The sequence below is a fragment of the Actinoallomurus liliacearum genome (assembly GCF_039542035.1).
Lineage (GTDB): Bacteria > Actinomycetota > Actinomycetes > Streptosporangiales > Streptosporangiaceae > Actinoallomurus > Actinoallomurus liliacearum.
In genome coordinates this window covers 113,803-213,268 of the sequence record NZ_BAABHJ010000032.1, presented here as the reverse complement: position 1 = coordinate 213,268, position 99,466 = coordinate 113,803, and the positions used below count along the sequence as shown (strand labels likewise).

Here is a 99,466-nt window from a genome sequence, read left to right as displayed (position 1 = left end):
CGTCGCCGACCGGCGGGCGCAACGCGCCGCCGCCGAGGCAGAGGCGGCGGCGCTGGCCGCGCGGGTCGGTGAGCGGGCCGCGCTGGCCGAAGCGCTGCGCGACGCCGAGCGGGCCGGCCGCGTGCTCCCGCTGTTGCACGTCGCCGAGGGCCGCGCCGCCCGCCGCGACCAGGCCAGGGCCGTGGTGGCCCGGCAGCGGGACGCCGTGACCAGGCTCGTCCCCGACACCGCCGACGCCGACGTCATGCGCAAGGAGGAGCGCGCCCGCCGCGAGGAGGCCGCCGTCCTCGAACAGCGCCGCGACGACGAACGACGGCTCGCCGCCCTCGGCCGGGAGCTGAAGGAGGCGGAGGACAGGGGCCTGGATCTCGAAGCGGACGAGGCCGAGCTCGCCCTCTTCCTCACCGACTCTCCGCGCCACCGCAAGGACCTGGCCGAGCGACTGGAGGGGACGCGCGCCCGGCTCGCCGCCCGGCCCGTGGCCGAGACCGCCGTGGACACGGCCCGGCGGCGGCTGGACGCCGCGACGCGGCGCGACACGCTGGCGGTGGACCTCACGGAGACCGAGGAGGAGCACCGCGCCGCGACCGACGCCGCCCAGGCGGCCCGGGACGCCTTCCAGGAGATCCGCCAGGCGATGCTGGAGGGCATGGCCGCCCGGCTCGCCCGGGAGCTGGCGCCCGGCGCCCCTTGCGCAGTCTGCGGATCCACCGAGCACCCGGCGCCCGCGACCCCGGACCGGGACCTCCCGGACGAGGCCGCCGAGGCCGCCGCCCAGGCCGCCTACGAGCAGGCGGGAGAGGAGCGGGAGCGGATCGCCACCCGCCTCGCCGAGCTGCGCACCGAGCACACGGCGGCGGCCCAGGACGCCGGTGACGATCCCGCCGACGACCTGCGTGCCGCCCTCCTCACCGCGCAGGATGAGCTGGCCGGCCTGACGGCCGCCGCGGCCGACGTCGAACGACTCGAGGACGACCTCCGGCAGGTCGACGCCGAGTACGAGGAGGCCCGCGACCGGCAGGGCGAGATCAACACCGCGCTCACCGAGAACCGCACGCTGCGCGTCTCCCTGACCGCCGAGTCGCTTCGCCTGCGCACCGGCCTGGACGAGGCGCGCGGCGGCGACCCGACCCTGGAGGCCCGGATCCGGCGTCTCGGCGCCGAGGCCGACCTGCTCCGCGACACCGCCACCGCGATCGAGCAGCTCCGCGCGGCCACCGACGACGCCGACACCACGCGGCGTGAGGCCGCCGACGCCGCCGAGGCCGAGGGCTTCCCATCGGTCGAGGCCGTACGCTCCGCCGCCCTCGACGACGCGGCCCGCGCGGAGCTGACCCGGCGCGCCAGGGCCTATGACGACGAGCAGGTCAGGGTCACGACACGCCTGAACGACCCCGAGCTCGCCGCGGCCGCCGCCGAGCCGCCGCCCGACCTCGACACCCTCGAGGCCGCGCTCGCCGACGCCGACCAGGCCCACCAGGCCGTCTCCTCGGCACGCGACCGCGCCCGCCACCGCCGTGACCGGCTCGCCGCACTCGCGGCCGAGCTGCGGGGGCACGCCGCCGCCTGGCGTCCCGTGGCCGGGCACCACGAGCTCGTGTCCCGGCTCGCCGCCCTCGCGTCCGGCGACCCCGCGGTGAACACCGCGCGGATGCGGTTGTCGGCGTACGTCCTGGCCGCCCGGCTGGAGCAGGTCGTGGCCGCCGCCAACCACCGGCTGACCCACATGTCCGCCGGCCGGTACGTCCTCGAGCACACCGTCGAACGCGCGGCGGGGGAGCGGGGCCGCAACGGCACCGGCGGGCTCGGGCTGCGCGTCATCGACGGCTGGACCGGGCAGCACCGCGACCCGGCCACCCTGTCGGGCGGGGAGACGTTCATCACCTCGCTCGCGCTGGCCCTCGGCCTCGCCGACGTGGTGACCGCCGAGGCGGACGGCGCGGAGATCGGCACGCTGTTCGTCGACGAGGGGTTCGGCACACTCGACGAGGAGACCCTCGACGAGGTGATGGACGTCCTCGACGGCCTGCGCGACGGCGGACGCGCGGTCGGCATCGTCAGCCACGTCGCCGAGCTGCGCACCCGCATCCCCACGCAGCTCCGGGTCCGCAAGACCCGCACCGGCTCGGCTCTCTCCGTCACCGGAGCCGGCCACGACGCCCCGGCCGCGCGGACGGCCGCGCCGATCTCCTGAGCCCACGGCCCGGCGCGACGTCCGTCGGGCCGACCCGCGAAGAGGGCGCAGCCGGCCTGCGGTGGAGGTCCGTACCCGGTCCGCGCGGCGGCCCGTCCAGTCGAGTCCGATGCCGCCGGCGGTGGCTCTCCGGGACAATGTCGGCATGGCTAGGTCGTTCGAAGATCTCGTGGCGGAGGCCGAGGCGGTCTCGGTAGAGGGTTGGGACTTCTCCTGGCTCGACGGGCGGGCCACGGAGGAGCGGCCCTCGTGGGGTTACCAGCGGCTCATGAGTGAGCGGCTGGCGTCGGCGAGTGCGGGGTTGGACATCCAGACCGGTGGCGGCGAGGTGCTTGCCGAGGCGCCCGTCTTCCCCGCGACGATGGTCGCCACCGAGTCATGGCCGCCGAACGTGGCGAAGGCGACCCGGCTGCTGCACCCACGCGGCGTTGTCGTCGTCGCAGCCCCGGACGAGCCTCCGCTGCCCTTCGCCGACGCCGCCTTCGACCTGGTCACCTCCCGGCATCCCGCCACCGTGTGGTGGGGAGAGATCGCCCGAGTGCTGCGCAGTGGGGGAACCTACCTCGCCCAGCATGTCGGCCCCGAGACCTCGTGGGAGCTCGTCGAGTACTTCCTGGGCCCGCAGCCGGAATCCCGTCACCGGCGCCACCCGGATCTGGAGACGGCCGAGGCCCGCGCCGCCGGGCTGGAGGTCGTCGACGTGCGAATGGAACGCCTGCGAATGGAGTTCTTCGACGTCGGCGCGATCATCTACTTCCTTCGCAAGGTCCTCTGGACGGTCCCCGGCTTCACCGTCGAGGAGTACCGCGACCGGCTGCTCGAACTCCACCGACACATTGATGAGCGGGGCGCGTTCATAGCGCATTCCACTCGCACGCTCATCGAGGCCCGCAAGCCCTGATCGCCCGGCGCACCTTTACTGTGGCGCGGTGACGACTCAGGTGATCGTTTTGAACGGCGGGTCCAGTTCGGGGAAGTCCGGGATCGCCCGGTGCCTGCAGGCGGTCCTGCCGGATCCGTGGCTCGCCCTCGGAGTGGACACACTCATCCAGGCGATGCCCGCGGCCTCGCGGACTTCGGATGCGGGGATCGACGTCGCCGTGGACGGCGAGGTCGTCATCGGGCCGGAGTTCCGCGTGCTGGAGGGGGCATGGATCGAGGGCGTGGCGGCGATGGCCCGTGCCGGCGCTCGGATCATCGTCGATGAGGTCTTCCTCGGCGGCGCCGAGTCCCAGCGCCGCTGGCAGAAGGCGCTCGACACGCTCGAGGTCCTGTGGGTCGGCGTCCAGTGCGAGAGCGCGGTCGCCGCGGGCCGCGAGATCGCCCGCGGCGATCGGGTCATCGGAATGGCGGCGTCCCAGGCGGAGGTCGTTCACCAGGGCGTCGTCTACGACCTGCAGGTGGACACGACCCGCACCGAGTCCCTGGAATGCGCCCGGACCATCGCCGCCCACGTGCGATGAGCGGCGGCCTGAGGTGAGGCCGCCTTCGCTGATCTCGCTGTAGCGACCTTCTCCCCGGCTCGGATTACTGTTCGGAGGGGCCATCACGGCGAACGGTGAGAAAACGGGGCAACGGCTCGACGGGCGCATGGATCGCGGCATCCCAGCGGCAGGCCGACGCATTGCTCGCCACCAAGCTCGCGGCGTTCGGCACCTACCACCAAGTGCCACGGATCGCGGGGGGCTATCTCGTACCCGACGACACCATCGCCTCCGAGATCGACAGAGCGATGATCATCGGCGGCCGCGCCATCGTCTGGCTCACCGTGCCCGGCCATCCCGAGGACGCCCGAAGGCTCGCCCCGATCGTCGCGGCACGCCTGAACGCCGCGTACGGCTGACGGCGGAACCCGGTCGTGACGGCCGATTCTCCGGACTCACCGATCGCGGCTTTCCCCGTTCGTGTCGTCGACCATTCGACGTGCCTCGCCGGGGTACTTCTCGATCAGGACTTTGAGCCACGCCAGATCGGCGAGACAGGACACGCCGCCGTACGGTGACGAGCGCAATGCGGCGTAGAACCGGTCCACCGAACGCCTGAGTCGCGCGATGGCGTCCGGCGGGGGACGGTCGACCATCATTCCGGCCTGACGACGTGGACGATCATCTCGACCACCTTGTCGATCTCCTCGGCCGGGCAGATGGGGGCACCCCAGGACCACCACCAGTACAGCCGCTCGGACGCGTCCGGCATGCACCGGATGATCTCGGCGAGCATCCCCGCCCCCGGAAAGCCGACGCGGATCCGCGTCGGGGCGATCTCCTCCGCCGTGAGACCGGCCTTGCCGCACGCCGTGGCGAGGCGCCGGCACAAGTCATGGACTTCTTCCTGTCCATTCGTGATCGTCATGATCGCCCTTTCGAGTTGCCGTGATCGACCCCCCTAGATTGGCGTCATCGGTTTACTCTGAGGAAGCGTTCCAGTCGCCATTCCATGAGCTGGAGCTAACGCGATTATCTCTGGCGTCACGATGGAGTGACCCTGAATTCCGACAAAGGAGAAAAGTCGAATGAACCAGTACTACAGCCCACAAGCCATATGGGGCCGCGAACTACGCCACTACCGCAAGGCGGCCTCCTCCACTCAGGCGCAGCTCGCGGCGAGGATCTTCTGCTCGGAGTCACTGATCAGCTCCATCGAGACCGGCCAGGCCCCCGCCACTCCCGAGTTCGCCAAGGCCGCCGATGAGGCCCTCGACACCGGCGGCGCGCTACTCCGCACCCTCGACTGGCGTAAGGGCGCCCCGGCCTACCCCGCCTGGTTCGTCGACTGGCTTCCGGCTGAGGACCAGGCCGTCCAACTCCGAGCCGTCGAGATCGACCTGATTTACGGCCTACTCCAGACGCCCGAATATGCCCGGGCGCTTCTGGGTGGCGACGACGCTGCAGTGGAGGCGCGCATGCTGCGCCAACAGATTCTCACCCGCGACGATCCGCCGCCGCCCACTCTCTACTGTGTCCTCGACGAGGGGGCGCTTCGCCGTGACGTGGGAGGGGCGAAAGTGATGTACGACCAGCTCCAGCATCTCCTCGAACTCAGCGAGCGCGAGAACATCAGCGTTCAGGTCGTACCCAGTCGTCTTCACCGCGGTGTTCGTGGTCCGTTCGTTGTCGCCACGCTCGCGGACGGTGGTGAGGTAGCAGTTGCCGACTGCGCTTTTGGCGGAGCGGTCTCCACACGGCCGGAAGATCTCGCTACGGTGGTGTCATCGTGGGAGTCAATCCGGACTGAAGCCCTACCCGCCGACATGTCGAGAGAACTGATCGCGAGAACAGCCGAGGAGCTCTGGAAGACATGAGCAATCTGGAATGGCGCAAGTCCAGCCGTAGCAACGACACCGGAAGCAACTGCGTCGAGGTGGCCGTTTCGCAGAAGCGGCAAGCCTGACGATCGTCGACAGGCACAACCGAGGGGCTCTGGAGAACGTGAGCGCCCTGGAGCGGCGCAAGCCTAGCCGCAGCAACGACACCGGAGGGATGTGCGTCGAAGTGGCCGAGTGGCGCAAGTCTCGCCGCAGCGATGACACGGGTGGCAACTGCGTTGAGGTCGCCGTGACGGAGAAGCCGTAAGCCTGATTCCACTCGAAGCCGAGGCCCTCACGCCGTGCGTGAGGGCCTTCGTGCTGCTTGGGGCGTCGGTATGGGGCGACGCGCGGGGCGGAAAGGATGTGCGGATCGGGCGGGCGGTTGACAGGGTGAGGGTATGAACCACCAGCATGACGCCGTCTCCGGCTCGCCCGAGGGGACGGACTGGATCACCACGCCCATCACCGCCGACCTCCTGCGCGGGGCGCTCGACCTGGAGCGCACCGAGCATGGTGTGCTGCCGCACCGGCTGCCCGCCTGGGCCCGCGCCCAGGCCGCCGATGGGCAGGTGGCCATGGCGGAGGCGCAGCCCTCCGGCGTACGGGTGGTGTTCCGGACTCGGGCCACGGCGATCGAGCTGGACACGCTCCGCACCAAGCCGGCCTACGAGGGCGCGCCGCCCCGCCCGGACGGCGTGTACGACCTGCTCGTCGACGGCCGGCTGGCCGGTCAGGCCAGTACGACCGGCGGGAACGTCCTGATGATGGACATGGCCACCGGGTCCGCCGAGACCAGGCCCGGCCCCGTGGGCACCGTCCGGTTCACCGGTCTGCCCGAGCGGGTGAAGGACGTCGAGATCTGGCTGCCGTACAACGAGATCACCCAGGTGGTCGCCCTGCGCACCGACGCGCCCGTCGAGGCCGTGCCGCAGGGGGATCGCCGGGTGTGGCTGCACCACGGCAGTTCGATCAGCCACGGCTCGAACGCCGCGAGCCCCACCACGACTTGGCCCGCGCTGGCCGCCGCGCTGGGCGGCGTCGAGCTGATCAACCTCGGCTTCGGCGGCAGCGCCATGCTCGATCCGTTCACCGCCCGCGTCCTGCGGGACACCCCGGCGGACCTGGTCAGCGTCAAGATCGGCATCAACCTGGTCAACGCCGACGTGATGCGGCTGCGCGCCTTCGCCCCGGCCGTGCACGGCTTCCTCGACACCATCCGCGAGGGGCATCCCACCACGCCGCTGCTGGTCGTCTCTGCGATCCTCTGTCCCATCCACGAGGACACCCCCGGCCCCAGCGCACCGGACTTCAGCGACCTCGGCTCGGGAGTGCTGCGATTCAAGGCCGCGGGCGACCCCGCGGAGATACCCTTCGGGAAGCTGACCCTGGGCGTCATCCGCGAGGAACTCTCCCGCATCGTCAAGCAGCGGGCGGCCGACGACCCGAACCTGTACTACCTCGACGGCCGCGACCTCTACGGCGAGGCGGACTTCGCCGAGCTGCCGCTGCCCGACCGGTTGCACCCGGACGCCGCCACGCACCGCCGCATCGGCGAACGCTTCGCCGAGCGGGCCTTCGGCACCGGCGGACCGTTCGCCGCCCCGCGCGCCTGACGTTCGTTCCCCGCTCCGCGGCCCCCGCCTTGGTGCGGGGGCCGCGCGCTCACAGGTCGTCGGGAGCGGGCAGCGCCCGGCTCCAGGCGTCCTCGAAGCGGGAGACGTCGATCTCCATGGCGACGTACCGCGGGTCGTACAGGTCGATGGGCGGGTTGATCGGCCAGTTCTCGGAGTCGGTCCTGGTCCCGGGGCCGTCGCCGGTGAGCGTGACCTGGCGGAGCCATCGCCCGTCGGGGCCGAACTCCACCAGGTACCGGGTGTCGTCCTCGTCCTCGCTCGGCATGTCGAGGTGGACGCGGTCCCGGCCGACCAACGCTCCGTAGCCGGGCTCGTGCCGGTACCCGTCCCGCTTGTCCCGCAGAGACGCCAGGGCGGGGTCGGCCGAGAGCGCGTCGATGTCGACCTCGTCGAGTGACCAGGTCTCGGCCCGCGCGACGGCCTCCGGGTCGGTGATCACCTCGACCTCGGCGCAGGTGTCGATGATCTGCCGCGCCGACGAGGCGCGGATCCACCACCAGAGGCCGCCCATTCCGTAGTCGTGGAGGACCAGGTACCGGGACTTCGCCGCCGTGGGGGAGTGGGTCACGGCGCCAACACTACCGATCTTGAGCCGAGCGGTCGGCCAGGTGGAACCCCCGTACCGACGTGGTCGGCCGGACCAGGCGGGGAACCTCGGACAGTGCGATCACGGTCCCGGCGTCAGGGGGTGGGATGAGGCGTCGTCTGGAAGCGGCTGCGGAACTCGGTCAGCAGGGCGTCGGTGACCTCCGCGCCGGCCTGGACCTCGGCGTGCACCTGCCGGAAGTAGTCCTCGTAACCGGCCGGGGTGTACAGGCACAGACCTCGTGCGGGGACCTCTCCGGCGTTGCGGAAGCCGTGCGGGGTGCCGCGTACGGCCGCCAGCACGTGGCCGGGCCCGGCCGTGATCTCGCCCTCGCCGTCATGCAGGGTCAGTTCGCCGTCGAGGACGTAGAAGTACTCGTCGTGGCCATGATGGACGTGAGGGCGTGCGCCGATCACCCCCGGTCCCAGGGTGAACTCTTCGAAGGCGAACCGCCCGCCGGTGTGCGCCGCGGTGAGCCGGAACAGATGCTCGACGCCGGCCACCGGGATCATCTCTCCGTCGTCCGGCCGGCGCAGCAGCGGGCGGGTGGGCGGCTTCACGAAGTCGGTCATGATCTCATCATTGACGACCGCGAGCGCCGAAGTCCCCCCGGGGGCGGGGCCCGCCACGCGCGCCCGGCCATCGCCGCCGCCCGCCACGCCTACGACGACAGCACGAAAGGAGGACGAACGCCCGCCGTCACGACGTCCGTCAGTGCCGGATGAATCCCTTGAAGACGTCGCCCTCCGTGGACAGGTAGTTGTCGCGGTAGTCGAAGCGCGGGCAGTCGGCGAACATGAGGTACCAGTACTTCATCTGCTCCGACCACCAGTAGCCGGAGGTCAGGTCGCCGAGCTTCGGGGGCGTCGTGGTGACGTCGGCGACGACGGTCCAGCCGTTCGCCACGCGGGAGAAGCGCTTCTGGGTGAGGTAGTAGTCGTACGCGCGCTCCCGGTAGACCTCCCTGCCGGTGATCAGCCAGAGGTTGAACGCCGAGTCGACGTACTCCGGGCGCAGTTGGTTGCCCTTGTCGGTCGCCGTGCCCGTGCCGTAGTCGTAGCCCTCCGGCAGCAGCGGATAGGTCCGCAGCACCGACGTCCACGCGTCGAAGTACGCCTCGCCCTCGCGCAGGTGGCCGCTCTGGCCGAGCAGCCCTGCGTAGAAGGCGGTCAGCTCGGAGGTCTCGCGGCCGAGGGCCGCGCCGGTCATCATGTCGGCCTTGTGGAACCACAGGTGACCGCCGTACCGCTCCTTCTCCCGGCGCAGGATCGCGGTGGTCAGGTTGTCGTACCAGCGCTTCAGATCATGGTCGTGGAACAGGTCCCAGCCGTCCCAGAGGTACTCGAAGAAGGAGTCGACCGGCGGATCGATCCGCGCGGACGTGTCGGTCCAGACGCCGGTCTCGACGTTGATGCCGCTGCCGACCAGGTCCAGCGGGGAACGCCGGTCGTACACCGCTTTCAGGGCCTTCTTCGCGGCGTTGTAGTACCGGTCGTCGTGGACGAGGCGGGAGAGGGTGCCGAACTCGGCGATGATCGTCCCGATCTCGGCGAGCACGTTGACGTTGCCGCTGATCTCGCCTGTGCGCGGGTTGACCAGGCGGTACGGCATGCCGGTGGGCGAGGTCGTGAAGCAGGGCAGCAGGATGTCGGCGATCATCCTGGCGTGGTCGAGGAGCGTCCTCTCGCCGGTGGCGAGATGACCCGACAGCAGCCCGCCGACCATGCGGATGTTGGTCTCGAACACCTGGACGTCCGCGTCGACGCCGGCGAAGTCGAGGTTGTCACGGATCCACCCGATGCCGTCGGCGAGCTCCTCGTCGAGGCCCATCAGGTACAGCGTGTCGAGGGCCTCCACGATCGTCAGCCCGACGGGGTGCTTCTTGTCGAAGAACTCGCTGTATCCGCCGCTGACGGGGAGCAGTTGGTCGTGGCCCCAGGCGAAGCGCCGGTAGGACCGCCAGGTGTGCCGGAGCTCGTCGCGTACGTCGTCGGCGACCCGATGCCACCGCCGGGCGGATGAGGCGGGCGTCGCCGCGTTCGCGACGCCGCCGGGGAGGCCTGCCGTGGCCACGCCGCTCAGTGCCAGAGTGCCGAGGAACGTTCTGCGGGAGAGGGGGCTGGGGGCTCTCAACGTTCACCGCCTTGGGGGAGGATGACAACGTTGTCGTATCACCTCGGGAGGTTCCTGACCACGCCCGTGACCGATGTCGGCCTTCGCGGTTCGCGAGGCGGCGGGGACGCCGGATCACTGGCGTTGACTGCCTCAAGAGCGCAGTGAACGCCAGTGATCCGCGCCTTTGGTCCGTGCGGGATCCACGCCGAACCGGAGGGGAAGGTGGCGCCGTCCGGCTATCGGGGCAGCTCCGCGGCGATCTGTGGGTTGAGCAGGTCCCGCACCTCGGAGTACGGCAAGGTGATCGCGTAGTAGGGGCATTCGCTGCCCGCGTGCGACCAGCTGACGACCATTCCACCGGCCGTGAAGAACGGCGAGATGCGCGGCGGCGCGGGCCGCGTCCCGGGCAGGAGAGCCGTGGTCTGGAAGAAGTCCCCGTGACGCAGCGGCGGGCGGACGCACACGGTATGCAGGTCGGGGTCGGTCACATGCGCGGACACCCGGTTCAGCAGCGTCGCGAGCCCGTCTTGGCGGAGCGTCTCGGGCCGGAACACCTCGTCGGCGGTCAGCACGTTCCCGGTGCGCAGGTCGACGTTGACGGTGATCCGGGGGAGTTGGTAGTCGAGGGGGGAACAGTACGTCGCCGGCAGCGCGTACTGGACCGATGCCAGATGCGGCCCATTGATCCCGATCTTTGGTTGTGAGCGGAGGATCGTCGGTTTCGTGCAGGGCGGGTTCGCCTCCGCGTCCTGCTTCTGCATGAGGACGATGCCCCAGTCGAGTGGGGCGAACAGCGCCTGATCGATCTTGCGCTGCACGGTGGCGTCCCGAACGCCGCTCACGTGGGCGTAGCGTGCCTCTCGCAGGTCGAGGCCGGCGACGGACCGGCTGTAGGAGGCCAGCTCGATCCGTGCCGCGACGGGTTTCGGTTTCTTCGGCTGGTGCCGGCTCATGACGATGGCGGCGGTCGTCGCCGAGCCCGCCACGACGACACCGGCGACGATGGCGCCCAGTTTCACGCCGGCGTTGGAACCGAGGATCTTGGTGAGCGCGCCGGCCTTGCCCGCTGTGGCCCCGCCGGCCTTGCCCGCTGCGGCGCCGCCGGCCTTACCTGCTGCGGCGCCGGCGGCCTTGCCTGCTGCGGCTCCGCCCACGTGGCCGGCCGCACCGGGGGCCGTACCCGCCACCAGAGCCGCGAACGGGAACAGCGCGGCGAGACCGGCCGCGGCCTCGGCCAGCCGCCTCCAGCCGTTGGACTCCCATTGGGGTCCGTACTCGGCCGTCGCCGCCGTCTCCAGCTCTTCGGCGAACTCCAGCGCTCCCGGCGGCCGGTCCGCCGGGTGTTTGGCCAGGCCACGGTGGATCAGCGCCTGGACCGGTGGCGGTGCCTGATCGGCGGGAATCTCGCCGCTCGTGTGCTGGGCGCGGTAGGCCACGGCCGTATCGCCCTGGTACGGCGTGCGGCCCACCACGCATTCGAAGAACACGCACGTGGCGGCGTACACGTCGGTGGAGGGCGAGGCGGGTGCTCCGGCCCACTGCTCCGGGGCCATGTACGCCGGGGTGCCGGCGCTCTGGCCCGCCGCGCCGGAGCGCACCGCGATGCCGAAGTCGATCAGCTTGCTCCGGCCGTCGGCCTCGACCATGACGTTGGCGGGCTTGTAGTCGCGGTGGACGACACCCGCGTGGTGCGCGGCCCCAAGGCCGAGCAGAGATCCCTTCAGCACCGCCAGCGCGGCCTCCGGCTCCAGCGGGCCGTGCTCGTCGAGCAGCGCTCGGAGCGGCACTCCGTCGATCGCCTCCATGACGATGGCCGCGCCCTGCGGCTGCTCGACGTACTCGAAAAGGCGCACCACGTACGGGTCGTCGAGGCCGCGCAGCATCCGCGCCTCTTCCCGGAACTCCGTGCGGAAGCGCTCATCCGGAACGGTGAGGTACTTGACGGCGACATGCGTGCCCGAAGCCTGGTGCCGGGCGAGTACGACACGGCCGAAGCCGCCGCGTCCCAGCTCACGGAGAGTGACATACCCGGGAAGTGACCATTCGTCCACGGAGTGATGCTGTTCTACTCACTGACGGTCCCGAGCGAGGATCGGGATAATCGGAATGCCGCCGTTACCTTCGGGGCGCCACCGTGGGTAGCCGACCGGCCCTAAGAGTCGCCGACGCCATCATCACCCTGCGTAGCTTGATCCGCCGCGTTGAGACCAAGGTCGTCACGCGCGACGAACTGGAAAGGGGGCTACGCGCGGCCGTGGCGTTCAGTCTTCGTGACCTTGCGCCGCCGCTTCGAGCGGGCAGTTCAGCAGATATTCGTAAAGATCGTGGGGTGTCGCCTTCCAATCGCGGTCTTCGACGACCTTGTTCCAGGCCCGCATGACCTGTCGATGTTCGGCCCGGGCTGATCGGTCGCGGGTGAGGTCGCGCCGGTAGGCGGGAAGGTCCATCGTGGCGAGGTTCCAGGAGTCGGGACCGCAAACCGTGTTCTCGCGGGTCGTCACCACGCCACGTTGAAGCCTCAGGGGAAAGGTGCTGCACACCATCGGGCGGTGGGCGTAGACACCGCACCGGGCACGGCCGGAGGCGATCTCCATGAGGAACACGCAGGCGCCGGTCTCCGGTCTGCGTTGCAGACAGATCTCCTTCGCGGGCCCGCCCGGCTGAAGGCGGAAGCCCTCCTCGTCAATGTCCCGAAGCCTGATGAAGTCGCTGGGATGCATGGCGATTCCTTCGGCGAGCGCCCGCACGTCCCTGACGGTGACTCCGACGACGTACGAGCGGCAGCATTTGCCGGCGCAACCGGCACAGCCGGCGACATTGGCACCGCTGCCGTTCATGCCGTCACCTCCTCGGGCCACCCGGCGCCGGCCTCACGGGCGTACTGCGCCTCGAGCAGGTAGCGCTGGAAATCCTCGATGCCCAGTTCCTCATCGGACTCGGTGGCCAGCGCGTTCCACCGCGCCACGACCTCGAACCAATGGTCGCGATCGGCCGACCAGGTGCGCAGGGCTTCGGTCAGCGCCTCCTGGTCCAGATCCTCCAGCTTCCACTCCCGGCAGTCACATCCGGGCTCGGGATGTACCTCCGGAGCGCCGTCCTTCGTGGCGGCCGGGAAGATCCGGCATGAGGCCGGAGCGACATCTCCCAGACCACAGCAGGTCGCGCCGCTGGGAGTACGGACCGAGAAGACGCACCCGTGCATGGCGTTGGCGAGCTTGAGGAAGACCCGGCGCCGACCTTTGTCAAGGACGATCCCGGTGGGGTCGCCGGCCACGGCGGGCGCGGTCTGCGTGAAATGCCACGGTTCCACGGCAAGCGTGCGGGAGATCCGGACGATGTCCGCCCCGGTGACCTGCCGGGCACCACGCGCACAGCGGGTCTTCGCCCGGCAAGACTGCCATTGGGCCCGCGTGCCCGGCGATTCATCCGACAGCACTGCTTCATCCCCTTCGCTACGGCGACACAGAACAACCCTTCTCCGGCATACGGAGCGGAACGCTTGACGGTTCAATCCAGCACGCTCGCCCGGGCGGACTTCGCTGCCGTCCTGGATCGGCGATGGCATGCCTTTGCGCGCGATCTCTAAAAACTCACCACGTCCGGCACTTCCCTGTTCTCGGTCTGCCTCCTGGCGCCGATGGGGCCGGCGAGGAGGATGACCAGGAGGGCCAGGACGCCGCCCGCGCCCGCCACCGCGAACGCCGCGTGGACGCCGCCCGCGTCGCTCGCCAGGCCGGCGAGGGCGGCGCCCACCGAACTGCCGACCCCGAACGCCGTAACCAGCCAGGCGAACGCCTCCGTCACCGTGCCGCGCGGCGCCAGGTCGTCGACCAGCGTGAAGGTGCACGCCAGCACCGGTGCGAGGAACACGCCACTGGCCAGCGCCAGCACCGGCATCACGAGGAGCCCCGGTGCCCACGTCAGCGGGAGGTAACCGGCGGCGAGACCCGCCATCAGCAGCACCAGCCGCCGGTGCGCTGGTCCGGTGCGGGGCCGCAGCCCGTACGTGATCCCGCCGGTCAGCGCGCCGGCGGACATGAGCGCCAGCAGCAGCCCGGACGCGTACGAGGCGTGGCGCGCGTCGGCGTACGCGACCACCGCCACGCTGAACACTCCGAGCGACACGCCGACGCAGGTCAGAGAGATGATCAGAATGCGGATCCCGGGGGAGCGCAGCGGACCGGCCCAGTGCCCGCCGCCCTGCTCGCCGCGCCACACGCGTGAGGGCCGTGACGTCGTGACCACCAGCGTGCCCGCGACGCCCAGAGCGCCGGTGAGGAGCAGCGCCGCCTCCGTCGAGACGACGGTGGCGGCGATCACGAGCATGGGGCCGAACGTGAACAGCAGCTCCTGGGCGGCGGCGTCCAGGGCGTACGCGGCCTGGACCTCGGCGGGGCCGTTCAGGACGGAGGGCCAGAGCGCCCGCAGGCCCGCTTCGAGCGGCGGCGTGGCGAACCCGGCCAGGACGACCGCGGCCGTCGCGATCGCCGGCGATCGCACGCCGAACACCGCCAGCAGCGCGAACCCCGCCGCGGCGGCCATCGCCGCGGAGGCCAGGATCCGGGGCTGGCCATACCGGTCCATCGCGCGTCCGAGCACCGGCTGGCCCGCCGCCATGGCGAGGCCGTACACCGCCGACAGCACTCCGGAGAGGGTGTAGCCGCCGCCGTGCCCCCGGACGAACAGCACGATGGCCAGCGCGGCCATGCCGTTCGGCAGCCGGCCCAGGAGCGTGCCGCCGAGCAGCCGGGCGGCGTACGGCTTGCGCAGGAAGTTGAGGTAGGCGCGCATCGGATCCTTGTCATACGTATTACGGAGGCTTCCGTCATACGTATCACCGATCGGTTCGCAGGTCTAATCTTTTGCCGTGGACAAGAGACCGACCAGCCGAGACGTCGCCCGGGCCGCCGGGGTGTCCCAGTCGACCGTCTCGATCGTGCTGGCCGGGAAGGCGGAGGGCAGGGTCAAGCCCGAGACGCGCCAGGCGGTGCGCGAGGCCGCGCGGCGTCTCGGCTACCGGCCCAACCTGGCCGCCCGCAACCTCCGGCTCGGCCGCACCCGTACGGTCCTGCTGGTCGTCCCGACCCTCACCGGCCCGGTCTTCGGCCCCATCTACGCGGGCGCCGCCGAGGTCGCCGCCGCCCGCGGCTTCGGTGTGGTGGTCCACCCCTGGCCGGACGACGCCGGTCCGGCGCGCAGCCACGTCGACACCCAGGCCATCGAGGGCGTTCTCGCCTCGTCCATCGTCGGCGGCGTCACCGACTTCGGCGACCTGCCCGTCGTCATGATGGACAGCGATCCGGCCGCTCCGGCGCCGACCATCAACTTCGACGTCGCGGGGGGCATGCGGGACATCGCCGGGCACCTGGCCGGGCTCGGCCACCGCCGGATCGGCCACCTGGCCGCCGCCGTCGACGCCTGGACGTTCCGCGTACGCGGCGAGGCGCTCGCCGACGCATTCCCCGGCTCGCTCATCCGCGAGGCGACCCCGATCGACGTCGCGGCGGCCCGGCGGGCCGCGCTGGCGCTGCTGGACCGGCCCGACCGCCCGTCGGCCCTCGTCTGCGACGACGACCTCATCGCCGCGGGCGCGTACAAGGCGGCCCGGGCGCTGGGCCTGGACATCCCCGGCGACCTGTCCGTCACCGGCTTCGACGACGTCCTGCTGGCCACCGCCCTCGAACCCGAGCTGACGACCGTCCGGCTGCCCGCCGAACAGCTCGGCGCGGCGGCCATGACCGCCCTTCTGGAGCTCCTCGACGACCGTCGTCCGCCCGGCCTCTCCCTGCCCGGCGAGCTCATCGCCCGCCAGTCCACCGCCCCACCGGCGGCCTGAATGGCACCCGGGCCCGCGCCCCGACGGGGACACGGGCCCGCGTGCGGGTCGGCCGTCAGAGGCGGGTCAGCCGCCAGAGGCCGCGGCCGTGGGTGGCGACCAGGAGGGCCGAGCCGGACGGGTAGAGCGCCAAATCGGCGGCGACGGCGTGCGGCAGGCCGCGGCCGAGCCGCGACCAGCGGGCCGGCGTCCGCGTGTCGGCGACGTAGACCAGATGGTCGGTGGCGAGGACGAGGTGACCGTGCCACACGACCAGGTCGTCACCGGGCACGTCGGGCAGGTCGCCGCTGATGTCGGTCCAGGTGGCGCCGCCGTTCCTCGACTCGTAGACGTGGCCGACGCCCGCCTCCGGGATCCAGTGGCGGGAGTAGCCGCTGAAGACCACGTAGACGTGGGCCGGGTCCGCCGGGTCCGTGGTGATGGCCGCGACGTACCGGTTCGGCAGGTTCGGCGCGTTGATCGTGTGCCAGGTGCCGCCGTAGTTCGTGGCCAGGCCGCGGACGAACCCGGTGCCCTCGTCGTCGAGCGGGTTGCAGGGCCCGCACCAGCCCGCGTAGCTCACCCCGTGGTTCGTCTCCACGGCCGTGATCGAGCTGCCGTCGCCGGCGTCGAACACCGGCTTCCAGTCGCAGCTCGCTCCGGCGCAGACCGTGTCGAAGCCCTTCGTCGACTCCCACACGTAGCGGCCGCCCGTGATCCAGTGGTTCAGGTCGGTCGCGTCGTGCTCGAAGGGCGCGATGAACCGCGGGCTCGGGTCGCAGCCGGGAAGCGTGGAGTTCCACTCGCAGGCGGGCGAGATCAGCCGGAACGACGGCGTGGTGCCGTCCGACCACCCGCCGTTCGCGGTGACCGCGATCGAGGCGTCGGTGTACTCCACCGCGGCGCGGTCGGAGCTGTTCGGGTCGACCAGGACGTCGCCGCCGTCACCACCGAACGGGGAGACCATCGTCGGGGAACGGCCCGGCAGCAGGCTGGTGCCGTTGTCCTGCAGCCCGCCCCAGATGCCGGTGCCGCCCTGCGGGTCGTGGCCGGTCTCGGCGTAGTAGTACTGCAGGGTGTGCAGGTCGCGGTTCAGGTCGGCCCACCCGGCCACGGTGCCCAGGGACGTCGGGCGCGACCACACGCCGCCGTCGTTGCCGACGTACAGGGTGCCGTCGCCGCCGATGGCGATGCCGTGCTGGTCGGGGTGGGTGGTGAACGGGCACTTGTCCGGCCCGCCCGGCGTGTAGCACTGCGGTAGGAGGTTCCAGTACGGGCCGATGGCGTGCCAGGTCCGCCCGCCGTCGCGGGTCTCGAAGATCTCCTCCAGGCCGAGGTAGACGTGCTGGGGGTCGGCCGGGTCGACCCGGATGTACTCGTCGTACCAGGCCTGGATGCCCGGCTCGTACGTCGAGGGGAAGGCCAGCGCGGAGCCCGACCGCGCGAGTTCCGCGGCGTCGGCGACCTGCGTCCAGGGGCCGTTCGGGTCGCCGTTCGCCGACTTGTACACGCCCTTGAGCGCGGTGCTCTGCGCGGGGGCGGGCGGTCCGTCGTTGGTGTAGTCCGGCGACTGGATCACCGCGTACAGCGCGTCGCCCTTGGGCGTGTAGGACAGGCTCGTCCGGCCGACGTCGGAGTCGTCGAGACCGGCCGGGGCGATCCGCGTGAAGCTGCCCGCCGCCCCGCCCTTGTCCGACAGGTAGAAGCCGTTGTACTGCGAGCCGCCGCGCCAGCCGAGGACGGCGAGGACGCTCTGCCCGCCACTGCCGGGCCGGATCGCCACATCGGTGATGAACGACGTCTGGTACGGCGAGTCGGTCGGGTTCGGGTCGGGCTTGAGGACGAGCCGCCAGGGCGTGCCGGCCGGGTCCTGCCGGCCGCGGCGCCACAGGCCCCGGCTCGTGGCCGCGAAGACGTAGCGGTCGCTCGCGGTGATGGTGAAGGTCAGGCCGTTGCGAAGCTCGGCCCCGCCGACCTGCCGGAAGGTGCGGCCGTGGTCGGTGGAGCGCCAGACGCCCTGACCCGCGTACGAGTCGGAACTGGTGTTGGCCTCACCGGTGCCGACCCACAGCGAGTGGTCCGCCGGGTCGACCCACAGCGCGCCGATCGAGGACGTCACCTCGTGCTGGAACGCCGGGCTCCAGTGCCGGCCGCCGTCGCGGGAGGTCCACACGCCGCCGTCGGCGAACCCCGCGTACAGCCATCCGCCGTCGGTCGCCAGCGCGGTGTTCCGGCCGGACACGAGGCCCCAGCCCGCGCCGTAGTTCGACCAGACCGGATCGGCGTAACCGGCGGCGTCGTTGTCGTACGGGCCCGTCGTCACCTGCGCCCAGGTGCCACCCCGGACGGGCAGCCTGCCGGCCTGCGCGGCCGCCTCGCCGAGCGCGGCGCCGGGGACCTGGAGTCCCGGAGAGATCCGGGCCTCCGACCACTGCGCGCTGCCTTCGAGCACTTCGCTGCCGGACTCGGCCTCCCGGTCCGTGGCGGCGGTGCGCTCGCGCGTCTTCTGCAGCCGGTGGTTGGCGTCGAACTGGCGGCGAGCCGAGGCGGGCGGGGTGGGTTTCGGCGAGGGTGCGGCGAGCGCGGGCACCGCGCCGCCGACGAGCGTCGCGGCTGCGGCGAGGGAGATGAGCAGACGTCTTTGTCGCATCATGGACCTTCCACGTGAAGATCAGAGCCACGCGGAGCGTAGAACCGCGCTTTTCTGTGTGGAAGGCGCTAAAGCAGACCACGATCGGCCAATTCCGGCACCGCCGCCTCGGCGGCCCGGTGCTGCTGGAACCGGGTGGTCGCGGAGGGCCGGTCCCGTTGACCACGCCTCGGCGGCCGCCCGACCGCGGACCTATCGCGGCAGATCGTCGAGGTCGATGTCGATCGGGAAGGGCACGGGCACGCTCAGCTTGCCGTGGTGGATGCCGGTCAGGGCGTACGTCGCGGTCGCCGGGTCCAGTTCGTGCACGTAGACGACGGGTCTGCCGTCGTTCTCCTCCACCCGCCAGAAGTGCGCGATCCCCGCCTCCGCATAGCGCGCCGGCTTCAGCTTCCGGTCCCGCTCCTCCGACTCGGGCGACACCACCTCGACGACCAGACGCACCTCGGCAGGCGTGTACGGCGTGCATGCCAGATCCACCTTCGTCGCGGTGTGTGCTCATTTGAATCTTCTCGGTAATCGACGTCCCGTGTTCTCGGGTAGGACGATCCGCCAGGGATAGGCGGGCGGCGGGGCTCGGTGTCCGGCGGGCCGGACCGGCGAGGCAGACTGGCGGCCATGAGTTACGAGGCCGTTGAGAACAGGTACGACCAGATTCCCTACCGCCGTACGGGACGCAGCGGGTTGAAGCTGCCCGCCGTGTCCCTGGGGCTGTGGCACAACTTCGGAGACGACAAGCCCCTGGAGACCCAGCGGGCGATCCTGCGCCGCGCGTTCGACCTGGGCGTGACCCACTTCGACCTGGCGAACAACTACGGCCCGCCGTACGGCTCCGCCGAGGCCAACTTCGGGCGGATCTTCCGGGAGGACTTCCGGCCGTACCGTGATGAGTTGGTCTTGTCGACCAAGGCGGGTTACGACATGTGGCCCGGGCCGTACGGCGAGTGGGGTTCGCGGAAGTACCTCCTGGCCAGTCTCGACCAGTCGCTCGCCCGGATGGGCGTGGACTACGTCGACATCTTCTACAGCCACCGGTTCGACCCGGAGACGCCGCTCGAGGAGACGATGGGCGCGCTCGACCACGCCGTACGGTCGGGCAAGGCGCTGTACGCCGGCATCTCCTCCTACTCACCGGAGCGCACCGCCGAGGCCGCCGCGATCCTGCGCGAGATGGGCACGCCGCTGCTGATCCACCAGCCGTCGTACTCCATGCTGAACCGCTGGATCGAGGGCGGCCTGCTGGACACGCTGGAACAGGAGGGCGTCGGCTGCATCGCGTTCTCGCCGCTGGCGCAGGGCATGCTGACAGACAAGTACCTGCACGGCGTCCCCGAGGGGTCGCGGGCCAGCCAGGGCAAGTCGCTGTCGCCGGACCTGCTCACCGATGAGACCCTCCGGCACGTCCGCACGCTCGACGGGATGGCCAGGGACCGCGGCCAGACGCTGGCCCAGATGGCCATCGCCTGGACGCTGCGCGACCAGCGGGTCACGTCCGCGCTGATCGGGGCCAGCAGTGTGGCGCAGCTGGAGGACAGCCTCGGTGCGCTCGCCCGGCTGGACTTCACCGACGAGGAGCTCGCCGCGATCGACAGCGACGCGGTCGAGGCCGGCATCAACCTCTGGGCCGCCTCCAGCGCCCACTAGTCCTCACACGGCGATCAGGAGGGTGGCCGCGCCCGCGCCGATGAGCGCGGCCGCCCACAGCCGGTCCAGGTTGAACCAGGCGCGGCGCAGGATGGCCAGGCCGACGACCTCGTACACGATGACGGCGATCGTGCCGGCGACGACGAACATGGCGAGCGTGTGCACGCCCGTCACGAACACCGCGGCCATCACCGCGCTGCCCGCCCCCGACGCCATGCCGTGGGAGTGGCCGGGCACGGTGACCGCGCCGTGGGTCAGCACGGGCAGCAGCATGAGCCCGGCCCCGTGCGCCGACGACATCAGGAACGACCAGCAGGCCAGCTGCCACAGCGACAGCCGCATGCCCACCCAGCGGAAGTGCCGGCTGGACAGCAGCCGCCACAGGCCGAACCCGACCAGCACGACACCGCCGCCGATCGACACGATCCGGGAGGTCAGCACCGACCCGGTGAGCGTGACCACGGCCGCGATCACGAACACCGACGCGGCGTGCCCGGCGGCGATCGCGGGCAGCGACTGCAGCACCAGGGCCCGGGACCGCTCCTGCAGGCCACGGGCCACGGCGAACAGCCAGCCCATGCCCGGGTTCAGCCCGTGGAAGGCGCCGAGGGCGACCAGGGCCACCAGCGAACCGTCGTTCATGGTCACGGGTAGCAGTACGAGTCGGAGGAGGCGTCCCCGCCCTGGAGGCGGGTCTGGTGCGGGCGCAGCCCGCGGAAGTCGTCGCCGTGCGGGAAGAACCTCTCGTCGAGGGTGAACCCGTCGCCCGAGTCGATCTTGGCCGCCCACGCGCCGACGCCGTCCGGGTAGAACTGGTCGTCCCAGGAGCCGTACAGCGAGTTCGTGACGTAGACCCGCCGGCCGTCCCGGCTCACCTCGACCATCTGCGGGCCGCCGGCGAGCGGGAGGCCGGGCGCCGCCGGGTGCGGGGTACGACGCACGATCCCGCCGATCCGCACCGATCCGGCCTCCACCGGGTTGAACGGGTCGGACACGTCGTAGCGCTTGAGCTCGCCGGTGCCCCAGCAGGAGACGTACAGGTAGCGGTCGTCCACCGACAGGTCGATGTCGGTGACGAGCGGCGGCACCGCGCCGAACGGTGCGATCACCGGCGGCAGGTCCGCCGGATCCGCCGGTTCGGCGGGGATCGTGATGACCTTGCGGGCCTTGAACTCGCCGTCCTCGCGGTACCAGACCCAGACCGAGGCGGACAGGTCCTCGACGCTGACGACGACGCCGGCGAAACCGTACGTTTTGGTCGGATCATGCGCGGGCCGCAGCTCGAGGACCATCTGGTGCTCGTCGCCGAGGTCCACCGTCTGGACGTGGCGGCGCTTGCGCAGGTCCCAGAAGTGCAGAGCGTGGCCGTACTTGCGGCCGAGCAGCAGCTCGGCGTTCACGCCGTCCTCGATCATCGACGGCGTGCCCCACTCGGACGTGACCATGACGTCCTGCGTCAGGTGCCACCAGAAGTCGTACGCGAGGTGCTGCGGGCCCCGGTCGGCCTCCCAGGCCCCCACCACCTCGAACGAGTCGTGGTCGAGCACCGCGATGCCGCCGGGCCCGTCCCGGCCGTCCGCGCCGCCGAGCGCGGAGACATAGAGGCCGTCGGGGCCGCAGTGCACCGTGTGCGGCCGGGAGTAGCCGGCGCGCCCGGCCAGCTCTTCCGGTTCGATGACCTTGACGACCGACGGCTTTCCCGGGTCGTCCTTGACGTCGAGGATGTAGATCCGGGAGGAGCGCAGGCCCGGCACGACGAGGTATCGCCGCTCGACGTGGGGGTGCGGGGCGTTCGGGCACAGGGCGCTGCTGCAGGCGTTCCACCCGAAGTGGTGCAGCTCATCTCCGGTGTAGGGCAGGTCCGTCCAGCCCACCACCGAGCCGTACGAGGTGGAGTCCGGGTCGACGTCGACGACCGCGATCGCGTCGGGGCGCTGGGCCGACCGGTCGAACGCGGCGATGTACGCGAGTGTCTCGGGCGGGGCGTTAACTGCTTCCCGGGGCGACGGATAGAAGGTCGGATCCGGTCTCCACAGAGCCATGTCACGCTCCTTCGGACGGCGATGTCGTCACTCACCGTGCAGGCGCTCTTACGGATTCATCCTCCCTGAAGTTCCCTAGCGGATCAATGGAGAATTCGGCGGCGTCCGGCGCCGTGGCCTCGGTGCCGGCCCTGAGTGACGCTGCTGAAGCAGTGAGCCGAACGAGGTTCTGGAGACGCTAAGCCACCCGGGTGACGAGACACCGCGCCCGATGCTGGCAAAATCAGCTCGTGTGACCGACCTCGTGCAGCTGCTCACCCCCGAGGGGGAGCGGATCGACCATCCCGGGTATCCCTTCGAGATCAGTGCGGAGGAGGCCCGGGCCCTGTTCCGCGACATGACGCTTGTACGGCGGCTCGACCTCGAGGCCATGGCGCTGCAGCGGCAGGGCGAGCTAGGCCTGTGGGCGCCGCTCCTCGGGCAGGAGGCGGCGCAGATCGGCACCGCCCGCGCCCTGCGGCCGGAGGACTTCGTCTTCCCCAGCTACCGCGAGCACGGCATCGCGTACAGCCGTGGGGTTCCGCCGTCGAACCTCCTGGAGCTGTGGCGGTGCACCTCCTACAGCGGCTGGGACACCGAGAAGTTCCGGATGATGGGGTACACCCTGGTCATCGGCGCCCAGGCGCTGCACGCCGTCGGGTACGCCATGGGCGCGCAGCGCGACGGGGCGGCCGAGGCGGTGCTGGCCTGCTTCGGCGACGGCGCGACCAGCCAGGGCGACGTCAACGAGGCGTTCGTGTGGGCGGCCACGCAGAACGCGCCCGTCGTGTTCCTCTGCCAGAACAACCACTGGGCGATCTCCGCGCCGTTGGAGACGCAGGCCCGGGTGCCGATCTACCGCCGCGCGGCGGGCTTCGGCTTCCCCGGCGTGCGGGTCGACGGCAACGACGTGTTCGCCTGCCTGGCCGTGGCCCGTACGGCGCTGGAGCGCGCGCGGGCCGGGGAGGGGCCGACGCTCATCGAGGCCGACACCTACCGGATGAGCGCGCACACGAGCTCGGACGACCCGAAGCGCTACCGCGCCGACGCCGAGGTCGAGGAATGGCGGCTGAAGGACCCGCTCGAGCGGGTCCGCGCCTACCTGACCAAGAACGAGCTGGCCGGTGCCGACTTCTTCGAGGCGCTGGACGCCGAGGCGGACGAGCTCGGCGCCCGCGTCCGCGCCGAATGCCGGGCGCTGCCGGACCCGGACCCGCGGGAGATGTTCGACCACGTGTACGCCGACGTGCACGCGCAACTGGCCGAAGAACGCGCGGCTTTCCTCGCCTATCTCGACACGTTCGCCGACTGACGGGGAATGATGGAGCCGAACGCCGCACGTGGCGGGCGCGCCGCCGGCCGATCATCCGGTCGGGGGAGGGGGGACGCCGCCCCGCGCAGGCCGTTCGTCTACGATTTTTTGCGTCTCGGCATCCGCGGTGGTGACCGTGCCGTAGACGGCCCGCACCGCCGCCACTCCAAGGAGAAGCGTTGAGCAGCCCGAGTACCAAAGACAACCTGGATCTCGCCGAGCACGCGCGGGATCTGGCCGATCGCGCGCCGGCCGGATCGCTGGAGAAGGCCGCAGCCGGGTCCGTCGCCGTCACCTGTGCGACCACCCGTGACGTCGAGCAGGCGCGGACCGTCCTGGGCGGCGTCGTCCCGGCCGACGTACGCCAGGCGGCGATCGCCCTGCTCGAACGGCTCGCCGCCGACCAGGCCTGATCGCTCGGCGGAGGCCGGCGGCGCGATCCCGCCGGCCTGCCCGATCGCCCGGCGGAGGCCGGCGGCGTCATCCGCCGGTTCTGGTCGGTCGTTCAACGGAAGTCGGCGGCGTGATCCGCCGTCCACTGGGCGAACGTGCGGGCCGGCCTGCCCATGATCCGCGCCACGTCCGGTGACGCCTCCGCCGGACGGCCGACCGCGTCGGCGAACATCCGCAGCAGGGCGTCCGCGACCGCCGGCGGCACGTGCCCGCCGATCATCTCCGCGCGCGCCTCGTCCGGCGTGAGCTCCTCGAAGCGCACCGGCCGGCCGATCGCCTCACCGATGACGCGGGCCTGATCGATCTGGGACAGCGACTCCGGGCCCGTCAGCACCGGCGCGCTCCCGGCGAGGTCGTCGCCGAGCAACGCTCGGGCCGCGACCTCCGCGATGTCCCTCTCGTGGACCGGGTTCACCTGCGCGGCGCCGTACGGCGCCCGGACGACGCCCTGCGAGCGGATCGTGCGGGCCCACGTCAGTGTGTTCGACGCGAACGCGCCCGGCCGCAGGAACACCCACTCCAGGCCGGACGCCTCGACGGCCCGCTCGAAGTCCCGGTGCGTCACCGCGATCCAGTTGTCCGCGTCGTCGTCGAGGGCGGCCTGCGACGACAGCACCACGGCCCGGCGCACGCCGTGGTCCACGGCCTTCTTCAGCAGCGGACCGGCCCCGCCCCGGGCGACGGCGGGGTGGAGGAACACCGCCGTGACGCCGTCCATCGGCAGGTCCTCGGTCGCGGCGACCTCGACCCCTTCCGGGAACCCGGCGTCGGCGGGCCGGCGGGTCAGCGCCCGGACGGGGGCTCCCGCGGCGAGCAGGGCGCTCACCAGGGGACGGCCGACGTTGCCGGTGGCACCGGTGATCAGGAACATGACTTCCTACCTCCTCGCGGATTCGGCTGACGCGGCCCGGAGCGGATGACTCCGCCGACCGGGGACGTCGGCTCCGGCCGGTCCGGAACACAGGTTGTCATCTCGGTAGAATCCCGACTGTGGCCGAGCCCAAGTTCGAGATACAAATGCTGCACGACCGCGTCATGGTGCGCCCCGAGAAGGAGTCGGGGGAGCGCCGCAGCAGCGGAGGCATCGTGATCCCGGCGACCGCCGAGCAGTCCAGCCGCCTGGTCTGGGGCGAGGTCTGCGGAGTGGGCCACAACGTGCGCGCCGTCAAGGTCGGCGACATGGTGCTGTACCACGACGAGGACCAGTTCCAGGTCGAGGTGCAGGGCGAGCAGTACCTCGTGATGCGCGAGCGCGACCTGCACGCGGTCGCCAACGAGCGCCCCGAGTACGGCACCGGCCTCTACCTCTGACCGTCGCCGCCTCCGGGGCGGGCGGGGCCTCAGTGACCCGCGTGACGGCGGCGGAGGAGGGCGAACCCGTCCGGCTGCGGATGATCCGCAGCCGGTCCGAGCGGTCGGTGATCAAGCCGTCGACGTCGTCGCCGTCGATCACCGTCCGCCCTGCCTCACAGCGGCAGGGTGAACGCCGACAGGCGGGTGTAGACGCCCGGATATCCCGGGCGCGCGCAGCCGTACGCCCAGGAGGTCAGCCCGGCGAGCCGGCCCTGCAGGATGAGCGGGCCGCCGCTGTCGAACTGGCACGTGTCGGCCTGCGGCGAACCCGCGCACACCATGCCCTTGGCGTCGAAGGCGTCGTGGCCGTACGCCGACGCGCACCGCGCGTCCGAGACGATCGGCACGGTCGCCGCGCGGAGCCGCGCGTTGAACAGGTCCTTCTCCGAGGTCGTGCCCCAGCCGAGCACCCGAGCGCCGGCTCCCGGCGGGTAGGCGCCGTACGAGCCGATCAGCGGCAGCGGCAGGCGGCTCACCGGCCGCGCCAGCGTGAGCAGCGCGACGTCATCGTGCTCGACCGTCTCGCCCTGGAACGACGTCTCGTGGAAGGCGGGGTGCACCCAGATCTTCTTGATCTGCACGGTCTCGCCGTCCTTCTTGGTCAGGTCGGCGCGGCCGAAGACGGCGCTCAGCAGGCTCGGCACCTGGCGCAGGAAGTTGACGCAGTGCGCCGCCGTCACGACCTTGTCGGACGCGACGAGCACGCCGCCGCAGAACTGCCCGGAGGGGCGGATGAGGAACGCCGGGGTGCCGATCGCCGCCAGCCACGGCGGAGGATCGGCGGGCGAGCCGCCGACGACGGCGCTCGCCGGGGGTGCGACCAGGCCGGCGCACAGCGCCAGGGCCGACAGCACGACCGCCGCGATACGGCGTGGGAACAGGGGCATGGGGGAACACCTCCGCCGGTCCGGTTGAAACCTAACCGCACCCGGGCCCGTCGCGCGAGTCGGCGGGGTGCTCCACCGGCGTCCGCCGGAATGCCGGGAAGTGCCGTGTTTCGGGCATAAGCCGCGAATCGCGGACGATCCGGGACCGCCGAGCCGCGACGACGGCCGGATCAGTCGTACCTGCGGCCGGTGCGCGAGGAGAGGCGGCCCGCGAGATTGCGCGGAATCAACTTGCCGAGTCCGACCAGCGTTTTGTACTGCGTGCCGGGCACGCTGACCGTGACGCCACGCCGGAAGTCGCGCAGCGCGTCGGCGACGACGCGGTCGGCGTCGAGCCAGAACGGCTCGGGGATGCCGGAGACGTTCATCCTCGCCCGGTCGTGGAACTCGGTGTGCACGAAGCCGGGGCACAGCGCCATGACCTGGACTCCCGGGACGTCCGCGGCGACGCCCTGGCTGAACCCCACCACCCACGCCTTGGACGCCCCGTACGTGCCCCGCGAGAAGAACGCCGCCACCGACGCGACGTTGATGACGCCGCCTCTGCCGCGCTCCCGCATCCCGGGCAGGGCCGCGTGGGTCAGCCGCAGCACCGCCTCGCAGTGCACGCGCAGCATCGTCAGCTCGTCCTCGAGGGGGACCTCCAGGAAGCGCCCCTTGTGCCCGAAGCCGGCGTTGTTGACGACGAGGTCGGCGCGGCGGGCGGCGTCCTCGCCCTTGGCGAGCCCCTCGTCGGTGGCCAGGTCGGCGACGACGACCTCGGCGTCGCCGCACTCCTCGGAGGTGCGCGCCAGCCGCTCGGCGTCGCGGGCGAGCAGGATCAGGTGGAAGCCGTCCGCGGCGAGCCGACGGGCGAACGCCGCGCCGATCCCCGCGGTGGCGCCGGTGATGAGGGCAGTGGGCATGGCCTCACACTACCGATCAGGCCAGGCAGCGCAGCGCGTCGCGGAGGCCCGGGTCGAGCGGGTGGTCGTCGGGCAGGCGTCCCACGGTCGCCTCGACGAACTCCGCCGGGGTCAGCCGGCCCAGCGCACGCGGGGTCCGGACGATCAGGTCGCCATCGTCGTCCTCGGCCACCTCGACCGGAGCGCCCTTCTCCTCCAGCGCGAACCGGCCGACCGCCACGCGCCAGGCCGTGCGCTTCCGGGCGTCCTCGACCGGCACGCCGACGTCGTCGCCGTGGGTGGCGTACTCGGAGGAGTAGTGGAACGCCTGCAGGCCGACGGGGTAGGGCCCGGCCATCGTGGGCAGCCGTGCGTCACGGCCGAGTTCGCGCATCCGCCGGCGGGTGTCGCCGTTCTGGGTGCGCCACTCGTCGAGCACCTCCGCCACGGGCATGCTCCGGCGCGTACGCACGCACCAGTCGTTGAAGTCCGCCAGGCCGGAGACGCCGTTCCGCTCCAGACGGGACCACAGTCCGTCGAGGTCGTTGTTGAGGCAGGCGTGGTTGTACGCCTCCTCGCCGGCGAGATGGGCGAGGACGTCGCGGACCGTCCATCCCGCGCAGCGGGACGGCCGGGTCCAGTCGTCGTCCTTCAGGCCGGCGAAGAAGTGGTCGAGACGCTCGGCCTCGGCGTCGAAGATGTCGAACGGATCGAGATCATTCAGTGCGGTCACGCCGTCCTCTTGCCCCGGAGGCGCGGGACCATGCCGCTGTGGACGCCGCCCGGCGCGATTCCCCGGCGCGGCCCGGTTCAGAACCGGTGGCGGGACCATGCGGCTGCGGACGCCGTTCGGCGCGGGCCGGCTCAGAACCGGTAGTGGAAGCCGACGCCGTACCGGGCGAGCTTCGCGGATCTGCTGAGCTTGACCGCGGTGAGGGTGAAGCGCCCGACCGTGACGGACTGCGGGGTCGCCGACGCGGTGATCCTGCGGCTGGCGTGGCCGGAGACGTCGGTCATGACGACCGTCACCTGCCCCGCGTGGACGGCGCCGGCCCGGACACGAAGGCCGCCCGTGCTCTTCGTCGTGCCGGCGGCCTGCCACCAGACCGCCGCCTTGGCGTGCCGCTTGGCGGCCGAGTGCGAGGCGGAGGCCCGCGGAGACGGAGACCTCTTCCGGGCGGCGGCCTGCTCACGCCGGGCCGCGCCGGCCGGGTCGCTGCAGCCGGCCAGCAGCCCGAGCGCGACGATCAAAGCCGGAAGGCGTACGCCTCCGCGCATTCTTCCTCCTCGTTGAGCGACGGCAAAACCTTAGTCGCTGGCGGAGGCCCCGGTGACCACGCCTGCTCCGCGGGCGCCCGACCAGCGCCGTGACCTTCTGGCGGCGGCCGGGGGCACGGCCTACAGTCGGCAGTGAAGGTGATCGACGCTTTTCCGAGATCCGGAGTGGAGATGCCCTATTACCGCGCCGTCGGGGAGATCCCCCGCAAACGGCACATCCAGTTCCGCAGACCGGACGGCGGACTCTACGCCGAGGAACTGATGGGGGAGGAGGGGTTCTCATCCGACTCCTCGCTGCTCTATCACGTGCACCCGCCGACCGCCATCGTCAAGAGCGAGGGCGTGGACGTGCCGGCCCAGGCCACCCGCACGTCACCGAACCACCCGCTCCTGCCACGCCATTTCAAGGCGCACGAGCTGACGACCGGGGGAGACCCGGTGCTCGGGCGGCGGCTGCTGCTCGCCAACGACGACGTCCGCATCTCGTACGCGGCCGCCGACACGGACGGCGAGCTCTACCGCAACTCGGTCGGTGACGAGTGCGTGTACGTCGAGACCGGACGCGCGCGGCTCGAGTCGACGTACGGGACGCTCGACGTCGGCCCCGGCGACTACGTCGTCGTCCCGACCGGGACCATCCACCGGTTCGTCCGCACGGAGACCGCCGAGCCGCTGCGCCTGATCGTCTTCGAGGCGTCCGGGCACATCCGGCCGCCGCGACGCTACCTGTCGCAGTACGGCCAGTTCCTGGAGCACGCGCCGTACAGCGAGCGCGACCTGCGGGGCCCGGCCGAGCCGCTCGTCCTCGAGGGGGAGGACGTGCCGGTGCTCGTCCGCACCCGCGCGGGCCTGTCCCGGCTGACCTACCGGCATCATCCGCTCGACGTCGTCGGCTGGGACGGCTGCCTCTACCCGTTCGTCTTCAACATCGCCGACTTCGAGCCGATCGTGAAGCGGACCCACGCCCCGCCGCCGGTGCACCAGACGTTCGAGGGGCCGAACTTCGTCATCTGCTCCTTCTGCCCCCGGCCGCTCGACTTCGACGAGGCGGCGATCCCGATCCCGTACAACCACCACAATGTCGACTCCGACGAGGTGATGTTCTACGTCGCCGGCGATTACACGGCGCGCCGGGGGTCGGGAATCGACATCGGGTCGATAAGCCTGCATCCCTCCGGATTCACCCACGGGCCGGCGCCCGGCGCGGTGGAGGGCGTCATCGAGGCGGTCGGGAAAGGTCATACGACCACGACGGAAACGGCCGTGATGATCGATACGTTCCGTCCGTTGAATATCGGCGGAGAGGCGTTGTCCGTCGAAGCGTCCGATTACGCCTGGACGTGGGCGCGCTGACCACCCGAACTTCGGGGTGAAACGCCGGAGATGCCGAGGCGGCCGCGGCTCTAATCGACCATTGGCGGCTTTCTCGGCATCTCCGGTCCGCGTCGCGATCATTATCTTTCCAGCATCTCCCCAGGAATGCGACGCCATTCGGGGCTACGCGCGGTATTCGAGAATTACCGAGTGTGATCAAAGGCTCTCCGGGTAGTAGTGGCGATGGATCGATAGGTCGCCGATAAAGGCGGCCGAAAAGGTCCGAGCAACGCAGTTCCTGCTACCTCAAAACGGAGATCTGCATGCGAAAGATGTACGCGCTCGGAACGGGAACGATGGCTATCGCCGCGGTCATGGCGACCGGTTTCGCCGCCCACGCCGACAAGGGCGAGGCCCCCGCGCGGCCGGCCACCCACAAGGCGGCGGCGCTCGACGGGTACCAGGTCGTCGTTCTCCCCAACGCGAACGTCCCCGCCTTCCAGCGGCGCACCGTCTACTGCCCGGCCGGCAAACACGTCGTCGGCGGCGGCGGCGAGGCCCAGGGCAACGGGGCCATCCTCGTCGGCAGCTTCCCGACTCCCGACGGCCACGGCTGGATCGCGCTCGGCCGGCAGATCGGTTACAGCACGGTCGGGATCAGCGTCTACGCGATCTGCGCGTCCTGATCGCGTAAGGATCCGGCCGCGGGCCGCCGTCCCCGGGTAGGGGCCGGAGACCCGCGTGACGTCCGGCGCCGGCCGCCCGTTCCTCCGGGCGGCCGGCGTCCGCGTTCCCGGCCCGTCAGGCCAGGACGGGCACCGCCGCGAGCAGCGAGCGGGTGTACTCGTGCGCGGGAGACGCGTACAGCTTCTCCACGTCGGCGAGTTCCACGAGCGCGCCCGCCCGCAGCACCGCCACCCGGTCGCTCACCTGGCGGATCACCGCGAGGTCGTGGGACACGAAGACGATGGTCAGGCCGTAGTCCTCCTGTACGTCGCGGAGCAGTTCGAGGATCTGTGCCTGTGTCGAGACGTCCAGGGCGGACACCGCTTCGTCGCAGACGAGCAGCTTGGGCCGCAGGGACAGCGCCCGGGCGATGCCCATCCGCTGGCACTGCCCGCCGGAGAACTCATGCGGGTAGCGGTCGTGCCGCGCCGGATCCAGGCCGACGCGCTCCATCAGCGCCCGCGCCGTCCGGCGAGCCTCGCCGTCGGGCACTCCGCGGACCCGGAGCGGGTCGGCGATGCTGTCGCCGACGGTGCGCCGGGGATTGAGCGAGGACGCCGGGTCCTGGAACACCATCTGCATGTCGCGCCGGACGGGACGCAGCCGCCTGTCCGGCAGGCCCGTGAGGGTCTCGCCGTCGAACACGATCCGGCCCGATGTGGCGGGCAGCAGCCCCACCATCATCCGTACGAGCGTGGTCTTGCCGCTGCCGCTCTCCCCGACGACGCCGAGGGTCTCTCCGCGCCGTACGTCGAGCGAGACCCCGTCCACGGCGCGCGTCGCCTCGCGCCGCAGACCGCGTCCCGGCCGCCGGAACTCCCGCGTGAGGTCCGTGACGGTCAGCAGGGGCTCGCCGGGCTCGCGCCGGGCGGTCCGGGGGGCGTCGAGGCGGGGGACCGCGTCCAGGAGGGCTCGGGTGTACGGCTGCTCCGGCGCGCGCAGCACCTCGCGCACCGGGCCGTGCTCGACGGCCCGGCCCCGGTGCATGACGAGGACCTCGTCGGCCGACCTCGACACGACGCCGAGGTCGTGCGTGACGAGCAGCAGCGCCATCCCGGTGTCGGCGCGGAGCTCGGCCAGCAGGTCCAGGATCTGGGCCTGCACGGTGACGTCGAGGGCGCTGGTCGGTTCGTCGGCGACCAGGATCTCCGGTTCGCAGGCCAGCGCCATGGCGATGAGGGCGCGTTGCCGCATGCCGCCGGAGAACTCGTGCGGGCGGGCCCGCGCCCGCCGCGCCGCGTCCGGGATGCCGACCCGATCGAGCACCTCGACCGCGCGTGCCCACGCGGCCCGGCGATCGGCGCCCGAGTGGGCGCGGTAGACCTCGGCGATCTGGTCCCCGATCCGGTAGTACGGGTCGAGCGCCGTCATCGGATCCTGGAAGACCATCGCGATGCGCCGGCCCCGCAGCCGGCGGACCTCTTCGTCGCCGAGCGCGTTGACCTCCACGCCGCCCGGGCCGCCGAGGAGGATCCGGCCGCCGACCCGGGCCTCCGAGCGCCGGTGCAGGCCCAGGAGGGCGAGCGCCGTCGTGCTCTTGCCGGAACCCGACTCGCCGACCACGCCGAGCGCGCCACCGGCGGCCAGGTCGAAGGAGACCCCGTCGACCGCGCGGATCGCGCCGTCACCCGCGGGGAACTCGACGCTCAGATCGCGCACCGACAGGACGACGTCCCGGCCGTCCCGCCGCTCCTCGCCGGTCATGGGCCCTCCTTCGTCGGAGGGACGACTCGTGGGGCTGCGCCTTTTGATTCCCTCGCTGCGCTCGGTCATGACAGGACCACTCTTCGGTCGACCGCCGCGTACAGGAGGTCGGCGACGGTGTTGGCCAGGACGACGGCCAGGCCGGCCGTGAGCGTCAGCCCGGCCACCACCGGCAGGTCGACGTTGTTCGACGACTGAACGATCAGCTGCCCGATGCCCGGCAGCCCGAACAGCGTCTCGGTGAGCATGGCGTTCACCAGGACCGTGCCGAACTCCACCGCGTTGATCGAGATCAGCGGGGTGAGGGCGCCGCGCAGCGCGTGCCGCCCGATGACGCGGCGCTCCGGCAGGCCGTAGGCGCGGAAGGTCCGTATGTGGTCCTCCGACAGGGTCTCCAGCATGCCGGTACGCGTCAGCCGCGTGAAGATCGCCGACTGCAGGATCGTCAGCGTCAGCCAGGGCAGGATGAGGTTCCGTGCCCAGGCCACCGGATCGTCGGTCAGCGGCACGTACACCGGGAAGTCCAGCCACTTCAGCCAGCCGCAGAACACCATGAGCAGCAGCAGGCCGCTCACGAACACCGGCGTGCCGAGGCCGCCGAGGACGAAGACGGTGACGAGGCGATCGGTGAGCCGTCGCTCGCGCAGGGCCGACACCAGGCCGAGGGAGACGCCGGTGACCGTCCAGAGCACCAGGGCGCCCGCGGTCAGGGACAGTGACACCGGCAGCCGCTGGGCGATCAGCGAGAGCACCGGCAGGTCCGTCTGGAACGAGTAGCCCAGGCACGGCGCCGCGCAGTGGCTGACGTCCGGCCCCGAGCTGTAGTCCCGGCCGACGACGAGGCCTTCCAGGAAGTGCCAGTACTGGGCGGTGATCGGCTGGTCGAGGCCGAGCTTGTGGTGGATGGAGGCGAGCTGGCCGCCGTCGCAGCCCTTGCCGCAGACCAGCACCGCCGGGTCGGCGGGGATGGCGTAGAAGATGCCGTAGACGATGGCCGTCATCACGACCAGCAGCACGAGCAGGCTGCCGAGACGGCGGAGCAGGTAGCGGGTCACCGGCCGCCTCGCAGGGACGCCTTGGGGTCCAGGGCGGCGCGCAGCCCGTCCGCGAACAGCGTGAACGCCAGCACGGCGGTCAGCAGCGACAGGCCCGGGACGAGCACGTACATCGGATCGGCGCGGAACCAGGTGGTGGCGGTCGACAGCATCTGTCCCCAGGAGGAGGTCGGCGGGTGCACGCCCACACCGAGGAAGGACAACCCGGCCTCGGACACCATGTTCGCCGGCAACAGGATCGCCGCGTAGGTGAGGACCTGCGGCAGCGCGCCGGGCAGGATCTCGCGCAGGGCGATCCGGGCCGGCGCCGCGCCCGACAGCCGGGCGGCGGCGACGTAGTCGCGGCTCTTGAGGGACAGCACCTGCCCGCGGGTGAGCCGGGCCGTGCCGCCCCAGTTGAACAGCCCGATGACCAGCATGAGCAGCACCGGCCGGGGGAACGACTGCGGCACGATCGCCAGCAGCGCGATCGCGAACATCAGCTGCGGGAACGAGATGGCCAGGTCGATCAGCCGGCCCAGCGTGGCGTCGACCAGCCGGCCGCCGAACCCGGCGGCCAGCCCGATCACCACGCCGAGCAGCAGCTGAACGACGAGCGTGCCGAACGCGACGGTGAAGGAGATCCGCGCGCCGTACAGCGCGCGTGCGAACAGGTCGCGCCCCGTGGTCGGCTCCACGCCCAGCCAGTGGTCGGCGCTGACGCCGCCCAGCGCGCCGCGCGGCACGCCGCCGCGCGCGGAGTCCAGGAGCTGGGTGTGGAAGGTGGTCGTGTCCTGCCCCTCGAGCGCGGCGAGCAGCGGAGCGAACACCGCGGCCAGGACGAGCACGGTCGTGACGACCACGCCGGCCATCGCGGGCCGGTCCGACCGCAGGCGGCGCAGCACCTGGCGGGCACGGGTCGGCGACCCGGGCGCCGGAGCACCCGGATCGCCGATCTCCGCAACGAGTTCGCTCACGTGGCCTCCCGGCCTCGGGCGATCCCGCTCACTTCACCGAGACCATGGCCACGTCGTACGAGCCGCGCCACTCGTCGAGGTAGGTGTTCTTGACGTTCTTGCCGTACAGCCGCAGGTAGATCGGGTGGAAGAGCGGCACCGTGAGCGCCTGCCGGCCGAGTTCGGCGTCCAGCGCGCCCCAGCGCGGCCGCGCCTGCAGCGGGTCGGAGATCTTGTTGATCGCGTCGAACTCGGCGTTCACCTTCGCGTCGTCGTACTGGGCGAAGTTGAAGTTGCCGCCGTCCTTGAGGATCTGCCGCCCGTCGAAGATCGGGGCAAGGAACGGGCCGCCGGTCGGCCAGTCCGCGCCCCAGCCGGACAGGAAGACGCCCGGCTCGGTGGCCGGCTTGGTCTGCACCGACCGGTAGCTCGCCTCGTCGTAGGCCTTCAGCTTCACGGTGATGCCCGCCTGCTTGAGGGCCTCCTGCACCGCCGTGGCGACCGCCGGGCCGTCCTGGTGCGAGTCGCCGTTGCGGTGGGCGAGCGTGATCGTGAGGTTCGGCTGCCCCGCCTGGGCCAGCAGCTCCTTGGCCTTGGCCGGGTCGCCCGCGGGACCGGCCGGGAAGGCGTCGTACGGCTGGTAGCCGAACGCCGCCTGGTCGGGCAGGAAGGTCGTGGCCGGCTTGGCGAGGGAACTGCCGCCGACGGCGTTGACCGCCGCCTGGCGGTTGACGGCGTACGCGATCGCCTCCCGCACGCGGACGTCGTCGAACGGCTTGACCTTGGTGTTGAAGGCGATGAAGTTCGTGTAGCCGAACTGGCCGCGCACGGTGCGCTTCTTCAGGTTCGGGTCACTGGAGATGCGGGCCAGCTCGGCCGGGCTGAGGTCGGTGTCGGTGGTGATCGCGCCGGCGTCCTTACCGGCACTGGTGCTGAGCCGCTGGTTGATCACGGCCGCGCTGAGGCCGTACGTCGCCTCGATCCGGTCGGGGCAGGCCAGCCGCTGGTCGTCGACCGTGCGCGACCAGTAGGGGTTGCGGACCAGCGTCAGGCTCTTGTCCTGCACGTGGGTCTGCACCTTGTACGGGCCGCTGGAGACCGGATGCCTCTCGTACGCGGTGCCGCCGTCCTTGGCCTTGGGCACGGGGGTGAACTGCGTGGCCGTCGCGACGTACGGGAAGTCGCCCTCGGGCTTGCGCAGCTTGAAGACGATCGTCTTGTCGTCGGGGGTCTGGATCGAGTCCAGCTCCCGACCCTTGTACGGGCCCTTGTAGTCGGCGCCGCCGACCAGCCAGTCGCGCAGGTAGGGGATGCCGCCCGGCAGCTCGGGCGCGAACGACCGTTCCACGCCCCACTTGACGTCCTTCGAGGTAATGGGCGTGCCGTCCTCGAACTTCAGACCGTCGCGGAGGTGGTAGGTCCAGGTCTTCGCGTCGTCGCTCGGCGTGCCCGTGTCGGTGGCCAGATCCGGTGCGACGGTCGTGCTCGCCTGGCCGGGGACCCGCTTACGCGTCGTCAGGGTCCGGAAGACGAGAGACGGGACGGCGCCGCCTCCGGAGGTGTAGATCCGCGCCGGGTCGAAGTGCTCGTCGGTCGCCGAGGTCTGGTTGAGGATGTACAGCGTCCCGCCCTGGCAGCTCTTCGGGTCGAACGCCGATCCGGCTGAGGAGGAGGCCGGGCCACTGCTCGAGCAGGCCGCCGCGGCGGCCAGGAGGGTGGCGGCGGTGAGCAGGACGGAGACTCTGGGCATCATCGGCGGTTTCTCATTCGGGAGGGAACGACGGATCGGTCCTGCGACGGCAGGCCCGGGACCGGAATATATACTTTCTAAGTAGGAAAAATAAACAACCTCTGTGTCGAGATCCACCGGGCGGCCCTCGGTGTTCCTTCGCGGTCGGATCCGTGGTCAACTGGGGGCGGCCCGCCGCGGTCGCGGCCCGGCCTTCGCACGCCGCCCCGTGATCCCGGGGGCGCCGCAGCCGAACGGAGGGCGATGAACCCGCGGTGGGAGGCATGGGACCTGCTGGGCGGCGAGTACGACGTCCGGGTGCTCGAGCCGTCCCCGCCCGCCGTGACGACACCGCCGTGGTACGCCGACGACCCTCTCGCCGGCCCGTACGGCGCCAAGCTCGTGACCCCCGTGTGCGGGCTCGGCCGCACCTGGGACGACCTCGCCCGGGAGCGGGCCGGGCTGGCGGGCTTCTGCGCGGACCGCTGGCTGGGGGCCTGGCACCGCCTTGCCCCGCTGCCCCGCGGGTTCGCCGAGACCCGCCGGTCACTGCACGCCCTCGCCGAGCACGTCGTCGCGGCCGCCCGCCACGCCGCCAACGGGAAGATCGGCCTGCGGTTCACCCGCGGCGGCTTCGGCACGCCCTACTTCGCCGACGACCGGCAGGTCCGCGTCGAGAACGGCCGGCTGGTCGTCGACGGCGTCGCCGAGACTCCGAAGTCGCTCGGCGACGCCGCCGACCTGGCCGGTGTTCCGCTCGGGATGCCGCCGGACGTCTATCTCCCGGAGACCCCGGCCGACCCCGGCCTGACCCTCGCGATCAGCCCGCCCGCCGCCGAGGCGCTCGGCGCGTGGTACGGCTTCGCCTGGTCGGTGCTCGAACAGGTGCGCTTCGACGCCCGCGCGCTCGGCCCGAGCCGGGTCCAGCTGTGGCCGGAGCACTTCGACGCCGCCCTCGACGCCGGGGACGAGGCCGCCGGCCGGCGGGCCGCGTTCGGCGCGTCGCCGGGCGACGCCGAGCATCGGGAGCCCTATCTCTACGTCGCGCCCTGGGTGAAACGGAGGGGCGCGTACTGGAACGACGACGCGTTCGGCGGCGCGTCACTCCCGTACGCCGCGCTCATGGCCGCCGACGACCAGCGCGCCACCGCGCTGGACTTCTTCCGCCGGGGCGTCGACGCGTTGTCGGGCTGATCCGGCGTCCCCCGGACGGACGGGCGCGCCACGTTCGGCCCCGGACGCCGTGGCCCGGTGGCGCGGCCCGGACGACACGGTTTGGACGATGCCGCCGCAGAGGTCTTTCTGAAACCCGTCATCTTCGTGTCCGCTTCCGGCATGCCCGGTCAAGCATCAGCCTCGCCTGTTAAAGAAGTCGACCCTTTCCACTTCATGGGCCGCCGCGATGGGTAACCGAATTGCCGGGGCACATGGGCGGCCTCGGGAGAACACGTTCCCGGCTCGCGGACGCGGGGGATGGACGGCGAATCACGGCGTGCGTCCGTACGTGCCCGCCTACGTCATCGGGGGAAAGGAACGGACAATGCGTAACGGAGTCATTGCCGCCGGAGTGCTGGCACTGGGCCTGCTCGGCTCGGCCTGCGGCGAGGGCAGCAAGACCACGCCGGAATCGCAGGGCGGCGGGGGACCGTACGCCCAGCCCTCCACACCGGCCGCGTCCCCGACGGGTGCCGCGACGGCGGCCCCGAGCGAGTCGCCGGCGCCGAGCGGGTCAGCGGCGCCGACCGCCGGCGCCGGGGTGCTGAACGCCAAGAAGACGAGTCTGGGCACCATTCTGGTCGACGGTACGGGCCGGACGCTCTACGCCTTCGAGAAGGACAAGGGGCAGGGCGGCAAGTCCGCCTGTGAGGGCGCCTGCGCCAAGGAATGGCCGCCGTTCACCGCCGGTGGCGGTGGCACGTCCACCGGTTCACCCGGTGCGTCGCCCGGCGGTTCGCCCGGTGCGTCGCCCGGCGGTTCGCCCGGTGCGTCGCCCGGCGGTTCGCCCGGCGCGTCGCCCGGCGGGACGGCACCCGGGGCGCCCGGCGCGTCGCCCAGCGCGGGACCCGGCGTGAAGTCGTCCATGCTGTCGACGACGACCCGGGCGGACGGGACCAAGCAGGTCGTCTACAACGGCTGGCCGCTGTACTACTACTCGCAGGACACGTCGCCCGGCGACACGAAGGGTCAGGGCGTCACCTCGTTCGGCGCGCCGTGGTATGTCGTCGGCGCCGACACGGGTGCTCCCATCACCAAGCACTAGTCGTTCACCGGCCCGGCAGGAGCGGCACCGCGACGTGCAGCAGCCAGTACCCGCCGGCCAGCAGCGCGACGACGGCGACCAGGGCGAAGCCGAACACCCACAGCAGGCCGGGCATGCCGGTCAGGCGGGCGAGCTGGTCGGCGTCGGAGTCGGGCGCGCGGCCCCTGGAGCGCTTGCTCTGCAGCTCCATCACGGGCCGCGCCCCCGCGAACAGCAGGAACCACGTGAACGCGTAGGCGAAGGCCGCCTGCACGGCGGCCGAGCCGTACCACGACACGACGAAGACGACCGCGCCGGTCGTGACCACCGACAGCACGCCGTACGCGTTGCGGATCATGAGGAGGATCGCGGCGAGCAGGACGATGCTCGCCCACAGCAGGGCCGTGATGTGCCCGAGGGCCAGCAGACCCGCCGCGCACAGGCCCAGCAACGGGGGTGTCACGTACCCGGCGAACGCGGTGACGATCATGCCGAACCCGTACGGCTTGCCGCGCGACACCGTGACGCCCGACGTGTCGGAGTGCAGGCGGATGCCCCGCAACTGCCGCCCGGTGACCAGGGCTGCGAAGGCGTGCCCGCCCTCGTGCGCGATGGTCACGATGTTGCGCAGCACGTGCCACACCGAGCGGACGGACACCGCCACGAGCGCCGCCGCCCCGGTCGCACAGACCAGCCACCACGACGGGTGCGGCTGCGTGCCGACGACCTCGTGCCAGACGCCGCCGATCGATGCCATGTCCAACGCTTCACCTCTCCTCATCCCTGCTCACCGCCTCGTACGAGGTACGACGTCTCCCGCCGTGGCGAAGTTTCGACGAACGGGCGAACCGATGTTCTCCTCGGAGGTGGACAGTAGGGTAGGGGACCTATGAGCGACCCGTTGATGAGCGTTTATCCACCGCTGGAGCCGGCGACGCTGGTCACCCGGCGGTCTCTGCAGTTCCCGTTCAACTCGGACGGGCTGACGCTGACCCACCTCGGGCGCGGCGCGATCTGGCTGGCGCTGAAGGCCCTCGGCCTCGGACCGGGGCACCGGCTGGCCATGCCCGCGTACCACTGCGGCTCAGAGGTCGAGGCCGCCCGGCTGGCGGGCATCGAGGTCATGTTCTACCGGGTGCTCCCCACGCTCGAGGCGGACCACGAGGACCTGTTCCGCGTGTCGCAGCAGTGCCACGCGACCTACCTCATCTCCTACTACGGCTTCCCGATGCCGCCGCTGCCGCCGGGGACGCTGGTGATCGAGGACGCCGCGCACGCCCTCTTCTCCTACGATGGCGGGGCCGCCATCGGCTCGCGCGGCGCCGCGGCGATCTTCTGCCCGCGCAAGTCGCTGGGCGTCCCGGACGGCGGCGCCGTGCTGATCCGGGGCGGTCACATCGAGGCCCAGGGCCGGCCGCCGTGGAAGCGCATGGCCCGGTCGATGGCGTCCCAGAGCATGGGATGGGCGGCCCAGTCGCGCGCCGGCGTGCTGCGGGCCCCCGCCACGAAGGTCTTCCGCAAGGTCAGCAAGGCCGAGCAGGCGGTCGAGGAGGGCACGCTCACCGAGGTCGTCATCGGCGAGTGGAACCTCGAGGTCGCCGACCTGGAGGTCGCCGCCTCCAAGTCCTCCCGGATGACCGAGTGGGCCGTGCACGGCGCCGACGGTGAGGCCATCCGCCGGCACCGCCGCCGCAACTACGCGATCCTGCTCAACTCCCTGCCCGACGTGTGCCCCCCTCGCTTCCGCGGGCTCCCGGACGGCGTGGCGCCGCTCTACTACCCCGTGCGCGTTCCGCAGCGTGACCGGACCATCGCCGAGCTGCAGAAGCGCGGCGTGCGCTCCATCGAGATCTGGCCGGTGCCGCACCCGCTCCTGGACCGCCGGCGGTTCGCCGAGCTCGAGCCGCTGCGCCACGAGATGCTCGCCCTCCCGGTGCACCAGGGGCTGTCCGACTGGCACATGGAGCAGGTCGCCAAGGCCGCCCGCGAGGCCATCACCGCCGCCCACCGCTGAACCGGCACACTCCGTACACTTGAACTGCGGCAGTCCGGTACCCCTTCCCGTGTGAGCGGCCCCACGACTCTAGGGCGCGCACGCGGGAGGGCGCCGCCCCGCGGCGGCTCGATTTCACCGGCCTTTCACAGCGGCGCCATTCCCGCGCCCTCGCCGGTCCACTTCCGCGTCGGCGCCGCCGGTGGAGTCCGGCGGCACGCCGAAAGGCGCCCACCCGGAGACCGGGTGGGCGCCTTTCCGTGCCGTTCGCGACGACCCCGGGCCGCCGCGGCCGGAAGCCGCGGCGCGGAGCCGGATCGCGGCGTCAGATCTTGCGGATGAGCACGATCGGGGTCTGCTCGTCCTCGTTGCCGGCCGGGTTGTCGGACAGGACCTTCTCCACCCACTTGCGGTCGACGCCCTTGGAGGCCCCGACCACCCACGCGCCGGTGAGGTGGTTGGCGTCGACGACGCAGACGTGGCAGCCGAGCGCCGCGGACAGGTCCTCCGACAGCTTGTCCGGCCGCCCGGGGCCGAACAGCAGGTGGTGGTCGTGTGGCGGGAGGGCCGCCGCCACGTCGTCGATCATGGCCGCGCCGGGGCCGGCGACGCGGTAGAACCAGCCGCGCTTGCCGACCAGCTTGCCGGCCGCGCCCGCGGCCGCGCCGAGCAGGACCTTCGCGCGGCCCGCCTCGAGGATCGCGCCCTGCATCCCGGCCGGGCTGTGCAGCGGACCGATCTTGCCGACGAACTTGCTGAGCTGCTTGGCCATGCCCTCCGGCGTGATGAGCTCCAGCGGGATCATCCGGCCCTGACCGGCCGACGCGGGGCTCTCCGACAGGGCGAGGATGTCGTCCGGCCGCAGCATGCCCTGCGTCGCCTCCTGGATGATCGGGAGGATGCCGGTGCGCAGCGTGATCATCTTCGTCTTGATCGGGATGCGGCGGGCGCCGACCGCGCGCTCGTCGACCGGCGGGATGTTCGGCGCCTTCTCCGGCGCGAGCTCGCCGAAGTGCTGGTGCAGCATCTCCTTGATCGGCTTGTTGCGCGGGTAGATCGCCGCGCCGCGCTGCAGGATGTCCCGGGCGCCCGCCGGGTCGCCGGCCTCCAGCCGGAGCGCCGCGAGGAGCGTGTAGTCGGAGGCGTACACCAGGTAGTCGGGGGCCAGCGCGATCAGCTCGGTCTGGTACTTCAGGGCGCGCGGCTTGTCACCGCGGTCCACCGCCCACTTCGACAGGCGCTTGAGCGCGTGCCGGCGCAGCTGGGAGTCGTTGACCACCGACTCGAGGATGGCCTCGGCGTCGTCGATCCACCCGCCGTCCTTGAGGACGTCGGCCAGCGTCAGGGCGTACCACGGGATCGTCGGGTACTTCTCGCGGGCCTGCCGGACGATCTGGGCGGCCCGGCCGTAGTCGCCACGCCATTTGAAGGCCTCGGCGAGCGCCGCCGTGGCGAACCGGGTGTCGCCACCGGCCGCGATCGCCTGGTGGGCGATCTGCTCGGCCTTCCTGTCGTCACGCTCGTTGGTGAGGACCAGCCAGGACAGCAGGGACAGACCGTCACCGTCGAGATCGGCCCGCTTGGACTCGAGGAGCTGCTGGGCCTCCTCGGGCTTGCGGAGCCAGATGTCATAGGCGCGGCCGTTCGTGCTCATGTCAGAACCTCATGCGTCGTCGGCGATCTGCGGGATCGGCCCATCATCTCAGAGATTCGAGGCGGCCGACGCGAGGCCCGTCACAGCGCGGACCGCCGTAGTGACGCGAGGTCCGTCATACCGCGGATCGCCGTAGCAGGTGCGGAGATGCGGGAAACAGGGCGTAATACGCAGGTTGCATGACCCGGGCTTGTGACCCGCTCGATACCCTTAGGTCTCGTGGACCTCCTCGAAACCTGGCGTGACCTTCCGGCCGCCCAGCAGCCCGACTGGCCCGACCCCGCCCGGGTCCAAGACGTCGCGGCGCAGCTGTCCAAGCTGCCGCCGCTGGTGTTCGCCGGCGAGTGCGACCAGCTCAAGGGGCATCTCGCCGCGGTGGCACGCGGTGAGGCCTTCGTCCTGCAGGGCGGCGACTGCGCCGAGACGTTCTCCGGCGCGACCGCCGACGACGTGCGCAACAAGCTGAAGACCCTGCTGCAGATGGCCGTCGTCCTGACCTATGCCGCGAGCGTCCCGGTCGTCAAGATCGGCCGGATGGCGGGGCAGTTCGCCAAGCCGCGGTCCAAGCCGTCCGAGGTGCGCGACGGGGTCGAGCTGCCCGCCTACCGGGGCGACATGGTCAACGGGTTCGACTTCACGCCGGAGAGCCGCGTGCCGGACCCGGAGCGGCTGCTGCGCGCATACCACGCCGCCGCGGTCACGCTGAACCTCACCCGCGCCTTCACCCAGGGCGGCTACGCCGACCTGCGGCAGGTGCACGCCTGGAACCACGACTTCGTCGCCGAGAGCCCCGCGGGCCGGCGCTACGAACGGCTGGCCGGGGAGATCGACCGGGCGCTGGCGTTCATGCACGCCGCCGGGGCGGACCCCGAGGAGTTCCACCGGGTCGAGGTCTACTCCAGCCACGAGGCGCTGCTCCTGGACTACGAACGCGCCCTGACCCGCGTCGACTCGAGGTCCGGCCTGCCGTACGACGTCTCCGCCCACTTCCTGTGGATCGGCGAGCGCACCCGGCAGCTCGACGGCGCGCACGTGGAGTTCATGCGGCACATCCGCAACCCCATCGGGGTGAAGCTCGGCCCGACCACGACCGCCGAGGACGCCCTCGCGCTCATCGAGCGGCTGGACCCCGACCGTGAGCCCGGCCGGCTCACCTTCGTCACCCGCATGGGCGCCAAGCGGATCCGCGAGCACCTTCCCGCCCTGGTGGAGAAGGTCACCGCGAGCGGCGCCCAGGTCGCCTGGATCTGCGACCCCATGCACGGCAACACCTTCGAGTCGGAGAGCGGGTACAAGACCCGCCGGTTCGACGACGTGCTCGACGAGGTCGCCGGCTTCTTCGAGGTGCACCGGGCGCTCGGGACCCACCCGGGCGGCGTGCACCTCGAGTTCACCGGCGACGACGTCACCGAGTGCGTCGGCGGCGGCCACGACATCGTCGACGACGACCTGCACCAGCGGTACGAGACGGCCTGCGACCCCCGCCTCAACCGCGGCCAGGCCCTCGACCTGGCGTTCATGGTCGCGGAGATGTACCGCGTCGGGAAGTGAGCCCCGGTCCGCGTGGTCGCCTCAGACCACGCGGACCGCGCCGGCGAAGGGCCGGGTCGACAGGTCGGCGACCCGGACGTGGTCGCCGGTGTGCGGCGCGTGGATGAACTTCCCGTCGCCGATGTACATCCCCATGTGGTGGATGTCGGAGTAGAAGAAGACCAGGTCTCCCGGCTCCAGCTGGTCCCGGGAGACGTGGACGCCGGCGTTCCACTGGTCGCCGCCGTAGTGCGGCAGGTTGACGCCGACCTGCCGGTAGGCCCACATGGTCAGGCCCGAGCAGTCGAACCCCTGGCCGGGCGTCGCGCCGCCCCAGACGTAGGGGACGCCGAGCTGGGTCAGCGCGGCGCGTACGGCGCCGACCGCCCTGCCGGGGCCGCCCGGGATGGCGGGCACCTTCTCGCCCTTGCCGGCGCGCTCGACGGCGTCCTGCAGGAGCGGCTTGCGAACCTTCTCCAGCGCGGCGCGGATGGTGGCGCGCTGCCCGGCGAGCCGGCTCCTGAGGAGGGCCGCCTGCGCGGCGCGGTCGCGGGCGTCCTGGCCGGTCCACTGGGCGTTCTGGATGGCCCGCGTGAGCTGCCGGATCTCGCCGTCGTCCTGCTGGGTGAAGTAGTGCAGGGTGGTGGCCCGGTCCAGCAGCGCGCGCGGGTTCGAGGACGCGAGGAGCGCGGGCGCGTCGTCGTGCGTGCCGTTCATGTAACGGATGGCGGCGAACCGGCCGACCTTGCGCTGCATGGCCTTCAGCGTCTCGGTGGCGCGGGCCGAGGTCTGACCGGCGATGACGGCCGCGCGCTGGGCCTGCTCCAGGCGTACCTTGAGGCCGTTGTACTGCTCGGTGAGCTGCTCGAGCCGGTCGCTCAACTGGCCGGCGCGCTGCCGGAGCGCGTCGATGCGCGGGCCTGGCCGGGCCGTGTCGGCCGGCGCGGCCGACACGGGCGGCGCGAGTCCGGCGATGACGAGGGCGAAGGTCGCGACCGCCGTACGGCGGGCCGTTCCCTTCCCGGGATGAAGAGGGTCGTGCGTGTCCGCGGTGCGGGATCGATCCATCCAGGTGCTCCTCTCCTCAGGCCGCCTACCGGGTTAGCTGACGGGTTCGGACGAGAAGGAGCCCTACCGCGAGCCGTCGGCGACGGACGCGGATTCACCCCGATGCGCAGGCGAGGAGACGCCCCCTGCCTCCGCGAATGGGTCCCCGGTTCCCCGGCGCGCCACGGCGCGACGGGCGATTCGGCGGTCCGGCCGTCTCTCGGCCGGTGACGACTCGCTGGAGATTAACGGATGGTGACGGAGCGTCCAACGAGAACATGCGGAGATGGCCCGGGGGATCCCAGGATGGTCACTCCGGGTGATGGGCGGCTGGTCCTTTGCGCCTAGACGCGGCGATCCCCGCCCGCCTCCGGAGCAGGAGCGGACGGGGATCGTACGGACGATGCCGCGCGGCGCGGCGCCGCGGCTCGGGCGGGCGAGGCTCAGGACAGGACGGACTCGGACTCCGTCTCGGACTCGATCGAGCCGTTCTGTGACACCGCGGCGTGCAGGGTGTTCCAGAACGCCAGCTCGACGTCCTCCTCCAGCTCCGCGATCTTGCCCCAGAACTCCTGGTCCTCGGCCTTCGCGGCGGCCTCGGCGGACAGGACCGGCATGAGCTGGGTGCTGGCGTCGGCCGCCTCCAGGTCGGCCACGCTGACCTCGGCGGGCAGCTCGACCGGCGTGCGGTGGTGCTTGCCGCGCTTGCGGACCCGGACGTTCGGCGCCGAGACGGGCACCTTGACCTTCGACTTGCCGACGGCCAGGGCCACGGTCCCGAACAGCACGACGGCGAGCAGCCCGGTCAGGGCGGCCTGCTGGTCCGGCAGGGGGGACGATGGGGCGGCCGGGTCGTGAGCCGCGGTGGTGTGCGCGTCGACCTGCGCCTGGACGTCCTTGCCGATCTCCTTGACGGCGGGCGGCGGCGCGGCGTGCTTCGGGGCGTAGTTCTGGTCGGTCTGGGCCGTCTGCTCGACGGCCGGCGCCGCCTTCACCTTCACCTTGGAGGGATAGCCGAACCCGACCACCTGGCTGATGTCCCGGGTGGCGCGCATCAGCGCGTTGTTGTGGTTGGCCTCGATGGTGTGCAGCGTGTGGCCGTCGACCCGCTCCACGATGCCGACGTGCTCGATGTCGCCGATGCTCTTGCCGCCCGACCACGAGAAGAACACGATCGCGCCGGGCTCGGCCTTGTGGCCCCAGGCGCCCTGCTTCTTGAACCACTTGGCGTGGTCGGGGGTATAGGCGAACTGGCCGGTCCAGTCCTCGACGCCGGCCTTGTCGGCCGCCCATGCGAGGAACATGTCGCACCAGGCCGACGTCTTGTAGACGGGGTCCTTGTCAACATGCTTGCTGTACCAGTCGCCGAATTTGGTGTAACCGCTGGCTTTCTCGTGATAGCCGAGCTGGCCCTTGGCGACCTCTAGCAGTTTCTGACCTACTGAATCCATTCGCTCCCCTTTTACCGCCTACCGGGTTAGCTGACGGGTTCGGGCCAGAGGTAGCCCTACCGTGCGTGACGGATTCACCCCGAGGGACTGATGGGTCCCCGGCTCCCGCGACGCTGGCTGCGTCGCCGGGACTCGGCGGTCGGTCTGCAACCCCCTGGTTGGAGGTTGGTCACAGCCCGATCTCGGCGCAATCTAGCCGAACTCTCGCAACAACGGCAACGCGTTCGGAAACGAAAGTCTGGCATCGCTCGCTCACCGAGCGTAGCCGGGCGTGGGTGCGTCCAGCCGGGTAACGTCCGAAAAGGCACTCTCACGTGCGGCGAAGCCGGAAAGGGGAGGCGGGCGGGAAAGGCGAGTGCCGCGCCCGCCACCAGGAAAAAGTGACGAACACGGCACTCGGGCCGGGCTCTCCTCGGCGGAGGTCCGGGCGGCGGCGCGTCGACGCCGCGACCGCCCGTCCGAAAACCGCCCTTATGCGGCTCAGTGCACCTCGGGGCGCAGGATGTCGATGCCGCGATTGTTGTCCGCGACGTACAGGTATCCCGCGTGCCAGTACGGCGCCCACGACATCGCGTCGGCCGGCCGGTAATAGGCCACCTGCTTCGGATGGGCCGGGTCGCGCACGTCGAGGAGACGGGTCCCCTGCGTGTAGAAGGACTGCGCCAGGAGGTCGTGGTGGACGTCGAAGTAGTGGGCCGAGCAGTCGTCGGTGTCCGTCCGGCTACCCTCCTGGCCCGCCACGCTCCACGTCCCGACCGTCCGCAGGCGGAACGGCTCCTCCGGCGTCGAGCGCCAGCCCTCGCCGTCGTACGAACCGCGCAGTGAGGCGATCACCAGCCGGCCGTCGTCGGCGCAGCCGGGGTTGAACGCCTCCTCGGTGATGTAGACGAGGTCGCCGTGGCCCGGCGCCTCATCGGCGGTGGAGCCGACCGGCCGGAAGGAGTTGTGCATGAACCTCGACGGCGCGGCGGTCTCGCTGACACCGCCGCCCGCGTACGGCACCGGGTCCCAGGCGCGCGCCACGCGCGTCGTGCGCCGGACGGGGTCCCAGTGGCGCCCCTGGGTCCAGTAGCCGCGCACGCCGCCGGCGCCGGACGCCCACGTCACCCCCGTCGCGTCGACCTGGATGTCGTGGACGTAGTCGGTCTTCCCGTCGTCGCGGCCGAGCTCGATCGGCTGCGGGAACGTCCGTGGACGGCGGGGGTCCTGTACGTCGGTCACCCAGACCGGGCGGCCGCCCCAGTCGGCGGGCATCCAGTCGGCCCTGGCGGGGCCGCCCGTCCACAGGTAACGGCAGCCGTCGACGCAGCTCGTCGTGTGCCCGGCGGGGACCTTCTCGTACGCCTGCTGCACCGGCTTCGCGGGGTCGGCGAGGCTCACGATGTAGATCCCGGACTCGCCGGTGTGCGTGTTGCCGCCGAAGGCGCGCGGGTCGCGGGCCATGAAGACCAGCTTTCGCCGCGGGTCGGCCTCGGTGTCCTCCGTCTCCCACATGCCCGGCATGGACAGCGCGCCGAGGGCCTTCGGCGCGGCCGGGTCGGTCACGTCGTATGTCTTCAGCCCGAAGGTCCCGGAGACGTACATCACCGTGCGGTGCCCGTACGTCAGGAAGCCGAGGGAGATCGCGCCCTTGGCGTCGGGAAGGGTGGCCGCGAGGCGCACTCCCTTGACGGCGGCGGAGGGCGGCAGCGGGACGGAGCGGATCTGGTGGGAGACGACGTCCTGCTGGACGGCGGGCTCGCTCGTCCGGGTCTCGTCGTCGCCGCCGGGTGGGCAGGCGAGGGCGGGGCCGGCCATCGTGACGACGGCGGTGGCCGCGGCCAGGACGGACAGGGACAGGGTGCGCGGGGTTGTCACATCTCTCCTCGGGGGCGGTCTGCGACGCCGCAGGCCGCGAACGGCCTGCGGCGCCGTGGCACGCCCGTCCATCCTCGCCGGACGGCGGCTCCCCGCCCTGTTCCGCCGCGTCCTCGTTCATCACGTCCTTAACCAAACCTGAAGCGGGCCTTAAGCACCTGCCGCGGCGGTTCCCCGGCCGCTTCGCTGAACGCCGGACGCGGTCTCAGGACAGGAGAGGGAACTCGTGCACAGCAGAATGATCGGCAGAAGGTCGTTCCTCGCGTCGACCGCCGCTCTCGGCGCACTCGCGTTCGGCGGCGGAACGACGGGATGCGCGCCGTCGTCGCGGGCCCGGAGCACGGCGGCGACCACAGGCGGCCTGCCGCTGACCGCGGTGAACCGGACCGGCAGGTACGCCGACGCGTCGATCCACATGTACGTCGTCGGGGTGGACCCGGCGACCGGCGCCCAGGGGCACGTGACGGCGGACGGCGCGTTCGTCCCGTGCACGGCGTCGGACAACGGGCCCGGCGGGTTCACCGACTACGCCATCCCGTTCCGGGACTCCGGCGAAGCGACCGTCGTCCTGCCGAAGATGTCGGGCCGGGTCTACTTCTCGATCGGCGACCGGCTGCGGCTGAAGGTCGTCACCGACGGGAACGGCAGGCCGGCCCTGCAGTATCCGGCGGGCTGGGTCGGCGCGGACCCGAACTACCGGATCCTCCACGACTGGATCGAGTTCACCCACAACGACGCCGGCATGTTCTGCAACACGACGATGGTCGACATGTTCAGCGTCCCGCTCGCCATCCGGCTCGCGGGCACCCGTACCCGGACCACCGGCACCCTCGTCGACGGGGGCCGGGACCGGATCTTCGCCGCGGTGGCCGCGCGCCCGGAGTTCGCCCGGCTGGTCGTCGGGGACCGGCTGCGGGTCATCGCGCCCGGGCACGGCGTCGAGGCCGGTCTCTTCCCGGCGGATTACTACGATTCCTACATCGACGCGGTCTGGAATGAGTACCGGCGCACGCCGCTGACGGTCCGCACGGACGCCGGCACGTACACCGGGACGGTCACCGGGGAGCGGCTGTCCTTCACCGGCGGGGCCCGGACCCCCGCGTCCATCGCCCGGCCGTCGACCCGCGACGTGCTGTTCTGCGACGGCGCGCTCGCGGCGCCGAACGACGGCGTCACCGGGCCGGTCGCCGCGATCCTCGGCGCCGCCTTCAACCGGTCGACCCTGCTCTCGGAGCCGCGCCAGCCGGCCGCGGACCCGGCCCGGTACTACCGGGTGCCGGTGACCAACCACTACGCCCGGGCGATGCACCAGGCGAGCGCGGACGGCGCCGCGTACGGCTTCGCCTTCGACGACGTGGCCGGCCACGCCTCCTACATCCAGGACGAAGCGCCGACGTCCGTGACGGTGACCCTCACGCCGTTCTGAGTCGGCACCTACATGGCCGGAACCGGTCACTGTGGGATTCAGGGGGCGAAACGCCGCCCGTGCCCCCACATCGGGTCCCGGCCGGTCGCGGGCGGCGGTCCGCCCGTCACCGTACGTTCCGTGTCGGCGCAGGTCGGACGCCGTGTCCCCGCGCCCGGCCGCCACCGGTCGCGGCGGGCTCCGCCGTCCGGGAGCCGCCGCGGCGGCCCGGCCCCGCGTCCGCGCCGCCCGTCCCGTCCGGCAGGACGGGACGGCGGATCCCCTGGTTCGGGGATCAGCGGCCGTTCGTCTTCCTGTTTGAATCAGGGACCGGGGAGATGGAGGGTGCCGGTGACGGAGGAGGCCGCGGTCATGAGGAAGACGACGTCCGGGCGGGTGGGCCGGTGACCGCGAGAGCCTCCGGCGCAGGAGGTACGCCCTCGGTCCCGGGACGGCCGGCGACCGGGTGCCGCGCGGGACGGTGGGGCCGATGACCGCCGGGGGAGCCCCCGGCACGGACGCCGCGCCCTCGGTCCCGGGCGAACCGGCGCCCCGGCGGTACGCCGGGCGGGTCGGCCTGGTGACCGGGGGAGCCTCGGGTATCGGCGCCGCGACCGCGGTCCGCCTCGCGGCCGAGGGCGCCGCCGTGCTGATCGTCGACGTGTCCGCCGAGGGGGAGGCCGTCGCGGCGCGCGTCCGGGAGGCCGGGGGCCGGGCCAGGTACCTGGCCGGGGACGTCAGCCGGGAGGACACCTGGGACCGCGCCGCCCGCGTGGCGGAGGAGGCGTTCGGCCCCGTCGACGTCCTCGTCAGCAACGCGTACGTCGTGGACGTCGCACCGGCCCACGAGCTGTCCCCGGAGTCCTGGCGCCGCCAGATCGACGTGTGCCTGACGGCGGCGTTCCTGGGCGCGCGGCGGCTCCTGCCCGGCATCGCCGAACGCGCCGGCGCCATGGTGATCACCTCGTCGGTGCACGCCCTCGTCGGGCTGCCCGGTCACCCCGCGTACGCCGCCGCCAAGGGCGGGCTGGTCGCGCTGACCCGGCAGCTCGCCGTCGAGTACGGCCCCGCCGCGCGGGTCAACTGCGTGATCCCCGGCCCGATCATGACCGCGGCCTGGGAGCGGGTGGACGAGACCGACCGCGCGAAGAGCGTCCAGGCCACCGTCCTGCGGCGGTTCGGCGAGCCGGAGGAGGTGGCCGCGGCGATCACCTACCTCGCGTCGCCGGACGCCTCCTTCGTGACCGGCGCCGCCCTCACCGTGGACGGCGGCTGGAGCATCGCGCGGGACTCCGCGTGAGGGGCCGCGCCGGCGAACGGGACGGTGGGTGACCCGTGGCGTTCTACGGTGGCCGCGGGCTGCACGGTCAGACCGTGGAGGCCGTCGCCAACATGATCTTCGCCGGGGAGTTCCAGGAAGGCGACGGCATCGACGTCGCCGGCCTGCAGAAGCGGCTCGGCGTGAGCTCCACGGCGCTGCGCGAGGCGCTGAAGGTGCTGACGGCCAAGGGCCTCATCCTCGCCCGGCCCAAACGCGGCACGTTCGTCCGGCCCCGGTCGGACTGGAACCTCCTGGACGGCGACGTCATCCGGTGGAAGTTCGCCGCCGGGCCGGACGACGCCTTCCTCCGCGACCTGCACGAGATCCGGTCCATCATCGAGCCGAGCGTCGCCGGGCTGGCCGCCTTCCGCCGCGACACCGTCCAGCTCATCGCCCTGGAGCGGGCGCTGCAGCGGATGGAACGGGCGCGCGGGGACACCGAGGTGACCGCCGCCGACGTCGAGTTCCACCGCGCGCTGCTCGTGGCCACCGGCAACGAACTGCTGATCCGGATGGACGTCATGATGGGCGCCGGCCTGGCCGGTCGCGACGCTCTGGTGCACGGAGTGGTCGGCGGCGCCGACGCGATCCCGAACCACCGGGCGGTCCTGGAGGCCGTGCGGGCCGGCGACGGCGACGCCGCCGAGGAGGCCATGCGGGCGCTGCTGCTGCGCGCCTGGCGGGATCTGCACCGCGTACGAGGCGAACACGGCGGGATTCGGGGCAGAGCACAGGAATGAAGATCGCCAAGATCGAGACGTTCCTCGTCCCGCCCCGATGGCTGTTCTGCCGTGTCGAGACCGACGACGGCCTCGTCGGATGGGGCGAGCCGGTCGTCGAGGGCCGCGCCGAGGTGGTGCGGACGGCCGTCGACGTGCTCGCCGAGTACCTCATCGGACGTGACCCGCTGCGGATCGAGGACCACTGGCAGGTCCTGACCAAGGGCGGGTTCTACCGGGGCGGCCCGGTGCTGTCGAGCGCGGTCGCCGGGCTGGACCAGGCGCTGTGGGACATCGCGGGCCGGTGTTACGGAGCGCCGGTGCACCGCCTGCTCGGCGGACCGGTGCGCGACCGGGTCCGCGTCTATGCCTGGGTGGGCGGCGACGAGCCCGCCCGGCTGCGGGAAGCGCTCACCGAGCAGGTGGAGGCCGGATTCACCGCCGTGAAGATGAACGCCTCCGGCCTGCTGTCCAGCATGCCCACCGCGGCGGAGATCGGCCGGATCGTCGAACGCGCCGAGGTCGCGCGGGAGGTGCTCGGCCCTGCCCGCGACTTCGCCCTCGACGCGCACGGCCGGGCGACCGTGCCCGCGGCCCGCCGGATCCTCGCCGCCGTCGCGCCGTTCCACCCGATGTTCGTCGAGGAGCCCGTCGCCCCCGAGCACCTGTCCCGGCTCGGTGACCTGGTGAGCGGCACGACGGTGCCGGTCGCGCTCGGCGAACGGCTGTACTCCCGCTCCGACTTCCTGCCCGCCCTCCAGGCGGGGCTGTCGATCGCCCAGCCCGACCTCTCACACGCCGGCGGGATCTCCGAGACACGGCGCATCGCGGCGGTCGCCGAGGCGTACGACGTGCAACTCGCGCCGCACTGCCCGCTGGGTCCGATCGCGCTCGCCGCCAGCCTGCAGGTCGCGTTCGCGACGCCGAACTTCCTGATCCAGGAGCAGAGCGCCGGCATCCACTACAACACGGACGCGGACCTGCTCGACTACGTCCTGGACCGGGCCCCGTTCACCTTCGTCGACGGGTACGCCGTACGGAACGACCTGCCCGGTCTCGGCGTCTCGGTGGACGAGGCGGCGGTACGCGAGGCCGACCGGCGGCCGCACGCCTGGCGCAACCCCGTATGGCGCCACGACGACGGTTCCCTGGCCGAGTGGTGAGCGAGGCCATGGCGCCCCGGACCGAGCGAGGCCGTGGCACCCTGGACGGCGTGACAGGGCAGGGCATGACGGCGCACGGACCCATCGACCGGACGACCGACCGAGCCGACCGGATGACGGACCGGACAGGGGACCGGTCCGGTTGGGCGCTCGGCCGGACCGACCCCCTCTCGGAGCGCAGGACATGAGCATGACGCGGCGGCGGGCCGCGGCGGGGGGCCGCCGGCCCACCGGCCGTCAGGATGACATCGCCCGCACACTCGAGGTCGTCACCATCGGCGAGGCCATGGCCGCCCTGCGCGGCGACGGCCCGCTCCGGCTGGGCGGCCCGCTCACCCTCTCGATGGCCGGCGCCGAGGCGAACGTCGCGATCGGACTCGCCCGCCTGGGCCACCGTGTCCGGTGGGCGGGTGTCGTGGGCGCCGACGAACTCGGCGAGCTGGTGCAGCGCACCCTGCGGGCCGAGGGCGTCGACGTGGGAACGGTACGGCAGGACCCGACCGCGCCGACCGGCCTGCTCCTGCAGGAGCATCGGGTGGCCCACGTCACGCGCGTGCACTACTACCGATCCGGTTCCGCCGGATCGGCCCTGCGCGCCGACGACGCCGACGCCGCGCTGCCCGCCGCCGAACCGGCCCGGTTCCTGCACGTCACCGGCATCACCCCCGCCCTCGGCCCCGATCCGCGCCTCGCGGTCGAACGCGCCGTGCGCCGCGCCCGCGAGGCCGGCACCCGGATCTGCCTGGACGTGAACTACCGATCCCGGCTGTGGTCGCCCGACCTGGCCGCCCGGGTGCTCGGCGAGCTCCTGCCCTGCGTCGACGTCCTGATCGCCTCCGAGGACGAGCTTCCGCTCGTCGCGGGCGGGGAGACCGGCGAGGAGCGTGCGGCCGGCCAGCTCCTCGATACCGGGATCGGCGAGGTCGTCGTCAAGCACGGTGGCGCGGGGGCACGGGTCTGGTCGGCCGCCGGCGCCGTACGGATGCCCGCGCGCACCGTCCCGGTGACCGGGACCGTCGGCGCCGGTGACGCCTTCACGGCCGGCTACCTGTCCGCCGTCCTCGACGACCTGCCGATCGAAGACCGGCTCGACCGTGCCGTCACCGTCGGAGCCTTCGCGGTGGCCGCCGCCGGGGACTGGGAGGGCCTGCCCACCCGCGCCGAACTGCCGCTGCTGTCCGCGCCCGACGGCGGCACCATCCGCTGACGCTCCGGGCCGGGTGTGCCGCCGGGGACCGGGAACCGCGCCTGACGCTCCGGGCCGGACCGCGTGCCGCCGGGGACCGGGAACCGCACTGCCCGGAACGGCGCGGCCGTCCGCGTCCCACGGCGGCGCCGTCCGGTGGCGCGCCGGGCCGGACGGGGCGCGCCCTCAGGCTCGGGCGGCGGCGCGGACGGCGTCCTCGATCGGCGTGTCACCGCCGACGAGTTCGAGGGTCCGACCGGCGGTGCCAGGGGTGTCGAGCAGCGCGGCGACCACCCGCGCCACGTCGGCGCGGGTCACCGTACCGCGCGGCACGGACTCCTCCAGCCGGACGCGGCCGGTCGCCGGGTCGTCGGTCAGGCCGCCCGGGCGCAGGACCGTCCAGTCCAGGTCGCGCCCGCGCAGGTCCTCCTCGGCGGCCGTCTTGGCCGCGATGTAGGCGGCCCAGACGTCGTCGCGACCGGGCTGCGGCGGCCTGCCCGCGCCCATCGAGGAGATCTGCACGAACCTGCGGACCCCGGCCCGCTCGGCCGCGTCGGCCAGCAGCACCGACGCGGCGCGGTCCACGGTGTCCTTGCGGGCGGCACCGCTGCCCGGCCCCGCGCCCGCCGCGAACACGACCGCGTCCGCCCGGTCCAGGTGGACCGCGACGTCCTCCAGGCTCGCGGACTCCAGGTCGCAGACGACCGGGGCGGCGCCGGTGGCCGCGACGTCGGCGGCGTGGTCCGGGTTGCGGAACAGGCCGACGACGCCGTCACCGCGCGCAGCCAGCAGCTCTTCGAGAAGGAGGGCGATCTTGCCGTGTCCTCCCGCGATCACGATTCTCATGCGCTTCCCAACGTGCCGATGCCCTGAAGATCTTCCCTCGGCCCGCCGGCCGGGCTCCTCACCCGATCTCCAGCACGATCTTCCCCCGGGTGTGGCCCTCGGCGCTCAGCCGCTGTGCCTCGGCCGCCTCGCCCAGCGGGAAGGTCTTCGCGACGGCGACGTTCAGCCGCCCGTCGTCGGCCAGGCCCGCGAGCGCGGCGAGGTCGGTCGGATCCGGCCGGACGAAGACGTACCGTCCCCCGCGGTCCCGGACGGACGGGTCGATGATCGACGCCCAGCGTCCCTTGTCGGTCAACAGCCCCGGCGTGACGTCGATGGCCTCGCCGCCCACGAGGTCGAGGGCGGCGTTCACGCCGCCCGGTGCCAGGCGACGCACCTCGTCCGCGAGGCCCGGCCCGTACGCGACCGGTTCGGTGCCGAGCTCGCGCAGGTAGTCGTGGTTGTGCGGGCCGGCCGTGCCGATGACGCGGGCGCCCTTGGCGCGGGCGATCTGCACGGCGAACGAGCCGACGCCGCCGGCGGCCGCGTGGACGAGCACGGTGTCGTCGGGAGTGATGGCCAGGGCCTTCGTGAGCGCCTGGTAGGCGGTCAGCCCGGCCAGCGGGAGCCCGGCGGCCTCGGCCCAGGACAGTCTCTTCGGCTTGCGGCCCAGCGTGCGCAGCGGAGCCGAGACCAGTTCGGCGTACGTGCCGCGGCCGATGTGGTCCTCCCGGACGTACCCGATGACCTCGTCACCGGGGGAGAACTCGCTGACGGCCGGGCCGACCCGCTCGACCACGCCCGCCATGTCCCAGCCGGGGATGACGGGGAAGTCCGTGGTGAACAGACCGTCGAGGTTCCCTTCCCGGATCTTCCAGTCCACCGGGTTCACCCCGGCCGCCTTCACGCGTACCAGCACGAAGTCCGGTCCGACCTTCGGATCGGGCACGTCGGTGAGTTCGAGTACGTCCGGGCCGCCGTAGCGGTGCATCGTTATCGCTTTCACACCACCAGCCTTACCAGCGTCCGCTCGCTAACACCTCGATCGGCGCCGGGCCGCGCCGGGAGCGGCCCCTTCCGGGGCCGGCCCGGCGTGGAGCGCGTCGTCCTCAGCGGAACCGGGCGTAGCCGGCCAGCCCCAGCAGGAGGAGTGCCGTGGGGCCGAGCACGACGAGCGCGGTCAGCAGGACACCGCGGCCCAGTTGGTACGTGAGGGGAACGAGCCGTTCGGACCGGCCGGGGGCGCGCCACGAGCCCCGCCCTTCCGCCGCGCCCGCCCCTGCCGCGTCCGATCCCGCCGCGTCCGACCCCGCCGCGCTGGGCGGTTCCGCCGTGCCCGGTCCCGCGGCGCCTGACCGCTCCGTGGTGGCGGGTCGGTCGTCGCGGGCCCGGCCCGGGGAGTCCGCCGGGCCGCGGTCCTGCCCGTCGATCGGCAGCCCGACCGCCCAGCCGAACAGGTCGGCGAGGGCGGCCGACGGGGTGTCGAGGCCGGAGGCGAGGTAGCGGACGTGCCCGGCGGTGCGGTCGAGCGTGCGGATCGTGTTGCCGAGACCGACGCCCTCCAGCCAGCCGCGAACGTCCTCCTCGACGTCCCGGCCGACCGACGTCCGGCGCAGGACGTCGGCCTTGGTGACGACCACGGCGATGCGACGGTGCCGGCCCTGGTCGGCGCGGGAGCGCAGGTCGGCCAGCAGCCGCTGCAGCGTGTCGGCGGGGTCCTCCTCGGACGTCGCGGTCGCCTCGACCAGCAGCCGTTCCTCACGGGACAGCGCCGGGCGCAGCTCGGGCAGGGCGAACGGGTCGATGACGAACAGCAGCGCCTCGCCGTGGTCGAGGTAGCGCAGCCGCTCGACCCGCGTCGCCCCGGTGTGCAGCTCACCGGCCGGGTCGAACAGGTAGAGGATCCGGTGGCCCGCGGGCAGCGTCACGTCCAGCATCGTCGCGGCGGGCAGCTCCGGCCCGGTCTTGGCCAGGCGTCCGCCGGCGTCGAGTTCGGCCAGGGCGTCGGCGTAGGCGCCCGCGTCGCGCGCCTCGACGAACTCCGCGCGCCCACCGGACGCGGCGGCGCCGGCGCGCAGCGCCCGTACCGCCAGGAACATCAGCGTGGTCTTGCCGGCGGCGGGCCCGCCGACGAACGGCAGCGGCTCGACCCGCGCCCGGCCGATCCGCCCGGGCAGTGGGCGTCCGCAGTGCGGGCAGTAGGCGCTGAGCCGGAACCGGCCGAGCAGGATCGTCGTGGGCAGCCGGGCGCCGCACCGGCAGACGTGCCGGAACGCGCCCAGCCGGTTCGGGACCAGCCGGAAGTGCCGCGCGTCGCAGTTCGGGCAGGCGTACGCGGGCAGCGCCAGCCGCTCGTAGCAGCCCGGATGGGGACAGGCGACCAGGATCCGGCGGTAGGCGGTCCAGAGCCGCTCGACCGTCCCGAGCACCAGGACGCAGGCCGACCAGGCGACCAGGCCGGCGCCCGCCACCGACACGGTCACCACGGCGAAGGCCACGGCGGCGACGGCCAGCGGCAGGGCCGACAGCAGGATCCCGGCGCACAACCCGAGCCAGATCGGGAACACGGCGAGCCCCTGGGGGAGAGGCAGCATCCGCGCCGTCAGTGTGGTGACGGCCCCGCGCGCCTCCGCCAGGCACCAGGGGATCGTCCGGAGCGTCAGCGTCCGGGCGTCCCGCCAGACCTGGTCGAGGAGGTACTGCGGGTACACCGGGTCCGGCGCGTCGGCCGCCGGCCGCGGCACGGCGGACGGCCCGTCCAGCCTGACGGCCGTCAGGGTCCGCCACGCGACGACGGCGAACCGGCCGATCCCCGCGCCGGTGGCCGCGACCAGGGCGACCGGTACGGCGACCGGGACGACGAACACGAACTCGACCCATACCAGGCCGACCCAGAGGCAGAACAGCAAGACGTAGACGACGGGCATCGCGTCACGCCCCCCGCCGCGCACGCCGCCATGCCGCGGCCAGTCGCGGGTCGCGGTCGGTGAGCGCCGACTCGACCTGCCGCCGGGCGAACCTCCCCAGCCCGTCCGCCCACGCCGCGATGGCCGCGACGGCCACACCGGCCTCCGTGAGGCGCGCCTCGACCTCCGCCAGGTCCGTGCGGCCGTGCCGGTCCAGGCCGGCGGCCGGCCAGGGTTCCGCCAGGTCGTCGCGTACGGTGTCGGGCGCCGCGACGAGCATCCGGGCCCGCGCCGCGGGCGAGCGGCCGGCGAAGACGCGGGAGACACCGGCCAGCGCGCGTTCGTGCAGCGGCTCGCCCCGCCGCAACGTGGTCAGGAATACGGCGACGTCCTCCTCGGAGCCGACGCGCAGCGCCCGCTCGTAGGTCAGGACCATGCGCGCCGCGCCGGCCAGGGTCGGCAGCCGGTCATGGATCAGCCGGGCGAGCCGTACGCCCTCCTCGGCCTCCAGCGGCAGGCCGTCGAACACCCGGCGGGGCAGGGCGCGCAGGACGGCGAACCGCCGCATCGCCGGGCCCAGCCGTTCCACCAGCCACCGGCACTCCGGCACCGTCGGCGGCTCCGTCCACAGCACGCCGAGCAGGTCTTCGATGTCGGGCAGGCCGTGAGGTTCGAGCTCGACCAGCGCGGCGGTGGCCGTCAGGCGGTCGGCGCGCGCGGACAGGACCAGGCCTCCGGTGCGCGGGGCACGCGTCCAGTCCCGGTCGCCGAGCGCGGCACACGCCTCGGGCGTCAGCATCGCCCGCCGGACCGCCGAGGCGCTCGCCTCCAGTCCGGTCACCACGCCGGAGGCCATCGCCTCCCGCCAGAGCGGCGGAGTCGCCTCGACCGCCGCGGCCACGTCACCCGCGCCACGCCGCGCGCAGGCGGCCGCCGCCGCGACCAGATGGTCGGCGTCCACCGCGCCGCCGACCTGGACCGCGAGGTCGACGACCCCGGCGAGCGCCCGCAGGTCCGGCGCTCCGGTCATCGCCGTCCGGAAGTCCTCCGGCAGCCCGTCGCGCAGCCGTACCCCGGTCAGCCGCGGCCGTAGCGCCGGGTCCGCCAGGGCCAGCCGGACACAGCACTCGGCCGCCTCCGGCACCGCGTCCGCGAGCGCCGCCGCCAGTTCGAAGCCGACCGCGGGCAGCGCGGGCCGCAGCGACGGCCAGGTCCAGCCGGGCACCCCGCGGGCGCGGACCAGTCCGGCGGCCACCGCCTGCTCGCCGGCGGAGACGGCCGTGTCCCCTCGGCACAACGCGAGCAGCGCCGCCGCGCCATCGAGCGCGGACACCCCGCCGCCCCGGAGGTGAGGAGAGCCGCCCGCCGCGCCGTCGGGCGAGGGGACCTCCCCGTTCCGCGCGGGACGCGCGCCGCCCGCCGCCGCGGAGCCGGCCGAGGGGACCTCCCCGTCCTGGAGGTGACGCGGCGCGCCCGCCGTACCGCCGGGCGAGGAGGTCTCCCCGTCGGTGGAGCGCCCGGAGCCCCGGGAGCCCCGCGCCGCCGCGTCCTCGAGAGCGCCGGGACCCTGCGGTCCGTCGGCGATCAGCTCCCCAACCGCGTCGATGCCGTCCAGGTCACCGGTCCGCCAGCAGTCCGTGATCACCCGCGCGAACCGGCCCGGCCGCGCGCCGTCCGGGGCGAACGGTTCGTCGAGGCGGAAACCGCCGTCCGGGCAGGCGGCCGGGACGGTGCCGACGATGACCTGCGGCGCGGCGTCCGGGGCGGCGGCGTACGTCGTGAACGAGAGCTGCGCCGCGAGGTCCGCGGGCAGCGAGTACGACGTCACCGCGATCCACCGGGCGACGACCTCGACGTCCTCGGCGACCAGGACCACCCGGCCGTGGCCCGCGTCCACCACCGTGGCGACGGCGTCGAGGAGCGCGGCGAGGCGGTCGTGCGCCCGCTCGCCGCCGAGCCGTCCGACGAGCGTCTCCGGGTCGAACGCCGTGCCGGGCGTCAGGACGGCCGCCGCCGGATCGTCCGCCGGCACGGCGGCGTCCCACAGGGGGGAGTCCCAGAACTCGATCGGCCGCAGCCCCTCCATCTCCTCCGGAGTGGCCACGATCGCCTGTCCGAGGAAGTTGCCGTACCGGCCCGAGTAGTCGCGGCCGGTGTACCGGCAGCGGGCCAGCACGGCGTACTCGTCCGCGCGGCCGTAGGTCAGCGCGGTGGGGAAGCCCGCCAGCTCCTCGGGGCCCGGCGCGGACGGCGCCCCCGGCGGGGGCCGGTACGCCATGTACGAGGTGACCGCGCCGATGACGTCGGGCGGTGTGTCCGGGCTCATCTCGACGAACTGGAAGCCCGATCGGCCCGTCGGCCCGCGCTCGACCGAGGTGTAGTCCAGCCGCCAGATCATCCGCGGGCCCCGTCGAGCATCCCGAACCGGTACAGCAGCCACAGCAGCGGATCCTCGACGCGGTACGGACGGATGCCCCCCGTACCGACCGCGCCGTCGCGTGGCAGACCGCCCAGCGCGGAGACCCCGAACAGGCCGTACTCGGCGTACTCGTGCCCCAGGTAGCGGTCGAGCTCCCCGGCCTGCCAGTCGTACAGCAGCGCGCGGACCTGCTCCTGCACGGCCTCCCGGTCGTCCAGGTCGAGCGCGTCGGTCCGCTCGCGGTGCCGCTGCAGCGCCCCGTCGAGCGGCAACGCGTCGACCTTGGTGAGCGCCACGGCGGCGGGGACCGGCAGCCGCCTGCCGTGCGGGACGTCCCGGCCGGCGCGCAACAGCTCGGTGACCCGGGCGATGACGTTGACGGGGTCGCCGTCCGGGTCGCCGTCCCCGGTCTTCAGCTCCAGGGGGTCGATGAGGAAGATGATGGCGTCGGCCGCCGCGAGGTAGCGCAGGTGCAGGTCGGTGACGTCCCGGCTGCGCAGGTCCTCACCCGCCGTGTCGAACAGCACCAGCGTCAGGGACATGTCCCGCTGCCGCAGGCGCCGGCGCCGGGTCCGGGTGAGGAGGTACACCAGCGGGTCGCGCGGCGTCGTCACGGCGCTGGCGGTCGCGGGCAGCAGCCGCCGCTCCCCGAACAGCGGCCGGTGGAAGTCGCGCTTGTAGCGCTCGATCGTGCGGTCGTCGCAGGCGACGAGCGAGGTGCCGAGCTCCGCGCCGATCCGGTGTGACAGCTCGTGCAGCAGCACCGAGATGTAGGTGCTCTTCCCGGAGTTCTTCGCGCCGACGAGGGCCACGATCTTGCCCGGTGTCTCGCAGTACGCCGCGGGCAGCGGGTTGTGGCACTCCGGGCACGCGCGGCGGGCCGTGGTCCGCCCGCACTCGGGGCAGGCGGCACGGCGGACCGGAGCCCGGCCGATCAGCAGGCGCGCCGGCGGCTCCGGCGGGCCGAAGACCGGGGGCAGCGACGCGGCCGCCGCGGACCCGGTGTAGGCGGCCAGCCGCTCGTCGAGCCGCGGCGCGCAGCCGGGGCCCCGTCCGGGACCGCCCGCGCAGCGGAACGCGATCCGTTCGCGCTCCACCCGCGCGAAGCAGTAGGGACAAGTGATCGACGGCATCAGCCCTCGCGTTCCGGTCGAGCGTCGCCCCGCCCGGAGGCCGTGCGGGAGCCGGGGCGGTCGTGTCCCGCGTCGTATCCCATCCTCAGCCCACCTTCAGGTGGCGGACCGGGGGGTCGCGCAGGTCGATTGTGTCGTCTTCGGCGAAGCAGCGCAGCCAGTACGGCCGGGCCAGGCGCGGCAGCGCGACCTCGAGGCGCGCGGGCACGTCGACGTCGTCCCAGGTCATCACCGTCCGGCCGTCGCCGGGCCGCTGCGGCATGGGACCCGACCTGGTCACCAGGACCAGCCGCCGCAGGCGTACGGGGACGGCGGCGGACAGGGTGACGGTCAGCGGGCCGCGCAGGCGGGGGCGGCGCACCTCGTAGCCGACGGCGGTGCGGCCCGGCACCACGGTGGTCACGGGCGAGCCGGTGACCCGCCGTCCCCGCGCCGTCCCCGCCGCGGCGACCTCGATGGTGACCGTCTCGTCCGCGGGCGCCGGGAGGCGCACCCCGCCGTGGGCGTCGTACCCGGCACGGCCGACGGGCAGGCGGCGCGCGTCGCCGGTGCCCGACCACCAGGCGACCTCGACCTCGGTGACGTCCGGCGGCCAGTCGAACCCCAGGATGATCATCTCGCCGCGCCGCTGGGCGATCAGTTCGCGTGGGGGCGTCAGGCTCACGTGCTCGCGGTACGCGCCGACGGTGGCGAGGTCCCCGGCGACCGACACGGACAGCAGCACGCCCGGGCCCGTCTCGACCGTGAGGCCACCCGGAGCGGGGACCGCGCGCAGCACCCGGCCCACCCGCCGAACGTCCTCCAGCGGCAGGGTCGTGCCGGGCGGCCAGGGCGGCGGCCCGTCCATCGCGACGAGCTCGACCTCGCCGTCGGCCGGCGGGTCGAAGGTGACGACGAGCCGCCCGGCGGGGTCGTGCTCGACGTCGAACCCGGTCACGGGGCCGGGCCGGGCGGCGGGCGTCGCGGCGGCGTGCACCCCGGCCGTCACGGTCTCCCCGCCGTCGGCGCCGAGGTACGCGGCGGCGATGCGGTAGTGGTAGGTCGTCCCGTTGCGCACGGTCTCGTCGCGGAAACCGGTGCGCGCCGCCGGGACGGGCGTGCCGTCCCGGGTCACGATGACGCGGATCGCCTCGGGCGGGCAGGACCACCGGGCCGCGACCACGCCGTCCGCGGCGGTCACGGTGACGTCCGCCGGCTCGGGACGCACGAGGACCGGCCCGGCGACCGCGGGCGCCGACGCCGCCGAGCCGCGTACGGCGAACACCGCGTAGTAGACGGGCGCGTTGAGGGGAGGCGCGGGGTCACGGGCGTGCGCCGCCTCCGCCGCGAGCCGCTCCCCGTCACCGGGGTGCCGGGGGACCCGCCCCAAGCAGCGCAGCACCACGTACCCGATCTCACCGACGCGGGACGGTGACGGCGACCAGGACAGCGCGACGGCGGCGCCGTCGACGGCCGCCTCGAGCCGTCCGGGCGCCCGGGGCGGCAGCCCGGCCTGCAGTTCGGCGGCGCCGGGCAGGTCGCCGACCAGCCGCAGCGCGTCGGCGAGCCGCAGCCACGCCCCGTCGGGGTCGGACAGCAGGAGGGACGCCGCCTCCTGGCGTAGCGCCGTCGCCGCGGCCACCCGCCGCCGCGCCTCGTCCGCGAGGACCCGTGCGTCGTCCACCAGGGCCCGCCCGTCGCCGGCCGGCTCGCCGGCGAGCTCGGCCAGTTCGGCGGCCGCCTGCACCTCGCCCGCGTCGATGAGGTCGCGCAGCCGCGCGGTCAGACCGCCCGCCGGGGCGGTCTCCCGCCGGATCGCGAAGACCAGGCGGCGCGCGTCGTCGCGGTCCACCCCGAGCTCGTCGGCGGCGTACCGCAGCAGCGCGCCCTCCGAGGCCCGCTGCTGGTGCCGTGCGCGCAGCCGCGCCACGACGTCGTACCGCACCAGCTCCGCCAGCCGGGCGCCGACCTGACGCACCGCGACCAGGACCGTGTCGGCGTTGGTGCGGTTCCCGTCGTGCGGCCGCCGGCTCCACTGCTCACCGACCCGCTGTGCCGCGGGCCGCAGGTCGGGGGTCCCACCGAGGACGCGGCCCGCGTGCGGCTCGCCGGTCAGGAACTCGCGCAGGTGCCGCAGGCCGAGGGCGTCCAGCGCGTCACGGGCCCGCGCGTACCCGGCGTAGGGCGGTGCGGCCGGCAGCGGGTCCGGCTCCCGGATCTCGATGCCGGCGGCGCGGGCGACGTCCGCGGCCTCGCCGCCGATCTCCCGCAGGTCGGCGGGTGACAGCATGCGCAGGTCCCCGGCGGCGTCCAGCAGCCGGTCCCGCAGCTCGGCACGGCGGCGTCCGGCCCGGTCGCCCGCGGCGGCGATCTCGGCGCGCAGCGGCGCCAGGTCGCCCGCCGCCGCCCGCTCGAACAGCGGCGCGAGCCTCAGGTGCTCGCCTTCGAGACGGTCGACCAGCCGGCGGAACCGCAGCTGGCCCCGTGCCTTGCGCCAGCAGGTGCGCACGCGTTTGACCCGGTCGGCCACCTCGCGGGCGACCAGCGGATCCGGCAGGGCGTACCGCAGGCGCAGGTCGTCGGGCGGCTGGTCCCCGGCCGCCCGGGCGGGCTCCAGCACCTCCCGGACATAGCGCCGTTCGTCAAAGACCACTAGGCGGCCCTAGTCGACGCGTATGTGGGCCAGGTCGGTGCGTGACTGGTGCACCTCTTCGTCGGACATGCCGCCGACCCGTACCTCGAGCGTGAGCTCCTCGGTGGTCTCCTTCTCCACGGCCGTGACGTGCAGCAGCCCGGAGGTGTCGAGGGCGAACGTCACCTCGATGGGCCAGCCGGCGGGTTTGCCGGGCGGGATCTTCAGCTCGCCGTCGGCGATGGGCGTGTTGTGGGCGACCTCGGTCGATTCCGTGCTGCCCGCCTGCTCGACCACGATGATCTTGACGATCGTCTGGTCCTCCTCGACGGTGCCGAACTCGCGGGTCTTGCCGCGGGGAAGTGCGTCATTGGCGTGCACGAGGTGGACGACGTGCTCCTGCTCGGTGTCCGGGTCCAGCGCGATGATGCCGAACGCGCGGGAGGCCACGGTCGTGATCTGCCGGGCCGCCATCCGCTCCTGCTCGGTCTCGGACAGGCCGGCCCGGGTCGCCAGGTCGAGCGCCTGGTCCGTCTCGCCCTTGGCCAGGAGTTGACGGTAGGTCTCCTCGAAGGCGTACAGCGCGGCGCCCTTGGCGACCGCCAGGTCGGGGTCCTGCAGGCGAGGGCTGAGGGCCAGCTCGCCGGCCAGCCGCCGCTGCACGGCGGGCATCTTCGTGGAGCCGCCGACGAGCACCAGGTCGTCGTAGTCGGACACGCCCTTGCTCGCCGCGGTGGCGAGCGTGCGGCCGGTGATCTCGATGGTGCGGTCGAGCAGGTCCTTGGTGATCTCCTCGAACTTGTCGCGGGTCAGCTCGACCGTCGCGACCCGGCCCTCGTGCATGACGCGGACGACGTGCCGGGTGCGCAGCGACAGGGCCTTCTTGGCCTCCTCCGCGTCGTGCCGCAGTTGCTGCTCGGTGTGCTTGTCGTCGAGGGGGTCGCCGACGTCGGGGTGCTCCTCGGCGAACCGTCCGGCGAGGTACTCGACGACCCGGGCGTCCCAGTCGGCGCCGCCCAGCTCGTGGTCGCCGTCGGTGCAGACCACGGAGATGTCGCCGCCGCGCAGGGTGATGACCGTGGTGTCGAAGGTGCCGCCGCCGAGGTCGTACACCAGGATCGTGCGGTCCGCGGACCCGCCGTCGGCGTCCTCGCCGTCGGCGGCCGTCGAGGGGTTGAGCACGCCGTACGTGATGGCGGCGGCGATCGGCTCGGAGATGATGTCGATGACGTTCAGGCCGGCGATGCGGCCGGCCTTGCGTGTGGCGTCCCGCTCGGCGGCGCCGAAGTAGGCCGGCACCGTGATGACGACGTCGCTGACCTCCTCGCCGGTGGTCGACGTCGCGTCGGCCACCAGCTTGCGCAGGACGAACGCGGAGATCTCCTCGGGGGAGTAGTCCCGCTCGTGCAGCTCGCGCGGCACCTCGTGGCCCATGTCCCGCTTGATCAGGCTGACCACCAGGTCGGGGAACAGCACCGCGGTGTCCTTCGCCGGCGCGCCGACGACGACGTTGTCGGCCGACTCGAAGTAGACGACCGACGGCGTCGTGTCGGTGCCCTCCATGTTGCGCAGCACGGCCGGGCGGCCGACGTCGTCGATGCGCGCGATGCACGAGTGGGTCGTGCCCAGGTCGATACCGTAGACAGCCATCTCAATCTCCTCCGACGGGTTCGGCCGCCACCCGGGCGACGATCACCTCGGCACGTCGTGCGATCCGGTCACCTCGGACGAAGCCGGCCCGCTGCACCCTGGCGACGGTGCCGTCGAGCTCCGCGTCGTCCACGTCCTGGACGCCCGCCGGACGGTGCCGCGCAGGGTCGAACGCCTCACCGGCCGCCACGGGCATCCGCTCGACGCCGGTGCGGGCGAGCACCTCGGCCAGCTCGTCGGCGATCGCCGCCAGCAGCACCGGCGTGTGGGCCGCGTCCACCGTCTCCCGCTCGGCCTCCCGCCGCACCAGGTCGTAGAGGCGGTACAGCGCCGCGCGTACCGGCTCGAACGCCGCCTGCAGCTCGCCGTGGCGCAGCCGCTGGTTGTCCTCGTACAGCCGGTCGATGACGCGCTCGCGGTGCGCCGCCCGCTCGTGCTCCCGGCCGACGGTCTCGGTCAGCCCGGCCAGCAGCGAGCGGATCTCGTCGAGCGACGCCGCGCCGGACGGCCCGGGGCCGCCGGGCGACCCGCCCCCGGCCGGCGGAGCGCCGGCCCCCTCGCCGGGGGGACCGCCGGGCACCCCGGCGGACCGGCCGGCGTCGCCGGCCGGCGGGGAGCCGGTCCCACCGATGGGGGACTGGGGGTCAAGGGGCATGGTCTCGCACCATAACTCTGAGTGAGCAGGGACGTCAGCCCATTCTCCCCATCACCGGAAGCGGGCACCACCCTTCCGGGAAGTTCGGTGTCGCCACCCGTCACTTTTCCGCGCCCACCGGCCCGGCATTACGCCTCAGACCTGGCGTTAATCACAGACAGTGATATCTCACCTGAACAAGCGATGTATCGCGACAAATCAGTGCACTGCGTTTAGGGCGGCAGACGACGCTGATGGCGGATTATGCAGGCGTTCGTGAGGTTTGACTTTCTCGCCCGCGCCGAAATATCGAGAAGGACGAAGGAGACGACCGGCCGTCGGGCGTCCGGTCCGGGGGCGCCGCGAGCGCCGGCGGCGGGGTGAGACGAAAGGTCGGCCGATGCGCCAGCTCAGTGCCCTTGACGCGCAGTTCCTCAACGTCGAGTCGCGGGGCACGGTCGCGCACATCGCCGGCCTGGCCGTCCTGGACCCCAGCGGGGCGCCGGGCGGCCGCCTGACCCTCGACGACCTGATGGAGCTGATGCGCCGGCGCCTTCCACTCGTGCGGCAGTTCCGCTGGCGGCTGGCCGAGGTGCCCCTCGGACTCGACCACCCGTACTGGATCGAGGACCCGGACTTCGACCTGGAGTACCACGTCCGCGAGATCGCCCTCCCGGAGCCGGGCGACGACCGGCAGCTCGCCGAGCAGGTGGCGCGGCTGCACCAGCGACCGCTGGACCGGGCCCGCCCGCTCTGGGAGATGTACCTGGTGCAGGGCCTGCGCGGCGGCCGGATCGCGCTGTACGCCAAGATCCATCATGCGCTCATCGACGGCGTCGCCGCCGCGCAGATCGTCGCCGCCCTGCTCGACCTGGAACCCGAACCGCGTCAGGTGGACGTCGCCGACCGCTGGCGGCCCGAGCGTCCCCCGGGCGCCTGGAGCCTGCTGGCCGGCGCGGCCGCCCGCGCCGCCGTGCATCCGCTGCGCACGACCGGGGGGCTGCTGCGCGCGGTCCCCTTCCTCGACACCTTTCCCTTGGTCGGGCGCCTGCCCGGGGTCGGCGTCCTCACCGGCGCGCTGCGCACGGCCGCGCGTACGGGCGAGGTCCCCCCTCAGGCGGACCTGACCGCGCCTCGGACGCCCTTCAACGGAACGGTGACGCGGCACCGGCGGGTCGCGGTCGGCTCGCTGCCCCTGGACGAGGTGAAGAAGGTACGGCACGCGCTGGGCGTGAGCGTCAACGACGTCGTGATGGCGCTGTGCGCGAGCGCGCTCCGGCGCTGGCTGATCGACCACGACGCCCTGCCCGGCCGGCCGCTCATCGCGGCGGTCCCCGTCTCCACCCGCTCGCTCGACGACGACGCCCACGGCAACCAGGTGTCGGCCATGTTCACCCCGCTGCCGACCCACCTCGCCGATCCCCGCGACCGGATCGCGGAGACGCACGCCACCATGACGACGGCCAAGCGGCGTCTCGTCGCGACGCCGGACCGCTGGCTGGAGGAGCTGACCGCGGTGGTCCCCCCGGCGTTCGGCGGCCTGGCGGCGCGGGCGCTGCTCCGCCTGGCGCCCTCCGCCGTTCCGCCGATCAATCTGGTGATCTCCAACGTCGCCGGACCGCAGTTCCCGCTGTACCTGTGCCGGGCCGAGGTCCTCGCCTACCACCCACTGTCGGTCGTCAGCGACCTGAGCGGCGGCCTGAACATCACCGTCTTCTCCTACAACGGCAACCTCGACATCGGCCTGACCGCCTGCCGCGAGATGGTCCCCGACGTCTGGAGGCTCATCGACCACCTCGCCGACGCGCTCGAAGAGCTGAAGCGCCTGTAGCGCGGGCCGTCCGCAGGAGCCCGTGAGCGCTCACCGGCCCGGTGAGCGAGGGCCGCTACCGGATCACCGCGCCGGCCTGGCGCTGACGCTCGGCCATGACGGCCAGGACGTGCTCCACGAGAGCGATCAGGACCTGCTTGCCGGACTCGCGCCGACGTACGTCGCAGAGGATCACCGGCACCCTGGGGTCCAGGTCCAGCGCCGCGCGGATCTCCTCGGTGTCGTAGCGGACCGCGCCGTCGAAGCAGTTGACGCCCACGATGAACGGGAGCCGCCGCCGCTCGAAGTAGTCGATCGACGGGAACGAGTCGGCGAGGCGGCGGGTGTCGGTGAGGACGACCGCCCCGAGGGCGCCGAGGGCCAGCTCGTCCCACATGAACCAGAACCGGTCCTGGCCGGGCGTGCCGAACAGGTACAGGACGAGACCGTCGCGGATGGTGATACGGCCGAAGTCCATCGCCACCGTGGTCGTGGTCTTGCGCTCCACACCGGAGGTGTCGTCGATGCCGACGCTGCGGTCCGTCAGCTGTTCCTCGGTGCGCAGCGGCTTGATCTCGCTGACGGCACCCACCAGGGTCGTCTTACCAACGCCGAATCCGCCCGCGACGAGGATCTTCACGGCGAGCGGCATGGCGGCAGCGCCCCGTGAGGGGTCAGAGCGCCTGGAGTCCATTGAGCACTTCCTTCAAAACCCGTTCATTGGGAAGACGGTTCTCTGTTTCAGGACGGCGTACGACGATCAGCCCGAGGTCGAGCAGGTCCCCCAGCAGGACCCGGACGACGCCCAGGGGGAGCTTCAGCTTCGCTGAGATCTCCGCCACCGACAGCGGGCGTACGCACAGGTCGAGGATGGCGACGTGCTCCGGGCCGGCGTTCGGGGGGGCGAACGTCGACGTCGCCGCCGTCGCGATGATCGCGATGAGGTCGAAGCCCTCACGCGAGGCTCTGGTACGGCCTCGCGTGAGCGCGTAGGGCCGGACGACCGGTCCGGCCTCGTCGTCGAGCCATTCGCTCATTCAGCCGTCCCGCCTGATGGGCGATCGCCGGGCGGTCGCCGCCGCCCGGCGCCCTCTGTGGTCTCCGCGCACCATCGCGGCCTCACGATTCCACGGCCGAGCGAGGCAGCGTCGACATGTGCTGGCCGACGCGCTTGACCAGCATCGCCATCTCGTAGGCGATCATGCCGACGTCCGCGTCGGCGCCCGCCAGCACAGCGAGACAGGCGCCGGAGCCGGCCGCCGTGACGAACAGGAACGCGTGGTCCATCTCGACGATCGTCTGACGCACGCCCCCACCGCCGAACTGGCGTCCGGCGCTGCGGGCGAGGCTCTGGAAGCTCGCGGCGACCGCCGACAGGTGCTCGGCGTCCTCCCGCGTGAGGCCGGCGGACCCGCCGACCAGCAGGCCGTCGCTGGACAGCACCACCGCCTGCCGCACCTGCGCGACACGGTTGACGAGGCTGTCCAGCAGCCAGTTGAGTTCCCCCGCAGAACCCGCTGACATCAGATGTCCTCCTCTTCGTGATGGGTGGCGGGCTGCTCGGCGTCCGAGCGGCCGCGCAGCCATCCCTTCTGAATGGAGCTCAGCATGGTGCGGAGCTCTTCCGGCGAACGCTCGTTGCTGGTCGCATTGTTCACGGGCTCGACCTCTTCGCGAAGCTGGGGGGCCAGGTTCGCCTGCCGGACCCGGCGCGGGAGGGCCGGCCTGGTTCCGGAGGTCGAGGGCTCGGCGGTCGCGCCGGGCGACGCGGCCGCCTCGGGCCGGGCGGCCGCCGCGGGCTCGTCGGTCGGTTCGAACAGCGAACGGCCCGGTGCCCCACCTTGCCGGGTCGGCAGCGGCGGCCGGTCGTCGCCGACCGACGGCCACTGATCGCTCCGCGCGCCGGGCTGCGTGCCGCCCAGACCCGTGCCGTCTTCGTACGACGTCGCGCCCGTGGAGTACCCGCCTGTGTCCGTCATTCCGGTGGAGTAACCGCTCGATTCCGTCACGCCGGGGGAGTACCCGCCTGATCCAGCGGAGTATCCCCCCGTTTCAGGCGAGTAGCCGGTCGTTCCGGCCTCGTAGCCGTCCCCGGCCTCCGGCCCCTCGCCGTACGCGGTGGGGAGGGCGTCGTGGCCGCCGAGGTCCGCGGCGTACGGGCTCGACCCGTAGGCGGAGGGGAAGGATCCCGTGTCCGGACCCGTCTCCTGGCCGGCGGTGTCCTGCGACCGCGCGTCGGAGCCGCGGGAACCGCCGCCGCCGTACGGCTTCGCGTCGTACGGACCGGTCGTGTAGGCGGCCTGCGAGCCGGTGTCGGAGCGGCGCTGGGGGAGCGGCGGCCGGTCGCCCCGGATCGCCTGGATCGGCCCGGTGATCGGACCCGTGATGGGACCGGTGTCGGTGGGGCGGGTCGGCGCGCCGATCGCGCCGATCGGGACCAGGGCCTCCTCGCCGCGTCGCGTGGTCGCGGGACCGGACTCCAGCTCGGGCCGCTCGTTGCCGCCGACGACGATCGCGTCGGGCAGCAGCACGATGGCGGTCGTCCCGCCGTACGGCGAGGTGCGGAGCGTGACCTGCACCCGGTGCCGCTGGGCCAGCCGGCCGACGACGAACAGGCCGAGCTGGGCGCTGTTGGACAGGTCGAAATCCGGCGGATTCGTCAGCCGCTCGTTGGCACGGTCGAGGCTGGCCTGGTCCATGCTCAGGCCCCGGTCCTCCACCTCGAACGCGAAGCCGTGCGCCACCGTCTGACCCGTCACCTGGACGGTGGTGTCCGGCGGGGAGAACAGCGTCGCGTTCTCGATGAGCTCGGCGAGCAGGTGGATGAGGTCCGCGACCGCGGGGCCGGCGACGGCCACGCGGGGCATGGCCGACACGTTGACCCGCGCGTAGTCCTCCACCTCGGCCGCGGCGGCACGGGCGACGTCGACGACCGGGACCGGGTTGCGCCAGCCACGGCCGGGCGCCTGCCCGGACAGGATGATGAGACCTTCCGCGTGGCGCCGCATGCGGGTCGCCAGGTGGTCGAGGCGGAACAGGTCGTCCAGCTCGTCGGGTTCGGTGACCCGGCGCTCCATGGAGTCCAGGAGGTTGAGCTGGCGGTGCAGCAGCGCCTGGTTGCGGCGCGCCAGGTTGAGGAAGACCTCGCTGATGCTGCGGCGCAGCGCGGCCTCCTCGACCGCGCCCTGGATCGCGGTGCGGCGGGCGGCGTTGAACGCCTGGCCGACCTGGTCGATCTCCCGGGTGCCGAAGGACAGCGGCGGGGCCTCGGCGCCGACGTCGACGTCCTCGCCGCGGCGCAGCCGGCGGATGACGCTGGGCAGCCGCTCATTGGCCAGGTCGAGGGCCGCGCGGCGCAGGCCGGTCAGGTCGCGGATGACCGAGCGGCCCACCCACAGCGACAGGATGAGCGAGGCGATGACCGCGAGCAGACCGAGGGCGCCGGCCAGCGCGACGTTCCGGATGATGCCGTCCGAGATGGGCTTGGCGCGCTGGGCGGCGCTCGCCGACGAGGACAGCTCGAGGCCGCGCAGTCGCGTCAGGATGGAGGTGACCTTGATCTTCCACTTGACGTCCATGCCGGCCAGCGGGTTCGGGGCCGGCTTGCCGGCCATCCCCGCCATCCCGCCCGTGCCCGAGCGGGACTCATGCGGCATGTTGTCGGTGAACTGGTCCTCCAGCGCCTGCAGGCCGGTGTACTCGGGCGTCGAGACGATCCGCTGGTAGTAGGCGCGGTCGGCGGGGCGCAGGTCGGGGACGACCTGGTCGTAGAGGCTGCGCTGGGTCCCGACGAGCTTGGTGAACTCCACGTGCTCGGGGAACGTCAGGCGACCGGTGGCCAGCGCGCCGGCCAGCAGCGCGTCCTCCTGGGACAGGATCTCCCGCGCCCGCGCCAGGGCGACCTCGGTCTTGGCGTCCTTGGTGACGTCCGGGTCGCTCAGCGTCGACAGCGACGACTGCAGGGCGATGATGTCGGAGATCGTGTCGGAGTAGTCGGACAACGCCTGCATGCGGCTCGTCCTGCCGCTGTCGATCGCCCGCCGCTTGGCCTGCAGACCGTCGAGGCGCGCGAGCACCTCGTGCGTCCACTGCCGGGCCTGGGCGTTGGCGTACTTCTGCGCGCCGGCGTCGGTGGCCAACCGGCGGAACAGGTCGGCCTGCCGGTCCGTGACGAGGCGGCCGGACTCCATCGACGCCCGGTCGCCGGCGGACTTGCTGCCCAGGAAGACCACCGACAGCCTGCGCTCCTGCTCCAGGGCGCTGCCCAGGCCTCCGGAGGGGTAGTTCAGGTGGTCCTGGATCGTGTTGACGTGCCGGAGGTTCAGGCCGTCGCCCAGGGTGATGTCGGCCGCGAACGCCCACAGAGTGGTGAGTGACACCAGCGGGACGATGAGCAGCAGAACTATCTTGAAGCGGACTGACCCGAGCACGCGGCCGACCCGGGAGCGGGACGACCGCCGACTGACATCTGATCCCACTCGTCGGTCCTTAGATTGCACCGCGACAGGCTCGACTTTCAGTGAGGCGGGAGAAACACCGTGTGAACGCGCGAGACTCTACTAGACATCACGGCGCACACTGGCCGCCTCTGTAAATATCGGGCATCAAACACCCGGCGCCTTCAGGGGGAGAAACGCGTGTTCAACGCCGAATAACTGCAGGTAGGGGCGCATTTATCGGCCCAAGGCTCTCGGGTCGGTCCGAGAACTGGATTTCGGACGATCGGTGACAAGGGCTCCGCATCCTCCTCCGGACACCCCTAGAATCCGCGATCGTGATCCATGACGACCAGCCCCCGGAGACGCTCCCCGTACGTGGACGCTCGCCGCTACCCGGCGGGCGTCACCGCCGGCCGGGCAGCGGCGATCTTCCCCCCGACGCCCCGGTCCTCGTCCTGGCGGTACCCGGGACGGTCCCGGACGTCGGCAACGAGATCGCCGGGCTCATCCGCACGTCCCGTTCCGACATCGACATCCGGGTCGCCGCCATCGGCGGCCCCGCGCTCGCGGATAACCTGCGGGGCCTGCCCGAGGGCCGCTCGGCGGTCGTGGTCCCGCTGGTCACCGGCCCGCACCCGCAGACGTACCGCGACATCAACGCGGTGGTCGCGGAGACCGGCGCGCGGGTGACCGTCACCGATCCGCTCGGCCCGCACCCCCTGCTGGCGGAGGCGCTGCACGTACGGCTCGCGGACAGCGGCCTGGCGCGCGCGGACCGGATCCGGCAGTTCAGCATCGGCGCGTCCGTCGACGGCGTCATCGTCGCCACGGTCGGCGGCGACCCGGCCGTCCGTGAGGCCGACATGACCGCCGTCCTCCTCGCCGCCCGGCTCGCCGTGCCGGTCGTCGCCGCGTCCATCGACGGCCGCCCGACGGTCGCCGACGCGGTGGGGCGGCTGCGCGAGTCCGGTGGGCAGCGCATCGCCATCGCCCCGTTCGTCGTCGGACCGGAGATCGACTTCGAGCGCCTCGCCAAGCTCGCCAGCGACGCCGGCCTCGGCTGCGCCGAGCCGCTGGGCGCCCACTCCTCGGTCGTACGCCTCGTGAACCTGCGCTATGAGGTCGCCCTGGACGAGGAGATGTCATGAAATTCGGATCACTCACCAGGCTCGCGTGCGCGGCGGCCGTCGTCCTGGCCGTGGCCGGCTGCGGCGGCGATTCGGGCGGGAACAAGGCCGCGTCGGTGCCGCACGTCGCCACGCAACAGGAGATCGGGCCTTCCGAGGGAAGGCTCAACCTGGTGATCTGGGCGGGATACGCCGAGGACGGCTCCACCGACAAGCACGTCGACTGGGTGCATCCCTTCGAGAAGAAGACCGGCTGCAAGGTCGCCGCGAAGGTCGCCGACACGTCCGACTCGATGTACGCGCTGATGAAGACCGGGCAGTACGACGGCGTCTCGGCCTCGGGTGACTCGTCGCTGCGGCTCATCTATGGCGGCCTCGTCGCGCCGGTCAACACGAACCTGCTGAAGAACTACCGCGACATCCCGTCGTACCTGAAGAACCAGCCGTACAACTCGGTCAAGGGCCAGATGTACGGCGCGCCGCACGGCTACGGCGCGAACTACCTCACGTACCGCACGGACAAGATCCCGAACACGCCGGCGTCCTGGAGCATCGTCTGGGACTCGGGCACCGCCGCCACCGACCACGTCGTCGCGTACGACTCGCCGATCTACATCGCCGACGCCGCGCTTTACCTGAAGGCGCACCGCCCGGATCTCAAGATCAACGACGTGTACGAGCTCTCGCAGAAGCAGTTCGACGCGGCCGTCGACCTGCTGAAGAAGCAGCGCCCGAACGTCAACCAGTACTGGTCGAACTACCTGGACGAGGTCGAGGCGTTCAAGGCGGGTGACAATTACGCGGGCACGGCCTGGCAGGTGACCGCCAACCTCGCCAAGGCGGAGAAGGCCCCCATCGGGACGACCATTCCGACGGAGGGCGCCACCGGGTGGTCGGACACCTGGATGGTCGCGTCGCACTCCGAGCACCCGAACTGCATGTACAAGTGGATGAACTGGATCCAGTCCCCCAAGGTGCAGGCCGCGGTGGCGCAATGGTTCGGTGAGGCCCCCGCCAACCCGAAGGCCTGCAAATACGCGGCCAAGGGCTTCTGCACGCAGTTCCGGGTGGGCGACGTCGACTTCTATAAGAGGCTTGCGTTCTGGAAGACTCCGGTCGCAGACTGTGGTGATTCTCGCGGAACGAGTTGCGTCGACTACTCGAAGTGGACGGAACTCTGGACGCAGATCAAGGGATAGATGACTCAGATGAACACCGAAGAGCCCGGCGTTTCCGCCGCGGTCGCCCTCCGCGCGGTACGCAAGACCTTCGGAGAGGTCGTCGCCGTCGCCGGTGTCGACCTGGAGATCCAGGACGGCGAGTTCTTCGCCATGCTGGGCCCCTCCGGATCGGGTAAGACGACGGTGCTGCGCATGATCGCCGGCTTCGAGACGCCGACCTCCGGGGAGATCCGCCTCGGGAACCGCGACGTGACGAAGCTGCCGCCCTTCGAGCGCGACGTCAACACCGTCTTCCAGGACTACGCGCTGTTCCCCCATATGAACGTCCTGGCCAACGTCGAATACGGCCTCAAGGTGAAGAAGGTTCCGAAGGCCGAGCGCCGCGAGCGCGCCCTGACGGCGCTGGCGTCCGTCCGCCTCGAGGGCTTCGAGGCGCGCAAGCCGGGCCAGCTGTCCGGTGGTCAGCGGCAGCGCGTGGCGCTGGCACGTGCGCTCGTCAACCGCCCCAAGGTGTTGTTGCTCGACGAGCCGCTCGGCGCCCTCGACCTCAAGCTCCGCGAGGAGATGCAGGTCGAGCTGAAGGCCATCCAGCGGGAGGTCGGCATCACCTTCCTGTTCGTGACGCACGACCAGGAGGAGGCACTGACCATGGCCGACCGGGTCGCGGTGTTCAACGCGGGCCGGATCGAGCAGGTCGGGTCGCCCGCGGAGGTGTACGAGAAGCCGGCGTCGGCGTTCGTCGCGGGGTTCGTCGGCACCTCGAACCTCATCGAGGGCGAGGCGGCCCAGTCGATACTCGGCCGGCCGGGCGTCTACAGCGTCCGGCCGGAGAAGCTCCGCGTCGATACGGATCTCGACGCGGAGCTGCCCGAAGGCGAGCACTCCGCGACCGGCACGGTCGCGGAGGTCGTCTACGCGGGGGCGGCAACCCGGTTCGTCGTCGACCTCGACGCCGGGGGCCGGTTGGTGGCACTGCAGCAGAACCTGCAGTCCTCCTCGATGGACGTGTTGAAGCTGCGCGAAGCCCGGGTCAGGCTCGCGTGGCGTCGTGAGCACGAGTTCGCCATCCCCGGTCCGACGTGATCTCGGCCGGTCACCGCCCGACCGGCCGGCTCACCGCGGCCTGAGCCGCGGTCTTCCCCGAGAAAACCCCCCATCTGATCGGAGTTTCCATGCGCGCCACGCGCCTCGCGCTCGTCGCGATGGCCGCCGTGTCCCTTCTCGCCGCGGGCTGCGGCGGCAACAGCGGCAAGTCCCACCATGGGACCGGTGCCGGAGGGTTCACGCCCCCGAACATTCCCGCGCTGCAGTCGCTCGGTACGGGCGAGGGCCAGGTGAACCTGGTCTCCTGGGCCGGCTATGTGGAGGACGGCTCGAACAACAAGGACCTGGACTGGGTCCACCCGTTCGAGCAGCAGACCGGCTGCAAGGTGAACAACAAGGTGGCCGGCACGTCGGACGAGATGGTCAGCCTGATGAAGACCGGGGAGTACGACGCGGTCTCCGCCTCGGGCGACGCCTCGCTGCGTCTCATCGCCGGGGGCACCGTCGCCCCGGTCAACACGAGCCTGGTCCCGAACTACGCCGACATCTTCCCGGACCTGAAGAACAAGCCGTGGAACTCCGTGAACGGCAAGATGTACGGTATCCCGCACGGCCGTGGCGCCAACATGCTGATGTGGCGGACCGACAAGGTGACGACGGCGCCCGACTCCTGGAGCGTGGTCTTCGACCCGAACTCCCCGTACAAGGGCCACATCACCGCCTACGACTCGCCGATCTACATCGCCGACGCCGCGCTGTACCTCATGTCGACCCAGCCCGCCCTGGGCATCAAGGACCCGTACGCGCTGGACCAGAAGCAGTTCGACGCGGCGGTGAACCTGCTCAAGGAGCAGAAGCAGCTCGTCGGCGAGTACTGGTCGGACGCCACCAAGATCCAGCAGTCGTTCAAGAGCGGTGACACCGTCCTCGGCACGACCTGGCAGGTCATCGCGAACGGGCTGACGGCCGACAAGACCCAGGTCCAGACGACGCTGCCCAAGGAGGGCGCCACCGGCTGGTCCGACACCTGGATGGTGGCGGCCAACGCCAAGCACCCGAACTGCGCCTACAAGTGGCTCGACTGGGTGGTCTCCCCGAAGGTGAACGCGCAGATCGCCGAGAGCTGGGGCGAGGCGCCGGCCAACAGCAAGGCCTGCGCGCTGACCGATGACAAGAAGTTCTGCGACACCTACCACGCCGCGGACGCGCCGTACTGGACGAAGGTCCACTACTGGAACACGCCCATCACGCAGTGCATTGACGGACGCACGAACGTGAAGTGCGTGGACTACGCCAAGTGGACGCAGGCCTGGACGCAGATCAAGGGCTGATGAGCACCACTGTCACGCCCGGCGGGCCGGTTCGCCGGCTCGCCGGGCTGTTTCACCGCAGGCCGTACCTCCGGCTGGCCGCGCTGCTGTCCGCGCCGCTGCTCTGGCTCGTCGTGGCGTACCTCGGGTCCCTGGCGGCGCTGTTCGCCGCCGCGTTCTGGACGACGGACGACTTCACCGGCGAGGTGGTCAAGCAGTTCGACCTGGGCAACTTCCAGGAGCTGTGGAACCAGAGCGTCTACCGGACGATCACGCTGCGGAGCGTCGGCGTGGCCGCGGCGGTCACCGTCGTCGACGTCGCGGTCGCCTTCCCGATGGCCTTCTACATGGCCAAGATCGCTTCGCCGCGGGCCCAGCGCTGGCTGGTCATCGCGGTGCTGACGCCGTTGTGGGCGAGCTACCTCGTCAAGGCGTACGCCTGGCGGATCATGTTCTCCGGGTCCGGGGTGCTGAGCTGGATCCTCGACCCGTTCGGGATCCACGGCCCCGGGTACGGCCTGCCGGCCACCATCGTGACCCTGGCCTACCTCTGGCTCCCGTACATGATCCTGCCGATCTACGCGGGCCTGGAGCGGCTGCCGAACTCGCTGCTGGACGCCGCGGGCGACCTCGGTGCCCGGACCTTCCGGACGTTCCGGACGGTGATCTGGCCCGTCGCCATCCCGGCGGTGATCGCTGGATCGATCTTCACGTTCTCGCTCTCGCTCGGCGACTACATCACGGTGAAGATCGTGGGCGGCAAGAGCCAGCTCATCGGCAACGTCGTCTACGACAACATCGGCGCCGCCAACAACCTGCCGTTCGCCGCGGCCGTCGCGACCATCCCGGTGGTGATCATGGTGATCTACCTGGTCGCCGTACGCCGCACCGGCGCGCTGGACAACCTCTGACCGCCCGGAGACACCTGCAATGACCTTGTCACGAGGCGCGCGGATCGCGCTCCGGGCCGGGATGATCCTCGGCCTGGCCGTCATCTACGTGCCGCTGTTCGTCGTGCTCGTCAACTCGTTCAACGCCGACAAGGCGTTCGCCTGGCCGCCCTCGCACCTGACGGGGCACTGGTGGTCGACGGCGTGGGACAACGGCGGCGTGCGCACGGCGCTGTGGACGTCGGTCAAGGCCGGGCTCGGGGCCACCGCGGTGGCCCTCGTGCTCGGCACGATGGCGGCGTTCGCCGTGCAGCGTTACCGGTTCTTCGGCCGCGACACGGTGTCGCTGCTGGTCATTCTGCCGATCGCGCTGCCCGGCATCGTCACGGGCATCGCGCTGAACAACGCGTTCCGCACGGTGCTGTCGCCGCTGGGCATCCAGCTCGGCCTGTTCACCGTCGTCGTCGGCCACGCGACCTTCTGCGTCGTCACCATCTTCAACAACGTGCTGGCCCGGCTGCGCCGGCTCGGCACGCGCGTCGAGGAGGCGTCGGCCGACCTGGGCGCTGACACCTTCCAGACCTTCAGGTACGTTACTTTTCCGCTGCTGCGTTCCGCGCTGCTGGCCGGCGGGCTGCTGTCGTTCGCGCTGTCGTTCGACGAGATCATCGTGACGACGTTCACGGCCGGGGCGGGAGTGCAGACGCTGCCGATCTGGATCTTCAACAACCTGTTCCGGCCGAACCAGGCACCCATCGTCAACGTCGTGGCCGCCGCGCTGATCGTGCTGTCCGTCGTTCCGGTGTACCTCGCCCAGCGGGTCTCCGGGGACACCCGCGGCCTGTAGCCCCGGTCGCCGAGACAACGCCATGACTCCAGGAAGGACCGCCCGCAATGAAGCGCACCGTCCGTAACTTCGTGAACGGCTCGCCGGCCGACGCGGCCGACGGCCGTACCGCGGATCTGATCAGCCCCGTCACCGGCGAGGCGTTCGGCACGGCACCGATCTCGGGGCAGGCCGAGGTCGACGCGGCGTTCGACGCCGCGTCGCGCGCGTTCGAGACCTGGCGCGACACCACGCCCGCCGAGCGGCAGCTCGCGCTGCTGCGCATCGCGGACGCCATCGAGGCCCGCGCCGACGAGCTGGTCGCGCTCGAGTCGGAGAACACCGGCAAGCCGATCGGCCTGACGGCGTCGGAGGAGATCCCGCCGATGGTCGACCAGATCCGGTTCTTCGCCGGCGCGGCGCGGATCCTGGAGGGCCGCTCCGCCGGGGAGTACATGGGCGGCCACACCTCCTGGATCCGGCGCGAGCCGATCGGCGTGTGCGCGCAGGTCACGCCGTGGAACTACCCGATGATGATGGCGGTCTGGAAGTTCGCGCCGGCCATCGCCGCGGGCAACACGGTCGTGCTCAAGCCGTCCGACACGACCCCGGTGACGACGGCCGCGCTGGCCGAGATCGCCGCGGAGTTCCTGCCGCCGGGCGTCTTCAACGTCGTCTGCGGCGACCGTGACACCGGACGCCTCCTCGTCGAGCACCCCGTCCCGCAGATGGTCTCCATCACCGGCTCGGTGCGCGCCGGCACGGAGGTCGCCCAGTCGGCCGCCGGCGACCTCAAGCGGGTGCACCTGGAGCTGGGCGGCAAGGCGCCCGTCATCGTCTTCGACGACGCGGACGTCGAGGCCGCGGCCCAGGCGATCGCCGAGGCGGGCTACTTCAACGCCGGCCAGGACTGCACGGCCGCGACCCGGGTGCTCGCCTCCCCGCGCGTCCACGACGACTTCGTCGCCGCCCTGACCGAGCAGGCCGCCCAGACCCGCACCGGCCTGCCCGACGACGAGGACGTCCTGTACGGGCCGCTGAACAACGCCGTGCAGCTCGACCGGGTCGCGGGCTTCATCGACCGGCTGCCCGACCACGCGTCCGTGACCGCCGGCGGCTCCCGCACCCGCGAGCAGGGCTTCTTCTACGAGCCGACCGTCGTCTCCGGGCTGCGCCAGGACGACGAGGCCGTGCAGCAGGAGATCTTCGGCCCGGTCATCACCGTGCAGCGCTTCTCCGACGAGGACGAGGCGGTCCGCTGGGCCAACGGCGTGAAGTACGGCCTCGCCTCCTCGGTGTGGACCCGCGACCACGGCCGGGCGATGCGCGTCTCGCGGCGGCTCGACTTCGGCTGCGTCTGGATCAACACGCACATCCCGCTCGTCGCCGAGATGCCGCACGGGGGCTTCAAGCACTCCGGGTACGGCAAGGACCTGTCGATGTACGGCTTCGAGGACTACACCCGCGTCAAGCACGTGATGTCCAACATCGAGGCCTGATCCTCGACCCGCACGGCGACGCCGCCGACCCCGTCATGGTCTCCGTGACGAGGTCGGCGGCGTCGGCGTATTAGTGATCTACAATGTAAAGGCAGTGGCCGGTCAGGCTTCGAGCTCGTGACGCAGGACGCTGTAGACGAGCACGTCGCGCCAGGCGCCGTCGCGGAACGCGTAACCGCGGAGCACGCCCTCGCGGGTGAAGCCGGCCTTCTGCAGCGCCCACTGCTCGGCCGCGTTGGTGACCTCGGTGATCGCCTCGATCCGGTTGACCTGCGTGTGCGCGAACAGGTACCGCACCAGCGACCGCTGCGCCTCGGTGCCGTACCCGAGACCGCGCACTTCGGGCCGCATGGCGACGCCGATGTTCCAGCAGTACGACGTGCGCGCCGTGGGTTGCCTGCGCCACGAGACGAACCCCAGCCGCTCGTCGCCGCGCACCGCCATGAGGACGCCGCCGTCGTCGTCCAGCATGCCGTTCTCCTCCCAGCGCCTTCGGTAGCGCCACTGCTCGGACCAGCCGAGCCAGCCGTGCTCGCCGGTCGCCTCCGGATCACCCGTGAGCCTCTCGATCACCGCCAGGTCATCCCGGTTCACAGGCCGCAACCGCAGCTCGTCATCGCCCATGGCGGCAAAGCTTAGGCTCGCCGCCGAACGGCAACAACGGCGCGATCCCGCCCGGAGCGGGGAAGACCGCGCAGGAGCCGTCTCCCCGCGCCGACCGGACCGCGCCGCCCCGTCTCGGCGGGACCTCCGAGACGGGGCGGCCTTCTCCGGCCGGCGGCCTGGACCGACCGGTTCCTCACGGCGGGCCGCCGGCGGGACAGGCCGCGCCGGCCGGTCAGGCCGCGTCGAGCTCGGCGAGTTCCTCCGGCGTGAGCTCCAGGTCGGCCGCGGCCACCGAGTCGCGGATCGTCTCCGGGCGGCTGGACCCCGGAATCGGGACCACGACCGGGGACTTCGCCAGCATCCAGGCCAGGCAGACCTGCTGCGGGCTCACCCCGTGCGCCTGCGCGACCCGCCCGAACGCCGAGTGCGCGCTCCCCAGGTCGCCCGCCTTGGGGATGCCGCCGAGCGGGCTCCAGGGCAGGAAGGCGATGCCGAGTTCGTCGCACAACCGCAGCTCGGGCTCGCTGCTCCGGAACCTCGGCGAGAACTCGTTCTGCACCGACGCCAGGCGGCCGCCGAGGATCTCCTGCGCCTGACGGATCTGGTCCGGATTCGCGTTGGAGATGCCGGCCATCCGGATCTTCCCCTCGTCGAGAAGGTCGCGGATCGCTCCGACGGACTCGGCGTACGGGACGGCGGGGTCCGGCCGGTGGAACTGGTACAGGCCGATGGCCTCCACCCCGAGCCGCTTCAGCGACGCCTCGCACGCCCGCCGCAGGTGCTCGGGCGAGCCGTCCCGCGCCCAGCCGCCGTCCGCCGTACGCGTGTGACCGCCCTTGGTCGCGACCAGCACGTCCGAGGCGTCACCGCCGTACGAGGCCAGGGCCCCGGCGATGAGGGACTCGTTGTGCCCCACGTCGTCCGCGCCCAGGCTGTACGCGTCGGCCGTGTCGATGAGGGTCACCCCCGCGTCGAGGGCCGCGTGGATGGTGGCGATGGAACGGCTCTCCTCCGGCCGCCCATCGATGGACATGGGCATCCCCCCGAGTCCGATCGCGCCGACCTGGACATCGCCGATCCGGCGAGTGCGCATGAGAAAACCTCCGAGACATCCTGCGTGAGAAACGGCCGTCGTCGCGCGCGGCCCCGCACAGGGGTGCGATGACGCGCGGCGACCCCGGCCCTCATACCCGCGAACCGGCGGGCATGCCCCGACCGGGCGACCCTTTGAACCTTGCTCGTTAAACCTTGCTCGCCCGGGGCACCGGGTGTCCAACAGAAGAAACCGATGAGATCAAGCAGCTAGAGTGCTCAATCGTGGAACTGCGGCATCTCGAGTACTTCCTGGCGGTGGCCGAGGAGGCGCACTTCACCCGCGCCGCCGAACGCCTGCACCTGGCCCAGTCCGGCCTGTCCGCGTCGATCCGCGCGCTCGAGCGGGAGCTCGGCGCGCCGCTGTTCATCCGCAGCACCCGCCGGGTCGAGCTGACCGAGGCGGGCCGCGCCCTGCTGGCCGAGGCCCGGCGTACCCTCGCCAGCGTCGCCGCGGCCCGCAACGCCGTCGCCGCCGTCCAGGGCCTCCTGCGCGGCACGCTCTGCATCGGCGCGGAGCAGTGCCTGGGGGTCGTCGACCTGCCCGCGGTGCTGTCCCGATTTCGGTCCTCGCACCCCGGCGTCGAGATCCGGCTGCGCCAGGCCGGCTCCGCCCACCTCGTCGAGGAGGTCCGGGCCGCACGCCTGGACCTGGCCTTCGTGGCGACCGCGACGGACCCGCCGCCGGGAGTCACCCTGACCTCGCTGACGACGGAGCCGATGATGGTCGTGTGCCATCCGGACCACCGGCTCACCGCCTGCGACGCGGTGGACTGGTCGCAACTGGAGGGCGAGTCCTTCGTCGACTTCCACGCGGACTGGGGATCGCGCCAGGTCACGGACCGGGCCTTCGAGGCGGCCGGCCTGCGCCGGCGCGTCGCCCTGGAGGTCAACGACGTGCACAGCCTGCTCGACTTCGTCGGGGCGGACCTAGGCGTGGCCCTGGTGCCCCGGCGGATCGCGTACAAGAAGAAAGAGAACGTCCGCGTCCTGCCGCTGCGGGACACCCCGCCGTCCTGGCGGGTGTCGGTCGCGGTGCCCACGGACGGGCCGACGAACAACCCGGCGTCCCGCGCGCTGCTCGACATCCTCGGCGAGTCCCTCTGCCTGCCCACCGCGGCGCCCCCGCTCCCGGAGCCCGCCACGACCTGACCCCGGCCGTATCTCGAGCCGCGAGAGAGACTACGGGGCAGTGCTGACCGAGGCGTGGGGGTCAGAAGGGCCCATGCCCGCGCGCCACTCGTCTTCGAGGATGCCGAACACCTCGGAGTCCCGCCAGCCATCCCGGATCAGCACGGTGTGACGATGCCGCCCTTCCCAGGTCATGCCCAGCTTGGCCAGCACCCGCGCCGACGCGACGTTCCGCGGGTCGCAGGTGGCGAAGATCCGGTGAAGTCCCAGTCGCTCGAAGCCATGGGAGAGCAGTTCCCGCCCGATCGCCGTGCCCACACCACGACCCCACGCGCGTGGGTGCACCACATAGCCGATCTCGCCTCGGCGCTGCTCGAAGCTTCGGACACGCAGTTCGCCCATGCCGACCGCGTCCCCGCCGATACGGGCCACATAGGCGAACCTCTTCTGGGGCACCTGCGACCACGCCTCGCCCGCAGCCGCCACGAACGCCCGCGTCTGCTCCTCGGTGTTCGGCCCCCAGAGCTGGAACCGGCAGACCGCTGCCTGGGAGGCCCAGGAGTGCACGGCTCCCCAATCGGCGAGCCCGATCCTGTCCAGCGACACCGAGAGCTGCTCCATGCCCCCTGATCTTGTCAGACGGCGCCGTACGGCAGAATTCCGCCATGACCGTCGACCGGATCGCCCCGCCAGTCATCGGGGGAGAGCGCGAGATGCTGCGCGCCTTCCTCGACTTCCACCGTGCGACGCTCGCGATGAAGTGCGAGGGCCTGTCCGACGACGACCTGCGCCGCGCGTCGGTGCCGTCCTCGACACTGTCCCTGCTCGGCCTCGTACGCCACATGGCCGAGGTCGAGCGGACCTGGTTCCGCATCGTGATGAACGCCGAGGACATCCCTCTCGTGTGGTCGGACGAGCGCGACTACCAGGTGGCGTACGACGCGAGCACGTCGACGCGGTCGGAGGCCTTCGCGGCCTGGCAGGCGGAGGTCGAGCACGCCCGCCGGATCGAGGAGGCCGCCGAGTCCCTGGACGTCACCGGCTACCAGCCCAGGTGGGAGGAGGACGTCTCGCTCCGCCTGGTGATGCTCCACCTGATCCACGAGTACGCCCGCCACAACGGCCACGCCGACCTCATCCGCGAGGCCATCGACGGCACCGTCGGCGTCTGATTCCCGTACTCCTGGACGCGGCGATCGACGACGCTCTTCTCAGTCTGCCCGTCGCCCCTCGCCCATCCGTTCCAGGAGACCGAGGAGGCGCCCGGACGTTGTCACCGGCGCAGCCGGGCCGGGTCGACTTCGGTCACGGCCATCCTCGCGTCCAGCTCCCAGCCCTTTCCGTACGCCGCGGCGAAGGCCTCCTCACCCAGCGCGGCCCGCCCTCGACGGGTCAGCTCGCGAACCTGCCGATCGGTGCGGTCGTGAGCGCCGCGCAGCCGGGAGGCGGCGCCGAGCAGGACGGCCGACTCGTGATGCCGCCCCTGCGCCTCGGCGAACGCGGCCGCGGTCACCGCCACCAACGCCAGGATCGGCAGGTCCCGGGTCTCCAGCGCCGCCGCGTACGCCGTCTCCAGCGCTCTCTCCGCGCCGGCCAGGTCACCCGTCTCCAGGCAGAGCGAGGCCCGTACGCTTCCGGCCAGCGTCCGCGCGTGGTCACCGGGGAACGCGGTGTCGCCGTGCAGACCCCGTTCGGCGTGGTCGAGCAGGTCCCGCGCCCGCTCCAGGTCGTCGAACCGCACCCGGAAGGCGGCCTCCCACGCGTCGACCAGAGCCGGCATCTCCGGCGAGTTGGCGCGCAGCGCCCGATCCCGGGCCGAGTCGATCTTCGCGATCGCCAGGTCGGTGTCGCCGCGCCGTAGATGCAGGTCGACCCAGCGCAGGTCGCTGAACACCTCGTCACCGAGGCTGAGCGAGCCGAACTCACCGGCCAGCGACCGGGCCTCGCGCAGGTCGGCCAGCGTGCCGTCGAGGTCGCCGTCGTACTGGCGAAGCTGGGCGCGCATCGGCAGCGCGATGGCCTGGCCCCAGCGGTCGCCGACCTGCCGGAAGCAGGCCAGGGCCGCCTCCACGTCGGTGCGCATCTCGTCGAGCTCGCCCGAGTTCTCGGCGGACTGGGCCCGGAACATGCGGGCCAGCCCGGACAGCCACACGTCGTCGCCGTCGGCCATGCGATCGATGAGCGCGAGCGTGGTCTTCTCCGCCCGGAGAAACGCAAGCGGGAGCGCGGTGAGCGCGCCATACGGGCCGGGCAGCTCCGGGTACGCGAGCAGCCGGTCGGCCAGCTCACGCATCCGGGCCTCGTCGTCCGCGGCCTCGTCGGCGGACACCCCCGGCCGGGTGACGACCCGGTTGATCAGGCGGATCGCGTGGGCGCAGTCGCGGTCGGGCGTCGGCTCGCCGCCGGGCACCGCCAGTGCCTCGCCCAGCCAGTAGGCCGCGTCGGAGTGCCGGCCGAACATCTGCCAGTACCAGGTCAGGTCCAGGGCGAGAGTGACCGCGCCGGAGGCGGCGCCGGTGTCGCACCGTCGGCGCAGGGCGGCCAGCGCGTTGTCGTACTCGGCGCTGATGACTCGGATCGCCGCCGGCTGGCCGGGCCCGCGCAGCCGCAGGTCGTACCGGGCCATCAGCTCGGCGAAGTAGTCGGCGGCCAGGTCGCGGACGGTGCCGAGGTCGCCCGTCTCGGCCAGGCGGTCGGTGCCGTACTCGCGCAGCGTCTCCAGCATGCGGTAGCGCCCCGGGTCGGGTGCGAGCTGCAGCAGTGACCGGTCGACCAGGCCCGCGAGCAGGTCGGGAATCTCGGCGGCCGGCACCGCGGTGCCGGCGCAGACCGCGGCGGCCGAGGCCGGCGTGACGCCGCCGGGCAGGATCGAGACGCGTTCGGCGACCGTACGCTCGTCCTCGCTCAGCAGCTCCCAGCTCCAGGCGATGACCGCGCGCAGCGTGCGGTGCCGGGGCAGCGCGGTGCGGCTTCCGGTGGTGAGCAGCCGGAACCGGTCGGACAGCCCGTCGGCCAGCTCGGGCAGCGACAGCGTCCGCAGCCGGGCCGCGGCCAGCTCCAGCGCCAGCGGCATCCCGTCCAGGCCGCGGACCACCCGCCGGACCTCGGGCAGCGTCGTCTCGTCCACGTCGAAGCCCGGGCGCACGGCCGCGGCCCGCTCGGTGAACAGGCGTACCGACGCCGCCTGCCTTGCCTGCTCGACGCCGTCGTCCGGCCCGGGCAGCGCGAGCGGGCCGAGCGGCACCAGCGCCTCGCCGTCGACCGCGAGGGGCTCGCGGCTGGTGGCGAGCACGCGCAGCCCGGGGCATCGGGACAGCAGTGCCGCGACCAGGTGGGCCACGGCGTCGATCAGGTGCTCGCAGTTGTCGACCAGCAGCAGGCTCTCCCAGCCGCCGAGCCGGTCGACGAGTATGTCCAGCTCGTCGCCCTCGACCCGCATCCGGGCCTCGAACATCGCGCCGCCGCGCAGCCCGATCCCGGCGAGCACGGCCGCGCCGACCTTGGCCGGCTCGGTCACCGAGGCGAGGTCGATCATCCAGGCGCCGTCGCGGTACTCGTGGTGGCGGCGGGCGGCCTCGACGGCAAGCCGGGTCTTGCCGGCGCCGCCGGGACCGAGCACGGTGACCAGGCGCCCGGCGGCGAGCAGCGTGTCGATCCGGGCGAGGTCGTCGTCGCGCCCGATGAAGCCGGTCAGCGGTGCGGGCAGGTTACCCGGTCTGGTCCGCGCGAGGTCGGCGGTCGGAGCGGGACGCTCGGCGCGCAGGAGGCGCAGGTGCCGCTCGCGCAGTGCGGCGCCCGGGTCGGTGCCCAGGACGTCGGCCAGGTTCTCGCGGACCCGCTCGTACAAAGCCAGGGCTTCGGCCTGGCGACCCTGGGCGGCGAGGGCGTCCATGAGCAGCGCGGCCGCCCGCTCGTGGACGGGGTGTTCGGCGAGCAGGGCGGTCAGGCGGGCGGCGGCCGCGTCGGCACGGCCCAGGGACAGCTCGGCGGCGGCGAGGTCGGCGACGACCTCGACCGAGGCGTGGGCCAGCCGGGTCGCGGCGGCGGACGCCACCGCGGCGACGGCCGTGGGCTCGGCGCCGGGACGGTCGCCCCACAGCGCCACGGCCTCGCCGAGCACGGCCGCCGCGGCATTCGGGTCGCCGGCGCGTAGCCGGTCACGACCGGCGGCGGCGAGTTGCTCGAATCGCAGCGCGTCCACGTCGGCCGCGTCCACGGCCAGCCGGTAGCCGCCCGCGACCTGCGCGACGTCGCCGGCCGAGCCGAGGGTCCGGCGCAGTCGCGAGACGAGGGCCTGCAGGGCGTGGGCGGGGCCGGCCGGCGGGTCCTCGGCCCAGATCGCGTCGACCAGGACGTCCGGGTCGACCGCACGTCCGCCGGCGAGCGCCAGCCGTACGAGCAGACCCCGCAACCGCGTGCCCGGAACGGGCAGGGCGGCACCACCGCGAGAGGCCTGAAAGCCACCGAGCAATGTGACACGAAGCCGCGCATCCCCGCCCATCTCCCAATCTTCGCGCGCGCCCCTGCGGGTTCCAAAATCACGTCAGGACCCACGCCTTCTCCGGCGGGACGGGAGTGTCAGTGCCGTGCGCGCCCCCATGTCAGCGCCGTGTGCGTCCCGTGTGAGCGGCTCGCCGCAGTCTTTGCGTGCCTGAGGAGAACAGGACGGCGAGCTTCAGAAGGGACGTTCTCGTGCATGATGTAGTGATCGTGGGCGCCGGCCCGGTTGGTCTGTTCCTCGCCTGCGAGCTTGGCCTCGCGGGCTGCTCCGTCCTTGTGCTGGAGCGGGATCCGGAGCCCCATTCCCCGTGGAAGGCGAACCCACTGGGAATGCGGGGCCTGTCCGCCGCGTCGGTGGAGGCGTTCCACCGCCGCGGGATGCTGCACCCGCTGCTTACGGCGTCGGGGGTCGACGTCGATCCCGGCGCGAACGCCGACGCGGACGAGCCGCCGGCCCCTCGTGGCGTGGGCCACTTCGCCGGCATGATGCTCGATCCGGCCAGGGTCGATCTCGCCGCCCTGCCGTTCCGCCTCGCCGGCCCGGCGCTGGACGGCGTGATGACGAACCTCGAAGCGGTCGAGACGGTGCTGTCCGAGCGGGCCGCCGCGCTCGGCGTGGAGGTCAGGCGCGGCGTCACGGTCTCAGCCATCGCGCAGGACGACGAGACCGTGGTCGCGCGAGTCGGCGAGCAGGAGTACGCGGCGCGCTGGCTCGTCGGCTGCGATGGCGGACGCAGCGCGGTGCGCGGGCTCGCGGGCTTCGACTTCGTCGGCACCGAGCCGCAGTTCACCGGCTACGTCATGCTCGCCGCCATCGCCGATCCCGAGAAGCTGCGCCTCGGGTTCAACCTGACGCCGACGGGCATCTACCTCCGGCCGCCCGCGAAAGAGTACGTCGGCATGCTGGATTTCGACGGCGGCGCGTTCGATCGCTCGCAGCGGCCGACCCGCGAACATCTCCAGTCGGTCCTGCGCCGGGTATCCGGCACCGACGTGACGCTGAGCGACGTCCATCTCGTCTCGACCTTCACCGACCGGGCGAAGCAGACGACGACCTACCGGCAGGGGCGCGTCCTGCTCGCGGGCGACGCCGCTCACATCCACTCTCCCCTCGGCGGGCAGGGACTCAACCTCGGCATCGGCGACGCCATGAACCTGGGTTGGAAGCTCGCGGCGACCGTGCGCGGGTACGCGCCGGACGGACTCGTCGACAGCTACCCCCGCGAGCGCCATCCGGTCGGGGCGGCGGTGCTCGACTGGGCGCGCGCCCAGGCGGCGGCCATGAGGCCGGACCCGTATGCCCACGCGATCCACGGAGTGATCCGCGACCTGATCGGGACCCGCGACGGAACCACCTACGTGTTCGAGCGAGCCTCGGGATCGTCGATCCGCTACGACCTCGGCGGCGAGCAGCCGCTGGTGGGGCGCAGCGCTCCGGACTTTCGTCTCGGGGACGGCACTCGCCTCGGCGACCTGATGCGGGACGGACGAGGTGTCGCGCTCGACTTCAGCGTCGACCGACGCCTGCACGGTCCGGCGATGGGCTGGGAGAGCCGGATCCGGTATGTGGCCGGACGGGCGAGGAACGACCTGGGATTCGGGGCCGTGCTCGTCCGGCCCGACGGCATGGTCGCCTGGGCGAGTGATCGCGACCCTGATCGTGAAGCGTTCGAGCGGGCCGCCGCCCGTTGGTTCGGCACTCCGGCGTGAAACCCCCTTCCCCCGGCGGACGGCGTGCACCCGACGCCGGCCGGTCACGCCGCACTCGCGGCCGTCTGGCTGCGCCTGGTCGCCTGACCGTGGCTCGCGAACCCGTGCCGGGGCGTCCCAGGCGGCCGCGCGGCTTGCCGGCCGCGCGGCGGTCCGGTCCGGTTTCCTAACCGGCCGATCGCCATCCGTCGGCGGTGCGGTCGGCCTCGCGGCGGCCCTGGCCGCGGCCCGCGTGGGCCGCGGCCTCCCGGACCGACGGATCGAGGGGGTTGGTGCCCATCGCGGCGAGGGACGCCTCGTCGGGGTGGATGACGGTGACGGTGGAGCCCCGGTGGCGCAGGGCCTCGACGTTCTCGCCCAGCCCGCCGCCCCAGGGCGGAACCGGGGAGCCGGCCGGCATGGGGGACACGATCAGCACGCGGTCGTATCCCAACGCGAGGTCGGCGTTCTCGTTGGAGTGGGCGCCGCCGTCGACGTACCGGCGGCCGTCGATGGAGGCCGGGGGCCAGATTCCGGGTACGGCGCAGCTGGCCGCGACCGCGTCGACCAGGTCGACGCCGGACTCGGGATCGAAGATCCGCCGCTCACCCGTCTCCGCGTCGACGGCGACGATGGCGATCGGGCGTTCCGGCCAGTCGAACGACGGCAGACGTGACGCGATGGCCTCCTGCCGTTCCTTCTCCGGGACCGTGGGAACCTCCCGCGCCCAGGCACCGACACGGCGACGCATCTCCAGGGCGTCCTCCGCTCCCGCGATGACCCCTGCGATCGTCGTGACGTAGGTGGGCAGATCAAACTCGGCGGGGATCTCCCGTGCCTGCAGCGCGGGGTCGACCTGCCGCCGGAACAGGTCCTCCAGCGGCAGGCCACTGCTCACCTGGGCGGTGACGGCCGATCCGGCCGACGTCCCGACGATCAGATCGGCGCCGAGTAGGTCGACGCCCGCGTCGGCCAGGCCCACGAGCACGCCCGTCTCCCAGGCGATCCCCGCCACTCCGCCACCGCCGAGGACCAATGCGCGTCGTACGGTCATGTCCCTATCCTGGCGATTCGGCCACACTGTGCGCACCGGTCCCCACGGTGATCGTTCTCACGGGATTCGAGGGGCGAACGGCGTGGGGTAGGTTCGAACGCGGTTCGGTTCGTTCTCTGGCCTGGAGCGTAGATGACCTTCAGCTCGCCCGTCGACGTCCGTGAGGGTCTCGCGGCCGTGGACTACCTGGCCGACGACGCGATCGCCACGACCGTCTACCTCGCCGCCGCCCTCGGCAAGCCGCTGCTGGTGGAGGGCCCCGCCGGAGTGGGCAAGACGGAGCTGGCCAAGGCCGTCGCCGCCATCACCGAGGCACGGCTCGTACGGCTCCAGTGCTATGAGGGCCTCGACGAGGCGCGCGCCCTCTACGAGTGGAACTACAAGAAGCAGCTCCTGCGCATCCAGGCTTCCGGCGACCAGTCGTGGAGCGCCACCCACGACGACATCTTCAGCGAGGAGTTCCTGCTGGAACGGCCGCTGCTGACCGCGATCCGGCGCACCGATCCGACGGTCCTGCTGATCGACGAGATCGACAAGGCGGACGTCGAGGTCGAGGGGCTGCTCCTGGAGGTGCTGTCGGACTTCCAGGTGACCATTCCCGAGCTGGGCACGATCACGGCGGCGCGCCGGCCGTTCGTCGTGCTCACCTCCAACGCGACCCGTGAGCTGTCCGAGGCGCTCAAGCGGCGCTGCCTCTACCTGCACCTGGACTACCCGTCCCCGGAACGCGAGCGCGACATCGTACGGGCGCGGGTGCCCGGCATCGACGAGGCCCTGGCCGCCAGGCTCGCCCAGGTGGTCGCGGTCCTGCGCGAACTGGAGCTGAAGAAGCCGCCGAGCATCGCCGAGAGCGTCGACTGGGCCCGTACCCTGCTGGCGCTCGGCCTCGACCGGCTCGACGGGGAGGAGATCGCCGCCACCCTGGGCGTCGTCCTGAAACACCACTCAGACCAGGAACGCGCGCGCAAGGAGGTCGTCGCCGGCGATGCCGCTCCTCGATGAGATCCGGGAGGCCTGATGGCGCTGCTGGACCGGCATCTCGGGTTCCTCGGGGCGCTGCGGGAGGCGGGTCTGCCCGTGTCGCTCGCCGAAGGGCTCGACGCCGCTCACGCCCTGGCGACGATCGACCTGGCCGAGCGCGAGTCGCTGCGCGCGGCGTACGCGGCCACGCTCGTCAAGCGGCAGGCGCACCGGGAGGCGTTCGACACGCTGTTCGAGCTGTGGTTCCCGCCGGTGACCGGCAGTCCCGAGGAGGCCCGGGAGCGTCCCGCGTACGACGATCCGGAGGTGCGGCGGCTGCGCGACGAGCTGAGCCGCCTCCTGCTGGAGGGGGACGACGGCCTCCTGCGGGACTTCGCCCGTAAGGCCGTCGGCGCGTACGGGCGCGGGTCCGGCGGCGGAGGCGGCGGAAGCCCGTGGTTCTCCTACCAGGTGCTGCGGACGCTGTCCCCGGAGACGCTGATGGCCGGGCTGCTGGCCGCCGTGCTGACCGAGCGCGGCGGCCTCGACGAGAAGGTCGCCCGCCGGACGTTCACGCGCCGCATCGAACGTTTCGAGAGGTTCGTCGCCGAGGACGTACGGCGGCGGATCGCCGAGGACGCCGGAGCCGAGAAGGTCGCGCGCGGCACCGTGCGGCAGCCGCTCGAACAGGTGGACTTCCTCCGGGCGACGCGCACGGACCTGGCCGCGATCCGGCGGGAGATCCAGCCGCTCGCCCGGCGGCTCGCCGCCCGTCTCGCCCATCGCCGGCGGCACGGCAGGAACGGGCGGCTGGACTTTCGCAGGACCGTACGCGCGTCACTGTCGACGGGCGGCGTCCCCCTGACCACGCACCACCGGCCGCCCCGTCCGCACAAGCCCGAGCTCGTCGTCCTGTGCGACGCCAGCGACTCGGTCTCCTCGTTCGCGCACTTCACGCTGCTCCTGACGTACGCGCTGCGCGAGCAGTTCGCCCGGGTGCGGGCGTTCGCGTTCATCGACGACCTGGATGAGATCACGAAGTTCTTCGCACCGGGCGCGGACGTCGTGGAGGCGATGACCCGTATGACCCGGGAGGCGCGCCTGGTCTGGATCAGCGGGCACAGCGACTACGGGCGCGCGTTCGGCGTCTTCGCGGACCGGTACGCCGACGCCATCACACCGAAGACGTCCCTGCTGATCCTGGGGGACGCCCGGAGCAACTACGGATCGCTCAACCTCGAGACGGTCGAGCGGCTGGCCGGGCGGGCCCGGCACGCGTACTGGCTCAACCCCGAGCCCGTCCGGGACTGGGACACCGGAGACTCGGCGGCCTCGGCGTACGGGGCGGTGGTGCCGATGCGCGAATGCCGCAACCTGGCCCAGCTCGCGGACTTCGTCGAGTCGCTGGCGTGACGCCCCGGCCGCCGGGGAGGTAGGCGGTTCGGGGCGGGTTCTCCGGGTAGCTCCTTCGCCTGTCGGACGAGACAACGCCGCGATCAAGAGGAGCTTTCCGTGAACTCGGTGATCGAGACCGTGAAGGAGAACGAACGCGAGTACAGCCAGGGTGAACCGCGGCCGCTGAAGTCCTACGCCGGCACGCTCGCCGTCTACGGCATGGCCGTCGGCGCCGCCACGGTGATCGCCCGGTTGACCGGGCGTCGGGCGCCCCGCTTGGGCGTGCGGGACGTCGCCCTGATGGCCGTCACGACCCACAAGGTGTCCCGCACGCTCGCGAAGGACACGGTGACGAGCCCGCTGCGGGCGCCCTTCACCCGGTACAAGGGGACGTCCGGTCCGGCCGAACTCGCCGAGGAGGTACGGGGCAAGGGCGTCAAGCACGCGATCGGCGAGCTGATCACCTGCCCGTTCTGCATGGCGCAGTGGGTGGCCACCGCGTACACGGTCGGGATGACCTTCGCGCCGGACGCGACCCGGCTGGCCGGTGCCACGATGACGGCCGTGGCGGGCGCCGACTGGCTCCAGCTCGCCTACGCGCGGCTGCAGCGGGCCGCGGAGGACTGAGGCGAACCACGCCCGGAGCCGCGCCCGCCCGGAGTCGCGCCCGCCCGGAGGCGGGCCTGCATCAAGGCGCGCCTGCACGGAGTCGCGCCCGGCGCTCGCGGGCCGCGGCGTGGCCGTGGCCGACGGCCTGATCACCGCGAATGGACGCGGTCGGTCGCCGCTCGGATACGCGCCGCCATCGCCGCATCGGAGAGCCCTCCGACTTCGGCTGGGCGAATCGTGGGTTTGGGACAGCCTCGGCGGGTAGGCGGCCAGCATGGACGTTAGCTTCCTCAAGTCGCTGTACGACAGCTCAGGACCGTTCGCCTCCGTCTACCTGGACATCAGGCGGATCACGGAAGACGCTCCGAAGGCCATTGAACTGCGCCGCAAGGCCCGGCAGCGGGAGCTGGTCGACCAGGGAGCCCCGGCCACGATGATCGAGGCGATGGTGCGGCTCGTCGATGAGGAGAACACCCGGCGTGAGTCCGGCACCCTCGCGATGTTCGCGGCGGACGGCGAGGTCGTCCACCACGAGGTGCTGCCCGGGGCGCCGCGCGTCGAACTGGCCAAGTACGCACCGCTGCCCCACGTCAAGCCGCTGCTCGCCCAGCGCGGGGAGCCGATGGCCTACCTGTCCGCCACGGTTGACCGGCTCGGCGGCGAGCTGACCTGCGTGTCCCGGGACGGCCATCGCCGCGTCATCACCGTCAAGCCGGAAGAGGACTTCCCGGTGCGCAAGGTCAAGGCCGGGGACATGTTCCGGCAGGACAAGCAGCAGCGGGCCGCCGAGGAGGTCTGGCGGACCAACGCCAAGAAGGTCGCCCACGAGATCGCCGTGGCCGTCGACGACTGCGGCGCCGAACTCGTCGTGCTGGCGGGCGACATCCGTGCCCGCAAGGCCGTGCAGGGGGAGCTGCCCGAAGCGGTGCTGGCGCGCCTGGTCGACGCCGGCGGAGTCGGCCCGTCACTGGACGAGGAGATCGCCCAGGCCGTCGAGCACAAGCGCGAGGAGCACCTCGCGGCGCTGCTCGGCCAGTTCGACGAGCAGCTCACCAAGGGGCGCCGGGCGGTCGACGGCCTGGAGGCCGTGACGGACGCCCTGCGCAAGGGCCAGGTCGCGACCCTGTTCCTGGAGGACCGGCCGGACTCACCGGCCACGCTGTGGACCGGTCCGCACCCGACCGACGTGGGGACCTCGGCCGACCTCCTTCGCGAGCTGGGCGTCGCCGACCCCGTCGAGGACCGCGCCGACGCCGCGCTGATCAGGGCGCTGGCGGGCACGGACGGGGATCTGCAGCTGCTGCCACCGGAGTCGCTGCGCGCGGACTCCGGGGTCGGGGCGCTGCTGCGGTACGTGGACTGACCGGCCGGGGAGACACGCTCGATGACCGAAGCGGTGATCTTCGACGTCGACGGAACGCTCGTCGACACCAACTACCTGCACGCCGTGACGTGGTGGGAGACGTTCCGGCAGCACGGCCACGAGGTCGACATGGCCGCCGTGCACCGGGCGATCGGGATGGGGTCCGACAAGCTCCTCGACCAGCTGCTGCCCGAGGATCGTGATCGCGACGGCGACGAGGACGTTCGCGCCGGGCACAAGACCCTCTACCGCCTGTTCTGGGAACGGTTGCGCGCCTTCGAAGGCGCGGCCGACCTGCTGCGCGCCTGCGCCGCGCGCGGCCGGAAGGTCGTTCTGGCCAGTTCCGCGGACGGGGACGAGATGAAGGCGCTGCTGGCCGCCCTCGACGCCGATGACGCGATCAGCGCCGTGACCTCCTCGGCCGACGCGGAGCAGAGCAAGCCGGCCCCGGACATCGTGCAGGTCGCTCTCGAACGCGCCGGCGTCCAGGCCGACCAGGCGATCTTCGTCGGTGACACGGTCTGGGACGTCAAGGCGTGCGCGCGCGCCGGCCTGCCGTGCGTCGCGGTGCTGTCCGGGGGCATCGGAGCGGACGAGCTCCGGGAGGCCGGCGCGGTCGCCGTCTACGACGGAACGGCGCACCTGCTACGGGAGCTCGACGACAGCCCGCTCGCCGAGTGACCCGGCCCGTCCGGGGCGGCGTCGCCCGTATCGGGGGGTTCATCCCGCCGATACGGGCGACGCCGGTCCTCAGGGCAGGAGCGTGTCCAGGAACGTGTTGCTGAACACCCGGTAAGGGTCGTAGCCGTTCAGCGTGGTCCGCGCGGCGTCGAAACCGTCGCCGGCCGCCTGGCCCGCGTTCACGGCGTTCCGGATGGTCGAGGTGAGCATCGTCGTGTCGGCCCACGCCGCGCTGTTCGTGATCGCCCACGCCTTGGACCACTCGGGCCGTACGGTCGCGTACGAGCCCGTGTAGTTGGAGAAGATCCACTGCTCCATCTCGCGATAGAAGGCGTTGCACTGTGGCGTGCCGGGGATGGTCCCCATGTCGAGCCAGACGCAGACGTCCCACTCGGGATGGTCGGGCCGGGGCCGTACGGACGACAGCTGCGGCGAGACCGCGCCGCTCACCCCCGACTCCGCCGGCTGGTCCAGGCCGGTCACCCGGATCTCGACCGGGCCGTTCATCGGGTACTGCCCCTGCGCCTTGTAGGCGTTGACCCGCGAGACGTACTGGGCGTAGAACTCGCTGACCACGCGCTGGATGTTCGCCCGCGCGGTGAGCACGGCGAACCCGGCCTCGACGATCCGCAGGGTGGTCGGCTGTACGTACAGCAGGGTGTTCTTCGACCAGCCCCAGACGTCCCAGGTGCCGGTGGTGATCAGGCCCGAGCCGACGATCGACATCTCGAGGTTCTCGAAGGTCGGCGTGACGGAGACGTTCCCGCCCACGATCTGCTCGATGTAGTCGGACTGCTGCTGATTGATGAAGTTGGCGAACGTGTAGTTGTACGGGGCGGTCACCTGCTTGGACAGGAGCGGCTTGGTGGGGCTGAGCGACCAGAGTTTGATCCAGGGCACGGTCGTGAACGGGAACCAGATCACCTCGATCCGCCCGCATCCGTTCAGGAGGCTCGCGAAGGAGTTCGAACCGGCCGTGGCCGGCGCGGCGAACACGTCCGTGGCCTGGATGTCGTACCGGCTCTGGCACCGCAGGCGCTGGTTCGCGCCCACCTCCAGGGTGACCTCGGTGACGAACGCCCGGCCGAGATGGGCCAGGAACGCCTTCATCGCGGGGTCGGTCCGGGTGAACGTCCGCAGCGTGAACGCGCTGCCGTTCCACACCACGGCGGTGAGGGACCGGATGAGGTTGCTCAGTGAGCCGTAGCTGGTCCCGGCGAGCCGGCTCTCACCCTGGGCGGGGATCGCCGAGCCGTGCGCGTTGATCGCGAGGACGCCGCCGAGCGTGATGTCCCCGGGCGCCGGGATGGCGGTGAACCCCAGGCCGGCGGACTCGAGCGTGGCGAGCAGGGCGTCCATCGTGACGCCGGTCTGCGCGGTCACCGTGGCGGAGCCGACGCTGACGGACGTCAGGTGCTGTGTCGTGTCGACGAGGATGACCTTGCCGACGTTGGCGCCGTTCGGCACGAGGATCGGCGACCAGTTGTGTCCCATGCCCTTCGGCCGGACGCGGTAGCCGTTCGCTTGGGCCCAGTTCGCGACGGCCACGACGTCGGCCGGGGTGTTCGGCGCGCACGTCAGGGCGTCCGCGATCGTGATCTCTTCGGACCAGTTCTGGTACGCCTGCCGGTACAGCGGCAGGGGGAAGCCGGGCAGCGTGTCGGCGCGGGCGGGGACTCGGAAGGCGGGGAGCCAGGTGAGGGCGGCCGCGCCCGCGGCGGCGAGCAGGCCGCGGCGGGAGAGGTGGGACGAGGATTCCATGGGGTGCTCCCGGGGGGAGCGGCGGTCCGTGGCGGCGGGCCGCCGGAAAGCAGCGAGAAGGCGGCGGGTGCCGGCCGGAGGCGTCCCGCCGGGGTGACTCCGCCGCGGACGAGGCCGGAGCCGTCAGGGCACGTGAGCGTCAACGCTTGCGCCGGTTATACGGCGGTATCGGGCATTTGGTCAAGCACTTGCTTGGTATCGATTCGCCCGTGTGTCCCGGCGGGGTCCGGGCGCGGTCCCGCCCTCCCCGCGTGACCGAGGACGCCGTGCGGCTCCGCGCCGCTCCGTGTCCGGAACCGGCCTCATGATCGGCCGTTCGCGCTCGGCCGCAGCCGTCATACTCGGCTCGGCAACGGATCATCACGCTGGGAGGCGACGGTGGGCGAGGTCAGCCGACGCGGGTTCATCGCCGGGACGGCCGGGGCGGTGGCGGCGGGCGTCGTCGCCACGGAGCCACCGACGGAGGGCCGGGCGGAGGCGGCCGTACGCCTGCCCGCGCCGCAGCGGTCGGGCATCGACCACATCATCGTCGTGATGATGGAGAACCGCTCCTTCGACCACTACCTCGGCTGGCTGCCGGGCGCGGACGGCCGGCAGGCCGGGCTGACGTACACCGACCGCGACGGCGTGCCGCACGAGACGCACCACCTGACCGTGCCGCACGGCTGCGGCTTCAACGACCCCGACCACTCCTACGACGGCGGCCGGGTCGAGTTCAATGACGGCGCCTGTGACGGCTGGCTGCGCGCCGGGACGAACGACCTGCTCTCCATCGGCTACTACGAGGCCGCCGACCTGGGGTTCTACGGCCGCGCGGCGCGGGACTGGACGGTCTGCGACCGGTATTTCGCCGCCATGATGGGCCCGACGTTCCCCAACCGGTTCTTCCTGCACGCGGCGCAGACCGACCGGCGTACGACGTCGGTGGACAAGCTCGCCACCATGCCGACGATCTGGGACCGCCTGGCCGCCGGCGGCGTCAAGGGCCGCTACTACTACAGCGACGTGCCCTACACCGCGCTCTGGGGCACGCGGTATCTCGGGATCAGCCACCCGATCGCGGAGTTCTACGCGGCGGCCGCGACCGGGACGCTTCCCGCGGTCTCGTTCGTGGAGCCCGGCTTCCTCGGCGAGGCGGTGCCCGGCCTGTCCGAGGACGAGCACCCGCTGGCCGACATCCGCCTCGGCCAGCACTTCCTGGGCAAGGTGCACGACGCGGTGGTCGCCGGCCCCGACTGGTCCAGGACGGTGCTGGTCGTCACGTACGACGAGTGGGGCGGCTTCTTCGACCACGTCGCCCCGCCCGCCGGCCCGGACCCCAACCCCGACCTCGGCGCCGGCCTGCGCGGTTTCCGGGTGCCCTGCGTGGTCATCTCGCCGTGGGCCCGGCGCGGCCACGTGGCCCATCGCCTCTACGACCACACGTCGATCCTGAAGATGATCGAGTGGCGGTTCGGCCTGGACCCGCTGACCGTACGGGACGCGGCGGCGCGCAACCTCGCCGAGGTCCTCGACTTCACGCAGCGACCGCGGCTGAAGGTCCCGCGGTACGACGTCCCGCGCCCGCTGACCTTCGGCTGCGTCATCCCCGATCACTCCCATTCCGGGGAGGACTGGGCGGACCTGGCGGCGCTCGCCCGGCACCGCCGCTTCGCCACGCCGTAACGGGCGGGCACCGTTCGGCCGGGCCCGCCCCCGCCTCGTCAGGCCCGGACGGGCTTCCCGGCTCCGGCCGGGGTCAGGTCGTAGTCCTCCCGGCGGGCACGCCGGGTGCGCGCCCAGTACTCGAAGGTGAAGCCGGGCCACAGCGTGCGGTTGACGCCGTGCTCGTCGAGGTACCAGCTCGTGCAGCCGCCCTCGTTCCAGACCGCCCGGCGCAGCCTCTTCTGCAGGCGGTCGTTGAACCGTCGCTGGGCCTCGGGCCGTGCCTCGATCGCCTCGGCGTTCTCCCGCGAGAGCAGGCACAGGCAGCTCAGCACGTGCTGCACCTGCGACTCGATCATGAACACCACCGAGTTGTGGCCGAGCCCGGTGTTGGGGCCCAGGAGCAGGAAGAGATTCGGGAACCCCGCCACCGTCACGCCGTGGTGGGCCTCGATGCCGCCGGCCCAGGCCTCCTGGATCTTCAGCCCGTCCCGCCCGACGATGTGCTGCTCGGAGATCGCCTCGGTGACCTTGAACCCGGTGCCGTAGATGATGACGTCCACGTCGTACGCGGTGCCGTCCGCGGTCACCAGCCCGGTCTCGGTGATCTCCTTGATCGGCTCCGTCACCAGGTCGACGTGCGGGCGGGTCAGCGCCGGATAGTAGTCCGAGGACAGCAGGATGCGCTTGCATCCGATCGTGTAGTCAGGGGTGACCTTCGCGCGCAGCTCGGGATCGTCGATTTGCCGCTCGATGTGGCGGCGGGCCAACTGCTCCATCGGCCCCATGAGCCGCGGGTCGAGGGTGAATCCGACCGCCCGGGTCTCCAGCACCCAGTAGATCCCGTTACGGAAGGCGCGCTGCGCCCCGGGAACGTGCCGGAAGACGCGCCGCACCCGCTTGGACAGCGTGAAGTCGGGCTTCGGCTGGATCCACGGGGGCGTGCGCTGGAACACGTGCAGCCGGCCCGCCTCCTCGGCGACCCGCGGGATGAACTGGATCGCCGACGCGCCGGTGCCGATGACGGCGACCCTCTTCCCGGACAGGTCGGCCGACGGGTCCCACTGCGCGGAGTGGAAGGCCGTGCCCCGGAACCGCTCGGCACCGGGGATCTCGGGGATGGACGGCACGTGCAGCGCGCCGATCGCGGAGACGACGGCCTTCGGCGTGAGGACCTCACCGGACGCCAGGGTGACCCGCCAGTGACGTGCCGTCTCCTCCCACTCCATCGTCTCGACGGTACAGCCGAAGCGCAGGTGCGGGCCGAGGTCGTACTTGTCGACGCAGTGCCGCAGGTAGTCCCAGATCTCCGGCTGCGGGGCGAACATCCGCGACCAGTCGGGATTGAGCTCGAAGGAGAAGGAGTACATGTGCGACGGCACGTCGCACGCGCACCCGGGGTACTGGTTGTCGCGCCAGGTGCCGCCGAGGTCGTCGGACTTCTCCAGGATCACGAAATCGTGGAAGCCGGCCCGCTTGAGCTGGATGGCCATGCCGAGGCCACCGAATCCGGAGC

86 protein-coding genes, 1 pseudogene and 2 riboswitches (1 of these 89 cut by a window edge) are annotated in these 99,466 nt (G+C 72.2%); of the genes and pseudogenes, 41 read left to right on the top strand and 46 right to left on the bottom strand.

Annotated elements, in window-relative coordinates:
* From ABD978_RS36185 to ABD978_RS36170, 4 genes are all read left to right on the top strand, one after another.
* A partial coding sequence (locus ABD978_RS36185; RefSeq protein ID WP_345364748.1) for an SbcC/MukB-like Walker B domain-containing protein occupies positions 1 to 2,194 on the top strand: 2,194 nt, incomplete at its 5' end.
* A 145-nt stretch (positions 2,195 to 2,339) separates the two neighbouring features.
* Positions 2,340 to 3,095 carry a class I SAM-dependent methyltransferase gene (locus tag ABD978_RS36180; protein WP_345364746.1) on the top strand — a complete coding sequence of 252 codons (756 nt, stop codon included), beginning with the start codon at positions 2,340 to 2,342 and terminating at the stop codon, positions 3,093 to 3,095.
* A gap of 28 nt (positions 3,096 to 3,123) precedes the next feature.
* Complete coding sequence (gene cpt / locus ABD978_RS36175) at positions 3,124 to 3,657, top strand: chloramphenicol phosphotransferase CPT (protein ID WP_345364744.1); 534 nt, start codon at positions 3,124 to 3,126, stop codon at positions 3,655 to 3,657.
* Between the two features lie 95 nt (positions 3,658 to 3,752).
* The gene (locus tag ABD978_RS36170) at positions 3,753 to 4,037 is read left to right on the top strand and encodes a hypothetical protein (protein ID WP_345364743.1); all 285 of its coding nucleotides are present in this window, start codon (positions 3,753 to 3,755) and stop codon (positions 4,035 to 4,037) included.
* A 36-nt stretch (positions 4,038 to 4,073) separates the two neighbouring features.
* Here ABD978_RS36170 and ABD978_RS36165 read toward each other — a convergent pair whose 3' ends face one another.
* Together ABD978_RS36165 and ABD978_RS36160 are read right to left on the bottom strand one after the other, a co-directional pair.
* Positions 4,074 to 4,226, bottom strand: a complete 153-nt coding sequence (locus tag ABD978_RS36165) for a hypothetical protein (protein WP_345364741.1) — start codon at positions 4,224 to 4,226, stop codon at positions 4,074 to 4,076.
* Between the two features lie 47 nt (positions 4,227 to 4,273).
* The gene (locus ABD978_RS36160; protein ID WP_345364739.1) at positions 4,274 to 4,546 is read right to left on the bottom strand and encodes a hypothetical protein; all 273 of its coding nucleotides are present in this window, start codon (positions 4,544 to 4,546) and stop codon (positions 4,274 to 4,276) included.
* A gap of 160 nt (positions 4,547 to 4,706) precedes the next feature.
* Here ABD978_RS36160 and ABD978_RS36155 point away from each other — a divergent pair, with 160 nt between their 5' ends.
* The 4 genes from ABD978_RS36155 (at position 4,707) to ABD978_RS36140 (ending at position 7,114) form a co-directional block, all read left to right on the top strand.
* Positions 4,707 to 5,495 (top strand): helix-turn-helix domain-containing protein, encoded by a 789-nt coding sequence (locus ABD978_RS36155; protein WP_345364737.1) that lies wholly within the window; start codon positions 4,707 to 4,709, stop codon positions 5,493 to 5,495.
* Positions 5,492 to 5,584 (top strand): DUF397 domain-containing protein, encoded by a 93-nt coding sequence (locus tag ABD978_RS36150; RefSeq protein WP_345364735.1) that lies wholly within the window; start codon positions 5,492 to 5,494, stop codon positions 5,582 to 5,584. The genes ABD978_RS36155 and ABD978_RS36150 overlap by 4 nt, the downstream gene beginning before the upstream one ends.
* An 89-nt stretch (positions 5,585 to 5,673) precedes the next feature.
* Positions 5,674 to 5,766 carry a DUF397 domain-containing protein gene (locus tag ABD978_RS36145; protein ID WP_345364819.1) on the top strand — a complete coding sequence of 31 codons (93 nt, stop codon included), beginning with the start codon at positions 5,674 to 5,676 and terminating at the stop codon, positions 5,764 to 5,766.
* Positions 5,767 to 5,899: 133 nt separating this feature from the next.
* Positions 5,900 to 7,114: a GDSL-type esterase/lipase family protein gene (locus ABD978_RS36140; RefSeq protein ID WP_345364733.1), complete on the top strand. Its 1,215-nt coding sequence runs from the start codon at positions 5,900 to 5,902 to the stop codon at positions 7,112 to 7,114.
* A 49-nt stretch (positions 7,115 to 7,163) separates the two neighbouring features.
* Here ABD978_RS36140 and ABD978_RS36135 read toward each other — a convergent pair whose 3' ends face one another.
* From ABD978_RS36135 to ABD978_RS36105, 7 genes are all read right to left on the bottom strand, one after another.
* Positions 7,164 to 7,703, bottom strand: a complete 540-nt coding sequence (locus tag ABD978_RS36135; protein ID WP_345364731.1) for a hypothetical protein — start codon at positions 7,701 to 7,703, stop codon at positions 7,164 to 7,166.
* A gap of 113 nt (positions 7,704 to 7,816) precedes the next feature.
* Positions 7,817 to 8,293 (bottom strand): cupin domain-containing protein, encoded by a 477-nt coding sequence (locus ABD978_RS36130; RefSeq protein WP_345364729.1) that lies wholly within the window; start codon positions 8,291 to 8,293, stop codon positions 7,817 to 7,819.
* Positions 8,294 to 8,432: 139 nt separating this feature from the next.
* A complete protein-coding gene (locus tag ABD978_RS36125; protein WP_345364727.1) occupies positions 8,433 to 9,854 on the bottom strand; it encodes a glycoside hydrolase family 47 protein in 1,422 nt (473 codons plus the stop codon).
* Positions 9,855 to 10,072: 218 nt separating this feature from the next.
* A complete protein-coding gene (locus ABD978_RS36120; protein ID WP_345364725.1) occupies positions 10,073 to 11,887 on the bottom strand; it encodes a serine/threonine-protein kinase in 1,815 nt (604 codons plus the stop codon).
* Positions 11,888 to 12,097: 210 nt separating this feature from the next.
* Positions 12,098 to 12,673: a YkgJ family cysteine cluster protein gene (locus ABD978_RS36115; RefSeq protein ID WP_345364723.1), complete on the bottom strand. Its 576-nt coding sequence runs from the start codon at positions 12,671 to 12,673 to the stop codon at positions 12,098 to 12,100.
* Entirely contained in the window at positions 12,670 to 13,146 is a 477-nt protein-coding gene (locus tag ABD978_RS36110) for a hypothetical protein (protein WP_345364721.1), read from the bottom strand. The genes ABD978_RS36115 and ABD978_RS36110 overlap by 4 nt, the downstream gene beginning before the upstream one ends.
* A gap of 272 nt (positions 13,147 to 13,418) precedes the next feature.
* Positions 13,419 to 14,627 carry an MFS transporter gene (locus tag ABD978_RS36105; protein ID WP_345364719.1) on the bottom strand — a complete coding sequence of 403 codons (1,209 nt, stop codon included), beginning with the start codon at positions 14,625 to 14,627 and terminating at the stop codon, positions 13,419 to 13,421.
* Between the two features lie 76 nt (positions 14,628 to 14,703).
* On the opposite strand from ABD978_RS36105, the gene ABD978_RS36100 reads away from it, so the two are divergent.
* The gene (locus ABD978_RS36100; RefSeq protein ID WP_345364717.1) at positions 14,704 to 15,672 is read left to right on the top strand and encodes a LacI family DNA-binding transcriptional regulator; all 969 of its coding nucleotides are present in this window, start codon (positions 14,704 to 14,706) and stop codon (positions 15,670 to 15,672) included.
* Positions 15,673 to 15,727: 55 nt separating this feature from the next.
* On the opposite strand, the gene ABD978_RS36095 is transcribed toward ABD978_RS36100, so the two are convergent.
* Together ABD978_RS36095 and ABD978_RS36090 are read right to left on the bottom strand one after the other, a co-directional pair.
* Positions 15,728 to 18,304, bottom strand: a complete 2,577-nt coding sequence (locus tag ABD978_RS36095; RefSeq protein WP_345364715.1) for a beta propeller repeat protein — start codon at positions 18,302 to 18,304, stop codon at positions 15,728 to 15,730.
* Positions 18,305 to 18,493: 189 nt separating this feature from the next.
* Positions 18,494 to 18,760: pseudogene (locus ABD978_RS36090) on the bottom strand (Uma2 family endonuclease); the annotation flags it as partial.
* A 159-nt stretch (positions 18,761 to 18,919) separates the two neighbouring features.
* Here ABD978_RS36090 and mgrA point away from each other — a divergent pair.
* Positions 18,920 to 19,945: an L-glyceraldehyde 3-phosphate reductase gene (mgrA, locus tag ABD978_RS36085; protein WP_345364713.1), complete on the top strand. Its 1,026-nt coding sequence runs from the start codon at positions 18,920 to 18,922 to the stop codon at positions 19,943 to 19,945.
* A gap of 3 nt (positions 19,946 to 19,948) precedes the next feature.
* Here mgrA and ABD978_RS36080 read toward each other — a convergent pair whose 3' ends face one another.
* Both ABD978_RS36080 and ABD978_RS36075 read right to left on the bottom strand, forming a co-directional pair.
* The gene (locus ABD978_RS36080; protein WP_345364817.1) at positions 19,949 to 20,587 is read right to left on the bottom strand and encodes a hypothetical protein; all 639 of its coding nucleotides are present in this window, start codon (positions 20,585 to 20,587) and stop codon (positions 19,949 to 19,951) included.
* A gap of 2 nt (positions 20,588 to 20,589) precedes the next feature.
* A complete protein-coding gene (locus ABD978_RS36075; RefSeq protein ID WP_345364711.1) occupies positions 20,590 to 21,987 on the bottom strand; it encodes a selenium-binding family protein in 1,398 nt (465 codons plus the stop codon).
* A gap of 232 nt (positions 21,988 to 22,219) precedes the next feature.
* Between ABD978_RS36075 and pdhA the strand changes: the two genes are divergently transcribed.
* Together pdhA and ABD978_RS36065 are read left to right on the top strand one after the other, a co-directional pair.
* Complete coding sequence (pdhA, locus tag ABD978_RS36070) at positions 22,220 to 23,278, top strand: pyruvate dehydrogenase (acetyl-transferring) E1 component subunit alpha (RefSeq protein ID WP_345364709.1); 1,059 nt, start codon at positions 22,220 to 22,222, stop codon at positions 23,276 to 23,278.
* Positions 23,279 to 23,457: 179 nt separating this feature from the next.
* A complete protein-coding gene (locus ABD978_RS36065; protein WP_345364706.1) occupies positions 23,458 to 23,691 on the top strand; it encodes a hypothetical protein in 234 nt (77 codons plus the stop codon).
* Positions 23,692 to 23,783: 92 nt separating this feature from the next.
* On the opposite strand, the gene ABD978_RS36060 is transcribed toward ABD978_RS36065, so the two are convergent.
* Positions 23,784 to 24,602, bottom strand: coding sequence for an NAD(P)H-binding protein (locus tag ABD978_RS36060; RefSeq protein WP_345364704.1), 819 nt, complete (start codon positions 24,600 to 24,602; stop codon positions 23,784 to 23,786).
* A gap of 119 nt (positions 24,603 to 24,721) precedes the next feature.
* Between ABD978_RS36060 and ABD978_RS36055 the strand changes: the two genes are divergently transcribed.
* Entirely contained in the window at positions 24,722 to 25,042 is a 321-nt protein-coding gene (locus ABD978_RS36055) for a GroES family chaperonin (protein ID WP_345364702.1), read from the top strand.
* A 155-nt stretch (positions 25,043 to 25,197) separates the two neighbouring features.
* Here the strand turns inward: ABD978_RS36055 and ABD978_RS36050 are convergent, their stop codons facing one another.
* The 4 genes from ABD978_RS36050 to ABD978_RS36035 form a co-directional block, all read right to left on the bottom strand.
* Positions 25,198 to 25,971, bottom strand: a complete 774-nt coding sequence (locus ABD978_RS36050; RefSeq protein WP_345364700.1) for a S1 family peptidase — start codon at positions 25,969 to 25,971, stop codon at positions 25,198 to 25,200.
* 170 nt (positions 25,972 to 26,141) lie between these two features.
* On the bottom strand, positions 26,142 to 26,876 hold the full coding sequence (locus ABD978_RS36045) for an SDR family NAD(P)-dependent oxidoreductase (RefSeq protein WP_345364698.1): 735 nt from the start codon (positions 26,874 to 26,876) through the stop codon (positions 26,142 to 26,144).
* A gap of 16 nt (positions 26,877 to 26,892) precedes the next feature.
* On the bottom strand, positions 26,893 to 27,588 hold the full coding sequence (locus ABD978_RS36040; RefSeq protein WP_345364696.1) for a maleylpyruvate isomerase family mycothiol-dependent enzyme: 696 nt from the start codon (positions 27,586 to 27,588) through the stop codon (positions 26,893 to 26,895).
* A gap of 131 nt (positions 27,589 to 27,719) precedes the next feature.
* The gene (locus tag ABD978_RS36035) at positions 27,720 to 28,133 is read right to left on the bottom strand and encodes a hypothetical protein (RefSeq protein ID WP_345364694.1); all 414 of its coding nucleotides are present in this window, start codon (positions 28,131 to 28,133) and stop codon (positions 27,720 to 27,722) included.
* A gap of 171 nt (positions 28,134 to 28,304) precedes the next feature.
* Between ABD978_RS36035 and ABD978_RS36030 the strand changes: the two genes are divergently transcribed.
* Both ABD978_RS36030 and ABD978_RS36025 read left to right on the top strand, forming a co-directional pair.
* Positions 28,305 to 29,486 carry a homogentisate 1,2-dioxygenase gene (locus ABD978_RS36030; protein ID WP_345364692.1) on the top strand — a complete coding sequence of 394 codons (1,182 nt, stop codon included), beginning with the start codon at positions 28,305 to 28,307 and terminating at the stop codon, positions 29,484 to 29,486.
* A gap of 284 nt (positions 29,487 to 29,770) precedes the next feature.
* Positions 29,771 to 30,133, top strand: a complete 363-nt coding sequence (locus ABD978_RS36025) for a hypothetical protein (RefSeq protein ID WP_345364690.1) — start codon at positions 29,771 to 29,773, stop codon at positions 30,131 to 30,133.
* A gap of 115 nt (positions 30,134 to 30,248) precedes the next feature.
* Here ABD978_RS36025 and ABD978_RS36020 read toward each other — a convergent pair whose 3' ends face one another.
* The 4 genes from ABD978_RS36020 to ABD978_RS36005 form a co-directional block, all read right to left on the bottom strand.
* Complete coding sequence (locus ABD978_RS36020) at positions 30,249 to 31,877, bottom strand: ABC transporter ATP-binding protein (RefSeq protein WP_345364688.1); 1,629 nt, start codon at positions 31,875 to 31,877, stop codon at positions 30,249 to 30,251.
* A 65-nt stretch (positions 31,878 to 31,942) separates the two neighbouring features.
* Positions 31,943 to 32,932 (bottom strand): ABC transporter permease, encoded by a 990-nt coding sequence (locus ABD978_RS36015; protein ID WP_345364686.1) that lies wholly within the window; start codon positions 32,930 to 32,932, stop codon positions 31,943 to 31,945.
* Positions 32,929 to 33,888, bottom strand: coding sequence for an ABC transporter permease (locus ABD978_RS36010; protein WP_345364682.1), 960 nt, complete (start codon positions 33,886 to 33,888; stop codon positions 32,929 to 32,931). Before ABD978_RS36010 ends, ABD978_RS36015 begins: the two co-directional genes overlap by 4 nt.
* A 28-nt stretch (positions 33,889 to 33,916) precedes the next feature.
* Complete coding sequence (locus ABD978_RS36005) at positions 33,917 to 35,620, bottom strand: ABC transporter substrate-binding protein (protein WP_345364680.1); 1,704 nt, start codon at positions 35,618 to 35,620, stop codon at positions 33,917 to 33,919.
* Positions 35,621 to 35,860: 240 nt separating this feature from the next.
* Here ABD978_RS36005 and ABD978_RS36000 point away from each other — a divergent pair, with 240 nt between their 5' ends.
* Both ABD978_RS36000 and ABD978_RS35995 read left to right on the top strand, forming a co-directional pair.
* Positions 35,861 to 36,790, top strand: a complete 930-nt coding sequence (locus ABD978_RS36000) for a hypothetical protein (protein ID WP_345364677.1) — start codon at positions 35,861 to 35,863, stop codon at positions 36,788 to 36,790.
* Positions 36,791 to 37,136: 346 nt separating this feature from the next.
* The gene (locus tag ABD978_RS35995; protein WP_345364675.1) at positions 37,137 to 37,856 is read left to right on the top strand and encodes a COG4315 family predicted lipoprotein; all 720 of its coding nucleotides are present in this window, start codon (positions 37,137 to 37,139) and stop codon (positions 37,854 to 37,856) included.
* A 4-nt stretch (positions 37,857 to 37,860) separates the two neighbouring features.
* Here the strand turns inward: ABD978_RS35995 and ABD978_RS35990 are convergent, their stop codons facing one another.
* The gene (locus tag ABD978_RS35990; RefSeq protein ID WP_345364673.1) at positions 37,861 to 38,592 is read right to left on the bottom strand and encodes a M50 family metallopeptidase; all 732 of its coding nucleotides are present in this window, start codon (positions 38,590 to 38,592) and stop codon (positions 37,861 to 37,863) included.
* Between the two features lie 132 nt (positions 38,593 to 38,724).
* Here ABD978_RS35990 and ABD978_RS35985 point away from each other — a divergent pair, with 132 nt between their 5' ends.
* Positions 38,725 to 39,849 carry a DegT/DnrJ/EryC1/StrS family aminotransferase gene (locus tag ABD978_RS35985; RefSeq protein WP_345364671.1) on the top strand — a complete coding sequence of 375 codons (1,125 nt, stop codon included), beginning with the start codon at positions 38,725 to 38,727 and terminating at the stop codon, positions 39,847 to 39,849.
* 304 nt (positions 39,850 to 40,153) lie between these two features.
* On the opposite strand, the gene ABD978_RS35980 is transcribed toward ABD978_RS35985, so the two are convergent.
* Positions 40,154 to 41,482, bottom strand: a complete 1,329-nt coding sequence (locus ABD978_RS35980; RefSeq protein WP_345364669.1) for a tetratricopeptide repeat protein — start codon at positions 41,480 to 41,482, stop codon at positions 40,154 to 40,156.
* 219 nt (positions 41,483 to 41,701) lie between these two features.
* On the opposite strand from ABD978_RS35980, the gene ABD978_RS35975 reads away from it, so the two are divergent.
* Positions 41,702 to 43,033, top strand: a complete 1,332-nt coding sequence (locus ABD978_RS35975) for a class II 3-deoxy-7-phosphoheptulonate synthase (RefSeq protein WP_345364667.1) — start codon at positions 41,702 to 41,704, stop codon at positions 43,031 to 43,033.
* Positions 43,034 to 43,054: 21 nt separating this feature from the next.
* Here the strand turns inward: ABD978_RS35975 and ABD978_RS35970 are convergent, their stop codons facing one another.
* The 3 genes from ABD978_RS35970 to ABD978_RS35960 all read right to left on the bottom strand — a co-directional run bounded on the left by ABD978_RS35970 (position 43,055) and on the right by ABD978_RS35960 (position 47,367).
* A complete protein-coding gene (locus tag ABD978_RS35970; RefSeq protein WP_345364665.1) occupies positions 43,055 to 44,080 on the bottom strand; it encodes a C40 family peptidase in 1,026 nt (341 codons plus the stop codon).
* Between the two features lie 5 nt (positions 44,081 to 44,085).
* Positions 44,086 to 44,268, bottom strand: a riboswitch (cyclic di-AMP (ydaO/yuaA leader).
* 234 nt (positions 44,269 to 44,502) lie between these two features.
* A complete protein-coding gene (locus ABD978_RS35965; protein WP_345364663.1) occupies positions 44,503 to 45,510 on the bottom strand; it encodes a CHAP domain-containing protein in 1,008 nt (335 codons plus the stop codon).
* Positions 45,511 to 45,658: riboswitch (cyclic di-AMP (ydaO/yuaA leader) on the bottom strand.
* Positions 45,659 to 45,990: 332 nt separating this feature from the next.
* Positions 45,991 to 47,367 (bottom strand): LVIVD repeat-containing protein, encoded by a 1,377-nt coding sequence (locus ABD978_RS35960; protein ID WP_345364661.1) that lies wholly within the window; start codon positions 47,365 to 47,367, stop codon positions 45,991 to 45,993.
* Between the two features lie 238 nt (positions 47,368 to 47,605).
* Between ABD978_RS35960 and ABD978_RS35955 the strand changes: the two genes are divergently transcribed.
* The 5 genes from ABD978_RS35955 (at position 47,606) to ABD978_RS35935 (ending at position 53,182) form a co-directional block, all read left to right on the top strand.
* On the top strand, positions 47,606 to 48,793 hold the full coding sequence (locus tag ABD978_RS35955) for a beta-1,3-glucanase family protein (protein ID WP_345364815.1): 1,188 nt from the start codon (positions 47,606 to 47,608) through the stop codon (positions 48,791 to 48,793).
* A 469-nt stretch (positions 48,794 to 49,262) separates the two neighbouring features.
* On the top strand, positions 49,263 to 50,072 hold the full coding sequence (locus ABD978_RS35950; RefSeq protein ID WP_345364659.1) for an SDR family NAD(P)-dependent oxidoreductase: 810 nt from the start codon (positions 49,263 to 49,265) through the stop codon (positions 50,070 to 50,072).
* Positions 50,073 to 50,107: 35 nt separating this feature from the next.
* A complete protein-coding gene (locus tag ABD978_RS35945) occupies positions 50,108 to 50,833 on the top strand; it encodes a FadR/GntR family transcriptional regulator (protein WP_345364657.1) in 726 nt (241 codons plus the stop codon).
* Positions 50,830 to 51,975: a galactonate dehydratase gene (dgoD, locus tag ABD978_RS35940; protein WP_345364655.1), complete on the top strand. Its 1,146-nt coding sequence runs from the start codon at positions 50,830 to 50,832 to the stop codon at positions 51,973 to 51,975. Before ABD978_RS35945 ends, dgoD begins: the two co-directional genes overlap by 4 nt.
* Positions 51,976 to 52,159: 184 nt before the next feature.
* A complete protein-coding gene (locus ABD978_RS35935) occupies positions 52,160 to 53,182 on the top strand; it encodes a sugar kinase (protein ID WP_345364653.1) in 1,023 nt (340 codons plus the stop codon).
* Between the two features lie 165 nt (positions 53,183 to 53,347).
* Here the strand turns inward: ABD978_RS35935 and ABD978_RS35930 are convergent, their stop codons facing one another.
* From ABD978_RS35930 to ABD978_RS35895, 8 genes are all read right to left on the bottom strand, one after another.
* On the bottom strand, positions 53,348 to 54,007 hold the full coding sequence (locus tag ABD978_RS35930; RefSeq protein WP_345364651.1) for an NAD(P)H-binding protein: 660 nt from the start codon (positions 54,005 to 54,007) through the stop codon (positions 53,348 to 53,350).
* Between the two features lie 58 nt (positions 54,008 to 54,065).
* Positions 54,066 to 54,992, bottom strand: a complete 927-nt coding sequence (locus tag ABD978_RS35925) for an NADP-dependent oxidoreductase (RefSeq protein ID WP_345364649.1) — start codon at positions 54,990 to 54,992, stop codon at positions 54,066 to 54,068.
* A gap of 103 nt (positions 54,993 to 55,095) precedes the next feature.
* Complete coding sequence (locus tag ABD978_RS35920; protein ID WP_345364647.1) at positions 55,096 to 56,913, bottom strand: TRAFAC clade GTPase domain-containing protein; 1,818 nt, start codon at positions 56,911 to 56,913, stop codon at positions 55,096 to 55,098.
* Positions 56,914 to 56,917: 4 nt separating this feature from the next.
* Positions 56,918 to 59,290, bottom strand: a complete 2,373-nt coding sequence (locus ABD978_RS35915; protein WP_345364645.1) for a GAP1-N2 domain-containing protein — start codon at positions 59,288 to 59,290, stop codon at positions 56,918 to 56,920.
* Positions 59,287 to 60,444 (bottom strand): TRAFAC clade GTPase domain-containing protein, encoded by a 1,158-nt coding sequence (locus ABD978_RS35910; protein WP_345364643.1) that lies wholly within the window; start codon positions 60,442 to 60,444, stop codon positions 59,287 to 59,289. The genes ABD978_RS35915 and ABD978_RS35910 overlap by 4 nt, the downstream gene beginning before the upstream one ends.
* A gap of 85 nt (positions 60,445 to 60,529) precedes the next feature.
* Positions 60,530 to 63,076 carry a SaeA-related protein gene (locus ABD978_RS35905; protein WP_345364641.1) on the bottom strand — a complete coding sequence of 849 codons (2,547 nt, stop codon included), beginning with the start codon at positions 63,074 to 63,076 and terminating at the stop codon, positions 60,530 to 60,532.
* Positions 63,077 to 63,085: 9 nt separating this feature from the next.
* Positions 63,086 to 64,705 (bottom strand): Hsp70 family protein, encoded by a 1,620-nt coding sequence (locus ABD978_RS35900; RefSeq protein WP_345364639.1) that lies wholly within the window; start codon positions 64,703 to 64,705, stop codon positions 63,086 to 63,088.
* A 1-nt stretch (position 64,706) separates the two neighbouring features.
* Positions 64,707 to 65,360 (bottom strand): nucleotide exchange factor GrpE, encoded by a 654-nt coding sequence (locus tag ABD978_RS35895; protein WP_345364637.1) that lies wholly within the window; start codon positions 65,358 to 65,360, stop codon positions 64,707 to 64,709.
* 379 nt (positions 65,361 to 65,739) lie between these two features.
* Between ABD978_RS35895 and ABD978_RS35890 the strand changes: the two genes are divergently transcribed.
* Complete coding sequence (locus ABD978_RS35890) at positions 65,740 to 67,170, top strand: WS/DGAT/MGAT family O-acyltransferase (RefSeq protein WP_345364635.1); 1,431 nt, start codon at positions 65,740 to 65,742, stop codon at positions 67,168 to 67,170.
* A 55-nt stretch (positions 67,171 to 67,225) separates the two neighbouring features.
* Here ABD978_RS35890 and ABD978_RS35885 read toward each other — a convergent pair whose 3' ends face one another.
* The 4 genes from ABD978_RS35885 to ABD978_RS35870 form a co-directional block, all read right to left on the bottom strand.
* Entirely contained in the window at positions 67,226 to 67,843 is a 618-nt protein-coding gene (locus ABD978_RS35885; RefSeq protein ID WP_425550806.1) for a GTP-binding protein, read from the bottom strand.
* Entirely contained in the window at positions 67,824 to 68,186 is a 363-nt protein-coding gene (locus ABD978_RS35880; protein ID WP_252778214.1) for a DUF742 domain-containing protein, read from the bottom strand. The genes ABD978_RS35885 and ABD978_RS35880 overlap by 20 nt, the downstream gene beginning before the upstream one ends.
* Before the next feature lie 82 nt (positions 68,187 to 68,268).
* Positions 68,269 to 68,673: a roadblock/LC7 domain-containing protein gene (locus ABD978_RS35875; RefSeq protein WP_345364631.1), complete on the bottom strand. Its 405-nt coding sequence runs from the start codon at positions 68,671 to 68,673 to the stop codon at positions 68,269 to 68,271.
* Positions 68,673 to 71,528, bottom strand: a complete 2,856-nt coding sequence (locus ABD978_RS35870; protein WP_345364629.1) for a sensor histidine kinase — start codon at positions 71,526 to 71,528, stop codon at positions 68,673 to 68,675. Before ABD978_RS35870 ends, ABD978_RS35875 begins: the two co-directional genes overlap by 1 nt.
* Before the next feature lie 395 nt (positions 71,529 to 71,923).
* On the opposite strand from ABD978_RS35870, the gene ABD978_RS35865 reads away from it, so the two are divergent.
* From ABD978_RS35865 to ABD978_RS35835, 7 genes are all read left to right on the top strand, one after another.
* Positions 71,924 to 72,736: a sirohydrochlorin chelatase gene (locus tag ABD978_RS35865; protein WP_345364627.1), complete on the top strand. Its 813-nt coding sequence runs from the start codon at positions 71,924 to 71,926 to the stop codon at positions 72,734 to 72,736.
* Positions 72,733 to 73,914 (top strand): ABC transporter substrate-binding protein, encoded by a 1,182-nt coding sequence (locus ABD978_RS35860; protein WP_345364625.1) that lies wholly within the window; start codon positions 72,733 to 72,735, stop codon positions 73,912 to 73,914. Before ABD978_RS35865 ends, ABD978_RS35860 begins: the two co-directional genes overlap by 4 nt.
* Before the next feature lie 9 nt (positions 73,915 to 73,923).
* Positions 73,924 to 74,979: an ABC transporter ATP-binding protein gene (locus ABD978_RS35855; RefSeq protein WP_345364623.1), complete on the top strand. Its 1,056-nt coding sequence runs from the start codon at positions 73,924 to 73,926 to the stop codon at positions 74,977 to 74,979.
* 89 nt (positions 74,980 to 75,068) lie between these two features.
* Positions 75,069 to 76,271 carry an ABC transporter substrate-binding protein gene (locus tag ABD978_RS35850; protein ID WP_345364621.1) on the top strand — a complete coding sequence of 401 codons (1,203 nt, stop codon included), beginning with the start codon at positions 75,069 to 75,071 and terminating at the stop codon, positions 76,269 to 76,271.
* Entirely contained in the window at positions 76,271 to 77,161 is an 891-nt protein-coding gene (locus tag ABD978_RS35845) for an ABC transporter permease (protein WP_345364619.1), read from the top strand. Before ABD978_RS35850 ends, ABD978_RS35845 begins: the two co-directional genes overlap by 1 nt.
* Positions 77,162 to 77,180: 19 nt before the next feature.
* Complete coding sequence (locus ABD978_RS35840) at positions 77,181 to 77,987, top strand: ABC transporter permease (RefSeq protein WP_345364617.1); 807 nt, start codon at positions 77,181 to 77,183, stop codon at positions 77,985 to 77,987.
* Positions 77,988 to 78,034: 47 nt separating this feature from the next.
* Positions 78,035 to 79,465, top strand: coding sequence for a gamma-aminobutyraldehyde dehydrogenase (locus ABD978_RS35835; RefSeq protein WP_345364615.1), 1,431 nt, complete (start codon positions 78,035 to 78,037; stop codon positions 79,463 to 79,465).
* A 102-nt stretch (positions 79,466 to 79,567) separates the two neighbouring features.
* Here ABD978_RS35835 and ABD978_RS35830 read toward each other — a convergent pair whose 3' ends face one another.
* Positions 79,568 to 80,089 carry a GNAT family N-acetyltransferase gene (locus tag ABD978_RS35830; protein ID WP_345364613.1) on the bottom strand — a complete coding sequence of 174 codons (522 nt, stop codon included), beginning with the start codon at positions 80,087 to 80,089 and terminating at the stop codon, positions 79,568 to 79,570.
* A 214-nt stretch (positions 80,090 to 80,303) separates the two neighbouring features.
* Entirely contained in the window at positions 80,304 to 81,164 is an 861-nt protein-coding gene (locus ABD978_RS35825) for an aldo/keto reductase (RefSeq protein ID WP_345364611.1), read from the bottom strand.
* Positions 81,165 to 81,388: 224 nt separating this feature from the next.
* Here ABD978_RS35825 and ABD978_RS35820 point away from each other — a divergent pair, with 224 nt between their 5' ends.
* On the top strand, positions 81,389 to 82,315 hold the full coding sequence (locus tag ABD978_RS35820) for a LysR family transcriptional regulator (protein ID WP_345364609.1): 927 nt from the start codon (positions 81,389 to 81,391) through the stop codon (positions 82,313 to 82,315).
* 30 nt (positions 82,316 to 82,345) lie between these two features.
* Here the strand turns inward: ABD978_RS35820 and ABD978_RS35815 are convergent, their stop codons facing one another.
* Positions 82,346 to 82,915 (bottom strand): GNAT family N-acetyltransferase, encoded by a 570-nt coding sequence (locus ABD978_RS35815; protein WP_345364607.1) that lies wholly within the window; start codon positions 82,913 to 82,915, stop codon positions 82,346 to 82,348.
* A 44-nt stretch (positions 82,916 to 82,959) separates the two neighbouring features.
* Here ABD978_RS35815 and ABD978_RS35810 point away from each other — a divergent pair, with 44 nt between their 5' ends.
* Entirely contained in the window at positions 82,960 to 83,466 is a 507-nt protein-coding gene (locus tag ABD978_RS35810) for a DinB family protein (protein ID WP_345364605.1), read from the top strand.
* Between the two features lie 101 nt (positions 83,467 to 83,567).
* Here the strand turns inward: ABD978_RS35810 and ABD978_RS35805 are convergent, their stop codons facing one another.
* Positions 83,568 to 86,795 (bottom strand): ATP-binding protein, encoded by a 3,228-nt coding sequence (locus tag ABD978_RS35805; RefSeq protein ID WP_345364603.1) that lies wholly within the window; start codon positions 86,793 to 86,795, stop codon positions 83,568 to 83,570.
* A 191-nt stretch (positions 86,796 to 86,986) separates the two neighbouring features.
* Here ABD978_RS35805 and ABD978_RS35800 point away from each other — a divergent pair, with 191 nt between their 5' ends.
* Positions 86,987 to 88,504, top strand: a complete 1,518-nt coding sequence (locus tag ABD978_RS35800) for an FAD-dependent oxidoreductase (protein WP_345364601.1) — start codon at positions 86,987 to 86,989, stop codon at positions 88,502 to 88,504.
* A gap of 166 nt (positions 88,505 to 88,670) precedes the next feature.
* On the opposite strand, the gene ABD978_RS35795 is transcribed toward ABD978_RS35800, so the two are convergent.
* A complete protein-coding gene (locus ABD978_RS35795) occupies positions 88,671 to 89,537 on the bottom strand; it encodes a patatin-like phospholipase family protein (protein ID WP_345364599.1) in 867 nt (288 codons plus the stop codon).
* A 132-nt stretch (positions 89,538 to 89,669) separates the two neighbouring features.
* Between ABD978_RS35795 and ABD978_RS35790 the strand changes: the two genes are divergently transcribed.
* The 5 genes from ABD978_RS35790 (at position 89,670) to ABD978_RS35770 (ending at position 94,545) form a co-directional block, all read left to right on the top strand.
* On the top strand, positions 89,670 to 90,539 hold the full coding sequence (locus tag ABD978_RS35790; RefSeq protein WP_345364597.1) for an AAA family ATPase: 870 nt from the start codon (positions 89,670 to 89,672) through the stop codon (positions 90,537 to 90,539).
* A 15-nt stretch (positions 90,540 to 90,554) separates the two neighbouring features.
* The gene (locus ABD978_RS35785) at positions 90,555 to 91,910 is read left to right on the top strand and encodes a vWA domain-containing protein (RefSeq protein WP_345364595.1); all 1,356 of its coding nucleotides are present in this window, start codon (positions 90,555 to 90,557) and stop codon (positions 91,908 to 91,910) included.
* Between the two features lie 99 nt (positions 91,911 to 92,009).
* A complete protein-coding gene (locus ABD978_RS35780) occupies positions 92,010 to 92,519 on the top strand; it encodes a DUF1360 domain-containing protein (RefSeq protein WP_425550805.1) in 510 nt (169 codons plus the stop codon).
* Between the two features lie 256 nt (positions 92,520 to 92,775).
* Positions 92,776 to 93,864 carry a baeRF2 domain-containing protein gene (locus ABD978_RS35775; RefSeq protein ID WP_345364593.1) on the top strand — a complete coding sequence of 363 codons (1,089 nt, stop codon included), beginning with the start codon at positions 92,776 to 92,778 and terminating at the stop codon, positions 93,862 to 93,864.
* A 21-nt stretch (positions 93,865 to 93,885) separates the two neighbouring features.
* The gene (locus ABD978_RS35770) at positions 93,886 to 94,545 is read left to right on the top strand and encodes an HAD family hydrolase (protein WP_345364591.1); all 660 of its coding nucleotides are present in this window, start codon (positions 93,886 to 93,888) and stop codon (positions 94,543 to 94,545) included.
* Between the two features lie 69 nt (positions 94,546 to 94,614).
* On the opposite strand, the gene ABD978_RS35765 is transcribed toward ABD978_RS35770, so the two are convergent.
* Positions 94,615 to 96,306, bottom strand: coding sequence for a cholesterol oxidase substrate-binding domain-containing protein (locus ABD978_RS35765; protein WP_345364589.1), 1,692 nt, complete (start codon positions 96,304 to 96,306; stop codon positions 94,615 to 94,617).
* A gap of 378 nt (positions 96,307 to 96,684) precedes the next feature.
* Here ABD978_RS35765 and ABD978_RS35760 point away from each other — a divergent pair, with 378 nt between their 5' ends.
* Positions 96,685 to 97,971: an alkaline phosphatase family protein gene (locus ABD978_RS35760; protein ID WP_345364587.1), complete on the top strand. Its 1,287-nt coding sequence runs from the start codon at positions 96,685 to 96,687 to the stop codon at positions 97,969 to 97,971.
* Positions 97,972 to 98,009: 38 nt separating this feature from the next.
* Here ABD978_RS35760 and ABD978_RS35755 read toward each other — a convergent pair whose 3' ends face one another.
* On the bottom strand, positions 98,010 to 99,466 hold the 3' portion of the coding sequence (locus ABD978_RS35755; protein WP_345364585.1) for a flavin-containing monooxygenase. The gene runs 19 nt beyond the window's last position; 1,457 of the gene's 1,476 nt are visible here — the last part of the coding sequence; the start codon falls outside the window, past its right edge; it ends in the stop codon at positions 98,010 to 98,012.

What these genes read in the sequence shown, in the direction of transcription:
- ABD978_RS35805 (WP_345364603.1), bottom strand. Translation starts at nt 86,795, where the DNA reads ATGGGCGGGGATGCGCGGCTTCGTGTCACATTGCTCGGTGGCTTTCAG.
- ABD978_RS35980 (WP_345364669.1), bottom strand. Translation starts at nt 41,482, where the DNA reads ATGAGCACGAACGGCCGCGCCTATGACATCTGGCTCCGCAAGCCCGAG.
- ABD978_RS35880 (WP_252778214.1), bottom strand. Translation starts at nt 68,186, where the DNA reads ATGAGCGAATGGCTCGACGACGAGGCCGGACCGGTCGTCCGGCCCTAC.
- ABD978_RS35860 (WP_345364625.1), top strand. Translation starts at nt 72,733, where the DNA reads ATGAAATTCGGATCACTCACCAGGCTCGCGTGCGCGGCGGCCGTCGTC.
- ABD978_RS36150 (WP_345364735.1), top strand. Translation starts at nt 5,492, where the DNA reads ATGAGCAATCTGGAATGGCGCAAGTCCAGCCGTAGCAACGACACCGGA.
- ABD978_RS36145 (WP_345364819.1), top strand. Translation starts at nt 5,674, where the DNA reads ATGTGCGTCGAAGTGGCCGAGTGGCGCAAGTCTCGCCGCAGCGATGAC.
- ABD978_RS36180 (WP_345364746.1), top strand. Translation starts at nt 2,340, where the DNA reads ATGGCTAGGTCGTTCGAAGATCTCGTGGCGGAGGCCGAGGCGGTCTCG.
- ABD978_RS35890 (WP_345364635.1), top strand. Translation starts at nt 65,740, where the DNA reads ATGCGCCAGCTCAGTGCCCTTGACGCGCAGTTCCTCAACGTCGAGTCG.
- ABD978_RS36060 (WP_345364704.1), bottom strand. Translation starts at nt 24,602, where the DNA reads ATGTTCCTGATCACCGGTGCCACCGGCAACGTCGGCCGTCCCCTGGTG.
- ABD978_RS35765 (WP_345364589.1), bottom strand. Translation starts at nt 96,306, where the DNA reads ATGGAATCCTCGTCCCACCTCTCCCGCCGCGGCCTGCTCGCCGCCGCG.
- ABD978_RS35795 (WP_345364599.1), bottom strand. Translation starts at nt 89,537, where the DNA reads ATGACCGTACGACGCGCATTGGTCCTCGGCGGTGGCGGAGTGGCGGGG.
- ABD978_RS35875 (WP_345364631.1), bottom strand. Translation starts at nt 68,673, where the DNA reads ATGTCAGCGGGTTCTGCGGGGGAACTCAACTGGCTGCTGGACAGCCTC.
- ABD978_RS35845 (WP_345364619.1), top strand. Translation starts at nt 76,271, where the DNA reads ATGAGCACCACTGTCACGCCCGGCGGGCCGGTTCGCCGGCTCGCCGGG.
- ABD978_RS35785 (WP_345364595.1), top strand. Translation starts at nt 90,555, where the DNA reads ATGGCGCTGCTGGACCGGCATCTCGGGTTCCTCGGGGCGCTGCGGGAG.
- ABD978_RS35770 (WP_345364591.1), top strand. Translation starts at nt 93,886, where the DNA reads ATGACCGAAGCGGTGATCTTCGACGTCGACGGAACGCTCGTCGACACC.
- ABD978_RS35990 (WP_345364673.1), bottom strand. Translation starts at nt 38,592, where the DNA reads ATGGCATCGATCGGCGGCGTCTGGCACGAGGTCGTCGGCACGCAGCCG.
- ABD978_RS35850 (WP_345364621.1), top strand. Translation starts at nt 75,069, where the DNA reads ATGCGCGCCACGCGCCTCGCGCTCGTCGCGATGGCCGCCGTGTCCCTT.
- ABD978_RS35930 (WP_345364651.1), bottom strand. Translation starts at nt 54,007, where the DNA reads ATGAGAATCGTGATCGCGGGAGGACACGGCAAGATCGCCCTCCTTCTC.
- ABD978_RS35885 (WP_425550806.1), bottom strand. Translation starts at nt 67,843, where the DNA reads ATGGACTCCAGGCGCTCTGACCCCTCACGGGGCGCTGCCGCCATGCCG.
- ABD978_RS35830 (WP_345364613.1), bottom strand. Translation starts at nt 80,089, where the DNA reads ATGGGCGATGACGAGCTGCGGTTGCGGCCTGTGAACCGGGATGACCTG.
- ABD978_RS36160 (WP_345364739.1), bottom strand. Translation starts at nt 4,546, where the DNA reads ATGACGATCACGAATGGACAGGAAGAAGTCCATGACTTGTGCCGGCGC.
- mgrA (WP_345364713.1), top strand. Translation starts at nt 18,920, where the DNA reads ATGAGTTACGAGGCCGTTGAGAACAGGTACGACCAGATTCCCTACCGC.
- ABD978_RS36155 (WP_345364737.1), top strand. Translation starts at nt 4,707, where the DNA reads ATGAACCAGTACTACAGCCCACAAGCCATATGGGGCCGCGAACTACGC.
- ABD978_RS35775 (WP_345364593.1), top strand. Translation starts at nt 92,776, where the DNA reads ATGGACGTTAGCTTCCTCAAGTCGCTGTACGACAGCTCAGGACCGTTC.
- ABD978_RS35915 (WP_345364645.1), bottom strand. Translation starts at nt 59,290, where the DNA reads ATGATCTGGCGGCTGGACTACACCTCGGTCGAGCGCGGGCCGACGGGC.
- ABD978_RS35910 (WP_345364643.1), bottom strand. Translation starts at nt 60,444, where the DNA reads ATGCCGTCGATCACTTGTCCCTACTGCTTCGCGCGGGTGGAGCGCGAA.
- ABD978_RS35950 (WP_345364659.1), top strand. Translation starts at nt 49,263, where the DNA reads ATGACCGCCGGGGGAGCCCCCGGCACGGACGCCGCGCCCTCGGTCCCG.
- ABD978_RS36000 (WP_345364677.1), top strand. Translation starts at nt 35,861, where the DNA reads ATGAACCCGCGGTGGGAGGCATGGGACCTGCTGGGCGGCGAGTACGAC.
- ABD978_RS35920 (WP_345364647.1), bottom strand. Translation starts at nt 56,913, where the DNA reads ATGCCCGTCGTCTACGTCTTGCTGTTCTGCCTCTGGGTCGGCCTGGTA.
- ABD978_RS35895 (WP_345364637.1), bottom strand. Translation starts at nt 65,360, where the DNA reads ATGCCCCTTGACCCCCAGTCCCCCATCGGTGGGACCGGCTCCCCGCCG.
- ABD978_RS35900 (WP_345364639.1), bottom strand. Translation starts at nt 64,705, where the DNA reads ATGGCTGTCTACGGTATCGACCTGGGCACGACCCACTCGTGCATCGCG.
- ABD978_RS35935 (WP_345364653.1), top strand. Translation starts at nt 52,160, where the DNA reads ATGAGCATGACGCGGCGGCGGGCCGCGGCGGGGGGCCGCCGGCCCACC.
- ABD978_RS36095 (WP_345364715.1), bottom strand. Translation starts at nt 18,304, where the DNA reads ATGATGCGACAAAGACGTCTGCTCATCTCCCTCGCCGCAGCCGCGACG.
- ABD978_RS35790 (WP_345364597.1), top strand. Translation starts at nt 89,670, where the DNA reads ATGACCTTCAGCTCGCCCGTCGACGTCCGTGAGGGTCTCGCGGCCGTG.
- ABD978_RS35965 (WP_345364663.1), bottom strand. Translation starts at nt 45,510, where the DNA reads ATGGATTCAGTAGGTCAGAAACTGCTAGAGGTCGCCAAGGGCCAGCTC.
- ABD978_RS35995 (WP_345364675.1), top strand. Translation starts at nt 37,137, where the DNA reads ATGCGTAACGGAGTCATTGCCGCCGGAGTGCTGGCACTGGGCCTGCTC.
- ABD978_RS36105 (WP_345364719.1), bottom strand. Translation starts at nt 14,627, where the DNA reads ATGCGCGCCTACCTCAACTTCCTGCGCAAGCCGTACGCCGCCCGGCTG.
- ABD978_RS36075 (WP_345364711.1), bottom strand. Translation starts at nt 21,987, where the DNA reads ATGGCTCTGTGGAGACCGGATCCGACCTTCTATCCGTCGCCCCGGGAA.
- ABD978_RS35810 (WP_345364605.1), top strand. Translation starts at nt 82,960, where the DNA reads ATGACCGTCGACCGGATCGCCCCGCCAGTCATCGGGGGAGAGCGCGAG.
- ABD978_RS35855 (WP_345364623.1), top strand. Translation starts at nt 73,924, where the DNA reads ATGAACACCGAAGAGCCCGGCGTTTCCGCCGCGGTCGCCCTCCGCGCG.
- ABD978_RS36005 (WP_345364680.1), bottom strand. Translation starts at nt 35,620, where the DNA reads ATGATGCCCAGAGTCTCCGTCCTGCTCACCGCCGCCACCCTCCTGGCC.
- ABD978_RS35970 (WP_345364665.1), bottom strand. Translation starts at nt 44,080, where the DNA reads ATGGATCGATCCCGCACCGCGGACACGCACGACCCTCTTCATCCCGGG.
- ABD978_RS36025 (WP_345364690.1), top strand. Translation starts at nt 29,771, where the DNA reads ATGCGAAAGATGTACGCGCTCGGAACGGGAACGATGGCTATCGCCGCG.
- ABD978_RS35835 (WP_345364615.1), top strand. Translation starts at nt 78,035, where the DNA reads ATGAAGCGCACCGTCCGTAACTTCGTGAACGGCTCGCCGGCCGACGCG.
- ABD978_RS36050 (WP_345364700.1), bottom strand. Translation starts at nt 25,971, where the DNA reads ATGCCCCTGTTCCCACGCCGTATCGCGGCGGTCGTGCTGTCGGCCCTG.
- ABD978_RS36115 (WP_345364723.1), bottom strand. Translation starts at nt 12,673, where the DNA reads ATGAACGGCAGCGGTGCCAATGTCGCCGGCTGTGCCGGTTGCGCCGGC.
- dgoD (WP_345364655.1), top strand. Translation starts at nt 50,830, where the DNA reads ATGAAGATCGCCAAGATCGAGACGTTCCTCGTCCCGCCCCGATGGCTG.
- ABD978_RS36030 (WP_345364692.1), top strand. Translation starts at nt 28,305, where the DNA reads ATGCCCTATTACCGCGCCGTCGGGGAGATCCCCCGCAAACGGCACATC.
- ABD978_RS35825 (WP_345364611.1), bottom strand. Translation starts at nt 81,164, where the DNA reads ATGCGCACTCGCCGGATCGGCGATGTCCAGGTCGGCGCGATCGGACTC.
- ABD978_RS35815 (WP_345364607.1), bottom strand. Translation starts at nt 82,915, where the DNA reads ATGGAGCAGCTCTCGGTGTCGCTGGACAGGATCGGGCTCGCCGATTGG.
- ABD978_RS35955 (WP_345364815.1), top strand. Translation starts at nt 47,606, where the DNA reads ATGATCGGCAGAAGGTCGTTCCTCGCGTCGACCGCCGCTCTCGGCGCA.
- ABD978_RS36140 (WP_345364733.1), top strand. Translation starts at nt 5,900, where the DNA reads ATGAACCACCAGCATGACGCCGTCTCCGGCTCGCCCGAGGGGACGGAC.
- ABD978_RS36130 (WP_345364729.1), bottom strand. Translation starts at nt 8,293, where the DNA reads ATGACCGACTTCGTGAAGCCGCCCACCCGCCCGCTGCTGCGCCGGCCG.
- ABD978_RS36080 (WP_345364817.1), bottom strand. Translation starts at nt 20,587, where the DNA reads ATGAACGACGGTTCGCTGGTGGCCCTGGTCGCCCTCGGCGCCTTCCAC.
- ABD978_RS36020 (WP_345364688.1), bottom strand. Translation starts at nt 31,877, where the DNA reads ATGACCGGCGAGGAGCGGCGGGACGGCCGGGACGTCGTCCTGTCGGTG.
- ABD978_RS35840 (WP_345364617.1), top strand. Translation starts at nt 77,181, where the DNA reads ATGACCTTGTCACGAGGCGCGCGGATCGCGCTCCGGGCCGGGATGATC.
- ABD978_RS35985 (WP_345364671.1), top strand. Translation starts at nt 38,725, where the DNA reads ATGAGCGACCCGTTGATGAGCGTTTATCCACCGCTGGAGCCGGCGACG.
- ABD978_RS36035 (WP_345364694.1), bottom strand. Translation starts at nt 28,133, where the DNA reads ATGCGCGGAGGCGTACGCCTTCCGGCTTTGATCGTCGCGCTCGGGCTG.
- ABD978_RS36045 (WP_345364698.1), bottom strand. Translation starts at nt 26,876, where the DNA reads ATGCCCACTGCCCTCATCACCGGCGCCACCGCGGGGATCGGCGCGGCG.